The following is a 115,343-nucleotide window of genomic DNA, read 5'->3' as shown; positions in this document are numbered from 1 at the left end:
CAACTCCACCAACCTGTTCAGCGTCTCAAGCGTCCGCTCCTCCACCGTTGCGGCAAGGGCAAGCGCTATCGTCTCCATGGCTACCAATGATGGGGCGTGCAGGGCCACGTGGTCGCTTTTCGCGCGGGGCATGATCAGGCAGGCGTCTGCCTGTTGGCGCAGCACGCTATCACTTTGGCTCAGCACCAGAATCACCGGCATATCGAGCCGTTTGGCCTCTTGAAGGGTGGCCAATGCTTCGCGATGCGGGCGGCCGTGCAGGAGCATAATGAGAGCATGGCCTTTTTCCATCGCTAGCAATTGTTCGGCAAGCGCTATGCCGGTGTTGTTGAGCGCATAGGATGGAAAGCCGGAGCGGGAAAACAGCCTCGCGCCGTAATCCGCAATAATGCCACTGGCACCGATGCCGAACACGCCGATGGCTGTGGCTTTGGCCAGCAATTGGGTGGCCCTTGTCAGGCTGCTGCGGTTTTCGGGCGATGACAGGGCGTTGAGGGCCGCGCGTTGATTGTCGATGACAAAATCAATCGCGGCATCGCTGTTGCCGTTTAGCGCGTCGGTGGTTGCCGCCATTTTCTCAACTGGCGAATCAGTTTGTCCCAGATAGGCTCCCAGCGTGTCTTTCAGATCCACCAAACCGCTAAAGCCCAGCGCTTGAAGGGCGCGAATGACCGTTGCGTCAGATGTGCCGGTGGCAAAGCCAATTTCCAGTGCCGATTTGCTCAAAACCGCGTGGCGGTGGCCATCAATATATTCGGCCACACTCAAAAGACCGGGCGACAGCTGATTGCGGCGTTTGCGCAGCCGCTCACCATAGCGGTCAATGCGTCGCATTTTGCCGGGGCTCTGGGTTTGCTTGGTCATGGTGCCCGATGGTCCTTCGGCTGTGTAGTAGTCAATTTTACACTCAATCTGTGCAGTGAAAAATGCCGCACTGGCGTTTGGTTCCGGGCTTTATACCGGCGCGGAATTGGCTGTTGCTGGCATTTGGCATGTGGGTTCATGGTTTATTTCACCAGTTTAAAGTTGACTACTACATTCATCAATTCGAAAAGCCCAGTCTATTACAGTGGTTTTGCGCATGCGGAGCTGTTCTGTTCGGTTTTTTGTGCTGGGTGATGGATAAGATGATGATGGCGGCGGGACGGATTTCGAAACGGGTGATGGTCACAAGCTTGCTGGCCTCGGTGGCATTGCCGGTTTTTGCGCAAGACAGCACGGCGCTATCTGCCAACACATCCACCGAGCTGCAAACCATAACGGTGGACGGCAAGACGCAAAAAGACACCCGTGGCTATCAGCCGGTTTCCACCAGCACCGCCACCCGCAGCGATACGCCACTTTTGGATATCCCGCAGGCGGTCAATGTTGTCAGCAATCCGGTGTTGACCGATCAGGCCGCGACATCGCTGGACGATGCCCTTGCCAATATCAGCGGTATTACCCAGACCAACACGCTGGGCGGCACGCAAGATGCCATTATCCGCCGTGGTTTTGGCGACAACCGCGATGGCTCGATTTTGATTGACGGTTTGAAAACCACCATTCCGCGGGCGTTTAATGACACGGTGGATCGGGTGGAAGTGCTAAAAGGTCCGGCATCGACGCTCTACGGTATTTTGGACCCCGGCGGTTTGATCAATGTGGTGACCAAAAAGCCGGAGGATCAGTTCTCGGCCACGGTTTATAGCCGCTATTCCAGCTATGGTGCGGGCCGTGATGGGGCCAAGGCAGGTTTGGATGTGACCGGGCCAATTGAAGGCACAGACTTCTCCTACCGCTTCATAGCCGAGGGGCAAAAGGCGGATTACTGGCGCAATTTTGGCCATAGTGACAATTGGATGCTGGCCCCATCGCTGACGTGGAGCGGCGAGGATACCAAGATTACGGTGTCTTACATGCATGAGGATTACAGCCTGCCGTTTGACCGTGGCACGATCTTTGATCTCACCACCGGCAAGCCCGTCGATATCAGCCGCCGCACCCGCTTGGATGAGGCTTATAATATCACCGATGGGCACTCGGATTTGGCCAAGGTCTCCATTGATCACGACTTGAGCGATGATTGGAAACTGTCGCTCAACTACGCCTATAGCCGCAACGAATATTCCGACAATCAGGCCCGTGTGACCGGCTACAATGCCAAAACCGGTGCCGTGACCCGCCGAGCCGATGCCACGCAATATTCCACCATGGAGAACCACGCGCTGCGGGCGGATGTGACCGGCGATGTTGATCTTGGTGGTTTTCAAAACGATCTGCTGTTTGGTGCATCCTATGATGAGAGCGACACGCTGCGCACCGATATGCTGCGCTGCAAGACATCGAGCAATTTCAATATCAACAACCCGGTCTATGGCCGGCTGGCCGCGTGCCATACGGTGTCGGCCTCGGATAGCGACCAGACCGAACAGCTCTCAACCGCATCGATTTACATGCAGGATTCGCTGCATCTGACCGATCAGTGGATTTTGGTGGGCGGGCTGCGGTATCAATATTATGATCTTTATGCGGGCAAGGGTCGCCCGTTCAGCGCCAATACCATGAGCAGTGGCGGCGCTTTCATCCCCAATGGTGGTATTGCTTATAAGCTGTCGCCATCCGTGTCGCTCTATGCCAATGCTGCCAAAACGTTTCGGCCACAATCGTCTGTTGGCAGCTATTATGGCAATCTCGACCCCGAAGAGGGCACATCCTATGAAATCGGCACCAAGCTGGAGCTGATGGATGGTTTAAGCGCGAATATCGCGCTCTACAACAGCCGCAAAAGAAACGTTGCCTATGCCGAGTCAGTGAACGGTGAAAGTGTGGTGAAGGCCGCAGGTTTGGTGCGTTCGCGCGGCATTGAGGTCGATGTTGCCGGGCAATTGACCGAGCACTGGCAGATGATTGCCAGCTACGGCCTGACCGATGCCAAAGTGCTGGAAGACCCCGATTACGCCGGTCAGCAATTGCCAAACGTTGCCAGAAACACCGGCTCTCTGTCGCTGGCCTATGATTTTGGTGAGGTCAATGGCCGTGGCGATACGCTGAAAATGGGCGGCGGTGTGCGCGCCGTTGGCAAACGGGCCGGCATCAACAACAACAGCTATTCTCTGCCGGGCTACGCCGTGTTTGATGCATTTGCCGCCTATACCATGAAATTTGAACGGCCAATGACATTGCAGGTCAATCTGAAAAACCTGTTCGACAAGACCTATTATACCTCCTCGATTGGCTCGACCAATTACGCCAATCAGGTGGGCGAGCCGTTCAATGTATCGGTGACGGCTTCTGTTAAATTCTAGAGTTTGTCAGGGAAAAGTGGAACCCGGTTTTTCTGATCAGACAAACCCAAATAAAAGCCCCGAAAATCCATAGGGTCTATCTGACCCCTGTGGATTTTAGGGGGAGTGTCACACCAGTGTCAGCGAAATGGGAAAGAAGGAGGCTCTTTCCCATGAAGGTTGATTTCCCGCTATGTCCGATCAGATTATCCCATCTCGCCTTGGCCCTGATGCCTCGGATCGCCTTATCACACTTGCCGCCACTGTGGTTGAGGCGGGCGTTCTTGCCCGCGCATCACTCAAGCGTCGCTACTCCAGCCAGATGGTGTCGAAAGCGCCGCGCGACTATCAAACCGAAATTGATGTGGCGGTGGAGCGCCTGATCGTGGAGCGGGTCAAAGCGGCTTTCCCGGATTATTCCATCATTGGCGAAGAGGCGGTGGGCAATCACGAGGCTGGTCCTGACGCACCACGGATCTATATTGACCCGATTGATGGCACCACAAATTATGCCTGGGGCCTGCCGCATTTTGGCATCGTGATTTCGGTGGTCGAGCAGGGCGAGGTCGTCTGCGGTGTGGTCTATGATTGCATGCAGGATGAACTGTTTAGCGCAGAAAAAGGCAAGGGTGCCTGGCTGAATGGCGAGCGGCTGCACTTGTCAGCATTCTCCGATGTGCAAGATGCGCTGATTGGTGCGGGTCTGCCCATTCCCACACAGGTGAAAAGCGTCAGCGAAGAGACCTATCATCAAGCCCTGCGGCGCTTGATGGCCAATACGGCAGGGGTGCGCAGGCTTGGCTCGGCGGCGCTGTCGACCGCTTATGTGGCGTGCGGCCGTCTGGATGGCTTTTTTGAAGATGGCCTGTCCTTGCATGATTACGGCGCATCGATGCTGCTGGTGCGCGAAGCAGGCGGGCTGGTCACCGGCTTTTCAGGCGGGCCAATTGGCGCGTTTGGCGATGTGCTGGCCGCCAATCCCGCCCTGCATGCGTGGCTGGTTGAAGGGTTTCAACCAGCCTGAAAAAGCTTCATTGCAAGGCGATTAATGCTTCCAGCCCGACCGGATCATCGGTGGTGATCTGGTCGCAGCGCAGCTCCAGCAGGCGCTGAACGGCGGGCAGAACCGATTGCGTTGCCGCTTGGATGGTGTAAGCATCGACCCGCTTGCCATGGGCGTGAAACGCACTAACAAGATCAAACCCCATGCTATCGGCTTCCAGAATAAGCCTGTGCTCCAGATAGATCATCTGGGTGTTGTCAATGACGGCGACTGCGTGATCAACAAAACCATTGAAATCACGCGACGCCAGCAACCGCTCAATCGTCCCATCATGGCAAGGGTCGTAACCGACGGGAAGGCCATCAACCGCTTGAGCCAGCATCATCACGGCTTTCGCATCGCCGCCAGAGAGAATCAGATGGTGTGCGACAGATTGCACCGCCTGCTGGAAGGAAGCGATTTCGCGCGAGCCAAGCGTGCTGGCTGGCTCCTTGAGGTCCAGTTGCAACACCGCACCATCACCGCAAGGTTGTGATGCCAGCAAGTGGCCCAGCTCTTCCAGCAGCATTACTTTATGATGGGTTGGCACACCGTGCGCATCGCGCAGGTTCAAGGCTTGCAGCTGGGTTGTGGTGGCCAAAGCCACCGGGCCTTGGCCGGTGGTGGCTTTATCCAGAGTTTCATCATGCAGCACCACGAAGCCGCCATCGGCATGGCACAGGATATCAACCTCAACGCTTGCGCCCAGCGCCATGCCTTGGGCAATCCGCTCTGGTGTGAACGAAATATCGGCAGCCTCGCGGTGGCCCCGATGCCATTTGAGCATGGTGCGAAAGCCATTGCGCTCGATATACAATCCATCAGACATGTTCAGTCTCTTTTATCAACTCATGGGTGTCTGTGGATGTATAGGCAAGATGCTGATTGCGAAAGGCGGCATAGCTACTGACCAGCACCGCAACCCGATCGCCTTTGCGCCAACGGCTGGCAGGTGCCGTCATCGCTTTGATGCGGTGGCCGTCCGCCAGCTGTACATCGACCAGATGGTAGCTGCCAAAATCGGTGAAACGGGTGACCACGGCGCTGGGTTCATTGCGGGTGGCGGTCAGCACCACGTCTTCCGGGCGAATGGCAAGGGTTGCTTCGCCATCATGCAGCGGCATTGGCAGACCCAGATCCGCATGGTGGAAACGGCCATTACGCACCTCGGATTTGATCAGGTTCATGGTGCCAATAAAGCCTGCGACAAATTCGGTTTGCGGCTCGCGATAAATCACATCCGCCGGTGCAATTTGCTCAATGCGGCCGTCGCGCAAAACGGCAATGCGGTCGGCCATCGCCAGAGCTTCATCCTGTCCGTGGGTGACAAACAGGGTGGTGATGCCCAGACGCTGCTGAATATCGCGCACCTCTTCGCGCAGGCGCTCGCGCAAATGCTGATCCAAACTGGCAAAAGGCTCATCCAACAGCAGTATTTTCGGCTCCAGCACCAGAGATCGCGCCAGCGCCACCCGCTGCTGTTGCCCGCCCGAAAGCTGCGATGTCATGCGCGTGCCGTAACCACCAAGGCCCACCAGCTCCAGCGCGCTTTCGACCTTGTCACGGATCTCGGCTTTGGGCAGGCGGCGCAGCTTGAGGCCGAAGGCAATATTGCCAAACACGGTCATATGCGACCACAGCGCGTGGCTTTGAAACATCATGCCGGTGGGGCGGCGCTCTGGCGGCAGGCGGGTGACATCCTCGCCATCAATCAGGATGGCACCGGAGGTTGGGTGTTCAAACCCGCCAATCATGCGCAAGATTGTCGATTTGCCAGAGCCGGACGGGCCAAGCAGACAAATCAGCTCGCCATCCTCGACATGCAGGTTGACGCTATCGACCGCTGTGGTGCTGGCAAAGCTTTTGTGCAAATTTTGAATGGTTAGCTGTGCCATGCGGTCACCTGTGCGTTTAAAATCAAGATTGTCATGCGCCAAATCCTTTGGCAAAAGCATTGCTGCTCATCACACGGCGAGCAAACATCAGTGCGATAAAGGATGGCACCCACAGCATGACCGACAAGACCGCACCATATTGCACCACCAGCTGATTGTTGATGAAGCTGATCATCAGCACGGGCATGGTGCTGATTTGCGGAGCACCGATCAGCCACGCACCTTCCGTCTCATAAAAAGTCGAGACGAAAGTGAGCAGAACGGCTGCGAAAATGGTCGGTGCCGCCTGTGGCAGCGTGATCGACCAAAACACCCGAAGCGGTCCGGCACCAACGTCGCGGGCGGCTTCTTCCATGCGCCGATCCACATTTTGAAAGGCGGCCACCGGAATCCAGATCATCAGCATTAATGTGCCAACCAGCTGAATCAAGGCCACGCCCCAAAAGGTCGAGATCAGGTGCAGTTGCAGGAAAATTCCGGCAATGGTGACCAGCAGGCCAAATTTGGGAAAGGCATGGGAGGCCAGAAACGACAGAAAGAAGATGTTGCGTCCGGGAAAATCCATGCGGGCAAAGGCATAGGCCGCAGGCAGGCAAATCAGAGCCGAGAGCAGCGTGACTGTGGTGGTCAGCCGAAGGCTGAGCATCAGCGCGTTCCAGACATCAGCGCGCGCCAGCGTTTGATGCCAAAAACGCAGGCCAAACTGTTGCGGCAGCACCGATGGATAACGCCAGACCTCGGTAAAGGCCCAGGTGGCCACCACCAGCAGCGGCAGGATGATGACGATGGTCAGCGTCAACGCCAAAATCACGCCGATCCAGTCTAGCTGTCTTGCTTGAGCGCGAAGGAGAGAGAGCGTGTTCATCGGCTCGTTTTCTCCTGATTGCGCGCGATCGAATAGACATAGAACAGGCCAAATACCAGGCAAAAGGCAAAGCAGATCACAGCCTGGGTCTTGGCATTCAGCGGATCGTAGAGATCATTGAAGGTACGTGACATAAATGGCCCCATCATTTCGGGCGAGGCCGGGCCAAGCACGTAGGGCAGGGTAAAGGATGAGAAAATCCCAAGCACCGCAAAGGACGAGGCCACCAAAAGCGAATTGCCCATGCGCGGCAAAATAATATGTACAAACACCCGAAGCGGTCCGGCCCCGACATCGCGGGCGGCTTCAACCGAACTGTTGGAAATGCCGCCAAGACCTGCCGTGAGCATCAAAACCGTCAAGGGCAGATTATCCCACACAAGACCAATCACAGGCCCCCATGGGGTGAGATAAGGTGTCGGCAATTTCGGCAGACCAATGGAATGCAAAAGAATATCAACGGCACCATTGGGGCCGATGGTGCGAATAAGAGCATAGGACAAAATCACCGACGGCACGAACATCGGAAAAATCGCCAGCCCTTGAATATAGCCAGCCAGTGGACTGCGCGAAAAGCGCAAATAGAGCGCAATGGGCAGACCGCAGGCAATCAGCAGCACGGCACAAACGGCTGTGGTCCACAATGTGAGCGTGAGATTGCCAAGGCTGTAGGCGTCAGAGAAGAAAAACCGATAGGATGCGATGCTGAATTTTGAGCTTTCACCGTCCTCAACCCAGATGGTGGTGATGATGGCAGCAAAAATGGGATAGATAATCAACCAACCGACCAGCAGCACCGGAATGGCAACAAGCAGGAGACCATTGAGCCTCCTGCCTGTTGGCATTTTAATATCGCCCGCCGTGGTAAAAGAAGCGGCTGCGGTCATGATCAGCCGCGCGCCAGATTTGGTGCGACGTTGCGATACCAGCCATCGTTGACAGCCGGGCTCCAATCGCCCTGCGGGAAGGTTGGAATGCTTTTGGGCACAACATCGGCATATTTGTCGCGCAGGTCCTTGGGCAGATAGTCCCACGATATGGCTGGGAAGCCGCCAATCTCGGTGATGACGGCTTTTTGCATCTCATCAGTCAGCATGAAGGCCGCGAGCTTCATCGCCGCATCCTTGTTGGTGGCATTGGTGGGGATGACCATACGGTTGAAATCGCCGCACAGGGCCAGATCGGTCAATTGCACAAGGCCCGTGGTGTCTGGCAAAACACCTTCCTTGATGGCCTTCAGGATCTGGTCGGACCAGACCGGCACCATGGTGACAACGCCTTGCGCCAGAAGCTGGATCGACTGGGTGTTGCCAGAGGTATAGGCACCCTTGTCATACAGCGATGGGGCCAGATCCTGTAGCAGTTTCCAGGCTGGTGTCAGGGTCTTTTCGGCATAGGCTGGCGTGAAATTATCAATGGTGAATTTTGCGGGGTCGCGTCCATTGACTTCATGAATGGCGCGGCGCACGAAATTGCCACCGGAGCCACCCTTGTCAGGACGATTATAAATGAACTGGCCAGGGTTTGCCTTGATCCAGGCCGTCAGATCAGCCCAGGTCTTGGGGGCTTTCTTCGGGTCCAGCTTGGTGGAGTCATAGGCCAAAAGAACCTGAGAACCGCGATAGGGCAGGGAGTAATCGCTCTGAAAGGCCATGGCGTTGATGTGATCGTAGAGCGGAATTTTTGCTTGTTTGAAATCCACCCAAAGACCAGCCTTGATGCCGCCAGCTGGCAGCTTGGGGTCAAAGGCTTCAAACAGATCGGCGTGTGGATCAGTTTTGCTGGCAAGAGCGGCCAGGGCGCGCTCGGCAATGGCACGCAGACCCGAATCATCACCGGCATCAATCACCTTGATGCTTTCGCCTGGATGGGCTTTCGCAAAAGCAGGAGCCACGATATTGTTCCAGAAATCAACAATATTGGCATCCGCACCGGTGAAAACGTTGACCGGGCCGCCAGCAGCAAAGCTCAATCTGGTCAGGGCAGGCATGATTGTCAGGGCCGAAGCAGCGGCCAAAAATCCACGTCTCTTCATCACACTCTCCGAAGGAAAACATTTCCGCTGCGGCGAGCGGAAATAATCCCCACGGTATTTAGGGGGATTTCATGACGGTTGGATGATTGCTTGATGACAGTTTTGCATCATCCCCGGTTTCCGGGCGCAGGAAACGGTGGTTTAACCAGCAATCAAAGTTTTGAAGTGAGATGCTGACACATTCAAATTTCGATGTTTGAATGTGTCAGATCAGAAAACCGCATTGCGATTTTCCCTGACAGGTTCTGAAATTTTCATGCCATACTGCATAATTGCTTAAATCGGCATCGATTTAGGGAGAAAATTATGCAGCAGATTTAAAGTGTTACAGCGTCCTTTGTGCGCCATATATGGCGCACAAAGGACGCTGTACTGTGCCCATTGCCAGATCTGGAAAGAATGATGACGCAGACGGTGCCCCCTAACGTCTCAAACGCAAACGACACGCACCTGCGCACACCGCAGCAAAGGCGGCGTGGTGTCTGGCTGTTCCTTGGCATCGTGTTGATGTTGGCGATGGCGATTGGCGCAACGGTGCTGCTGGCCAATGGTGAGCGCAATCTTCGCCTTTTGGCCACCCGTCTTGACATCCGCTGGCCGGTGCTTGCACAGGAACCGCCTCAAAATACCTTGCCGCAGCCTGCCCGCGGCAATCGACTGGAGTCCAAAACGGTTGTTTTTCCGTCGCGTATGTTTTTGGTGCCTGCGCTTCGCGAGATGGCGGTGTTTGTGCGCACCATTCCTTTTTCAGGCGAGACATTGTGCCAAAAGCTCAACGCAGATGGATTAAGCAATAAGGGCTGGGCACAAAATGCCTATAATTCGAAAGTGTTTGATTGCTCTGTTGAGATGGCGATCACGCCCGCTGAGGAAAATGCTGACGCGCCGTCTTTCTTCATGGTCGTCAACGGCGACAAAAGTGGGCAGATCACTCAAATTCGCTGGAAAATCATCGATGTGAAAGACAATCCGAAAGTTTGGGCGATGTACCTGTCATCCATCAGCAGTATCGCTAGGATGAGTCGGTGGAGCGATTTTACGGATGAATTTGAGCGTATGCGGGCTCTTTTGCCCTTTAACGTCAATCACTTTGGCATTGGCTTTAAGCTGTCAAAGGAAATGGAAGGGAACGCGCGCTACAATATTATGCTGATGCCGGAAAATGATGGCGAGTTACAGCAAAATACCCGCGCTATTTTAGACTCGCAGTCTACTTTCCCGTCGCCGCCCTTGCTGAAAGCATTCTGGCCAAGGCAACGGCTCGGGTAAATTCTCTGCTACAGAGTTTGTCAGGGAAAAGTGGAATCCGGTTTTCCCGAAAAGACAAACGAAAACAAAGAATTTTAGGGTCTGTCTGGTCCAATCTGATTCTGACAGACTCTAAATCGGAATCGATTTAAGACATTATGTAGCAGATTAAAAATATGACAGCGCCGTGCGTTGATAAAACGCACGGCGCTGTCATATCGGATCAAGCGACGAAGGTTGGCGCGGGCAGGTTGGGTACAAACCGGGCTTCATTCAGCCGTTGCGCCAGAAAATCTGTGTTTTGATCAGGATCGTCTTGAGGTTCCTGGAAGGATATATGGTTGATTTCCAGACCAGCCTTGTCATGGCTCAGAACAAGCTTGGCATAGATTGTGATGTCGCGAGGTTTGATTTCCAAATCCAGCGACACTTCAGGCAATTCACCCCAATCACATTTATAGTCGCCGCCGGCACCAAAATTAACTGTGCCGGGGTGGAAGTATAGTTCTGCAGCCGATGACACAAGGTCAGAAATATTGCCCAAGTAATCGAACCGTAGAAAAGATATTAAATCCGCCGCATCTAATAAACGCAACTCAGACGCGATTGGACTGAGGAATTCAGCAACTAATTTTTCACGATCTGTGGTATATTTGCATTTTTTCATGTGCTTTAGCTTAATCGCCTCTTTTTCTTAGCTTCGGCAGCGTACATTCTCTGAACGATTTCTGCTACAGCTCTGTAGAATATTGGTGGGATCACACTATCTACTGAGACTTGCGCAAACATGGAGCGGGCAAGCGGTGGGTCCTCAAAAATCGGAATGTCGTTCTCGCGGGCGATTTCGCGAATCTTCAGCGCAATAAGATCCTGGCCTTTTGCGAGCACCATTGGTGCGTCCATTTCCTCTCGCACATAACGCAGCGCCACTGCAAAATGAGTCGGGTTGGTAATCACCATTGTGGCGCGCGGTACACTGGCAATCATGCGTCGGCGCGCCTGATCCCGCTGGGCTGAGCGCTGCCTTGACTTGATCAGCGGATCGCCCTGAGATTGCTTGTGTTCGTCCTTCACTTCCTGCTTTGTCATGCGCAATTTCTGATACCAGTCATAGCGCGTCCAGGCCAAATCCACCGCCGTGAGCAAACCGGTGGCAAACAAAATGATGATCAGCATTTCCTTGATGATCGACGTCAGCTTGACGAAAATCACTTGCGGATCAGAGAACATGGCATCAAGCGTGCCGAAATACTCTTTGCGCAGCGAAACGAACATAATGATCGCCACAATGACAATCTTGAACAGCGATTTTCCAAATTCAATCATGCCGGTGACGGAAAATAGACGGCCAAACCCAGCTGTGATTGAAATGCGCGACGCCTGCGGTGCGATTCGGTTCAAAACAAAGCCAGGCAGATGCTGCGCAAAGGATTGTGCGAGGCCAAAGACCATGAACAAGATGAGCGCCGGGGCAAGCAGGGCCGACATGGACCAGCCAAGATGCACGAAAAGCGAGGTGACATCCGGGCCTGTGCCAATCAGCCATTGATCCGGCTTTTCAAACAGATCGCGCAGCGTGGCGTACATTTTCGACATGCCATCGGGCAGGAAGAAAACGAAATAGACGTAGAAGGCCAGCGTTGTTGCAAAAAATGCGGCTTCTCTGGAAACAGGGATATTGCCCTTTTCCATCGCGTCGCGGATTTTTTTATCCGAGGGGTCTTCTGTTTTACTGTCTTTATCTTCGTCGTCTGCCACGTTTTCATCCCTTGTCTGATCGGTGGTAACAAACCAATCGGTGCCGAAACCGGAAACGCAATCAAGCGATTCGTATGCACTACACCCTGCGTTGTACAGCGCGCTCTACTGCATAATTCCTTAAATCCATTGGGCTTTAAGGGGTAAAATATGCCGTAAAAGACGCTTTGCCTGGACAAAGAAAAAGGCCGCACCAAGCAGCGTAACGCTGTCTGGTGCGGCCTTCAACCATTTCTCCTAAAGAACGATGCGCTCTTTTGGTTTGTTCACAGTCGTTATGCTGCGGCTTCGCCTTCTTTGGCAGCTTCCGTCTCTTTCAGCTGAATCTGGCCAGCATTGGCGAGACGGATCGCTTCCTGGGCCACGGCCCGCCGTGCGATGGCGATTTCTCTTGGATTGGTGCCTGCTGTTCCGGCCTGAAGATCGGATTCGATCATGCGGCGTGAGCGCGGGCTGATCGCACTCAAGACGCATTCGCGGATCTCCATCGGGGCTCCTCTGAGTGCCATTGTCAGAATATCGCCGGAGATGTCGTTGAGAAGCAGAACACGGCTTCTCTGCGGCATGACCAGCAGATCTTCGAACAGGAAGATCTTTGGACGAACCTTGGTTGCCGATTCCTTGCTGATCGATTCGAGCGAATCCAGCAGGGTTTCGACCTGCGGCTTTTCGAGTTCGTTCATCAGTTCGGCCACCTTGGCGGTACCGGTCGAGTTGCGCTCGGCGTCAATTTCGCCAATCAGTTCCACCACCCGGTTTTCAATGATCTGGGCAGCCTGGGCACTGACGTTTTTCAGATTGACCGTACGATTCATAATGTCGGCACGGCGGCTGTCGGGCAGTTTGATCAGCACCTTTGCGCCAAACGACGATGGCAACATGGAGAGAATGTAAGCCACTGTCTGCGGATGTTCGCGCAGCAGGAAATTGGCGATAAACTCAGGGTCGGCATCCTGCAGACGATCCCAGATCGAGGTCTCGAAGGCCTGAAACGCGGTGCGCCGTCCAAGAAGACCATCCACCTCTTCCGGGGTCAGGCCTTCTTCAAGGATTTCCTCAATGGCTTTGGCATTGTCCATCAAACCCGCACCTTCGGTGAACAGGTCCTCGAATTCATTGACAAGTTCTGCCAATTCATCCGGGGGAATGGTGCGCAATGTTTGTGCCGAGTTGATGATTGATTGCAACTCAGCCTGGGTGAAGTATTTCAGCAGTTTTCCGGCCACACCTTTTCCCATGGCCAGCAGCACAGCTGCGGCCTTATCTGTCGGGCTAAGGGGCTTTCCTGCAATAGGGCCGCCAAAATCGTCAAAGTCCATCATGGTCTTTCCTCTCTGACCCAATCATGGGGTCAGGACGTCTTGCTGGTCATCACTTCAATCAGCTTGACACCGAATCGCGTGTCGTCGTTTTCCAGAACTGTAATCTCACCACGGCCTATACGTCGACCATTTACCATGATCTCCACAGGTTCTCCGATCTTTTTATCCAGAGCTATGATGGCTCCTTCTTCAAGATTCATCAAGCCTGAAACGGGCATGCGGCTGGTGCCAAGCACAATCTGGACATCAATTGGAATGTCCATGATCAGGCCGAGATTGGCTTCCAGGGCGCTGCCGGGGGCCTGCGGAGCAGAGCCTGCATCAAAGCCGCCCCCGAAGCTGCTGCTGGCATCGTCGCTGCCAAAATCGCCAGCGCCGAAGTCAGCGCCGCCCAGTGCCGTATCGGTGGCACCACCGCCGAAGTCGCTGTCAAAATCTGACAGGCCCCCGGCTGTATCTGCACCAAAATCGCCGCCAATGTCTGAGCCGAAATCCGAGCCGCCAAAATCAGCCAGCGGATCTTCGCCGCCGCTTTTCAAAACGCCACGCAGATCGTCGATCGCCTGATCAAGATCGGCATCGCCTGCTGGCATCGCCAGCGCATCATCTTCGGTCAAGGGTGTTTTGTTCGTAGCCATGCAATCATTATTCCTGTTGAAACTTGCCTCAACCTGCAGTGTTGTTCACTGCGGGGAAAAATTGTCATTTTATAAGATGACGCAGAATCTCGTTATCCGAGCTGTGGGTGGATTTTATCCGGACGGTGTATTGATCACCCGCCCGCCCAAATTCACAGGCGTAGAGCTCTTTGCCATTGGCGCTGACGTCGACGGTGATATCGCCCTTTTCGAGAAAAGGGATGACATCGCCAACCGCCAGCTTTGAAACCGTATTCAAGGTCAGCGATTCCAGATTAACACGCGCTTCCAGTGTGACGTGGCTCTTGCGCACCTGAAGAGCCAGTTGCTCGGCCCATTCCTTGCGCGCCTTGGAAACCTGGCCCTTTGACTTTGGAGGGGTGACCTGCGTTTTCAGAAGGGCTTTCTGAGGAATGATAAGGCCAAAATCGGAGGTGATTTTGCCGAGCTTGACACTCATGTGGATAAAGGCACCGTATTCGTCAACGTGATCCTTGTCCGGCTTCGGGCGCTTCTCCCAATTGTGGGGGCGCTCGAAAATAGGCTCAAATCCGCCAGCGGCATTGACGCCGGAGCGCAACACATTGGCAAAGCGCTCAAATAGCATCACAGCCAGATCAAGCTCGATGTTCGACAGCGGGCGCTTGATAGGTTCTGCGATAAACTCGGCCTGAGCGCCCAGCAAGGTTTCCATCAAGGTGATGACAAAGCCATTGCCGCACACCATGACGAAATTGGGGGACCAGTTGCGAAGCGCAGTGTCCGCCAGCACATAATTGTCGCCCAGATCTTCAATCAGGTCGCGCATCAAGCCGGTCTTGTGGCCAAGATAACCGACTTCAATGGTCAGATTGGTTTCGCTGTGAAAGACATCCGGCAGAAATTCGCTGTAGAGCGTGCCAAAATCCTGGCACAGCTTTTCAACTGTTGCGCGATCGCCCAACCCGCCGGTAAGCCGGGCAAGCAGCGCTGGATCCAGAGGTTTGACAGGGTGCTGTTTGTTCTCAGTCATGGTCAGGCTGCCTTTTCGCCACCGCCGCCACCGGGGTTCATCATTTCTTGCTCTACGGCGTCAATGGATGGACGCTCATAAGAGGAGATTGTCTTGCGGCCATATTCCAGAGCAACCTGGGGCACAGAGCCATTCATATAGGCCAGCAATGTCTGTTTCACGATGATATAGAGACGGTGTTGTTTGGTACGGACAATTTTGATTTGCGATGTCAAAGGATTGACCACGCAATAGGATAGGAGAATGCCCAACATGGTACCAACCAGAGCGGCACCAATCAACTCGCCCAGCACAGCTGGTGGTTCGTTGATGTAGCTGAGCGCCTTGATAACCCCGAGAACCGCCGCCACAATACCAATGGCCGGAAAGCTGTCGCCCACCGCCGTCAACTGATGGTAGGGCTTCATCTTATCGTGCAGGATGGTGTTAATCTCTTCATCCATCAGCGCTTCGATCTCGTGGCTGCGGGCATTGCCGATGATGATCAGGCGTACATAGTCACAAATGAAGGCTGTCAATTCGGTGTTTTTGAGCAGGTTCGGTGCCGTCTGGAAAATGGATGATTCGGCCGGATTGTCGATATGCGCTTCAATTTCATTGCGCGACTTGGTCCGCAGATCACGCATCAGAGAATAGAGAACACCCAGAACATCAAGATAATTGCGTTCCTTCGGCACTTTATGAGCGAAGGCCTCGGCGATTGCCTTGCCCGAATCTTTCACCACTTTCATGGTGTTGGCCATGATGAAGGTACCGATACCGGCACCACCAATAACCAGCAACTCATAGGGCTGGAACAGTCGCTCGACCGGGCCATGCTCTGCCATGAAGCCGCCGATAATACTGCCGACGATAATAACAAATCCGATAACGATGATCATGTTAGGCCTGTATCCGCACGTTTCTCTATCGTTGTAACCGATAAGGAATGTGCCTTGCGTGAAGCTGATGAATAAGGCTGTGCTGAATTATTGTCGCGCAGACAGTTTCGCGCAAGTAATGGTATGTATTTCTCGCCTCCAAACAACGGTCATCCACGTACCATGATGGAGGCGAGCAACCGTGACGAACCGTAAAACACTTGATGCTTTGGCAAACGGCATGATTCCGTTGACCTGGCACTGTTCGGTGAAGGTCATGCCTGCTGGTCTTGTTGGTCACCCAAGACTTGGAGGTAGCATCTGATGCAATCTGGAATGTATGTTTCGCTGTCAGCACAGCGTGCCCTGGACAAGCGTCTCACAACCATTGCCGATAATATGGCGAACGTGAACACGGTTGGTTTTCGCTCAACGGAAGTCAAGTTTGATGATATTGTCGCGCGCACTGGCAACGAGATGAATGCCAAAGTGTCCTTCGTTTCGCAGGGCAATGATTACCTCAACACCGAAACCGGTGAATTGAAGGAAACGGGCAACACTCTGGATTTCGCAGTCAAAGGCGATGCCTGGATGGCACTGGAAACGCCAGCCGGTCAGGTTTTGACACGCGATGGCCGATTTAATCTGACAACGAACGGCGAGCTTGTCTCCGTGAAAGGCTATCCGGTTCTGGATGTGGGTGGCGGGCGAATCCAGCTCGATCCAAATGGTGGTGAAGCCGGCGTCTCAAAAGACGGCACGATTGTTCAAGACGGAAAGCAGATGGGCAAGATCGGTCTGTTCACGGCAGATATCTCCAGAGGTTATCTACGCTATGACAATAGCGGTGTAAAAACAACGCAACCGCCGCAGCCGGTCGTGGACAATGCCTCGGTTGGTATTTTGCAAGGCTATGTTGAACAGTCAAATGTCAATGGCATCAGCCAGATGACCCAGCTTATCCAGGTCAGCCGCGCGTTCGAGAGCATTTCGAACTCGATGGGTCAGTCCGAAAACAACATGAATGAAGCGCTCAAGACGCTCGGCGGCAGCAAATAATCATGATTGGGTGCCCTTGCGATGAATGCTGAATTTACCCCCCAGATTGCGAAGAATACCAAATTGGCAGCCATGGCGGCTTTGGCAGAGCGTTATGCCAAGGCTGAAAATTCCGTGGCCCATGGGGGGCATGTGCGCACCATCGCAGCCGGGCATTATACGGTTGCGGGCCTGTCGAGGCATTTGCATCTGGGTGATTTTGTTGCTCATCGCAGTGCTTCGGGTATCCATTTAGGTGAAGTTGTGCGGGTCGAGCCGGAGTTGGCCTATGTCTGCCCCATTGAGCCGGGCGAGCCCATTGCCATTGGCGATACCGTTATTCGCAAAGGGGCTTTTCGAATCGCGGCTCAAGACAGCTGGTGCGGCCGCACCATCAATGCCCTGGGTGATCCGATTGATGGCTTGGGGCCTTTGGCTTCAGGCTTGATCCGGCGTTCGATTTCCAACACGGCACCGTCTTCCATGGGGCGTATGCGGGTTGAAACCGGTTTTAGAACGGGTGTGAAGGCCGTCGATATTTTCTCGCCGCTCTGCCTTGGTCAGCGCCTTGGTGTTTTTGCAGGCTCGGGCGTTGGTAAATCCACCTTGCTGTCCATGTTGGCGCGGGCCGATGCCTTTGACAAGGTGGTGATTGCGCTGGTGGGTGAACGTGGCCGCGAAGTGCGCGAGTTTATTGAAGACACGCTCGGTGCCAACATGGCCAAGACGGTTGCTGTTGTGGCAACCAGCGATGAAAGCCCGATGCTGCGCAAAATGGCACCGCTGACCGCCATCACCATCGCAGAACATTTCCGCGATCAGGGTGAAAACGTCCTGTTCATTGCCGACAGTATCACCCGTTTTGCCCATGCCATTCGCGAAGTGGCAACGGCGGCTGGCGAGCCTCCCATTGCCCGTGGCTTTCCGGCATCCGTGTTTACCGAGCTGCCGCGCTTGCTGGAGCGGGCAGGCCCCGGCGAAGAGGGAACAGGCACGATTACGGCGATTATTTCGATTCTGGTGGATGGCGACAATCATAACGATCCGATCGCGGATTCGACGCGCGGCATTCTGGATGGGCACCTTGTGCTCGATCGCAGCCTGGCCGACGAGGGACGCTATCCCCCGATCAACCCCTTGTCGTCGATTTCCCGTCTCGCCCGCAAGGCATGGACGCCCGATCAGGAAAAACTGGTCTCGCGTTTGAAAACACTCATTCACCGTTTTGAAGAAACGCGCGACCTTCGCCTGATCGGTGGTTATCGCGCAGGCAGTGACCCGGATCTGGATATGGCGATCAAACAGGTCCCTGTGCTGTATGAAGTTTTGAAGCAAACCCCGTCCGACATGCCTGTGATGGACGCTTATGCTGACCTTGCCAACGCCTTGAAGGCCGCCAATAGTCCAGGATACCACGATGCAAGATGAGCCTGATCTCAGCGATTCCGACGCCGATGAACCTGTGGCCCCCCCTGCAAAGCCTGCGGGCCGCTCTTCTGTCCTCATTGACAGGTTGCTGGCCACGACCGGTGTTTGCCTCGCATTCGGCTCGGCCATTTTTCCGTGGTATGTCTTTCTCAATCCGGACAAATTCGGCTTTGGAACAGAATCGCTGAACAATGGCCGTGACCTGTCGCTGGTGGAGGCCCGAAATGTTTTCAGCGTTTCGCCGCTGGCTTTGATCTCCAAAGACAAGAAGGAGCAGAAGCTCCCCGACAATCTGGACCAGATCAAAACGGCGACCGTGTCGAACGTCGGGCAGACAGCGAAAGAGGTGATGCCTGCCAAGGTTGAGCAGCCGTTTCCGGGTGCTGATGCATTTCGACTGCTTCATGTTGCCAATGGCCGTGCGCTGATCGAAGATGCCTCCGGCATGTTCATGGTCAAGGTCGGCTCCATCTTGCCCGACAACAGCAAGGTGGCAGTGCTGGAAAAACGCGACGGGCAATGGGTAATTGTGACCAGCGATGGTGCAATCTATAAAAACCAGTAGGGCGATCCTCCTGGCATGAACAACGCCGCAGATATCTGCGGCGTTTTGCATTTTGAGGGGTCGCGCTCAATCTTTTTTAAAAATAAAAATGGCATGATCAATATCGTGATCCATCGGTTTTGACGGATCTTGCGCGCTTCATTTATGCTTTTGATTTTATTGAACTATTTTAGGGTTTTACACCTGTTGTGCGGTCCGGTGAGTTCTTGTTTCAGGCAATTTGCATTCTCATAAAATGGCAGGTTTTTCCGTAAGTCCCACGCAAGATTACCCGCCTATTCTCCAGAGTGTAAATTGGAGAAAAAGCTATGCAACCCATACAACTTTTTGACTTGGCATCACGGCAGGCTGAATGGCTTTCCCTGCGTCAGGAAGTCGTTGCCAGTAACATTGCTAATGCCAATACGCCGAAATTTGCTGCGAAGGACATTACGCCCTTCAAAGCGGTTCTGGATAGTAGCCAACAAATCGGGATGGCTCGCACCAACCCCAATCATTTTGCCTCCAGTGACCTGGGCACCGATCTTAACGTGGACGTGCGCGACGCACCGTTGAACGACGAGATTGGCAAACAGGTGTCGGGTAACTCCGTGTCGCTGTCGGACGAAATGGTCAAGATGGGCGAAATCCAGCGCCAACACCAACTTAACACCAGCCTCGTCAGTAGTTTCAATCGCATGATGCTGATGACTGTAAAGAGGTAAACCATGGATTCTGTGACTGCTACCGATCCGTTGTCGGCCGCCTTGAAAATTGCCGGCGGCGGGCTTGATGTGCAATCGACGCGCCTGCGGATTGTATCGGAAAACATTGCCAACGCTCAAAGCACTGGCGACACCCCCGGCGCAGACCCCTATCGCCGCAAAACCATTACCTTTGGCTCTGAAGTGGATCGCGCCTCCGGTGCAGACATCGTCAAGGTCAAAAAGCTCGGCTTCGACAAGTCGAATTTTACAGAATCCTACGACCCCAGCAATCCGGCTGCGGACCAGAAGGGCTATGTGAAAATGCCCAATGTGAATGTTCTGATCGAAATGGCCGATATGCGCGAAGCCAATCGCTCTTATGAAGCGAACCTGCAATCGGTGCGCCAGACCAGAGATTTGATTTCCTCCACACTTGACCTGTTGAAGAGCTCGCAATGATTGATTCTATTGGAAAAATTAGCGCATTCACCAAGTCGAGCGGCATGGATGGTATCGGTGGTGAAAGCTCAAGCACATCCTCCATCACCGGTGGTATGCCCGCGATGGACCTTCAGGGCGTTACCAAGGCCGATACAACGCCGGGCACTGCCACAGGCGTCAGCTTTGGCGATGTGATTGGCGGAATGATGACGGATGCCGTCAAAAATTTGCGAACAGCTGAAACCAACTCTGTTGGCGGCATGCTGGGCAAGGTCAACACGCGTGAGGTCGTGGATTCCATGATGTCCGCTGAGCGGTCTTTGCAGACAGCCATCACACTGCGCGACAAGATCGTGTCGGCCTATCTCGAAATCACGAAAATGCAGATTTAACCCTCAGGGAACGTAGCACATGAGAGCTCTTGCAATCGCCGCAACAGGCATGAATGCCCAGCAGACCAACCTTGAGGTGATCTCCAACAACATCGCCAACATCAACACAACTGGCTTTAAAAAGTCGCGTGCTGAGTTTTCGGATCTGCTGTACCAAAGCGAAAAGGCCGTTGGTGTTGCAAATCGTGCCAACCAGTCGACCGTGCCAGAAGGCGCAAACATTGGTCTTGGTGTGCAGACAGCAGCGGTGCGCACGCTTGATAAGCAGGGCGAACTGACACAGACGTCAAACGAGCTGGATGTGGCGATTGTTGGTCGCGGATATATCCAGGTGCAAAGCCCGGACGGTAACAATACCCTCTATACGCGCGCCGGCGCATTGAACAAGGATGCCAACGGCAATTTGGTGACGACGGAAGGGTATCGGATTGTTCCAAATATCACCATTCCCACCGACGCCACCGAGGTCAAGATCAGCGAATCGGGCGAAGTTTCGGTTTTGCAGGGCACTTCAGCGACTTACACTTCTCTTGGTCAGCTGCAAATTTCGGCATTTGTCAATCCGGCCGGTTTGAAGGCCATCGGCGACAACCTGTTTCAGGAAACGCCATCATCTGGCAATCCGATCAATGGTGTTCCGGGCGACCCTGGCTACGGCTATCTGAAGCAGGGCTACCTCGAAGCTTCGAACGTTGATTCTGTTGCAGAAATTACCAGCCTGATTTCCGCCCAGCGCGCTTACGAGATGAACTCCAAAGTCATCACCACCGCTGATGAAATGGCTCAGATTGTCAGCAAGAACCTGAAGTAAACATCAAAGGGGCAGACATGATGTTTCGCCGAATAAAGAGAATGTTCAATTTGACAGGGACCGCCCTTGTGGCCGTGGTGATGGCTATCGTCACCACCGTCCCTGTCTTGGCCGCAGATCGCTATGCTGTCGTTCCTACGGACATTATTTATCCCGGCGAAGCGATTGCCGAGGGCAAGCTGCAGCTGGTGAAGGTGACCAACCCCAACCTGGGTGGCGGTTACGCTGAGACCCTGTCCGAAGTGACGGGAATGCTGAGCACCAGAACGCTGTTGCCGGGCAGAACCATCCCGGTGACATCTCTGAAAAAGCCCTATGCGGTAACGCGCGGCTCGAAGCTCCGCCTGGTGGTCAGCATTGGCAATCTGACAATTTCCGCGGGCGGCAGCCCCATGGATGACGCCAATATCGGCGACGTGATTCGCGTTCGCAATCTCGATTCCGGCCAGATCGTGAATGGCACGGTTATGGCCGATGGCACTGTGCAGGTGATGGCAAAATGAGCATCCGGTTTTTACTTTTTACAATTTTGACCGGTATGGTGCTGGCGGCGGCCGGAACTGCTGTGGCTCAGGGCTCGCGGATCAAAGATATTGCGTCCTTGCAGGCCGGCCGAGACAATCAGCTGATCGGCTATGGTCTGGTCGTGGGCTTGCAGGGCACGGGCGACAGTCTGCGCTCTTCGCCGTTTACGGATCAGTCCATGCGCGCCATGCTGCAAAATCTTGGTATCTCGACGCAGGGCGGCCAGTCGGCTGCCAAAAACGTCGCAGCGGTTATGGTGACGGCGACTTTGCCTCCCTTTGCCAGCCCCGGCAGCCGCATTGATGCCACCGTCAGTTCACTGGGAGATGCAACATCGCTGCGCGGCGGCACGCTGGTCATGACGTCTCTTTCAGGGGCCGATGGGCAGATTTATGCTGTTACGCAAGGCTCTGTTGTTGTGTCGGGCTTTACGGCTCAAGGGCAGGCGGCCACCGTAACCGAAGGTGTCACCACCTCTGGCCGCGTACCCAATGGCGCGATTATCGAGCGGGAGCTGCCGTCCAAATTCAAGGATTCGGTCAATCTGGTGCTGCAATTGCGCAACCCCGATTTCTCGACCTCGCTTGGCATGGCGCGGCGCATCAACAATTATGCGGTTGCCACCTACGGCGGCCCCATTGCTGAAGCGCGCGATAGCCAGGAAGTGATGATTCAAAAGCCGAAAGCGGCAGATTTGGCCCAGCTTATGGCAGATATTGAAAATCTGGTGGTTGAAACAGATACGCCTGCAAAGGTGGTGATCAACGAGCGCACCGGCACAATCGTCATTGGCGCAGATGTCCGGGTGTCGAAGGTTGCCGTCTCTTACGGCACGCTGACCGTTCAGGTCAACGAAACGCCTCAGGTTGTGCAGCCCCTGCCATTTTCAAACGGGCAAACCGCTTTGCAGCCGCAGACAGATATTACGGCCCAGCAAAACGGCGGCAAGGTCGCCATTGTCGATGGACCGGATTTGCGCACGCTGGTGGCGGGCCTCAATAATATCGGCGTGAAACCCGATGGCATCATCGCAATCCTGCAGGGCATCAAGTCTGCCGGAGCCCTTCAAGCGGAGCTTGTTCTTCAATGATCTCTTTCCAGACATCGAAACAGGGGCTCGGCGTTGGTGCTGTTGTTTTGGCCTGCGGTTTCTTGGCCCTTTCGGTTTTGCCCGGCAGCGCCCAGAGCGTGATGCCCCCCGCAAATGCGACAATGGACGATATTCAACGGTTTTGCACCAACATTGCCGATCCGGCGCGCGACCAGCGTTATCTTTTGCAAAAGCAGGATCTTGAGAAGCTGCAAATGCAAGTCGATGAACGCATCAAAACCCTTGAGGCGCGCAAGGCCGAATATCAGGACTGGTTGACGCGCCGCGATGAGTTCATGAAGCGTGCCGAAGTCGGCATTATCGACATTTATAAAAACATGAAGCCGGATGCAGCCGCACCCCAGCTGGAAAAGATCAATCCCATGCTGGCCGCAGCCATCGTTATGAAGCTGCCGCCCAAGCAATCGAGTTTGATTTTTTCCGAAATGGCACCCGACAAAGTGGCCGCGATTGCGTCCATTATGGCCAGCGCCGCTGATCCTACGACCTCAAAGGACCCCTCATGATGAAGCGCAGCGCCGTGGTGCTTTTCGCCGCCATTCTTAGCGGATGCGGAAACCAGACCCTTCAGGAAATTGGCAATGCGCCAGCCATGAGCCCCGTTGGAAGTGGTCTGCGCTATACGCAGGCACCGCAAATGTCCAGCTATCCCAAGCAGAGCAAAGCGGTCAGCAGCGGCTATTCCTTATGGAACGACAATCAGGCGGCCTTGTTCAAGGATTCACGCGCGTTGCACGTGGGTGACTTGCTGACGGTCAACATTCAAATCGCCGATCGGGCGAAATTCAAGAATGATACCTCGCGCAGCCGCAAAAACTCGACCTCGTTGAAATTGAAAACGGCGTTGAATATTTTCGGCATCACCGCACCGGCCTCCAGCACGGATTTGAGCACAGACTCCAATTCAAGCTCGGATGGCAAGGGCTCGGTTGATCGTTCGGAAACATTGACCTTGATGGTGGCCGCCGTTGTGACCAGCATTTTGGAAAACGGCAATCTGTTGATCAGTGGCTCGCAGGAAGTGCGGGTCAATCAGGAAATTCGTATTTTGAATGTTGCCGGTATCGTGCGTCCGCAGGACGTGGATTCCAAGAATACGATTTCCTATGAAAAGATCGCCGAAGCCCGTATTTCCTATGGTGGCCGTGGCCGTCTGACCGAGGTTCAGCAGCCACCGGTTGGTCAACAAGTGGTAGATATGTTCTCGCCCTTCTAAGCGGGTATCTTCCAACCCGAATTGGGTGAAGAATGATTGGTAAATCTTCCGGGCGCGGCATTATCACGGCCCTTCCGGCAGAAAATGAAGTCACCGTGAAAAGGCGTTCGCGTGATGCGGCTTGCCGTATGACGTAATCGTGCCCATTGCCGCAAGATCAGAGACAGGAATAATGTGATGGTTGATCCTTTAGCCTTGGAAGGCCCTAAGAAAAAGGCGTCTCCTGTTATACTGATTGCCGCGCTTTTGGGTTTGACAGTGGTTGGAGCCGGTGGTGGCTGGCTGGTGGGCACCATGGTGGCACCGAAGATCAAGACAGCCAACGAAGTCCAGGAAAAGGCGTCTGCAGAGGCAGCCAAGAAAGAGGGCGCAAAAGAAGGTGCGAAAGAAGGCGGCGCAATTCCCACGATTCCGGCGGCGGAAAATGGCATTGTTCAGCTGGATCCCATTACCACCAACCTCGCTTATCCATCGAATAGCTGGGTGAGGATGGAAGTTGCGCTTGTGTTTAACGGTCCGACAGATGTAAAACTTGCGGAAGACATCCAGCAGGACATCATGACCTATATGCGCACCGTTAGCTTGCAACAGATTGAAGGGCCACGCGGCTTCAATTATTTGAAGGATGACTTGCAGGAGCGCGCAGACCTTCGCTCGGAAGGGCGGGTATCGAGGATTATGTTCAGGACCTTTGTCATACAATGATTCGATATCTTCTTCTGATTGCTGCGATGATTGCAGTCCCGGAACTGGCGCAGGCGCAGCAGTTTCCGACAAACCTTTTCGGTGGTCCCGTGGATGGCTCTGCGGCCTCCTGGATCATTCGCACCTTTGGGCTGTTGACGATTTTATCGATCGCGCCCGGTATTTTGATCATGGTGACGAGCTTTCCACGGTTCATCATCGCTTTTTCGATTTTGCGATCCGGCATGGGGCTGTCCAGCACGCCCTCCAACATGATTCTGACCAGCCTTGCGCTCTTCATGACCTTTTACGTCATGTCGCCGACCATGGACCAGTCCTGGCGCGAGGGCGTTAAACCCTTGCTGGACAATCAAATGACGGAAACAGAGGCTGTGCCGAAAATGGCAGAGCCTTTTCGCACGTTTATGATTGCCAACACACGCGACAAGGATCTGCGATTGTTTGTCGATCTTGCCAATGAGCGCAAACAAAACCCTGTGGTGGACGGAAAAGTTGATTATCGGGTGCTGATCCCCGCTTTCATGCTGTCAGAAATCCGGCGAGGGTTCGAAATTGGCTTTCTGATTATTCTGCCGTTTCTGGTGATTGATATGATCGTATCAACCATCACCATGGCGATGGGCATGATGATGTTGCCACCAACCTCGATCTCTCTGCCCTTTAAAATCCTGTTTTTTGTGCTGATCGATGGCTGGAACCTGCTCGTCGGCAGCTTGGTGCGCTCGTTTCACTGACCGATTGTTCACGCAACGAGCGATAGGATGGTGCCGAAAACCGGTTCTCCCTTTTCGGTCCGTCCGAGGCTTTGATTGCGCGCGGTTCCATTTTTATGTTTGGGCAAAGCCGCCTGCCTTGTTTTTGTCTGGCGTTCCGAGATGTCAGACTTTGCTGAGCCGTTTTTTCTTTTCAAATATTTTTAAAGCACAACCCGGTGCCTGCTTTCTGGCCGCTCCGCGGTTGCTTGCGCGATATTGATCAATCGGATCAAAAAACAGTCGAATTTTCAATGTTTTGTAAACCATAAGCAACGGTAGATACCCCTGTTATCGCTTGAACGGGCGGATTATAGGCGTTTAAGAGTTCCTTTACTATTATTATTCAGTTGGTCTTAAACCGCCGCGTGGTTTTGTCATCCTCAGAGGCGAGTTAATGTACACTCAGATTAACTGACATGATGTCGATCGCTTCTGTCGGTATACAAGTCCGGCATGTCCCTCTTTCATATCTCGTAACCTAAGGGACAGATATCATGACAAGTATCATGACAAACAATTCGGCTATCGGCGCACTTTCAACATTGCGCTCCATCAGTGCCAGCATGGAAAAGACGCAGAGCGCGATTTCATCCGGTTATAAGGTTGAAAAGGCTTCTGACAACGCAGCCTACTGGTCGATTGCGACCACCATGCGCTCCGATAACAAAGCTATGTCCGCTGTTCAGGACGCACTCGGCATGGGTGCTGCCAAGACCGACACAGCCTACACAGGCATGAAAGCCGCAATTGATGTCGTTACCACCATCAAGGCCAAGCTGGTTGCTGCTCGCGAACCAGGCGTTGATAAAGACAAGATCAACAAGGAACTGACAGAGCTGAAGAACCAGCTCGGTTCGATCGCCAAGTCTTCTTCGTTCAACGGCGAAAACTGGCTGTATGACAACAGCGACACTGCTGGCTCGACCCAGGAAATGGTTGGCTCGTTCGTGCGCGGCGGCGACGGCAATGTCTCGATCAAGACGATCTCGTTCGATTCATCCAAGTCGATGCTGATCAACGACAAGGCTGCAGCTGGCGGCTTGCTCACAGCTGGTACGACTGCAACATTTGCAAGCGGCACCACCACAACAACCGGCACCTACTACCTGATCAAGTCTACCGCTGGTTCGGGTACTGGTACTGAAGTCACCTTGTCCTCCACGACGACCGATACTGCCATCGACGGCATGGTTGCTTCCGTTGACAAGATGCTGTCGAATATGACGGATGCGGGTGCAACGATTGGTGCAACCAAGAGCCGTATCGATACGCAGGCAAGTTTTGCCAAGAACTTGAGTGACACGATTCAGATTGGCGTGGGCAAGCTCGTTGACGCTGACATGAACGAGGAATCGACCAAGCTGAAGGCTCTTCAAACACAGCAGCAGCTGGGCATTCAGGCTCTCTCGATTGCCAATTCCAGCTCTGAAAGCGTTCTGTCGCTGTTCCGTTAATCGGTTAAGCTTTGGTTGTGAATTAAGATTGTGGCCGGGATTTTTCCCGGCCATTTTTTTTAACTGGATAGCTTCCTCCTGAAATCGGAATTGATTTGCGGAGGAAATTATTCAGCCGATATAAGTTTTACTGCACTGCCCGCGACATGCGGTGGGCAATTCTGTAGTAGGAAAAAATTAACAATAGTGTATTTTCTATTAATTTTTATGTAATTTACCTATATTTTTTGATGTAAATGGAAATTTAACTATCCTGGTGTTTATTAGAGTTATCAGAACGGCAGGTTAACTTATTAATTATTAGTTAATAGCATGAAGCAGCATGCCGTTCACCGGGGGAGCGAGCCCGGAATGTCCCTTCAGTTTTTTTGTCACATCAAGGGGCAAGTCCTATGACAAGTATTATGACGAATAATTCAGCTATTGCTGCATTGTCCACCATGCGTTCTATTGCATCTGACATGGAAAAGACCCAGAGCGCGATCTCTTCGGGTTACAAGGTTGAAAAGGCTTCCGACAACGCAGCCTATTGGTCAATTGCGACCACCATGCGTTCTGACAACAAGGCTCTTGGCGCTGTTCAGGATGCTATTGGTCTCGGCGCTGCCAAGACTGACACAGCTTATACGGGCATGAAGGCCGCGATCGATGTCGTTACCTCCATCAAGGCCAAGCTGGTTGCTGCTCGCGAACCAGGCGTTGATAAAGACAAGATCAACAAGGAATTGACAGAGCTGAAGAACCAGCTCGGCTCGATCTCCAAGTCTGCTTCGTTCAACGGCGAAAACTGGCTGTACGACAACAGCGACACTGCTGGCTCGACCCAGGAAATGGTTGGCTCGTTTGTTCGTGGCGGCGACGGCAATGTTTCGATCAAGACGATCACGTTCGACACATCCAAGTCGATGCTGATCAACGACAAGGCTGCAGCTGGCGGCTTGCTCACCGCTGGTACGACTGCAACATTTGCAAGCGGCACCACCACAACAACCGGCACCTACTACCTGATCAAGTCCACCGCTGGCACAGGTACAGGCACCGAAATCACCTTGTCCTCCACGACAACGGATCTTGCCATCGACGGCATGGTTTCTTCCGTTGACAAGATGCTGTCCAGCATGACGGATGCGGGTGCCACGATTGGTGCGACAACATCGCGTCTGAAGCTTCAGGATAGCTTTATCAAGAACCTGAGCGACACGATTGATACGGGTGTTGGCCGTCTGGTGGATGCTGACATGAACGAAGAATCGACCAAGCTGAAGGCTCTGCAAACACAGCAGCAGCTGGGCATTCAGTCGCTGTCGATTGCCAATTCCAGCTCGGAATCGCTTCTGTCGCTCTTCCGTTAAGAGTAGTATACTTACAATATTTACGCGAAAGGCCGGGCGAAAGTCCGGCCTTTTTTTTGGTTTTTGTTAATTAAAATATTTTGTGTAAAATCATGTACTTAGCATTATTTTGACTGATGTATCGGCCTATCGTTTGCAAGATGTTTTCTGTGTTTAATCTTTATTAACCATAATAGTATTTTCTGACCTCACAAAAGCATTGGGCCGATCAAACAAGAGCGATCACGGCGAGCATGAAGCTGACCAATGTTACCGGTACCGACCCGGTCTGTCCCTTCCAATTTCATGACCTTAAGGGGCAATTCCTATGGCAAGTCTTATGACAAACAATTCCGCAATTGCAGCGCTCTCCACTATGCGCTCGATTGCATCCGATATGGAGATGACGCAGGGTCGGATCTCTTCAGGCTTTAAAGTTGAAAAGGCGTCTGACAACGCAGCCTATTGGTCAATTGCAACCACGATGCGGTCTGACAACAAGGCTCTTGGCGCTGTTCAGGATGCTATTGGTCTCGGCGCTGCCAAGACTGACACAGCTTACACCGGTATGAAATCCGCGATCGACGTTGTCACCGACATCAAGGCCAAGCTGATTGCTGCACGCGAACCAGGCGTTGATAAAGACAAGATCAACAAGGAACTGACAGAGCTGAAGAACCAACTCGGCTCGATCGCCAAGTCTTCTTCGTTCAACGGTGAAAACTGGCTGTACGATAACAGCGACGCTGCTGGCACAACCCAGGAAATGATTGGCTCGTTTGTTCGTGGCGGCGACGGCAATGTTTCGATCAAGACGATCACGTTCGACACATCCAAGTCGATGTTGATCAACGACAAGGCTGCAGCTGGCGGCTTGCTCACATCTGGTACCACTGCAACATTTGCAAGCGGCACCACCACAACAACCGGCACCTACTACCTGATCAAGTCCACCGCTGGCACAGGTACAGGCACCGAAATCACCTTGACCTCCGCAACAACGGATCTTGCCATCGACGGCATGGTTTCTTCGATTGACAAGATGTTGCAAACCATGACGGATGCGGGTGCCACGATCGGTGCGACAACATCGCGTCTGAAGCTTCAGGATAGCTTTATCAAGAACCTGAGCGACACGATTGATACGGGCGTTGGTCGTCTGGTGGATGCTGACATGAACGAGGAATCGACCAAGCTGAAGGCTCTGCAAACACAGCAGCAGCTGGGCATTCAGTCCCTGTCGATTGCCAATTCCAGCTCCGAATCGCTTCTGTCGCTCTTCAAGTAAGCGTTGGCTTCGGCGTAACGCCTTAACCCTCAAACGGGTTTTGATAAAATCGAGTATCACCTGCGCCGCGCACCAGAGATGGTGTGCGGCGCAGGCGTTTTAAGGTCTGGTTATAGGCGCGATGTTCTACAGCGCCGTGCGTCATATATGGCGCACAAAGGCTCAACGTAGCTCTTTATTTTTGTTGCATAATTTTATCTTTAAACCGATTCCGGTTTAAAGAACCATGCAATATGCAGAGAGACATTGAAAATGACTTTTGGTGTTATTGCGGAGCTGCGGCGACCGCATCTTAAATGAAACTTAAGAAAATTAGGTGTGCGTTTATTTTTTGTTAACCATATTCATGTTTTCTGTTGTTACGAAAGCATTGGGCCGATCAAGCAAACAAGATCGCGGCGAGCATGAAGCTGACCAATGTTCCCGGTATCGACCCGGTCTGTCCCTTCCAATTTCATGACCTTAAGGGGCAATTCCTATGGCAAGTCTTATGACAAACAATTCCGCAATCGCCGCGCTCTCCATCATGCGTTCGATTTCTTCCGATATGGAGATGACGCAGAGCCGGATCTCTTCGGGCTATAAAGTTGAAAAGGCTTCCGACAACGCAGCCTATTGGTCAATTGCAACCACGATGCGTTCTGACAACAAGGCTCTTGGCGCGGTTCAGGATGCGATTGGTCTCGGCGCTGCCAAGACTGACACAGCTTACACAGGCATGAAATCCGCGATCGATGTTGTCACCGACATCAAGGCCAAGCTGGTTGCTGCACGCGAACCAGGCGTTGATAAAGACAAGATCAATAAAGAACTGGTTGAACTGAAGAACCAGCTTGCTTCGATTTCCAAGTCTGCTTCCTTCAACGGTGAAAACTGGCTGTATGACAACAGTGCAACCGCTGGCACGACCCAGGAAATGATTGGCTCGTTTGTACGTGCAGCCGACGGCAATGTCTCGATCAAGACGATCACGTTCGATACATCCAAGTCGATGCTGATCAACGACGCAGCTGCAGCTGGTGGCTTGCTCACAGCGGGTACGACTGCAACATTTGCAAGCGGCACCACCACAACAACCGGTACCTACTACCTGATCAAGTCCACCGCTGGTTCGGGTACGGGCACGGAAATCACTTTGACCTCTGCGACAACAGATATTGCGATCGATGGCATGGTCGCGTCGATTGACAAGATATTGCAAAACATGACGGATGCGGGTGCCACGATTGGTGCGACAACATCGCGTCTGAAGCTTCAGGATAGCTTTATCAAGAACCTGAGCGATACGATTGACTCAGGTGTTGGCCGTCTGGTGGATGCCGACATGAACGAGGAATCGACCAAGCTGAAGGCTCTGCAAACACAGCAGCAGCTGGGCATTCAGTCCTTGTCGATTGCCAATTCCAACTCCGAATCGCTTCTGTCGCTCTTCAAATAACAAGACGCCGGCTCGTAAAAAACGACTCTCCTTCTGTTTCAAAAAGCCGTGGCTCTTGCCGCGGCTTTTTTTTGTTTTCCGCATATATGCGCTTGAAAAAATTAGGAGTTTGTTTATACAGATTAAGAAATCACTAACGGCGTTAACCATTTGTTAACTATTTAATGATTAATAATACGTAAATAATGTTGGGTTGGCTCCAAGGGCAAAAATGTGGCCATCGTGCATGATGCAAACCAACGTTGCCGGTAAATTCTAAAGTCCGGTATGTCCCTTAAACGAATTGGGGCAATCTATGACCAGTATCATGACCAACACAGCCGCAATGGCGGCTTTGCAGACTCTCCGTTCTATCGATAGCAACATGCAGACCACACAGGCCAGAATTTCCTCTGGCTATAAAGTGGCAAATGCGTCCGACAATGCCGCCTATTGGTCGATTGCGACGACAATGCGCTCTGACAATAAGGCGCTGGCAACAGTTCAGGACGCTCTGGGGCTTGCAGCCTCAAAGGCAGACACGGCCTACACGGGCCTCGAATCAACTGTAGACGTCATCAGCTCGATCAAGTCCAAGTTGGTTGCAGCACGCGAACCCGGCGTTGATAAAGGCAAGATCAACCAGGAAATTTCCGAGTTGAAGAATCAGTTGCAGTCTATCGCCGAATCGGCGTCGTTCTCCGGTGAGAACTGGCTGTTTAATGCCTCCACAAACGCGGCAGGCACCAAGGAAATGGTGGGTTCCTTCAATCGCGCAAGTGACGGCACGGTATCCGTCACGACATTGAAATACGATACCGCAAACTCGACCCTCATCGACACAAACCAGGCTTCTCGTGGTATTTTGACACGAGATACAGTGGCGACCTTTGCGTCGGGAACAACCACCACAACCGGTACGTATTATCTGTTGAAGGCTGGCTCTGCGACGACCGCAACGGGCACCTTGATTGAAATCTCCAGCACCACAACGAGCGCCAATCTTGATGGTATGATTTCGGCTGTCGACAAGATGCTACAGACCTTGACGGATTCGGCATCGACCCTTGGTGCGATCAACAGCCGTATCAAGCTGCAGGATAGCTTTGTCAAAAATCTGAGCGACACGATTGATAAGGGTGTCGGTCGTCTGGTGGATGCGGATATGAACGAAGAGTCAACCAAGATCAAAGCGCTTCAGACTCAGCAGCAGCTTGGTATCCAGTCCCTTTCCATCGCCAATACAAACGCGGAGACCATTCTTACGCTGTTCAAGTAAAAGGCGAGGACAACCGGCCGGAGTTGAATATTCTTCCTCTACCGTGCCGCCGGTCATCGGCATTTGGTGGAAATGTTGGACCGCGCACTGCCCTTGCGCGGTCCAACGCCTTTTATACATTTCCCTCTTCTGCTGCATAATCTCCGCTTTAAATCGATTGCGGTTTAAAAAGGAAATCAAGCAACAGGCTGACTGGCAGAATACTGGCAGAATAATAGAGATTTTGGGCCACTCGAAAATCCTCGCGCAAGTTTGACCCCCTAACGTCGAGCGAAGCAAATGACGTTTTGTTTGGCTTGTGCGCATCATCGCACGTCTGAGCGCTCGTGCTGATATGCGGGTGAACATTCCCTTGGGGCGTTGTTGGCTGCAAGATCGTGCGTTGCATCATTTCTGAAATCCGAATGGATTTGAGGAATGATGCAGTGGATTTAAAGTTTCACAGCGGCCTTTGTGCGTCATGCAGAGCGCACGGCGTTGTAGGTGAGAGAGCGTTGCAGCGTTTTGGGGTGTCGCAATTGGCACTTTGCGCTGTTGGCAGGAGAAATGACAATGAGTATGCCGCTGGCCCACTATTTGAAGGATTTCTCTTCGCCCAAGCCGAGCATGCTTGTGTCTGACGCTATGGGATTTGATGCAGATCCCTTTGGTCTGGATGACGGGCCAACGCTTGAGCTGCCACAACCCGATCCGGTCGATCTGGAGGCCGAGCGCAAACAGGCGTATTTCGAAGGTTTCAACGCCGCATCAGAGCAGCTTTCTGCGCAACACGCTGAAGAGATTGCCGCGATCGAGGCGAGATACGCCCAACAGCTTCAAGAGAAAGAAGAGGCGCATCAGGCTGCTCTTGCACAGGTGATCGCCGAAGGGCTGGACAAGATAGCAACCTCAATTGCCCAGACCGTTGGCGAGCAAGCGGTGGCGGCTGTTGCGCCCTTTCTGCAGGAATCATTGGTTGAGACGGCCCTGCATGACCTTTCAACACTGTTGAAGGAAGCCATTCTTGAGGGGGAGGCGAGCGTTATCGCGGTGCGCGGCCCTGAAGCGCTGTTCGAGCGGCTTAGAATGCAAATGGACGGCCATGAAGATCTTCTGCGCCATATAGAGGCGAATGATCTGGATTTGGCCGTTGACGTACAAGACACAGCGCTTGTTACACGTATTTCGGCTTGGACGGCGAGCCTGAAGAAAGTTCTGGCATGAGCGACGCGGAAAATCATCACCACGGCAAAAACGAAGTCATCATCATCAAGCGCCATGGCGGCGGTGATCATGATGGTGCGCATGGTGGCGCGTGGAAAATTGCCTACGCCGACTTCATGACGGCGATGATGGCCTTCTTTCTGGTGATGTGGCTGGTCAATGCTTCGAATGAAGCAACGAAAGCGTCTGTGGCGAGCTATTTTAACCCGATCAAGCTTTCCGATGAAAAGCCGTCGCAACAAGGCAAGAAAAAGCCGGTTGATCAAGCTGAAGGTGAAGAGCAAAAGGAACGCTCTAAAATCAAGGCGGATGACGCCGTGGCGGGCAAAGCTGCGGCCACCGGCGAAGACATGACCTCCACATCGGGGGACAAGCCGGTTTATTCCGAAGCAGATCTGTTTGAAAATCCCTATTCGGTTCTGGCTGAAATTGCGCAGGAAGTTGGCCAGCAAGCAAACGTCAGTGCGAAGGGCGAGGGCGGTGCCAGCGATTCCGGCCCATCAACCGGGGCATCGGGTGGTGAGGCTTATCGTGATCCGTTTGATCCGGATTTTTGGAGCCAACAGCGTCAGACCGTTGAGGGCAAGCCAGGAAAGCAAACGCCTTCCGAGGTGACAATGACCCAGGACGCTGCGGATAAAGCGCCGTCGGAGCGGAGTGCCCCAGAGGTTTCTGCGCAAAATGCCAATGACAAGCAGGCGGTGAAGGGCAATGAGCAGCAAGCCGTCCTTGTGACGCCAACACCGCGCCCCGACAACAAAGCCCAGCAAGCCCAGGACGCCCAAGATGCAAAGTCATCTCCGGATAAGGCGACGAAGGCCGAAGAGCAAAAACAGGCCGATGAGCTGAAAGAGCAAATTGTGCAGCAGATGACCGGCGTTGCGGGCAAGCTTGCGGAAGGGCTGATTGTGACGCCTGCCGAAGGCGGGCTGCTGGTGACGTTGAGCGATCAAAATGATGATCAAATGTTCAACATTGGCTCTGCCTTGCCAAGCAAAGAGATGGTGCTGGCGATGGAAAAGATCGGCAAGCTGCTGTCTGAGCGCAAAGGTGCAGTCCTCATTCGGGGCCATACGGACGGTCGCCCCTATAAGGGGGCAGATAACGACAACTGGGGTCTCTCCATGGCACGTGCCCATGCTGCCTATTATATGCTGGTGCGCGGCGGTTTGAATGAGCAGCGTATCACGCAGGTGTCCGGCTTTGCCGACCGGCGTTTGTTGAAGCCGGATGATCCGTATGCGGCAGCCAATCGCCGTATTGAGATCCTTGTGCAAGGGGATCAGAAGTAAGGTGAGGACCTTCAGCCCATTCCGGCTATCGAAGTTGCTCTTGTGCGGCGTTGCCATCGTGCTGAATGTTGTCAGCGCGCAGGCGGCTGACAAAGCGGCCGATGGCGATAATCTGCCACCCTATATTATGGTGCGGTCGTTGCAGTTCGTGCAGGATTCAGTGGTCATGGGTGATCACTCCGCCGCCGACATGCAGCGGTTTGTGCTTGCAAAGATTGATAAGAGGCTACGCTCTGCCGATACTGCCGAGTTCAGAGATCCCCGCAACGTGGATGCAGCGCTGATTTACACCATGAGCGGCGGCAATCCCGCGACCTTGGAATATCTTGTGTCGCGTGATGTGGATGGTCATTTCGACAATCGCGTCTCGGATGTCTTGCGCAAATATCTGAGCGGAAAAGGGGTTCTTGTTGCCAATTCCCTGGCCGAAATGGTTGGGGTTTACAAGAACACCCGCATTGGAGCCTATCTCGCGCTTGTTGCCGGCAATGTGACCCTGGTGAAAGACCCTGCGGGTGCGCTGAAGTTTTATGATCTGGCCCGCCTTTTGATGCCGGGTACCATCGTGGAAGAGGCGGCCTTGCGTCGCTCGTTCTCGCTGGCAATCGAGACCGGCCAAGTCCAGAAAGCGATGCTCTATGCCAATCGTTATGCGCGCCGCTTTCTGCATTCGCCCTATGCCAATCAGTTTGCGGATATGTTGGTGCAATTGATTGTCGACCATTTCAAGCAAATGGAAGAGCAGGATGTGCTGGCAACTTTGGCGACAATGGACCCTTCACGACAGCGCGAAATTTATTTGCGCATTGCGCGGCGCGCGTCAATCAACGGGAACCCGGCGCTTGCGGCGCTGGCTGCCGACCGTGCGCAGGCCTTGGCGGGCCTGCCCGGCGGAACCGATCCGCAGGCGTTGCTTTACGGTGGCTTGGCGCTCATTCCCACCACGGATGTGCGCAGCGCACTCAAGACAATTGAGGGTCTGAAAGAAAGCGAGCTTTCGGAGTCTGACAAGGCACTTCTCGCAGCAGCCCGGAAGGTCGCGGAGGACATTGTGACCTTGCCGACGGCTGCAAATGCTGGGGTGATACCACCTGCTGAAGCCAAGCCGGAGGGGGCTGCGCCGGTTGCCGGAGCAGATGTTCAGCAAGATCCCACAGCGCCTCAGGCTTCTAAGGTGCAGGCGGCGGCGGTGCCAGTGCCCCCGCAAGGTCAGCCACAAGGCCAACCGATTGTGACAGACAGCCCAAAGCCGGACCCCGCCTTTGACGCTTTTTTGAGCAATGGCCGTAGCAAGCTTGATGAAATTGATAATCTATTAAAACGCAGGGGTGGAGAATAATTATGGCCGTTACCGTTTCAGCGCCAAGTGCCGCAAACATTCCATCATCCTACCCCGGTTCTCGCGCGGATCAGTCTCAGCCCCCCAGCGGCGGCTTTCGCTCGGCGCTCGAGGGTACATCCGCAGGACGCGATAAGGGAAAGCCAGCTTCGGATGATAACGGTAAGTCGGTTGATGCCAACCGTCCTCAAGACCGTGCAAAAAACGAGGATGGTACCAATACCGCTTCAAATAAACAGAGTGATGATCGTTCTGCATCAGTGAAGCCCGCGGAGACGAACGCCGAGGCGCAGGCGGGCGGTGTTGCGGGTTCCGGCAAAGATTCCGCGAACACCCTTGCGAAACTGGTCGCAGCCTTGACGAACACTGACAATGCCAGCGTCGCCAATAAGGATGTACCAGATGAGGTTGCAGGCAAGACAGCTGTAAAGCAGAGCGACAAGGCCAAGGATCAAATTTCGGCGCGCGCCGCCGAACAGGTCGCAGAGGCTGTGGTTGGTGGCGCAGACAGTGCAAAGCCTACGATAAAATCGCCTTTGAGCACCAAAGCTGGCGTGACGGATACCGATGACGGTTCCGAAGCTGCGCAGCCACAGAAGGATGGCACTGCTGGCGCACAGGACGTGTTGTCCTTGCTGGTGCAGGCCGCTCCAACACAAGCCGCAGTGTTGCCACAACAGGTCACACCGGCAGCCGACGGACAGACAAAACAAACTGTTGGCGGTAAGCTGAAAGACGCACTTGAGGCGAAAGTGCGCAATGCCGATCTCGGCAAGATTTCGGATGATGCAGCCCAGCCAACAGCTGCCGCAACACCAACGTTGCGCAGCAGTGCTGCGGATGCCTTGCATATGGTGACATCGGCGGGCCAGAATTCCAGTGGCAAAGAGAGTGAAAAATTGGGGGTTGCAGATTCGGCAATTCTTCGGACTTCAGACATCATGCAAACGGTTGAGGTTGTGGATAGCCGACGGATCATTGCGCCGGTGAGCACCAGCAATGGCGCAAATATTGCCGCGACGATGACGGGCGACAGTGAATGGTCGTCCGTCCTGCGCAGCCACGCAGCAAGCGATGTGGACATCCCGGACCGGATGACAACTGATAAGACGCTGAATACATTGACGATCAAAATGACGCCGGAAAGCCTTGGCACGGTAACGGCCAACTTGAAGCTTGTGGATGGCCAACTCACGGTCAGCCTCGTGGTCGAAAACGGAACGGCCTATCGTAAGCTGCACGAGGATCATGGCGATTTGATCAAGTCGCTTAAATCGCAGGGACTGAGTGTTGATCAGATTCAGATCAGTATTGCCAGCCCGGAAAAATCGAGCAGTGATACCACGCAGAACAATAGCCAGAACCAGCCAAACAATCAGAGCTTGGCACAGCAGAACAGCAATGGTCAAAATCACGGTGGCAACCGCCAGCAGACCCAGGCATCATTTGATAACTTTGGGCAACCGTCTGGAGGGATGGCCGATGACGCAACGTCTCCTGGTGCGTCTGGCACAGGCAATGGCGGTTCTGGCTCTGGTCAGCTTTACCTCTAAGGCTGCCTATGCTGCGGCTCCTGCGGGGCTTTGTGAGCGAGAAATCAGTCGTGCAGCCATCAAATATGGTATCCCCGAGGGCATCCTCTATTCTGTGGGATTGACAGAAACGGGTCGCAAGGGGTCGCTCCAGCCCTACGCCCTCAATGTTGAGGGGCTACCACTTTTCCCCGGCTCGTTGAATGAGGCCTTGCGGACCTTTCATCTTGCCAAAGACATGGGTGGAAAACTCATTGATATAGGTTGTATGCAGATCAATTACCTCTATCATCATGAAAATTTTCGCTCAGTGGAAGAGATGTTTGATCCTAAACTTAACGTGGAATACGCCGCCGAGTTTCTCTCAAAACTGCACAAGAGGCACGAAACCTGGACCATGGCTGTGGCGCGATATCATGCCGGGCCGAACAATAATCCGGCTCAAAAGCAGTATGTGTGTCGGGTTATCAGCAATCTGGTTGCCACGGGTTACGGCAACTGGACGGCGAGTGCGCGTCAATTTTGTCAGTGAAAGACGCGCACCTTGACGGACAAATCAGCGCCCAGCGTCATCGAAATGTTGGTGCACTGTCAGCAAACGCAACCAGAAGGCTATTGCCCGTCGAAAAAATGACAAAAATAAAACGCATTTTGGGCCGTGCCAGGCACTGATTTTGGTCGCTGGTCGACCTTCGCTGTTAACCTTTTTAATGTCTAAATTGTGCCGCATTTGGGCACGTGACACAAGATGTGGTGCAAATCACCCCTCAAAGGTTAAGCAACTATTAATAACTATCATTAACTTTCCACAGTTGTCGTTCAGAGCCGCGATTCGTACCCATTGACGTGTAGAAACACCACACTGATTCGGAGGCGGACGAATGATCGTAGTGGTTGATGAGCGCGAGCTCGTTAAAGACGGTTACACGTCATTATTTGGACGTGAAGGCATACCATCAACCGGGTTTGATCCGGTTGAATTTGGCGAATGGGTTGCATCAGCAGCTGATTCAGACATTGCAGCAGTCGAGGCATTCTTGCTTGGTCAAGGAGATCGCACAGGCGATCTTCCTCGTGCCATTCGAGATCGCACGACAGCACCTGTGATTGCAGTCAGCGATCATCCTTCGCTTGAGGCAACGCTTGCGTTGTTCGATAGCGGCGTGGATGACGTTGTGCGCAAGCCAGTGCATCCCAGAGAGATTCTGGCGCGGGCGGCGGCTATTCGGCGCAGGCTCAAGGCTGTTGCCAATTACGCGGAAATCGGCGCAATTCGCGTCTATTCCGATGGGCGCGACCCAGAGATTGATGGTGAGATTTTTGCTTTGCCACGCAGAGAGCGTCGCATTCTTGAATATCTTGTCACCAACCGTGGACGTCGTGTTTCCAAATCGCAGATCTTCAATGCGATTTATGGCATTTTCGACGAAGAAGTTGAAGAAAATGTGGTTGAAAGCCACATCAGCAAGCTGCGTAAAAAACTGCGCAAGAAGCTCGGTTTCGATCCTGTCGATTCCAAGCGCTTCCTTGGCTACTCCATTGATTGGAAATAATATTTTTGGCGGTACGCCGCCAAAAATCTCGGCCTTGCAACCAATTTGTCATAAGCGTTCACTGAAACAGCTTCACGCAAGGCCCATTTCATAATCTTCTCACACGACGATCGAATGGGGACTTGGTATGAGCCTTTCAGGCAGTATGAATTCAGCCGTATCTGGCTTGCAGGCACAGGCCAGCAAACTGAGCACAGTGGGCGACAATGTCGCAAACTCCGATACAACAGGCTACAAGCGGGTCGAAACTGCGTTTTCCAGCTTGGTTGTTGGCTCTACAGGGTCGGGCAGCTACAATTCGGGCGGCGTGCAAACCACGACCACCCAGACAATTTCGCAGCAAGGCTCCTATCTGTCCACCACATCCGCCACTGATCTTTCGATCAAGGGTGACGGATATTTTGTGGTTCAGAACAACCAGGGCGATATTTTCCTGACGCGTGCCGGCGATTTCAAGCAGGACGCCAGGGGTTATCTTGTCAACTCTGCGGGCTATACCCTTTTGGGCTACTCTTATGCCAACGGCGAGCCAGCTTCCGTTATCAACGGTTTTGATGGCCTGCAACCTGTGAAGGTTAATCTGGACAAGGGGCTTGCGACAGCAACCACCTCAGGCACAATTTCGGCGACCCTTAACTCGTCGCAGCCTGTGCACACGGGCACTGCTCCCGCTGCCAACCTTGCGACCTCAACCTATACGGACAAAAGTTCGATGGTTGCGTACGATGCCTTTGGCAACTCGGTGTTGTACGACATTTACTACACGAAGACGGCCAACAATCAGTGGAGCGTCGACGTTTACCGTAATTCTGATGCGACGCCAGGCACGGGCTTCCCTTATAGCACACTTTCTGTCGCTCATCAGGACATCACGTTTGCTGCAACCCAGAAGCTTGATACGACCAGTGCAAAAACTCTGACGCTTTCGGACACGCATATTACACCGACACTGGGAATTACGCTCGATCTGAGCTCGATGACCCAGAGTAATATTTCGTTCAGTTCACAGGGAACGCTGAACGGCAACAAGGCCAGTGCTGGCGGCACCATTAGCATCGACAATAAGGGTAGCATCACCTCGACGAGTTCTGATGGTGTTGTCTCGAGCCTTTACAAGGTCGCCATGGCCACTGTTGCCAGCCCTGACAATCTCAAGTCTGTCAGTGGTACGGCTTATCAGGTCACGGCCGCTGCAGGAACCGTTGTGGTCGGATTTGCCAACACAGGCAGTTTCGGTTCGATCAATTCCAGAACGCTTGAAGCATCCAACGTCGATCTTGCTTCCGAATTGACCAACATGATCCAGTCTCAGCGGAGCTACAGCGCCAATTCCAAGGTGTTCCAAACGGCTGCTGATATGTTGGATACTCTTATCAGTTTGAAGCGTTAATCGTTACAATGTAAAGGCAGTCTCATGACGCTCTCGTCTACTATGAACACGGCAAAAGGAATATTGAGCAACACCAGCACACAGTCGCAGGTGGTGTCCAAGAATATTTCCAATTCCCAAACAGTGGGCTACGTAAAGCGTGATGCTGTCACCGTTGTAAACGCCACTGGCGGATCAACAGTCAACATCATCCGTGCGGAAGATGTTGTTTTACAAAAACAAATGCTGACGGGTCAGTCCGTGGCCGAGGGACAGTCAACCCTCAACAAGGGGCTGGACCAGTTAAAATCCCTGCTTGGTGGCAACAATTATGATTTGGCACCAAGCACCTATATCTCCAAACTCCAGACGGCACTGCAATCTTATGCAGCGCAGCCAAGCGAGACAACGCTTGCCCAGACTGCCGTCAGTGCAGCCCAGGATCTCGCCAATTCGATTACGGCGACATCGCAGGGGATTGCCAAGGTTCGAGTTCAGGCAGACACAGACATCAAGACGGGTGTTGATAATCTGAATGATCTGCTATCGCAGTTCATGACGGTGAACGAAGCCGTTATCAAGGCAAAGGCAGCTGGCGAAGACCCGAATGATGCCCTTGATCGTCGCGACAAGCTAGTTTCGGATATTTCCAAAATTGTTGGCGTGTCAAAGAGCGAACGCGCCAATGGCGACATGGCCCTCTACACCAATGAGGGGACGGTGCTGTTTGATAAACTGCCGCGTGCCGTAACCTTTGATCCGCGTGGATCTTACGGCGCTGGCATTGCGGGCAACTCTGTCTATATCGATGGTGTTCCGTTGAAGGCAGGTGTCGGTGGCAATACATCGGCGCAAGGGTCACTGGCTGCAAACCTGCAAATTCGCGATACGATTGCGCCTCAGTTTGAGCAGCAATTGGATGAGACATCCCGCTCGCTGATTTCCATGTTTTCTGAAAAAGAAAAAGCCACGGGCAATAACCCCTTGCCAGGTCTTTTCACCTGGCAAAACGGAACAACGCCGGCCTCGGGCACGCTTCAGCCGGGCATCTCCGAAACGTTCGCAGTCAATGCTGCCTATGTGAAGGAAAAGGGTGGCGATCCCGTTAAACTGCGTGATGGCGGTGTCAACGGTGGATTGTATAAATGGAATTCTGACAATACCGCCAGTTATTCGACCCTTCTTAACGGTTATGTGGCCGCTTTCGATACAAAGGTCGGTTTTGATGCAACGGTTGGTTTGGAAAATTCTGCTACGGTAGGAGAATATGCCTCGAGTTCGATTGGTTGGCTTGAGGCTTATCGATCAACCGCGGATTCGGCCAATGAGACGAAATCGGCACTGTCGCAAAGGGCCACTGAGGCATACCAGAACAAGACCGGCGTGAACCTCGATGAAGAATTGTCGAAAATGCTGGATATTGAACAATCTTACAAAGCATCGACCAAACTGATCAGTACGGTTGATGAAATGTTGAAATCGCTCCTGGGGATCGCGTAAGTCATGAAGACATCAAGCATATCCAGTCTGACAATTCAAAACGCTATGCGGCTCACGATTGGTGATGCGCAAAAGCAGATGTCCGACGCTCAGAAAGAAGTCACGACGGGTAAATATGCAGATGTCGGCACGGCTTTGGGCGCAACAACATCAAACGCTGTCGATTTAACAAGTGATTCCTTGAGACTGCAGTCGTTGATAAGCACGAATGCAATTGTGAATACGCGGCTTGACGCATCTCAAAGCGCGCTCAATCAGATCGCATCGTCTGCAGAAAAGATTCAGCAAACTCTGGTTGGTCTGGGCAATAGCTACGAGAGCATCACGCTCAGTTCGGCTAAAAAGTCGGTCAATGATGCGCTCGACATGTTTGTTTCTGCGGCAAACACGTCTGTGAATGGCGAGTATCTGTTCTCCGGCGTCAATACTGACGTGAAGCCCATGAGCGACTATAATGCCGTGGATTCGGCCGGAAACCCGTCTGCTGCCAAAACGGCATTTCGAAACGCCTTTTTCGGTGCCTTTGGCATGACCCCGGAAAATCCGGCCGTGAGCACAATCACGCCCACAGCCATGACAAACTTTCTGAACAATACGCTGGAGCCCATGTTTACCGGCACGGACTGGAACACCAACTGGTCCGCAGCATCGAACGATACAATGACAAGCCGCATTAGCAAGACCGAGACCGTACAAAGCTCAACATCTGCCAATTCCAATGGTTTCCGCTATCTCGGTCTGGTGTCTGTGGTCGGCAGTGAGATGTTGGCCGGGAGTTATTCCGCCGAAACGCGCACCGCGATGGTTGCCAAAGCGGTCGAATATTCGGGCAAGGCTGTCTCCGGCGTCAATGAAGATCGCACGAAACTTGGACTGTCTCAGCAGCGCGTTAAAGAAGCGAATACATCGCTAGGCGCGCAGAAAGACATTATCGATACGCAACTTGGCAATCTCACCGGTGTGGATGCCTATGAAGCATCAACGCGTCTCAACAATCTGAAATCATTGATTGAGACGTCGTATACCTTAACGTCAAGACTGCAAAAACTAAGCCTTGTAAACTATCTCTGATGATCAGCGATAGACAGGAGTAAAGGAAACCTAGATGTACCAGTTTTCCTACAATGAGATCATGGAGGACGGCGTTGCTGACGCGAAAGAGCGCGAGCGACAGGTTCTTGAACGATCAATGGAGCTGCTATCCCAAGCGCGTGATGCCGGGCGTTACGGGCGGGAGAGCATTGAGGCCATATACTACACGCGGCGCGTCTGGATCCGCTTTATTGAGGATCTGAAACAGCCCGACAATCAGCTTGGCATGGAATTGCGTGCCAATCTTATCTCAATCGCCCTTTGGATATTGAAGGAATGCGACCGCATCAGACAGCGGGAGTCCGAAAATTACCAAGGCATTATCGATGTGGCAACCATCATTAGGGATGGACTTAAATGAAGAGCACCTTGCGAATCTCGCTGAAATCCGGGGAACGAATCTTTATCAACGGTGCAGTGTTGCGCGTTGACCGCAAGGTTGCCCTTGAGTTTCTGAACGATGTGACGTTCCTTTTGGAAAACCACGTGCTCCAGCCGGAAGACGCCAATACGCCTCTGCGCCAGCTGTACTTCATTGCCCAGATGATTCTGATCAACCCGGAAGGCAAAGAGCAAACGCTCACCATGTTCCGCAAGTCTATCGTGATGTTGCTGGCCTGCTTCCACGACGACGAAGTTCTGGCTGAGCTGAAGCGCATTGATGCCATGGTGGCATCTGGCCGTGCGTTTGATGCTCTGAAGGCGATCCGTGGTCTTTATGTGATCGAAGACCGGATTTTGAACAATCAGGAAATGACGCCTGGAACCATCGAGCAGATTCGTCGGGAAATTGCACCATGGCGGTAGCAAGCACAGACGCCATCAGCAGCGCGACCTCTTCTGCGGCGAGCTTCACCAACCCTTGGGCCAACGCGTCGGCAAACTCCGACGCGGCCAGCGCCACGATGAACTACAATAGCTTCCTGAAGCTCCTGGTTGCGCAAATGCAAAATCAGGATCCGACAAAGCCAATGGACGCAACATCGCAAATTCAACAGCTTGCAACCTTTTCGCAAGTGGAGCAGTCGATCAAAACCAACACCTTGTTGCGCAGCATGCTGCAAGCTGATGCTTTGACCAAGGCTGGCGATATGATTGGCAAGACGGTCACCAGCTCCGACAGCGCGACAACGGGCGTTGTTTCGGATGCGAAGGTGAGCGATGGCGCGATCACGCTGACGACGGCGACAGGCGGTTCTATCGACCTGCAAACGGGCGTGAAAATCTCCAAAGGCTCCTGATCAGGGGCCCTGATGGATGCATTTGCCCTTCGCGGGCTCTCATGCACCGTCAACAAAAAGGCCTGAAGCCAATTTGGGTTCAGGCGCACTGGTGGAGAGGACCGGAAGATGATATCGGTTCTCGAAATCGGTCATAAGAATCGTCGCGTGCTGTGCGCTCGATGATGATCATGACCTTTGCGGGATGATGCCGCTGGAGAGACGTCAATGAATGAAGCTGATGCGCTGGATATTATGCGCACTGCGGTCTGGACAATCTTGATCGCCTCGGGGCCTGCCGTTCTTGCGGCCATGATTGTCGGTATTACAGTCGCGCTTATTCAGGCCTTGACCCAGGTGCAGGAAATGACTCTGACATTTGTGCCAAAAATTCTGGCCATCCTGATCACCATCGGCATTACGGCTCCTTTTGTCGGAGCGCAGATCTCCCTGTTTGCCAATCTGGTCTTTTCACGGGTGCAAACCGGCTTTTGATGTTGGCCGTCTTTTGTCGTGCCCTCTTTTGTCGTGCATGACCATCTTCGCGCAAGCTTTCTTCTATAGCTCTATCCGTAATATGGGCGGATAATGTTGATCCGCCTCCTTCTCATGAAGAGACGGAACAGGATATGGCGCAAGCACCCACGACTGGAATTCCTCTAAAAATACCATCGAATGGCCGTGATATCGGCTTTGCGTTGGGTATTGTTACCATCCTCTGCATTCTCTTTTTGCCGATCCCTCCCTTCTTGATCGACATGGGACTTGCTTTTTCGATTGCATTCTCGGTTCTGATCCTGATGGTATCCTTGTGGATCCAGCGTCCGCTTGATTTCTCGTCCTTCCCAACCATTTTGCTGATTTCAACCATGATCCGCCTGTCGCTCAATATTGCGACAACGCGCGTGATTCTATCGCATGGTCACGAAGGCCACGGGGCGGCGGGCAATGTCATTGCCGGTTTCGCCAGTCTGGTTATGTCCGGCGATTTTGTGATCGGTTTGATTGTTTTTGCCATTCTGGTCACGGTCAACTTCATCGTTATCACCAAGGGTGCCACGCGTATCGCCGAAGTTGGCGCGCGCTTTACCCTTGATGCCATTCCCGGCAAGCAGATGGCCATTGATGCCGATCTGTCGGCGGGCAATATTGATGAAGTCGAGGCACAGCGTCGCCGTAAAGAACTGGAGCAGGAAAGCTCTTTCTTCGGTGCAATGGACGGTGCGTCGAAATTCGTCCGTGGTGATGCGATTGCGGGCTTGCTGGTCACGGCCATCAACATCTTTGGTGGTATCATTATCGGCTATTTCCGCCATGGTATGCCGATTGGCGAAGCCGCAGACGTCTTTGTTCGTCTCTCGGTTGGCGATGGTCTTGTTTCGCAAATTCCAGCTCTGATTGTCTCGCTCGCCGCAGGCTTGCTGGTGACGCGCGGTGGCAATGCGGGCTCTGCCGACGAAGCGGTTATCGACCAGCTCAGCGGCTACCCCCGTGCGTTGACGGTTGCTTCGGGCCTGATGTTTTTGCTGGCCGTTATTCCGGGTCTTCCCTTGTTGCCTTTTGCCACCCTGGGCGGCATCATGGCTTTTGGTAGCTGGTATATTCCGCGTCAGGTGGAAGCCGCCAATCTTGCCAAGCGGCAGATGGAAGAACAAAAGGTTACCCAGATCAAGGAAGCCGATAAGGATTCGGTCAAGAGCGTGCTCAAGACCTCTGAAATCGAACTGGCGCTGGGCAAGCTGGTATCCACCCGTCTGCTGGGGTCACATCAGGAACTGGCGTTTCGCGTCGGCAAGATGCGCAAGAAATTCGCCAGCCAATACGGCTTTGTGGTGCCGGAGATCAAGGTCTCCGACGACATCGGCATTCCCGATAAATCCTATCATATCCGTATTCATGGCACGACGATCGCCTCCAATATCCTGCGCCTTGGCGAAGTGTTGGTGGTGACCGGCAACGGCCGCAAGCCACGCATTCCGGGCGATGAAATCCGCGAACCGGCGTTTGGCATGCCTGCCGTATCGATCATGGAAACCTTCACAGAAGATCTGAAGCGTGAAGGCTTCCATCCGATTGACAATGTATCGGTGGTGCTGACCCATCTCAGCGAAGTCATTCGCAACAATCTGCCGCAGCTTTTGTCCTATAAGGACGTCAAAATCCTGATTGATCGACTTGATCCTGAATATAAGAAACTGGCCGATGAAATCTGCTCATCACATATGTCCTATTCCGGCCTTCAGGCTGTTCTCAAACTGTTGCTGGCAGAGCGCGTTTCTATTCGCAATCTTCACCTGATTTTGGAAGCGGTGGCCGAGCTTGCGCCGCATGTGCGCAAAACCGAGCAGATTGTCGAGCATGTGCGCGTGCGCATGGCGCAGCAGCTTTGCGGTGACTTGACCGACAATGGCGTGTTGCGGGTTCTGCGGCTGGGCAGCAAGTGGGATTTGGTGTTTCACCAGGCGCTCAAGCGTGACAATAAGGGTGAAGTTGTCGAATTTGATATTGACCCGCGCTCGCTGGAGGAGTTTAGCGAACAGGCCAGCAAAGTCATCCGCGAGTTCATGGACCGTGGCCTGCCTTTCGTGCTTGTCACCTCGCCAGAAACACGGTCTTATGTGCGCATGATTATAGAACGGCTTTTCGCAACCTTGCCTGTGCTGTCTCACGTCGAGCTGGCCAAGGGCATCGAAATCAAGATCCTGGGATCCATTTCATGATCACAGACCCACAGGGAACAGTGCTTGCACTGTTCCTGGTCTTTTGTCGCATTGGTTCTTGTTTTATCACGCTGCCGGGATTTTCCTCATCGCGCGTTCCCACGCCGGTGCGCCTTTTAATCGCGGCCGGGGTGTCTATGGCCTGTCTGCCTTTGTTGTGGGATACGGTCTATCCCAAGGTGCAGGGCGGCGGCGTGATCTATATCGCCCTGATTGGCACTGAAGCGCTGATTGGCGCGATGTTTGGGCTAATTGCGCGTTTTTTCTCGCTTGGCCTGCAATTTGCCGGTTCTATTTTGACCATGATGATTGGCTTCAATGGATCTCCTGCACCCGATGTTTTGGAAGATTCGAGCGAAAACCAGATGACCAACATGATCAGCTTTTGCGGGCTGATGATGTTGTTTATCCTGGATTTTCACCACGTTGTTTTCCGCGTGTTGATCGATAGCTACAATGTCATGCCTATGGGTGGGGTGCCCAATACGCAAACAATGCTGATCACGCTCACCGACACCATCTCCAAGACCTATTTTCTGATGCTGCGGCTGACCAGCCCTTTCATTATATATGGTCTGATGTTCAACGTTGGCGTGGGCCTGGTCAACAAACTGGCGGCGCAAATTCCTATCTACTATATTTCGGCACCCTATCTGATCGCTGGCGGTTTGCTGCTGGTCTATTGGTCGATTGGTGCCATGATGCACCAGTTTGCTTTGGCGTTCATGCCCATGATGCTTGGCAATTGATGAGGGTGTGCGATGGGACCGGCCAAAAAATCTCAAAAACTGAAACGTCTGGTGGCCGTGCAACGGCATTTGGAAAAAATTGCCGAGCTTGATTTGGCCGACACCGCGCGCCAGCGTCAGGAGATCTCAGCCGGGCTGAACAGGGTGATTGAAGCGCTTGGATCGATGGACCCGGTTCACCGGCTCTTTGCGCAATCTTATGCCGAACGGTTCTCACGCTTGTCGAGCGATGATCGTCGTATGGCAGACGTGCAGCGCGTGCAGGAAAATGTGGTTTTGCGCCAGCGTACCAAAGCGGAACGGCTGGAGGACAAGATGCTTGAGGCCAGAGACAATGAAGATCGCGAAGCAGAAGACAATACGCTTCAGGACTTAATTGATCTGACGTTCGCTACGCCAGCCTCCAGCAAGGTTCACGAGAGATAGTCATCCCAATGCAGTAACCTATAGCCATTCTGATTCATGATGTGGGATCCGGGGCTGTATGAAAAGCGTCAATCAACCTTGTAGAGGCGGATGGATGCTTACTGCATAATTCCTTAAATCGGAATCGATTTAAGGAGAAAATTATGCAGCAGACTAAAAGTGTTACAGCGTCCTTTGTGCGCCATATATGGCGCACGGCGCTGTAGCGCGTTTTGGCAAAATCTGATTTTCAGGGGACGAATAACGGTGGCAATTTCTCCTTCAAGCGACCTTGTGATGGATGTTGTGCGGGCAGCGGATCCTTCCGCTATGGCCGAGGCGCAGCAAAAGCTTCAAACTGCGAAAGCAAGCCTTCAGGCCTCGCGTCTGAATGAAAAAAATGCTGGCTTTGAGGTGGCGATGAACACCATGAACACTGCCGCCGCAGACGCGGGCCTTGGCAATCGTGCGACCAATGCCATCAAGACCGAAGACATTCCCAAGCCATACCGTCAGTATGAAGGTGTCGTTTTGCAAACCTTTATTTCCAGCATGCTGCCCAAAGACAGCGAGGCTGTGTTTGGCAAGGGCAATGCCGGCGAGATCTGGAAAAGCATGATGGCTGAGCAAATCGGCAACACCATTGCCCAGCGCGGCGGGGTGGGCATTGCAAAGCAGATGTATGCTGAGGAATTGTCAAGAATCCGAAACAAGGGCGCCCAGAACGTGACGACAGATGCCGCCGACAAGCATCTTTCGCAGCTGCGACTGGACGAAATCGAGCGCAAAACGCTTGGTTTTGACAAAGCCAACGAAAATAAGGTCGGTCAGGTGTTTATATCCAACACCGGATCAACAACGGCCTGAGCCTGCAGACCGGCATGACCAGGCGACACTCTGCATAGGTCCCTGCTGAATTCCAAGCCCTTTCAAAGCCATTGAGCATTCTTACAGCTCCTGACATAAAAACATCTTGGCGATGCGTGTTTTGCGGCGCGCCTCTCCCAAGGATTCAAGGATCGAAACTTACATGGAACATGTGTCCAACGATTACCGGATCAAAACAGTTCTCGGACGACTGGAAATGATTGTCGACAACGAGAATGTGCGGATCGGTAAAGATCCGGAATTTGACCTTAAAGTGTCAAATGCCCACAAGAGTCGTTGCCTGTATGAACTGACCATGCTGTTTCGGGATACGGATCCGAAGGAAATTGCAGTCAATTATGTTGAGCAGATGCATGACCTCAAGAAGAAGCTGGCGCTGAATGCCCGCCGTGTCGAGGCCCATCTGCATGCTGTGCGCGCCGTTGCCGATATTTTGCGCAACGCCGTGGAAGAGGCTGATGGCGATGGCACATACAGTCAGGAACAGTTTCTCTTCAGGGAAAATTGATGATCAAGATTGTCCTCGCGGGTGTCTGGGCCTGCATCGCCACACTGGTTGCCGTCTATTTTTCGGTTCAAATGGCCACTGCTCCTGCTCCTGCCGATGACGGGAGCAAAAAGCCGGAACTGGAACTGGTCCGAGGCGAAGCCGTGACGATTCCCGTCTTTGCCGACGGGAGTGTCAAAGGCTATTTTCTGGGTCGTTTTTCATTCATGGTTCAAAAGGAAAAGACGGAAGCCATTAAGCTGCCTTTGCCACCTTTGATGACCGATGAATTGTACAGGCTGTTGGTTGACAGCAAGATCGTGGATCTGACCAAGGCAACCAAGCTGGATGTGGAAGGCTTTCGCAACACCATCAAGGCGGATCTCAACAAGCATTTGGGCGATGGCGTTATTGCCGAGGTGCTGGTTGAGCAGCTGGATTATCTGGGCAAGGAAGAAACGCAGGATGGCGGTGGCAAGCCAAAGCTGAAGCCAGCGGTGAAGATTGTCGAAGGCCAAACCCCTGCTGCTCCAACGGGCGAAAAGACCGGTCATTAAGCTTAGATTGATTTGATAAACGGCGCTGTGAAGCGCCGTTTTCTGCGTGTGAGTGTAATGCTCTGATCAACGTCCCCGGATGATTAAATTTCCCTTAAGCGGGAATGCGCAATTGTAGTGCGCGAGTTAAACCGGGTTTTATCCTTGGATGGTAATCTGAAACCAGTTTCAATCTGGTTCTCCAAGGTATATGAACAGAATTCACCAAAACTCAGTTGCCGTATTGGATGGTGATGAACAGGTTAACACTGCGCGCCTTATTCATCGGGTGCGACGGGACCTGTCCCTCAATCTGCTGCGTCTTGGGCCATCCCCCTCCGATGATGAGTTCAGTCCGATGAATCTGATTGCCGCCGCAGAAAAGCTTGCTCGCAAGAAGAACATGTTTGGCGTGGACGTCTTCGATTTGTCGTGGGCGTCGGCGCTCAGTTTGATGGCGCAATATGCCGCAACGCATGATGCGCATGCCAAGGTGTCGTTTCTCAACGCCAATAACGTCAATATCCTGTTGCAGGATGACGCCTATTTTGAGGTGCTTGCACACCATCTGGTTTTGCCCGATGGTATTGGCATGGATATGGCCGCCAAGCTGTTGGATGGCGACGCTTTTGCCGCCAATCTCAACGGAACCGATTTTATTCCGGCGCTGCTGACCTATATGGAAACCCCACGTCGGATTGGCTTGCTGGGAGCAAAGCCTGGTGTTCTGGCCGGCGCAATCGCCAATTTTCGCAAGCACACGCCCTGGCATCAGTTTATTCCGGTGGCGGATGGTTATTTTGATGCCGATGAATTGCCGGTTATTCTGGAGCGCCTGAAAGAGGCTGATATTGATATCCTGTTGGTTGCGATGGGGACGCCTTTGCAGGAAAAATGGATTGAGGAGCACATCAACCAAAGCCATGCGCGTCTGGTGTTTGGTGTTGGTGCCTTGTTTGATTTTGTATCGGGCACTGTGCCGCGTGCGCCGGTGTGGATGCGCAAGCTGCGGTGCGAGTGGCTTTATCGGCTGGCGCTTGAGCCTACACGCCTTTGGCGGCGCTATATCATCGGTATTCCGGTGTTTCTGTCGCATGTTTTGCGCTTCAAGTGGCGCAAGCCTGCGCGCTGATGCCGCGGTTGGGTGAGAATTTTTGCCGTATTGATGTTTTTTCTTTTGATGGGCCTTGGACGGTGATAGCAACAGCGAACCGATGAGGCTTTCAGCAAGAGGAATGCAGACGTGGCAACGGTGATTGACGGAAAACAGGTGGCGGCTTCGGTCATTGAGGCCATCAAGGCCAGCTCTGATGCTTTCAAAAAAGAGACCGGAGACAAGATTGGTCTTGCGGTGGTGATTGTGGGTGAAGATCCTGCCAGCCACGCTTACGTCACGTCCAAAGGCAAAATGGCCAAGGAATGCGGCTTCAATTCCATTCAGCATACGCTGCCGGAAGACACCACGCAGCAAGACCTGCTGTCGCTGGTGGCCACGCTGAACAATGATGCCAGCATCCATGGCATTCTGGTGCAATTGCCTTTGCCCAAGCATTTTGATTCCGATGCCATTATCCAATCCATCCTGCCGCAAAAAGATGTTGATGGCCTGCACATCGTCAATGCTGGCAAACTGGCAACGGGCGATCTCGAAACCGGACTGATCTCCTGCACCCCTGCGGGCTCGATGCTGCTGGTGCGCCGCATCCATGGCGACGATCTCTCTGGCCTGAATGCGCTGGTGATTGGTCGCTCCAACCTGTTTGGCAAGCCCATGGCCCAGCTGTTGCTGAATGCCAACGCGACCGTGACAATGGCCCATTCCCGCAGTCGGGATTTGCCAGCCCTTGCCCGTCAGGCCGATATTCTGGTGGCCGCCGTTGGCAGGCCTGAGATGGTCAAGGCCGATTGGGTCAAGGACGGTGCCACCGTGATTGATGTTGGCATCAACCGTGTACCGGCTCCCGAAAAGGGCGAGGGCAAGAACAAGCTGGTGGGCGATGTTGCCTTTGCAGAATGCGAGCCCAAGGCAGGGGCGATCACGCCCGTGCCCGGCGGCGTTGGCCCGATGACCATTGCCATGCTGATGGCCAATACCGTGATCACGGCTTATCGATGCGCGGGCAAGGTTGCGCCAAAGTTTTAAGCTATCTTTTGTTTGGGGCAGGGCCGGTGGAGGCCCTGACCACAAGCTCTGCCTGCCAGATTTCCTGAAGCGGCGGGCCGGATGGAGACGTTGCTAAATCGGCAATCAACCGCTCGGCAATGCGGCGGCCCGCATCGCGCAAGGATGAACGGGTGGTGGTCAGCGGCACGCGAAAATGCTCGGGCTTGAGCAAAGGCAGATCATCATCATGGGCGATGACGGAAATATCCTCGCCCACCACTAGGCCTGCATCGTTAATGGCGCGTACCGCCCCCAAGGCCAGCACGGTACTGGCACATAAAATCGCCGTTGGTGCTTGCGGCTGGCGCAACAGATCGGTCATCACCCGATAGCCATGTTCGTCTGTCATCACCGTGTTGCTGGTTGCTGATTTTGGGAGGTGCAAACCAGCCCCTTTAAGCGCGCGCTCAACACCCATCTGACGCCGCACGGCAAAGTCCAGTTCCTGCGGCCCATTGAGCAGGGCGAAGCGTCGATGTCCCAAATTCAGGAGCATTTCTGTCGCGCTTGCAAAGGCTGCTTCATTATCGACATCCAGATAGGGGTAGTCTTCCGTCAGGCCAAGTGAGCGTCCGTGAACAATAAAGGGAACCGAAAGCGATTTTGCCATGGCAATGCGCGGATCGTTCTGCCGGAGGTAGGCGAGATAATAGGCATCGACTGCCCCGCTATGCACAAGGCCGCGTATGGCCTGCTCCTCTTTGGAAGGGTGGGCCGGAATGATGACAAAGTGAAAATCATGGGCCAGACATTCCTGCGCGAGGCCGTTTTGAAACTCGGCAAAGTGAATGTCTGAAAACCTGTCTTCTGAAACCGGCATGACCAGACCCAACGAGCCCGCCTTGCCGGTGGCCAGTCGCAAGGCAGCGCGGCTGGGCCGATAGCCGGTTTCGCTTGCGGCTTTCATCACCCGTTCTCGCGTTTCCGCATTGACCTCTGGATAGCCGTTCAATGCACGGCTGATCGTGGTCTGCGACAAACCGAGCAGCTCCGACAATTGTTTCAGATTCACCTGTGCACTCTCTCCCATGCGCGTCCCAAAGCGCTTTTATAGACTACTATCCCTGTCGGCAGGTGCAACTAAAAAGAACAAATGTCCAAGCTTGAGCTGTTTTGCTCATCGTTCTGGCCTGTGGATCATGATTTTAGCTGATGCAGGAAAAGCGCTTGACTCAATGGCAAACTATGGAAACAATCGGCACCCAAAGCGCTTTGAAGGCTTTTGAATGTGACAGGGTAGGATTGTTGCAGGCTGGGCAGTGAAGTGTAGGATTGGAGCAAGGGAGGCTTTCCATGAAGACCCGTTTATTTTTAGGGGTTGCAGCCGCGTGCCTTTTGGCAGGCAGTGCCGGTGCCGTCGATTTGAAGTTCAAACCCGGCGAAGACAAGAAATTCAACTGGGAGAGCTATGAAGCATTTTCCAAAGCGCATCCCTTGAAAGGTCAGACGCTGACGATTTTCGGCCCATGGCGCGGTGAAGATCAGGCTTTGTTTGAATCGGTTCTGAATTATTTCCGCGAGGCCACCGGGGCCAATGTGAAATATTCATCCTCTGAAAATTACGAGCAGCAGATTGTTATTGATACGCAGGCCGGTAGCCCGCCCAATGTGGCCATCCTGCCGCAGCCTGGCCTGATTGCCGACCTTGCCTCCAAGGGTGCATTGGTGCCACTTGGCGATGATACCAAAAAATGGCTGCTGGACAATTATGCCGCTGGCCAGTCCTGGGTTGATCTCTCCACGTACAAAGGCAAGGATGGCAAAGAGGCCGTCTATGCTTTCCCCTATAAGATCGATGTGAAATCACTGATCTGGTACGTGCCGGAAAACTTTGAGGATGCGGGCTATAAAGTGCCCAAGACCATGGAAGAGTTGAAAGCGCTGACCGAGAAGATTGCTGCCGATGGCGGCGTGCCATGGTGCATCGGTCTGGGCTCTGGCGGTGCCACCGGCTGGCCTGCCACCGACTGGGTTGAGGATATGATGCTGCGGCTCTACCCAGCCTCTGACTATGATAAATGGGTGAAAAACGAGATCAAGTTTGATGATCCAAAGGTGGTGAAAGCCATTGAGGAATATGGCTGGTTCTCGCGCAATCCAAAGTTTGTCGATGGCGGCACGGCAGGCGTTGCCTCGACCGATTTCCGCGATAGCCCCAAGGGCCTGTTTACCTCGCCACCCAAGTGCTACCTGCACCATCAGGCATCCTTCGTGCCATCCTTCTTCCCGGAAGGCACGGTTGTTGGCCGCGATGTCGATTTCTTCCCGACCCCCAATTATGCCAGCAAGCCTGAACTGGGCAATCCGGTCGAAGGCGCTGGAACATTGGTGATGATCACCAAGGAAAATCCGGCCGCAAAGGCATTTCTGGACTTCCTGAAAACCCCGATTGCCCATGAAGTGTGGATGGCACAATCGAGCTTCCTGACACCATTCAAGGGTGCCAATCAGGATGACTATGCCAATGCGCCGATGAAAAAGCAGGGGCAAATCCTGCTCAACGCAACCACCTTCCGCTTCGATGCATCAGACCTGATGCCGGGCAAGATCGGTGCCGGTGCGTTTTGGACCGGCATGGTGGATTATGCCGGTGGCAAGTCTGCTGATGACGTTGCCAAGAGCATTCAAAAAGCCTGGGATGGCCTGAAAAACTAAACCACGGCAAGGAACCGCTGCGGCTGAAATGCAGCGGTTCTCCTTGTTGCACAACGATAACAAACAGGCTGCAAAAGATCGAACGGGGAGGAGAGGGCTGTGGAGCAATTGCTCAGCGCATTGGTGACAATCGTGATCGGCGTCGGGGGCGCGCTGGTCTATTTCTTTGGCTCCAACTTGATCCTCGATCGGATTTTTCCGGCCAATGCACCGGATCTGGCCGTGGCCTCGCGCAATATGCGCATCGCCGGCATGGTGCGGCCCTGGCTTTTTCTGGGGCCAGCGCTGATCTCGCTGAGCGTCTATCTCGTCTATCCGCTGTTTGCCTCGATTATCTATTCCTTCCATGGCCGCGATGGCGTGGAGTTTGTCGGGCTTGATAATTACCGCTGGCTTTTGTCGGATCGCGAATTTCGCGAATCGATCTTCAATAACATTCTTTGGTTGATCGTGGTGCCGACATTTTCCACCCTGTTCGGCTTGATCATTGCAGCCCTGACCGATCGTATCTGGTGGGGCAATATTGCCAAATCGCTGATCTTCATGCCCATGGCGATTTCCTTTGTCGGGGCGTCGGTGATCTGGAAATTCGTCTATGATTATCGCGATGCGGGCACCGCCCAGATTGGCTTGCTCAACGCCATTGTGGTCTATTTCGGTGGCAATCCGCATGTGTGGATTTCCATGCCGTTTTGGAACAATTTTTTCCTGATGGTCATTCTGATCTGGATTCAGACTGGCTTCGCCATGGTGCTTTTGTCAGCAGCCTTGCGCGGTATTTCCGAAGAAACGGTGGAAGCGGCGGTGATTGACGGTGCCAATCCGTGGCAGATTTTCATCAAGATCAAAGTGCCACAGATTTGGGGTACGATTGCCGTGGTGTGGACCACCATTACCATTCTGGTGTTGAAGGTGTTCGACATTGTTTTGGCCATGACCAATGGCCAATGGCAGAGCCAGGTGCTGGCCAATCTGATGTTTGACTGGATGTTCAGGGGCGGTGGTGATTTTGGTCGAGGTGCTGTGATTGCCGTGGTGATCATGCTGATGGTGGTGCCAATCATGGTGTGGAACATCCGCAATGCGCGCCGCGAAATGAAGGGGCACTGAGATGAGAACCAAAGCCCTTTCGCCGCTGAACATTGCCGTTCACCTCTCCGTCCTGCTGTTGGTGATCCTCTGGACCCTGCCAACTCTTGGCATTCTCGTCACGTCGCTGCGCGACAAAAACCAGATCGTTGCCTCTGGCTGGTGGACGGCGCTGTCCAGCTCCAGCCAGAATTCCATGTATCGTGCACCTGGGGCAGACGCTCAAAAGCAAGATGGTAATCTTTTTGTCATTACCGGAAATATTCTTGAAGGCGGCGGTGGCAAGGTTACGGGCTTTGGCACGAGCAGCCTCAAGCCTGAGGAATACAAAGCGGGCGCAACCGCTGATTTGAAGGATGGCGAGAAGCTGACAGTTGAGGAAAATGGCGATTTTCGCCTGACGTCTGAAACAAAGTTTGAAGGCGGTCGCGGCCAGCGGATTTTCTTCACCGCCACCACACCACCAAAATTCACGCTGGATAATTACCGCACGGTTTTATCGGCAGAAGGCATTGGCAGATCGTTTCTCAACTCCCTGACGGTGTCCATTCCGGCGACGATTATTCCCATTCTGGTGGCGGCTTTTGCGGCCTATGCGCTGGCGTGGATGCCTTTTCCGGGACGCTCGCTGCTGCTGGCGGTGATTGTCGGCTTGCTGGTGGTGCCCTTGCAAATGTCGCTGATCCCGCTTCTCAGAATGTACAATGACATCGGGTTATTTTTCGGCGTGCCATCCAAGACTTATCTCGGCATATGGCTGGCGCATATGGGCTTTGGCCTGCCGCTCGCCATCTATCTGCTGCGCAATTACATTGCAGGCCTTCCGCGCGAAATCATGGAATCGGCGCGGGTGGATGGTGCCAGCGATTTCAAGATTTTTATCAAGATCGTTTTGCCGCTGTCCTATCCGGCGCTGGCATCCTTTTCGATCTTCCAGTTTTTGTGGACATGGAACGATTTGCTGGTTGCCATGGTTTTCCTAGGCACCGGCAATGATGAGCTGGTTTTGACCGGCCGCCTTGTCAATCTTTTGGGCTCGCGCGGCGGAAATTGGGAAATTCTCACGGCATCTGCCTTCATCACCATCATCGTGCCGGTTTTGGTGTTTTTTGTCTTGCAACGCTACCTCGTGCGCGGCCTGCTGGCCGGTTCCGTCAAGGGTGGTTGATGTTGATCTTTTGTTTTGTCGCATTTTGGGGTGCAAAGCCACGAAGCGCGTTTGCGCGCAATGCGTCTCTTCTAACAGGATGATTGTTTATGAATGCACATTTCTCCCCGGTTTCTGCCGCTGAAAAAGATTGGTGGCGTGGAGCTGTGATTTATCAGATTTACCCGCGCTCGTTTCAGGATTCGAACGGCGACGGGATTGGCGATCTGAAGGGCATCACGGCGCGTCTGTCGCATGTGGCAACGCTGGGTGCCGATGCCATCTGGATTTCGCCTTTCTTCACATCGCCGATGAAGGATTTCGGCTATGATGTGTCCAATTACACCGATGTCGATCCGATGTTCGGCTCGCTCTATGATTTTGATGCGCTGATTGCCGAGGCCCACCGCCTGGGCATCAAGGTGATGATCGATCTGGTGATTTCTCACACCTCCGATCAGCATCCGTGGTTTATCGAGAGCCGTTCCAGCCGTTTCAACGCCAAATCGGATTGGTATGTCTGGCACGATCCCAAGCCCGATGGCACGCCGCCCACCAACTGGCTGTCGATTTTCGGCGGCTCCGGTTGGCAGTGGGATGCCACACGCATGCAATATTACATGCACAACTTCCTCACCTCGCAGCCGGATTTGAATATGCACAATCCGCAGGTGCAGGATGCCGTGCTGGAGGCTGTGCGCTTCTGGCTCAAGCGGGGTGTTGATGGTTTCCGTCTGGATACCATCAACTTCTATTTCCACGACCGGCTGTTTCGCGAAAACCCGCCGTTGGCACCAGAGCGGCGCAATGCGGCAACGGCACCTGCCGTGAATCCCTATAATTTCCAGGATCACCTCTTTGATAAGAACCAGCCGGAAAACCTCGAGTTTCTCAAGCGTTTCCGGGCCGTGTTGGAAGAGTTTCCAGCCATTGCTGCGGTGGGCGAAGTGGGTGATGGCCAATATGGTCTGGAGATCGTTGGTCAATACACCTCTGGCAATGACAAGATGCAGATGTGCTATGCCTTTGAGTTTCTCGCACCCGATCCTTTAACACCGGCGCTGGTGGCCAATACCCAAAAGGCGTTTCAGCAGGCGGCTCCTGAAGGTTGGGCGTGCTGGGCGTTTTCCAATCATGATGTGGTGCGTCATGTTACCCGCTGGGGCGCTGATGTTACCGATCGGATTGGCTTTGCCAAGCAGATGGCCTCCATTCTTCTCACCCAGCGCGGGTCAGTCTGCATCTATCAAGGGGAAGAGCTGGGCCTGACCGAAGCCGATATTGCCTATGAAGATCTGCAGGATCCTTACGGTATTCAGTTCTGGCCGGAGTTCAAGGGCCGTGATGGATGCCGCACGCCGATGGTGTGGGATTCGCTTGCCCATCACGCTGGCTTTAGCTCTGGTGACAAGCCGTGGCTGCCGATTCCACTGGAGCATACGCTGAACGCGGTTTCCACCCAGGAACACAAGAGTGATAGCGTGTTTGAGCATTATCGCCGCTTCCTGCATTTCAGAAAAGAACTGCCAGCTCTGATCAAGGGTGAGATTGCTTTTGAGACGGTGACGGAAACCGGTCTGGTATACACCCGCTCATTGGATCAACAGACAGTGTTGTGCGCCTTTAATCTCTCCCCCGATGCTGCTGAATTGCCGCTGCCTGCGGCCAACTGGCAGACGTTGGAGGGGCATGGGTTCGCAAGCGAGGTGGTTGATGGCAAAGTCAGCCTGCCGGGCTGGGGTGCCTATTTTGCGATACTGAGCCAAGAATAAACAACAGAAGAAGGGGGAGGATCATGGCAAGTCTGGTTCTGAAAGATATCCGCAAGGCCTATGGCGAGGTCAAGGTGCTGCATGGCATCAACCTTGAGATCACGAAAGGTGAGTTCGTGGTGTTCGTTGGCCCGTCGGGCTGCGGCAAATCCACCTTGCTGAGAATGATTGCAGGCCTGGAAGATATTACCAGCGGCGAGATGATGATTGACGGCCAACTCGTCAATCAGGTGCCGCCGTCCAAGCGCGGCATTGCCATGGTCTTCCAATCCTATGCGCTCTATCCCCATATGAGCGTCTATGACAACATGGCCTTTGGCATGCGGATAGCGGGAGAAAGCAAGACGGAGATTGACAGGCGTGTGCGGTCCGCCGCCAGCATCCTCCAGTTAGAGACCTATCTCGATCGCCTGCCCAAGGCACTTTCTGGCGGCCAGCGCCAGCGCGTGGCCATTGGCCGCGCCATTTGCCGCGACCCAAAGGTGTTTTTGTTCGATGAGCCTTTGTCCAATCTGGATGCGGCACTGCGCGTTGCCACCCGCATTGAAATCGCCAAGCTCAGCGAGCAGATGGCCGATACCACAATGATCTATGTCACGCATGATCAGGTCGAGGCCATGACGCTGGCTGATCGCATTGTGGTGCTATCGGCGGGACGGATTGAACAGGTTGGTGCGCCGCTGGAACTGTACGAGCGGCCGGCCAATCTGTTTGTTGCGCAGTTTATTGGCTCGCCTGCCATGAACATTCTGCCGGTGACCATTTTGGAAGGTGGTGCCAACACACGCATCGCCCTTCGCGACAAATCGATTGTCTCCATTCCCATTGCCACAGACGCCGCAGAAGCGGGTAAGGCGGGCAGCTTTGGTGTACGGCCTGAGGATCTGTTTATCGCCACAGACGGCCCTTCCTTGTTCGAGGGCACGGTATCTCTGGTCGAGGCCTTGGGTGAAGTAACAATGCTCTACGTGGATGGTCCGGTGGAAGGTCAGCCGGTTGTTGTCAAGCTGCCGGGAATTGCGACCATCACCAAAGGCGACAGATTGCGGTTTGCCGCAAAACCCGACAAGCTCCACCTGTTTGATGCCGCTGGCCAAAGTTACAAACGATGAACTGTTGATGTTATTGGAGTTTTAACCAAACAAATAAACAAAACCTCCCCCCGAATAATGGTGGGTTCTGCGCTCATTTTCTGTTAAGCTCACTCTTCTAGCGTAAGGTCATGTTTTTAGACTTGGTTGGGGTGTGTACAATGGCTGTAGTGGGCGGTGGGGCAAACTATCTTCGGCGCGAAGAATCGTTCATGTACGATCGGGAAAACCGGTTCCGCATGGAAGATACGACGAATTCCGGGCGGATCGAATTTACAGAAAAAGGCATGACACATGTGGCGTCGCGCCGATGTGACGTTGTGCGTATTTCACTCAGCGGCGCGGTGATTTCGCTGCTCACCCAGTTCAATCTGCCGCAGCAGTTTTATCTGGATATTCCCGATGCGCGGATTACCAAGGTTGGTAGTCTGTTGATGAAAACCTTCGCAAACAACACCGCCGAGGTTCGGTTTTTGCGGCTTTTGACGCAAAAGGAGCTGGATAGGATTTTCATTTTCAGTACCCATCCAGCCCATAAAGACCGGGTTATGGATGTTCGATCCTGGTAAATATTTCGCGATATAAAATGTGATCGTAAAAGGGTGGCTTTGGCCGCCCTTTTGTTTTTTCAACACAAATCGTCAAAATTCAGCTCGTTTTCACGCCTATCGCTGGCGGCCAAGACAGAATGAACGGGTTTGTAAACACTTTAGTTACCAAGTTTCTTCATCCTTTATCTCAAGTGCATGTATCGCGTTTGCCGCTGAGGCCGACGGTTGTGTGTTCGTATTGAGTAAGGGTGTGGCATGTGAGCCGCCGGTCCTCTGTCGGGCTGTGAGTGTAATGAGTTGCGAGTATGGCGTTGGCGATGGATTTTTTTCCGGGTTCTTATCGTGCCCGGCGTGGCGTTTCCAATATGATCCCCCGGCTCATGTCAGGTGCTGCTCTGGTTGGCGGCGGCTTGGCGGCCAGCCTTTGCGTGGCCATCACATTTGGCGCTCTGCACGGCATTGGTGCGTCGTCGGTTGCCAAGATTGGCAATTATGAACGTGACATGGCGTCGGATTTCCGCGCAAGTCTGATGCTGCCCAAGCCCCCTGCTTTGCCCGAGCATGACCGCCTGGCTCTGCAAAATCGTGTTGTTCCGAAATGGCATGATCAAGCCAGCAAGCGTCAAGATATGGCGCTGACAATGCCACAATCACGGCCACTCGATTCGACGGGTCGCGCCATTTTGGAGCAGGCTTTGGCGGTGTCCATTGCCGAACGGGCTTTGGCTGAGCGCTGGAACAGCGACACCGGAGCGCAGATTGCATTGGCCGCCGCCAAATCTGCAACGCCGGAAATGCCGCCCAAGCAGTTGGCAGACGCGATTTTGAAAAATGCAGCTCCGCTGAAATTGGCTCAGGCGCTGCCTGCGCAATTGCAAACACCAGCCCCGCTGATGACGGCAGAGGTGCCGCGTCCTTCCGTTCAGGTGGCAATGTTGCCAAGCTCCGGTCCGTCACCGATCATGCGCCCGCGCGAAGATCCGTTTGTGAAAGTTCTGGCGGATGAGCGCAGTGTGGCGGGGGATACGCCTGCGACCAAAACCATTCCGCTGAAGCCAGCCCCGGAACGCACGGCACCCAAGACGCTGTTGGCCTATGCCCGCTCGGAAGATACGATGGATGGCGATGATAGCCCATCGATTTTTGGTCGGCGTGCGTCGCTGCCCGGTCGTGGCAGCGGAGTTGCGGTTTATGATATTTCGTCAGCGACTGTGTATATGCCCAATGGTGAAAAGCTGCGCGCCCACTCTGGCCGTGGTGAAAACCGCGACAATCCCCGCTCGGCGCACATCAAAAATCGTGGCGTGACGCCGCCGAATATCTATCGGTTGACCATGCGTGAAAGCCTCTTTCACGGGGTGCAAGCCCTGCGGATGACGCCAGTGGGCGGCAATAACATGTATGGCCGCGACGGATTTTTGACCCACACCTTCATGCTGCGTGTTCGCGGTGATTCCAGTGGTTGTGTGGTGTTTGAACAGTATCCGAAGTTCCTCAGCGCTTACAAGCGCGGCGATATCAAGACATTGATCGTGGTGCCAAGTGTGTCGGAACTGCCAAAATATATGGCCAAGCTATAGGACCAACGAAAGAAGCGGCGGGATGGATCATCCCGCCGCTTCTTTTTTGGCTTTAGAGTTTGTCAGGGAAAAGTGGAATCCGGTTTTCCCGAAAAGACAAACGAAAACAAAGACATTTAGAGCGTGGTAGGTTCAGTTTGAACCAGACAGACTCTATACGAGATGCTGGAACGCCAGAATGGCGCAAGTGACGGTGATAGCGCCGCCAATGCGGGTGGCAATCTGCGAAAATGGCATCAGGCTCATGCGATTTGCAGCGGTGAGAATGGCAATATCGCCGGTTCCGCCCTGGCCGCTGTGACAGCCAACCACCACGGCTACATCGATGGGAAACATTTTGACGAGCCGGGCCGTCACAAAGCCTGTTCCAATCAGCGTCAATACGGTGGCGACCACAGTGACCACGGTTTGGAGCGTAAAGGCGCTGACAAAGGACTGCCATGGCGTGTAGGAAATGCCCATGGCAAACAGCAGGGGCCATGTGACGATGCGCGAGAAGAAGGCATAGACCTCGCGACCACCATCTTCAAGGCTTGGCGAAATCAGTTGCGCCAGCTTTGCCGCAACAATCAAAAACAGCATGGTGATGGGGGCGGGGAAATCAAACAGCCTCTGGGCCAAAACACCCACCAGATAAAAACTGACAATGGTCACGCCAGCCGTTGCGATCATGGCTCGATCAATTGGTTCAGGTGCCGCCGTTTTGCGGTTGATATCCACATTCAGCAACCCTGCCTGCAAGCGACCTTCGCCGGTAAGGGTGGGATAGCGCTTGCCCAGAACATTGAGAAGGCCACAGACGACCACGGCTGTAAAACTGCCCAGCATGACCACCGGGATGATTTGCGCAAAGATCTCGGTTTGCGGCTGCGATAGAACGCCTGAATAGCCCATGGACAGCGGGATTGCGCCTTCGCCTAAGCCTCCTGCCATGATGGGCAGAACGGTGAAAAACAGACTGCGCTGGAAGGTCATGCCCATGGCCATACCGATCAACGTGCCAACCACCATGGCTGTGATAGAGCTGATCGCCAAAGGCACAAAGATTTTCAAAAAGCCGGCAATCAGAACGGTCCGGTCCATGCTCAAAATGCTGCCAACGATAATGGCGGCGATGTAAAGATAGAGAAAGTTCGAGCTTTTGACAAAAACATCAATGGCTTGCGCAACGGGTGGCGGAATGATTCCATAAAACACCATGGCAGAAGGCACCACAAAGCACATGATGGCCGCGCCGCCCATCAACCCCAGCCAGGGCAACCATCGGCCAAGCTGCATGAAAAAGAAGCCGCCAAAGGACAAAATTGCAATCGACATGGTCAGGTCTGACGGCACCTTGCCGGTGAGCGTGAAGGCGACAATCAGCAAAAAAAGCAGAATATAGATTGGCACGGGAATGACGCCAACCTTCATATCCACAATGCGCCACCATTTTTCCCGCCATCCTGTTGCAGAGGCGTCAGGCGTGCTGCTTGGCTGGCCATTGGTGTTGTGATCGCTGTTTGGTAATGAAGACACTCTGAACTCCTGTCTGTCTGCGTCCTTTCGTTCTATAGAACCACCAGAAAAGGTAAATTGAAATTCGTCGTGATCAGAAGCAGATGAAAACTGTTACAGCGTCCTTTGTGCACCAGGCATGACGCACAAAGGACGCTGTAAACACAAACGGCGAGGTCCAAGACCCCGCCGTTTGTGTTCTACAATCTGTCAGGCTTCCCTGATTCGGGCCACCATGATGGTGTCAGGCGGCGCGACGCATGCCGTAACCGCTGGCATCGACCTTGAAGCGAGAAATCAGATTGAGCAGATGGATTGTTTCATCGGCGAGCTTTGATGTGCTGGCAGCGGCCTCTTCAACCATGGCAGCGTTTTGCTGTGTGACCTGATCCATCTGGTTTACGGCTGTGCTGACTTCGCTCAGGCCCGTGGATTGCTCGTTGGCAGCCGTTGCAATGGAGGTGACCTGGGCTGCAATGCCGACCACTTTTTGCTGGATTGACCACAGAGCTTCTCCGGTGCTGGTCACCAGTTTTACCCCGGTTTCCACCTCGTTGGAGGATTTGGTGATCAGCGCCTTGATATCTTTGGCAGCTGTTGCCGAGCGCTGTGCCAATTCCCGTACCTCTTGCGCCACTACGGCAAAGCCCTTGCCAGCCTCGCCCGCACGGGCGGCTTCAACGCCCGCGTTGAGGGCCAGAAGATTGGTCTGGAAGGCGATTTCGTCAATCACATTGATGATCTGGGTGATCTCCTTGGAGGCTTGCTCAATCCGGCTCATGGCAGCGGTGGCATCCTTGACAACATCGGCTGAGTTTTCGGCATATTGGCGCGCCTCGGTGACCATATGGCTGGATTCCTGCGCCCGCTCCGTTGACGTTTTGACGGCCACGGTGATTTCTTCGAGCGCTGATGATGTTTGCTCCAGTGAGGCGGCTTGCGTTTCGGTGCGGCGTGACAGATCATTGGATGCTTGGCGGATTTCATCCGCACCACCATTGATAACGTCTGCCGATTGCCGCACCTGCTGCATCAGGCTGCGCAAGGTGGCCATGGTTTCGTTGACATGGGCTTGCAGCTCGCAGAACACACCTTGGTAGGTTCCGGCCATGCTCTCTGTGAGATCACCCTGTGAAAGAGCCAGGATGACGCGCTTGGTCTCGGATACGCTCTGATCGACAGATGTCACCAATGTGTTGACGTTGCGGGCAAAGGCATCCAGATCAGGATTGTCGTAACGCTTGGTGATCCGTTTGGTGAAGTCACCAGCAACCGCCGCCGACACCACGCCGGCGATATTGGATTGCAGGTCGGCTTTTTCTTCCTGCAACGCGGCTTCCTGCAGAGCCAGATTGCGAATCTTAATCGCATTTTGTTTGAAGACATTCACGGCTTTGGCCATGCTGCCAATTTCATTGTTGAGCGACGTGCCGGGAACCTCGGTGTCGAGCTGGTTTTCCGCGAGCTTTGCCATGGCAGACGTCAGCGTTGCAATGGGGCTGTTAATGCTGCGGGCGATGACCAGTGACAGGACGATGGCGACGATGAGCGCGAGGGCGGCTGCCACTTCCGAAGTGTAGACCGAATTGCTCATGGCTGTTGCAATCTGCGGACCCAGCGCATCTTGCTTGTCCAGATGAGCGCGCTTGAAAGCCTCTGTGTCCAAGCCCATTTGTGGGCCGACAACATTCAAAACGTCATGGATAACCATATTGCGCTTGAGAATGACCGTTTTGACTTTCTCCAGATCCCGAGTGTAATTGTCGAGATCCGTTAATGTCGCTTCCAGTATTCTCTTGTTTTCCGGGGCTTTCAGCGTTGCAGCCAGCTCTTTGCCTTCAGCAAGCGCCCGTTTTGAATCGTTCACACCGGCATCGAAATCTTTAAGATCATTGTTGAGAAGGAATTTTGTGATGGCGAGGCGCATAGAATAGATTGAGGAGGTCAATGTGTTGACCTTCAGGGTCGCATCTGTATCTTTTGCCGCAATCAGCTGGCTGTTCAACTCCGCCAGATTTCCAAGGATATTCGATCCCAAAACAACCAGGCTGTTATTCACCAATTCATCCTGCTCAACCTGAGCCTGAATGACGGTGTCAAATGCATTGCTGTAATTTTTAATTTGGGTGACAAACCCGGCGACGGCAGACTTTTCAGACTCATTCTGCACCAGGCTTGTCAGTGTCTTGCTGATGTCCTCAACGGTCTTCATGCGGGCTTTAAATGCGTCGATGCTCTGGGGCGAGGGCTGCTGTCTGTATTTAAAGAAAGCAAGGCGCGCTTCCAGCATATTGGTTTGAATATGGCCGGCCTCGTTTGAAAGGTCGGCTGCGTGATGATAGTTGGAAAAATCCGTGCCGCTGCTGGTGTTGGAGTAAACAGACGCGCCCGCAATGATCATCAAAATTGCGATGACAACGCCAAAGCCTCCATAAATTTTCTGGGTGAGCGTCATATTGTCGAGCATTTTTCAAAATCCTCTTTCCCGTGCAGGCATGCGCATGCTGCAACTTTCAATTCAATTTGAAAGCAGGGAATACAGAAGGTGTATTTAAAAAACAGTGAATGCAATTTTAGATTTAAATCATTGAATAAATTCTATTATTATTGACGGCTCTCAACAATCTTCACCTTGGATAAATTTGATTTTTGCTAATTTTTGGCACAATAAGTGTCAATCACATGTCATTTTTCAAGAATTTTAAACAGGTTTATTCTTTCAACCGAAGTTGAGAAAAAATTTTATGAATGTGTCGTTTGATCTATTTTGGGCGTCAAGAAAGACAATATTGCCGATCCGTCAGCACTGTGAATTGATACTGTCCCAGGTCTTGAAAGGCTGCACGGCGCTGCGGCTAAAGTACCAAGATGTCAGAGCATGACAGAGACTTCGAAAATCTCAGCCCGTCAGCCAAGAGCATCGTGCCGAAAATCGGAAATTGCACGATGCTCTCGGTTGTTGTTTTCAGACCAAAGCTTTAGAACAAAACGCTGGCACCTTGATCTGCCGGGCCGGCAAGGCGGCGTAATGGTGCGAAAAGCTCGCGCCCCATGCCGAATTCATTGTCCGACAGGTCTATAACAATCGCAGGTCGTGCTGCAAATTCAGATGCATCCATCAGCACTTCAAGTGTTCCCGCCACGGCATCAAGACGGATCATATCGCCATCCTTGATCTTGGCGATTGGCCCGCCGTCTACGGCTTCCGGCGTGACATGGATGGCGGCTGGCACCTTGCCCGATGCACCGGACATGCGGCCATCAGTGATCAGGGCCACCTTGAAGCCACGGTCCTGCAACACGCCGAGCGATGGTGTGAGCTTGTGCAACTCCGGCATGCCATTGGCCTTTGGACCTTGGAAACGCACCACGGCCACAAAATCGCGGTTCAGCTTGCCATCCTTGAAGGCATCCAGCAGCGCCTGCTGGGTGTGGAACACCACAGCAGGGGCCTCAACGATATGGCGCTCCGGCTTGACGGCGGAAATCTTGATCACCGCCTTGCCCATGTTGCCGGTCAGCATTTTCAAGCCGCCATTGGCCTGAAATGGCGCTTCAATCTGCGAGAGCACCTTGGGGTCAGCGCTTTGCTCTGGCGATGGCTGGCGCAGCACGGTGCCATCTTCGTTCAGATGTGGCTCGATGGTGTAGGCGGCAAGGCCCTGACCAAACACCGTGCGCACATCATCGTGCACAAAGCCGGCTTTGAGCAATTGCTTGATCAAAAAGCCCATGCCGCCCGCGGCGTGGAAATGGTTCACGTCGGCAGAGCCATTGGGATAGACGCGCGCCAGCAAAGGCACGATGTCGGAGAGATCGGAAATATCCTGCCATGTCAGCTGGATGCCGCCCGCACGCGCCATGGCAATCAGGTGCATGGTGTGGTTGGTGGAGCCGCCTGTGGCGTGCAGGCCGACAACGCCATTGACGATGGAGCGCTCATCAATCATTTCGCCAGCCGGGGTAAACTCATTGCCAAGGGCTGTGATGGCCAGCGCCCGCTTGGTGGCTTCGCGGGTCAATGCATCGCGCAGCGGCGTGCCGGGATTGACGAAAGACGCGCCGGGCATGTGAAAGCCCATGATTTCCATCAGCATCTGGTTGGAATTGGCAGTGCCGTAGAAGGTGCAGGTGCCGGGACCGTGATAGGATTTGGATTCGGCTTCCAGCAATTCCGCGCGGCCAACCTTGCCTTCGGCATAGAGCTGGCGAATGCGGTTTTTCTCGTCATTGGGCAGGCCTGTGGTCATCGGACCAGCCGGAACGAACACGGATGGCAGATGGCCAAAGGTGAGGGCGGCAATCATCAGGCCGGGCACGATTTTGTCGCAGACGCCGAGAAACACGGCCGCATCAAACATATTGTGCGACAGGCCAATGCCTGCCGCCATGGCAATAATATCGCGCGAAAACAGCGACAATTCCATGCCGGGCTGGCCCTGGGTAACGCCATCGCACATGGCTGGCACACCGCCTGCCACCTGCGCCACGCCGCCAACCTCTGCTGCTGCCTTGCGGATCAGATCGGGGAAATGCTCAAACGGCTGATGGGCTGAGAGCATGTCATTATAGGCGGTGATAATGCCAAGATTGGGGACGGTGTCGCCAGCAAGTGCTGCCTTATCCCCGGGGGAACAGACCGCAAAGCCGTGGGCGAGATTGCCACAGGCCAGCGCACCGCGTTTCACACCCTTGGTGGAGGCGTGGCGAACCCGTTCCAGATAAGGTTCGCGGGTTGGCTTGGAGCGCTCAACAATACGCTTGGTGATAGCCTCAATACGACGGTCGGCACTCATAGGGGTATATCCTTCCTGATGAGAGCATTTCCAGCAAACGTGGGATGCGGTTTTGCGTCCGGAAATGCATAAAAACAAACAGCAACTGCGCGGATGAAGGCTCTTCAGCCACGGTGTGACCCGATTGAGGGTCTTAAAGAGGGGCCGCCCACTCAGGCGGCCATTTGCCCGGCCTATGCCACAAGGGCTGGCACTTTACGGTGCCCAGTAAATCTCGACAGGGGTTTCAGCCCGGCCCAGCACGGCACGGATCGGCATTTCGGCCTCATCATCTCCGCTCAGAGCCTTTTCCAGCACGGATTTTTTCTCAGGCCCTTCGATATGCACGACCAGAAGACCGGCATCGGCGATGCTTGAGAACGACAGGGTCAGCCTTGGCTCGCCTGCGCCCGCCGCTTCCATGGTCATTACCCGTGGCGGCAGCTCAAGGTCCAGAGCGTCCTCGAGATTGTCACCACCCGGAAAGAAGGAGGCCGTATGGCCATCGGCACCCATACCAAGGATCACCACATCCAGCGGCGTTCCCATTTCGGAAACAGCGTCGGTTGCCACAGTGGCCGCCGCTTCAATATCGGCTTCCGGTTGATACAGCGGAATAAACTCCGCTTCGCTTGCCGCATTTTTCAAGAGATGGGTGGCAACCAGCAGGTGGTTGGAGCGCGGATTGTCTGCTGGCACAAATCGCTCGTCCACCAATGTCACCGACACTTTGCTCCAATCCAATGGCTTTTTTGAGAGCGCCTCAAAAAAAGCCTTTGGGGTGGAGCCTCCAGAGACGGCCAGTGTGGCGCTGCCACGGTTTGTGACCGACTCCGACAATGTTGCCGCAACCTTGTCCGCTAACGCTTCCGCCAGCGCCGGTCCATTGTCAAAGCTATGCAATGTATGCGCCATGTGATGTTTCCTCAGTCCAGCTCGTGCCATGTGCGACCATCGCGCTCAATCAGCGCAATGGCCTGACTTGGACCCCAGGTGCCGGATGTGTAGCCCTGTGCCTTCTGACCAATTTCTTCCCAGGCCTTCAGGATCGGATCAACCCAGTTCCATGCGGCTTCCACTTCGTCGCGGCGCATGAACAGCGTCTGGTTGGAGCGGATCACGTCCATCAACAGGCGCTCATAGGCATCAGGATTGCGCACGCCAAAAGATTCGGCAAAGCTCATATCCAGCGATACATGGCGAAGGCGCATACCGCCCGGACCCGGATCTTTAATCATCAGCCATTGCTTCACACCTTCATCGGGCTGCAAGCGGATAACCAGCTGATTGGCCTCGATGCGGCCAGCGGCCTCATCAAAGATCGAATGGGGGATTGGCTTGAATTGAATGACGATTTCCGACATGCGGGCAGCCAAGCGCTTGCCGGTGCGCAGGTAAAACGGCACACCCGCCCAGCGCCAATTGTTGATCTCGGTCTTGATCGCCACAAAGGTTTCGGTATCCGATGCCGCTTCCAGCTCTTCGGTATAGCCCTTGACCGGGCCACCAGCGGACGCGCCAGCCTTATATTGACCGCGCACGGTCATTTTCTCAACATTGGCAGCGGTGATGGGCTTCAATGCGCGCAGAACTTTCAGCTTTTCATCGCGCAGCGCTTCCGAATTCATCGAAGATGGAGGCTCCATGGCCACAAGGCAAAGCAGCTGCAAAATGTGGTTCTGCACCATATCACGCAGCGCACCGGCCTTGTCATAATAGGTCACGCGGCCTTCAAGGCCCACAGATTCGGCAACCGTGATCTGCACGTGGTCAATATGGGCCGAGTTCCACAAAGGCTCATAGAGCGCATTGGCAAAGCGCAGTGCCATCAGGTTCTGTACGGTTTCCTTGCCGAGATAGTGGTCGATACGGAAGATCTGTTCTTCCTTGAAGGCTTTACCAATGGTGTCGTTGAGCACTTCAGCGGAAGCCAGATCACGGCCAATCGGCTTTTCCACCACGATACGGGTGGTTTTGGTGATCAGCTTGTGATCGCGGATCTTGTCGGCAATATCGCCGAAGATGGAGGGCGAAACGGCCAGATAAAAGGCGCGCACAATGTCTTTGCCGCTATCCAGCAGCTTTTTCAAAACATCCCAGCCCTTGTCGGACTTGGCATCCACCGAGACATAGTGCAGGCGTGCGAGAAAGCGCTTGACTTCGCTTTCTTCCAGCTCGTCTTCTTTCAGGAATTCTTTCAAGGCCTTATGGGCAAATTCGCGGTATTCATCATCCGTCATTGGCGAGCGCGAGGCACCGATGATGCGGGTTGGTTCCGTCAATTGCCCGGCAAGCTGGCGATGGTAGAGCGCTGGCAAAAGCTTGCGTTCGGCAAGGTCCCCGGTGCCGCCAAAGACGACATAGTCAAAGGGTTCGACAGGAATAATCTGGCTGCTCATAAGGGCATCTCTCACTCACGATTGTGGCACGACGTTTGGGAACGATGGACGGACTTTATATAATTCAATCGATTTAAAAATACCAGTGGCCCGGACGATAAATCCCGCGCCATGGCATTTTTCAGAAGCGGTCACGCAGCGCATACCAACTGAGTGCCAGCACAAGCAGCGGTGATCGCAGCCATTGCCCGCCTGGAAAACGTGGAATTTTCAGATCCTTGAACAAGTCCAGCTCGCTGCTTTCTCCCAAAACCGATTTGGCAAACAATGTACCGCAATAATTTGACAACATCACGCCATGACCAGAAAAACCTGCAACAGAGATCACCCCGGGCATAACTTCACGCGCATAGGGCTGACGGTTCATGGTGATGCCGACCGAGCCACCCCAGGCATGGGTCATCTCAACGTCGTTCAGGGCCGGATAAAGCTCGGTAATCTGGCGGCGAATATGGCTGGAAATATCGCGGGGGCTATCCGCAGTGTAGGCCTCGCGCCCGCCAAACAGCAGTCGCCCGTCGCGGGTCTTGCGAAAATAGCGCACCACAAAGCGCGAATCCGCCACGGCTTCTGATCCGGGAATAACCTCTGGAAAATCATCCAGCGGCACGGTGGCACCAATGAATGAGCGGATCGGCATAACGTGTGCCGCCGTGATCGGCTCCAGATTGCCAATATAGGCATTGGTGGCAATCAAGACCTTGTTGGCGGTGATCGAGCCGCGTTCCGTGTCAATGATTGTCTTGCCGCCCACTTGTCGAATGCTGACGGCCTTGGTCATTTCAAACAGGGCGGCACCTGCATCCTTGGCAGCTTTGGCCAACCCCACCAGCAGTTTAAGTGGATGGATATGGCCGGTGCCGACATCGCGCGTGCCGCAATAATATCGGCTGGAGCCCAGCCGCTCAGTCGTTTCCGCCCGGTCCATAAATGTCATATGCGGATAGCCAAACCGCTCGGTAAAGATCTCAACGCTTTTGCGCACGTCTTTTTCGGTGCCGCGCTTGTGCTCGACATTCAATTGGCCGGGCATGAACTCCATGTCGATCTGGTGATCTCGGGCAAAATCCAGCACATAGGCCTTGGCATGTTCGGCCATGTCAAACAGCGCCTTGGCGCGCTCAAAGCCGAATTCGGCTTCCATCTCTTCGGGATAAGCGCGCTGACCGGTGCCAAACTGACCGCCATTGCGGCCTGACGCGCCATCGCCAAACCGCCCGCCTTCAATCAGCACCACGCCAACACCGGCCTTGGCCAGCGTGTAGGCTGCCTGCAAGCCGGTGTAGCCGCCGCCAATAATGGCGACGTCAGCCGTTTTTGATCCATCCATCGCCGGGTATTCCGGCCGCTCACCAACGCTTGCCTGATACCAGGACAGGCCGGGCGCAATTGGGCTTTGCCACATAAGGCGCTCCTTTGATGTCACACGTTCAAAAGCAGGAATTCGCGCTCCCAGGGGCTGATCACCTGCATGAAGGTTTCAAACTCGCCGCGCTTGACGCCAGCATAAATGTCGATGAAACCCTGGCTGAAAACGGTGGCAAAATCGGGCTCGGCCTCCATCAAAGCAACGGCTTCCAAAAGCCCGCGTGGCAGCTCAATCGAGCCTTCATTGGCGGAATCATGGGTTGGCTCGGTTGGCTCAATGGCATTGCAAATCCCCAAATACCCGCAGCCCAGCGATGCCGCCAGGGCCAGATAAGGGTTTGCATCCGAACTTGGCAGACGGTTTTCCACCCGGCGCGCTGCCGCATCCGACACCGGCACACGAAACGCCGTGGTGCGGTTATCATAACCCCAGGCATTGTTGACCGGGCAGGCCATGTCGGGGGTCAGGCGACGATAGGAATTGACGTAAGGGGCCATCATCACCAGCGAGCTTGGCACGTATTTTTGCATGCCGCCAATGAAGTGGAAGAACTCTTTTGACGGCGACCCATCCGGGTTGGAAAAGATGTTCCGGCCGGTATTCTTATCCACCACGGATTGGTGAATATGCATGGCCGAGCCGGGCTGACCCTGCATGGGCTTGGCCATGAAGGTGGCGTAAATGCCGTGCTTGAGGGCTGCCTCGCGAATGGTGCGCTTGAACAGAAACACCTGATCGGCAAGCTCGATCGGATCGCCATGGCGCAGGTTGATCTCCAGCTGGGCCGGACCTTCTTCATGGATGAGCGTATCAATCTCCAGCCCTTGGGCAGCGGAGAAGTGATAAATATCGTCAATCAACTCGTCGAATTCATTGATGGCAGCGATGGAATAGCCTTGTCCACCGACAATTGAGCGGCCCGAGCGCCCCTTTGGCGGATGCAGCGGATAATCGGGATCGTCATTGACGGCGACCAGATAAAACTCGATTTCCGGCGCCACCACCGGCTTCCAGCCTTTTTCCTCGTAGAGCGACAACACGTTTTTCAACACATTGCGCGGTGTGTAGCTGACCTTCTCGCCCTCGGTGCCGACGATATCGCAAATCACTTGCGCGGTGGGGTCGGTCTCCCACGGCACCACAGAGAGCGTGGAGAGGTCTGGCACCAGTTTGATGTCGCTATCGCGGGAATCATAGCGGAAATTGCCGGTTTCTTCAGGGTATTCGCCCGAAATCGTGTGGCGATAGAGCGCCGATGGCAGCGCGAGCGATGTGTTGCTGGTGAATTTCGAAGTTGGCATCATCTTGCCGCGCGGCACACCGGCCAGATCGGGCGTGATACACTCAATATCCTCAATGCCACGGCTTTGAAGCCAGACAGCTGCTTCTTTCCAGCTGCTTACACCTCGTGTTGCGCTGATGTCTGGTGGAATGCTTGCTTTTTTGGATGCCGCGCCTTTGGGTCTGAGCATTGTTTTCTTTGCAGGCATATTTCACCGGGTTTTTGTTACAGGTGAGCCTATCATATCGCGCTAAAAGCAATTGGCGAGAGGCAAAGCGCGATTGACAGCGTATTCTATATGGAAAAGAGAGAGGTTTGAGCGGACAGGAGCAGGTTTTGAGCAAAACAGTCGATGTGGTAATTATCGGGGCCGGTGCCGCCGGCATGATGGCGGCAATTCGTGCCGGTCAGCGTGGGCGACGGGTGTTGGTGCTGGATCACGCCAAGGCTCCCGGTGAAAAAATCCGCATCTCCGGCGGCGGACGTTGTAATTTCACCAATATCCATGCAGGGCCGAAAAACTACCTGTCCTCCAATCCGCATTTTGCCAAATCCGCCTTGGCGCGCTTCACCCCGCAGGATTTTCTGGCGATGGTGGAGGCGCACAAGATCGCCTGGCACGAAAAGACCTTGGGCCAGCTATTTTGCGATGATAGCGCCAAAGATATTATTCGCATGCTGCTCGAAGAGATAAGAGCTGCCAACGTCAAACTGCAATTGCAGACCGAGATCGAGGCGGTACACAAAACCGAGGGTGGCTTTGATGTTGTGACCAATCAAGGCACAGTTGCCTGCCAATCGGTGATTATTGCCACCGGCGGCAAATCCATTCCCAAAATGGGTGCCACCGGCTTTGCCTATAAAATTGCCGAGCAATTTGGCTTGTCTCTGATCGAGACCCGGCCCGGACTGGTGCCGCTGACCTTGGAGCCGGGGCTGTTGGGCGAGCTTGCAGCGCTTGCCGGCGTGGCGGTTGATGCCTCGATCAGCCATGGGAAAACGGCGTTTCGCGAGGCTTTGCTGTTTACCCACCGGGGCTTGAGCGGGCCATCCATCTTGCAAATTTCATCGTACTGGCGCGAAGGTGATAGCATTACCCTGTCACTGGAGCCCAACACCGACTTTCTGGACATTCTCAAAGCCGCTAAGCGCGACAATGGCCGTCAGGCGGTGCAGACCGTGCTTTCAGCGCATCTTCCAAAACGCTTGGCACAATATTGTGTCGAGCGGGCAGGGATCACAAAGCCACTGGCCGATCTCTCTGATAAAGCTTTGATAGGTTTGGTGGAATCCGTGCAGAAATGGACTTTGAAACCAGCTGGATCGGAAGGCTATCGCACAGCAGAAGTCACGCTCGGTGGTGTCGATACCAAGGATCTAGATTCCAAAACCATGCAGGCCAAAACCGTTCCCGGCCTTTATTTCATTGGTGAAGCGGTGGATGTTACCGGCTGGTTGGGAGGCTATAATTTTCAATGGGCCTGGGCATCCGGCCACGCGGCAGGCTTGGCGGCATAATTCGGGATTTGTAAACTATATTTCAGCATGGCGACCAATGTTTGCGCTGACCTCACTTTCACCACGATTTCTTTCAACAGTTGTTAATATGACTGGCCCATCGTGATGTCACACAAACGTCTTTTTCGTTTACAGGAAGACTTTTGAGGTTAGGATCGGCCTATGGGATTGATTCCCAACCCAGCTTCTGGGTTAACTTTTGGAAAGTGCTGCCAATGACCAGACAAGTCCGGAAGCCTCGCGCCATTGCTATCGCGAAAGTGCGCGAAGATCAGAACAAGATGATTGTGCGCACCGCAGCCCTCGGGCTTGTGGCGAGCTTTCTTGGCTATGGATTGATGGTCCTTGGCTTTTTGGGCTGAAGCCTTTTTTCCAGACAACCAACTTGCGTAGCCAAGCCAATGCGCGGCGCATTCTTGGAAATGGCGCATTTGCGTAAAATTCATAAAATTCGTCTTCCGTTTGACGAGGCGTGTCGCGCGAGAATGTGCTTTGCGCAGCAAGCAATCCTATAAAATCGATCATGATAACCTCCAGTGTTGAGGTCAGTTTAGTTTTTCATTTTCGATGGATATACGCTTCACATTGCATTATGTTTTTCAATTATGAAAAACATCTCCTGGGATAGCTATCAGCTTTTTATCAAGGTCGCCAATGCTGGCGGCTTGAGTGCGGCTCAAGCGGTAAGCGGTTTAAGCCCCGCGACATTAAGCAGGCGCATGCTGGCGCTGGAACAACAACTGGGCCGCAGCCTGTTTGACCGCAGCCAGACCGGCTATGCGCTAACCCGCGATGGCTACGCTCTTCTTGATCATCTGAAATCATTCGAGTCGGCTGAGAGGGCTGTGGACATCTGGAGCCAGAACACCAGCGCCCCGGCTCTGGTGCGGATAACAGTGGGCACATGGATTGCCTGGTTTATGGCGCAAAATTTTGCACGTATCCAAAAAGAGCAAGATAACGTCCGCATCGAATTGTGCGTGACGGAAGAGCGCGCCGCCCTTGCGCATCGAGAAGCCGATATCGGCATTCGCGCCGTCGAGCCGCAGGAGCTCAACCTGACGAAAACGCTGTTGGGCGAGGTGGCCTATTGCGCTTATTGCCACCGCAATGTCCGCGATTGGCAGCATTTGCCCTGGCTTGCCGTTTTGCCCCATCACGCCATTTCCGCCTATCTGCGCTGGCCCCATGAGCATCATGCAGGCGAGATCACGGTGATGGTCAATCGGCCGCGCTCCTTGATGGATCTTGCAATTGCAGGTGTCGGGCGGGTGGTTCTGCCGTGCTTTGTTGGTGACCCAGATCCGCATTTGCAGCGCGCAGGCGATGAGATTGTTGCATTGCGCCATAGGCAATGGCTGGTCACCCATAATGATGACCGTCACCGAGCAGAAATTCGGCTCCTTTCCAAACGAATAGTGGGTTTGATCAAGGCGCAAGCCGATATTTTTCGGGGGAGAAACGCCTGAATTTCTAAATTCGGGACGTCTGAGCCGATATCCCTCCAAATCTAGGGAAGCTCTTTAGACTTTTTTTAGGTGCTCGTGCGACAAATCGGAGGCGAAATATTGGTTGTATTTTAGTAATATAAAATTTCGCCACAATGGCTGTGGGGTGTCGCTATGTTTTTTGACCGTCTTCTTTCTCGTTGGAACATTCAGACAAAAGTTCTCGTATTCATCGTGCCCTTTGTTTTGAGCATTAGCACCGTTGGGCTTGCAGGGTTTTACGCCTCGCGCCTTTTGCAAAATCAGATGGAAGTGTCCAACAATGTCGTCGAGACATTGGGCGGCTTCAAAAACGTCTATGCGGCCATGACCGAATTTCTCCAGCGCACGACCGCGGAGAATAAAGCGGCACTGGACAGTAAAATCAGCGCCCAGCTTGGCGAGTTGAAAACCACGCGTGCAAATCTTGGCGATGGCGAAGGCCTGACGCAGATCGATGCTGCCATTGCCGGCACCGAAGCCATTGCGAGCCGGGTGGAACAATTGTGGAAGCTCAACCACGATGAGCTGGAGTTGCGCGCAACAATCGAGACGCAGACAGACCAGCTTGCAACACAGAAAAACGATTTGCTGGCCTTTGCCACCAAGCTGCGCGAGTCGCTGGCCGGGGATGAAAGCAAGGCCAAGACCATGCTGTTCCAGTCTGAAGAGTTGATCAAGGGTGCCGACTTCATCTCTGAAGTGGTGGCCAATTTCAATTCTGCAGCAACGCCTGATGCAAAGATGGCTGGCCTCAAGAGCAAGATGAATGAGCTGAAGGCTGTGGGTGCCTATATTGTGGCCGATCTGCCTTATAGCCGCAAAAACATTGGCGATATGCTGACGGAAAACATCAAGCAATTGGCCACGCTGGTGGAGCAGGGCGATGCGTCAGACGCCACCATTGCATCCATCGAGCAAACCATCAACCTGTTGCGGCCGGTGTCGGTTCGCTTGCAAGGGGCCACAATCATCAAGGCGCGCGAAGCTTCCAAGCTGTTCGTATCCTTGAACCAGCCCATCGCTGAAGCAACAGCCCTGCTGAACTCCACGCGTCAGACGGTGGATATTGCCGATGGTGTCGAGCTGAGAAGCTCGCGCTTTCTGGCAGCATCTTCAGGCGAGAACATGCAGAAGCTTCAGGCCGCTCTGGGTGGTTTGGCACGCCGTGCCGATGCCAGTGCAAAAAGCTCAACCGTTCCCGCTGAGCTCAAGGCCAAATTGGCAGCCATCAGCCCATTGACGCAAGCAATGGGTGAGAATGCGAGAAAACTGACCACCATTACCACAAGCCGCATTGAAGCCTTTCAGCTGGCAGCTGCCGATATCAACAAGATCTGGTCGAAGCTGACCGAATTTGGAGCATCTCAGCAGGAGGCTGCCGAGCTTGATCGCCAATCTGCCAACACCTTCTCCATAACCGCCACATTGATCGGTCTTGTTGTTGCGGTGATTGCCGCTTTTGGTCTGATCTCAACCTTCAAGGGGCCTTTGACCCGTATCACCAACGCTATGCGCCAGCTGGCGTCTGGCGATCTCAATGTGGTTGTTGAAGGTGGCAAGCGTCCCGATGAAATTGGCGATATGGCCCGAGCACTGGGCGTGTTCAAAGACAATGCCGCTGCCAAAATTCGCGCCGAAGCCGAGGGCGAGCAGGTTCGCGCTCAAAGCGAGGCAGACCGCGCTCGTAATGATGCCGAAAAGCAGCAGGCAGAGCAGGACGTGCAATTTGCGGTGACGGAGCTGGCGTCGGGTCTTGAGCGTTTGGCCAATGGCGACGTTTCCAACACGCTGGATCGTCCGTTTGCCGGTCAAATGGATCAGTTGCGCTCCGACTTTAACCGCTCGCTAAACCGCCTCAAGGAAACCATCAGCCTCATCCAGGGCAATGTCACCGCCATTCAGGGCAATGTGCAGCAGATGGCGTCGTCAACAGATGACCTGTCTCGCCGCACCGAAACCCAGGCTGCATCGTTGGAAGAAACCGCCGCTGCCGTCAACGAAGTGACATCCAATGTGCGTCAGGCTGCCGAGAAGGCGCGTGAGGTCAATGCCATTGTTGGCGAAACCCGCACCAATGCCGAGAAATCGGCTGTGGTGGTTGGCAATGCCGTTTCGGCCATGGGCCGCATCGAAGATGCTTCGAAAAAGATCGAGCAGATCATCAGCGTGATCGAAGAGATTGCCTTTCAGACCAATCTGCTGGCGCTCAACGCCGGTGTTGAGGCCGCCCGCGCTGGCGAGGCAGGTAAGGGCTTCGCTGTCGTGGCACAGGAAGTGCGCGAACTGGCGCAACGCTCCGGCCGCGCTGCCAAGGACATCAAGACGCTGATCAACACATCGACGGAAGAGGTTAACGCTGGTTCTCGCCTGGTGCAGGAAACCGGGGCCGCCTTGACGGTGATCAGCCAGCAGATCGCCACCATCAGCGCCCATGTGGAAGGCATTGCCAGCGCCAGCCGCGACCAATCGGCAGCACTTGGCGAAGTCAATGGCGCTGTGGGCCAGATGGATAGCCTGACGCAGCAAAATGCTGCCATGGTGGAAGAAACCTCCGCCGCCAGCCGTCAACTGGCCGATGAGGCCGATCAGTTGGTCAGCCTGCTACAACAGTTCCGCATCGACGACGTGCCTCAACAGGTGACACGCCGGGAGTGGGCAGCATAAGCCACTCTACCAACAGCGCTTCAACGCCCTTGTGATCTCTCACAAGGGCGTTTTTTATTGTCATTTCTTATGCGTTTTCGGTGATGAACCGGGCGCGATATTCACTGGGGCTGATGCCGATTTTCCGGCGAAAATGATGGCGCAGCGTGTGGGCGGTGCCAAAGCCGCATGCCTCGGCAATGGTTTCCATATTGGCCTGCTTTTGACAGAGCAGTCGCTTGGCTTCTTCCAGGCGCTCATCAATCAACCAATTGCCCGGCGTCTGCCCCGTGGCGTCTGAAAAGCGGCGCAGAAACGTGCGAAGGCCCATGCGGCATTCATCGGCCATGCGCTCCACGCTCCAGTCAGCGTTAAGGCTGGCACGGATTGTTTCCAGCAACGGCGCAATGGCTGCCCCCTCTCGCAAGGCCACCGGGCGCTCCAGAAACTGCGCTTGACCGCCTGCCCGATGGGCGCCAATCACCAGTCTTCTGGCCACCGAATTGGCAGCATTTGCCCCAAAATCCTGCCGGACAATATCAATCATCAAATCAAGCCCCGCCGCGCTGCCTGCCGAAGTGTAAATGCGGTTGTGAGCACGGTAGAGCGAGGCATCATCAATCTCGATATCGGGATAGGTGTGGCGAAGCTTCTCAGCATAGCGCCAATGGGTGGTGGCAGTGCCGCCCGACAAAAGTCCGGTGGCCGCCAGCACAAAGGCCCCGGAACAGATAGACGCCAGCCGCGCCCCACGCTGATGGGCGGCACGCAGTTTTTGGCACAAGGTTTTTGGCACAGGCGCGTCGGCCCCTTTCCAGCCCGGAACAACGATAATGTCCGCCTGCTCAATCAGCTCTGGGTCGCTATCTGCCATGAACCTTAAGCCGCCATGCGCCCGCATGGGGCCATCATCAACGGCGCAACTGGCAAAGCGATACCAGTTTGGCCCCATCTCTGGCCGCGCCAGCCCGAAAATCTCGGCGGTAATGCCGAATTCAAACGTGCACAGCCCATCATAGAGCAGCGCGACAACAAGGGGGCCAGTTAAGTTTGTCATGATCTGTACGTATATCGACGGAAATGACAATTGCAAGTAAGGCGGGTTTCTTGAGACAAATGCGGTGAAAGGAGATTGCCCCATGACCTCACCTGTAACCGCAATTCCACCCGCCGCCAGCGCCCTTGCGCGCGAGCATTTTGCCACTGAATTTACCTTTGAAACCGATTGCTGGGACGTTCATAGCGCGCTGGAAAAGGGCGCTGATTTTGTACTGCTTGATGTGCGCAGCCCCGCCCTGTTTGCCAAAGGCCATATCCCTGGTGCCATCAACCTGCCGCATGGCAAAATCGTGCGCTCTAAAATGGCGGAATGGCCGGAGGAGACAATTTTTATAACCTATTGCGCCGGACCCCATTGCAACGGTGCCGCCCGCGGTGCGCTCCGCCTTGCCCAGCTGGACCGCCCGGTCAAAATCATGGCAGGCGGCATCACCGGCTGGCTCGATGAAGGGTTTGATCTCGTGACGGTGGATGCGGCCCTGTGATCAGCAACATCAGGCGGGTCGTGCTATTTTAGCGAGAAAATGACGGATGCCGAATATCTTAAATGGATGTTTAATGCTTCCCTCATATGCTTGCGGCAACGTCACCCTACAGGATTCGGCCTATGCTTCGCCTACCTTTTGTCAACTCGATTGCTACGTCGCATTACAATGCTATCTCGCGCTCTCATGCTATTATCTGGTTCAGTCCAGATGGCACCATTCAAGGCGCGAATGATAATTTTTGCAAGGTAATGGGCTATACGTCTCAGGATATTATTGGCAAGCATCACCGGATTTTTATGGAGAAGGCGGTGGTTGACACGCCTGAATATGGCGTGTTTTGGCGTGATCTGGCCGCGGGCAAGGCCAATCGCGGCCAGTTTCGACGCATTACCAAGAGTGGCGATGATGTTTGGATCGAGGCCTCTTACGATCCGATTGTCGAAAACGGCAAGGTCGTAGGCGTTGTCAAAATCGCAGCTGACATCACCACAACCAAGATTGCCTCACTGCATAATGAAAACATCCTGCGTGCTCTGGAGCGGTCTGTCGCTGTGATCGAGTTCGATCCCGAAGGCGTGGCACTCGAGGTCAATTCTGCTTTCTGCAAGACCATGGGCTATGAGCGCGGCGAAATCCTTGGACAAAAACATCGCATGTTCTGTGATCCGGATTATGTTCGATCCGAAGATTATGAAGCCTTCTGGAGACGTCTGCGGGCCGGTGAATTTTTTGCCGATACCTATCGGCGCGTTGGAAAAGGAGGGAAAGAAGTTTGGATTCAGGCCACATACAATCCAGTCTTTTCGTCGCGCGGGGTGGTCTATCGCATTGTGAAATTCGCAACCGATGTGACCGAGCGCATGAAGGCGGTGGGCATGTTGAGCAGCGCCATCGGTCAACTTGCAGATGGTAATCTGACGTCTCAACTGGTTGTCGAGCTTGATCACTCCATGGAGAGCACGCGGAAAGATTTCAACAGCGCCGTTGCCAAGCTGGACCGGGTGGTTGGAGAGATTGCTGGAGCTTCAAAGGAATTTGCGCTGACAGCCCGTGAATTGCTCGATAATTCAGGAGCCATCGCCAAGCGCACAGAACAGCAGGCCGCAGCTCTGGAAGAAACATCCGCAGCGCTGGAGGAGATCACCCAGACGGTCAGCGATGCCAGCCGTCGGGCGTCTGAGGCTGGGGAGCTTGTGCGGCAAACGCGCCAGTCGGCGGAAGAATCCGGGCGGGTTGTGTCTGACGCGGTGGCCGCCATGGGTCAAATCGAAAATTCCTCAACGGAAATTTCCTCGATTATCAGCGTCATCGACGAGATTGCCTTCCAGACCAATCTTCTGGCCCTGAATGCGGGCGTTGAGGCCGCGCGCGCCGGTGAAGCGGGCAAGGGCTTTGCCGTCGTGGCGCAAGAAGTGCGCGAACTTGCCCAGCGATCGGCCAAGGCTGCCAAGGAAATCAAGGATTTGATCACCACGTCGTCAGCGCAGGTCAAGACGGGTGTCGATCTTGTCGGGCGCACCGGCACCGCCCTGAAAGAAATCGTCGGGCGTGTGCAGGAAATTGATAGCAATGTGACAGCCATCGTTGAGGCCAGCCGCGAACAATCAATCGGGATCAAGGAAATCGGTCAGGCCATTACGCAGTTGGACCAAGGCACGCAGCAAAATGCGGCAAGTGTGGAAGAACAAAATGCCGCCAGCCACCAGCTCTCAGACCGCGCGGAAACCCTCGCAACCCTGATCGGCCAATTCCGAACCTCCGGCTCCCACACATCCACCGCCCCAGTCCGCAAACAGTCACAACCAGCCTACAGCACCAAACCCGCAACACCCGCCTCGGCTCCCCGCCAAGTGGTGCCTGCGAAGAAAATGGTGGCCGGTGGCAGTGGCGGCGCAAGCTGGGAGGAGTTTTGATCGATCGTTTGTGGGTTTTGTCCTCTGGAGTGATCTATCGGATCGCTCCAGAGGTGTTGTCGTAACGTCATCTCGTCCTCGCGAAGAAAAGGCTTAAATACTTCGTTTTCCACCTTGCTTTTGTGCATGAGTGAAGCGGATCTACCGGCAAACGCCCGCGTGCAATGTGGCTGCCATCGGTTTTATCAGCAGCTTGGTCTAGTAGGGCAGGCGAAGATGCGGTTTAGTCGGGATGGTTATCTTCTCGATTAGGAATTCGAGTTTTTTAAGAGTCTTTGGGCGCGATAATAACACGGATTTTCAGTTCGCTTGTTGCCAGTTTTTCAAGATCACGCTCAATTCCGTTAGGATTTCCAATATAGCCGCCTGGATCGTAGACGAAGCAAATCAAGCAACCACAATCGGGATGAGATCTATATCGAGCAATATCGACTGCGAGCTCTTTTCCAACGTCTGCAGCCTTAAGAGATGGGCGTGTTTTCTTAACTTCAATTACGATTCTCTCGTCTTTTAATAGGAAATCAAGTCTTGACGCTGCACCAGCGAAACTCGGTGTCCATTCTTCTTGGCGGATGTCAACGAAGTGAATCCGTAGAAGGGCATGCAGTAAGTCCTGGACATCATATTCGTCGGCAACTGTTAGGGTTTCGCGATTGTTATGACGTGCCTGTAGTTGACGGGCGACAGAATGGAATTTCAAGCAAATTTTTTCTACCAAATTCATAACGTCTATTGGTGTGTGAACTTCCTGATCATCTAACCCAAATTGATTGACTTCATCGATGAGAGACAAAAGTAGCGTCTTCGCTCGCCCCATACCTTTTTCGTAGGCGTTCATCTTGTCAGCCGGGGAAGAAGGGAAAAACATTGGAGAAAAGTTAATTCGAGTGAATTCCTCGACATGCCGACTACCATCGCCGAATATTTTTCGAACTACTACCTCCGCATCCCGGTGCCATTTCTGGAAATCTTGGCTGTCGTTTCCGGCTTTTAGCAGAACGGATTGATCATCGTGTTTCTTCTTTAAAAGCTCTATTGCTTGTGTGCGATCCATGATCTTACTTTAGTTAAGAGTAATTAGTACCGTATTTTAGCATCCATCAACTCCAATTGCGAGAAAATCGATAATTACTAAATTGGCATGTGTCGACGATAAAAGAACGACACTTGCATAAATTTGGATGCTCCCAAACGCAAAAATAGCCCGGCCTTCCAGCCGGGCTACCCTCCTAAATCACTCCATCCACCCATCAGGCCGCTTTCGCACCCTCGGCCGCTACACCTTGCGTCACCACAACCGGGATCAACAAATCTCCCCAGTTGCCGTCGCCGCCGTGGTGGCGGGCGGAGCGGACGAGCTCGACGGATACGCCTGCCTCAACGGCTTTCATTACCGAATGGTTCAGCCGGTGCAGGTCGTTGGCCAGCATACGGATCATGGCTTGCTGGTCGGCGCTCATGCTGGTGGCTTGCTCTTCGGCACGTTCTTTTACGCGGGTCTGTGGGGTCATGGTCTTTCTCCTCTTATCTTGGGGGTTCTTGAAGGGTTTCCCCTCCCGTTACCGGGAGGGTCTTGCGGTGATTGCAGCCATCAGGTGCGGCTGAAGGCGGCAGGCGGCGGTGGAACTGAAGATCAGCGCAAGCGCCCAAAACTCATTCAGCAGCAGGGCGGAACTGGTCATGTTCTGTCGACTCCTTCATGGCTGTGGTGGAAGACTTGCCACCCGAGATGGCCATGGAGACGGCATCGAAATAGCCTGTGCCAACCTCACGCTGATGCTTGGTTGCCGTGTAGCCATTGGCTTCTGCGGCAAATTCGGCCTCTTGCAGCTCGGAATAGGCGGCCATCTGCCGGTCTTTGTAGCCACGCGCCAGTTCAAACATGCCGTAGTTGAGCTGGTGAAAGCCCGCCAGCGTGATAAACTGGAATTTATAGCCCATTGCCCCCAGTTCGCGCTGGTATTTGGCAATGGTTGCGTCATCGAGGTTCTTTTTCCAGTTGAACGACGGTGAGCAATTATAGGCCAGCTTCTTGCCCGGATGCACCTTATGCACGGCTTCGGCAAACTTGCGGGCCTGTTGCAAATCGGGCTTGGAGGTTTCCATCCAGATCATGTCGCAATAGGGTGCGTAAGAAATGGCGCGGGCAATGCAAGGCTCAATGCCGTTTTTGACCTGATAAAAGCCTTCCGTGGTGCGGCCTGCATCGTAATCCACAAACGGCTGGTCGCGCTCGTCGATGTCAGATGTCAAAAGCTTGGCGGCTTCAGCATCGGTGCGGGCAATGATCAGCGTTGGCGTGCCCATCACGTCGGCGGCAAGGCGGGCTGCTGTGAGGTTTCGGATATGCGCCGCCGTCGGGATCAGCACCTTGCCGCCCAAATGGCCGCATTTCTTTTCAGACGCCAGCTGATCTTCATAGTGTACGCCCGCAGCACCGGCTTCAATGAAGGATTTCATGATCTCGAAAGCATTCAAGGGGCCGCCAAAGCCTGCTTCGGCATCTGCTACAATCGGTGCAAACCATGTATCAACGGAAAGGCCCTTGCCCTCTTGCGTTTCAATCTGGTCGGCCCGTTGCAGGGTCTTGTTGATGCGCTTGGCCAGCTCCGGTGCGGCGTTGGCGGGGTAGAGGGATTGGTCAGGATACATGGAAGAAGCCGTGTTGGCGTCAGCCGCAACCTGCCAGCCGGAAAGGTAGATGGCCTTGAGGCCAGCGCGTACCATCTGCATGGCCTGATTGCCCGACAAGGCCCCCAGCGCGTTGACAAAACCATCTTCGTTGATCAATTGCCACAGGCGGTTGGCTCCCATTTCGGCCAGGGTATAACGGATTTCCACAGAGCCGCGCAGACGCTTGACATCCTCCGCCGTGTAATTGCGCTCAATGCCATCAAAGCGGCCTTTGGGAGCGGTGGGGATGATGTTGTAAAAATCAGTCATAGTCCTATCCTCCTGGGTGTCGTGGTCTGGCGGCATCGGTGCTTTGTGCTGTGTAATGCCGTTTGCCTCTGTGACTTGTTTTACAATGCGCTGCGGAAAACCGAAAGAAAAATGCGCAATTGCAGACTTTGAAAGAGGTTAGGGTGTCTTGTCTTTCACAAAGGGCTGATGTAAATTTGTAAAAATTGTAAATATCTGGATGTCATCGTTTGAAATGGCATCCTGTCAAATTTTGTGGGGCGTGATGGTTGAGCATAAGATTTTTGCCGGTCCCAAGGTGCGCCGCATCCGCAATGGTCTGGGTGCCACCCAAACGGCCATGGCCGAGGCGCTGGGCATTTCGCCGTCCTACCTTAACCTGATCGAGCGCAATCAGCGTCCGCTCACCGTGCAGCTTTTGTTGAAGTTGGCGTCTGTTTACAAAGTGGATCTGGAAGAGCTGCAAAGCGATGGTGCCGGGGCTGCCCCGCTGCGGGAGGTGTTTTCTGATCCCCTGCTTGCGGGTGAAATTCCCGGTGATCAGGAATTGGTGGAGCTGGCGCAAGCCGCCCCCAATGCGGCAAGCGGCGTGGTAAAACTCTATCGGGCCTATCGTGAGCAAACCAAACGCCTGTCAGAGCTTGCCGAGCTTTTGGCGCGGGAGGGGCATCAAACGGCGCTGGCCGGTGCACGCCTGCCGATGGATGAGGTGCGCGATGTGCTGGAGGCTCAAACCTTTCATTTTCCCGCCATCGAGGCTGCTGCGGAAGGGTTTCATGCAAGCCTGGATGCGGGCGATGACCTGGAAGGAGCCTTGAAGGGCTGGCTGCGCAAGCAGCACGGCATTGTGGTGCGGGCGTTGCCGGTGCATGTCATGCCCAATTTGCGCAGGCGGTATGATCGCCATTCGATGCGCTTATTTTTGTCTGAGCGCCTGTCACCGTTTGATCACCTGCGGGAGGTGGCCATGGAGGTCTGCCTGCTGGCCTTTGCCGATGATATTCGTTTGGAACTTGATGCCCTGCCGCTGACCTCCAGTGAGGCCAAGCGCATCGCCCGGTTTGAGCTGGCCCGCTATGCGGCGCACGCGCTGATGATGCCCTATGGTGTGTTTTTGGCAGCCGCCCAACGGGCGCGCTATGATATTGATGTGCTGCGCTCGCGCTTTCGCGTGTCATTCGAGCAGGCGGCAGCGCGGCTGGTGAGCCTGCAAAGATCTGGCAGCGTCGGTATCAGTTTTTTCATGATGGAGATTGATCACGCGGGCAATATCATTCGAAGGGCTGGCGGGCAGGGTTTTCCCAAGTCCGGCTTTGGTGGGCAATGTCCGCGGCTTAACATTCACGCCACCTTCGCCCAGCCCGGACAAATTCTGGTGGAGCCGGTGGTGATGCCGGATGGGGCGGCTTTTCTAACACTTTCGCGCACGCTGGAGGGGCCACAAGGCGCGTTTCAAGAGCGGTTGCGGCGCACGGCGGTGCTGTTGGGCTGCGATTTGGCCTTGGCAGGTGACATGGTTTATCGGGAAAGCCTGCCGAAATCGGTGGAGATCGGCCCTGCCTGCCGTCTGTGTGAGCGTCAGGGCTGTCTTTCGCGCGCCGAAGCGCCGGTAACGCGCCCATTAGGGCTTGATGAAATGACGGCTGGCCTCAGCGCTTTTGATTTTCAGTAACGGGGTTTTGATTGCGGTTTGCGTCGAACATTTTGGTGAGCAAATAGGCCGCAACACAATGTGATCAAATTTTACGCTTGTCGGCAGCATTTTTCCTTTCTAGAGTTTGTCTTGGAAAAGCGAGATCCGTTTTTCCAAGACAGACAATTGAAAATAAAAGATGCGGGACGCTGTCTGGTGCAATCTGAACCAGAAAGAGTATCGTCTGAAAAAATAACGGGAACGAAATGCCGCGTAGCGGCTCTTAAACAGGAGATCTTATGAAATCCGCCATGATTCGTCTGACTGCCGCCGCCATGACGGCCTTATTCATCGGGTCTGCGGCCAGCGCCGCCGACCGCGAAGTGCATGTCTACAACTGGTCGGATTATATTGATCCGCAGATCCTCACTGATTTCACCAAGGACACCGGCATCAAGGTTGTCTACGACGTATTTGACAGCAATGACCTTTTAGAAACCAAGCTGCTGGCTGGTGGCTCTGGTTATGACGTTGTGGTGCCGACCGGTCCGTTCTTGGCGCGGCAGATCAAGGCCGGGGTCTTTCAGAAGCTGGACAAGTCCAAACTGCCCAACCTGAAAAACATGTGGCCGATGGTCATGGAACGCCTGTCCAAATATGATCCGGGCAACCAATATGCGGTCAATTACATGTGGGGCACCACGGGCATTGGCTACAATGTGAAGAAAATCAAAGAGATTTTCGGCGATGACGTGAAGGTGGACAGTTGGGATTTCATCTTCAAGCCGGAAAATGCCAAGAAGCTGCAAAAATGCGGTCTGAACATTCTCGATGCCTCGGACGAAACCTTTGCCATTGCCCTGAATTATCTGGGCAAGGATCCGGACAGCAAGAAAACCGCAGATCTGGAGGCCGCTGGCAAAGTCTATTCCGCCATTCGCCCTTACGCCAAAACGTTTAATTCTGCCGCCTATATCAATGATCTGGCCAACGGCGATATTTGCGCCACCATTGGCTGGTCTGGCGATATTATCCAGGCCAAGAACCGTGCAGAAGCGGCAAAAAATGGTGTTGAAATCGCCTATGCCTTGCCAAAGCAAGGAACCTACATGTGGTTCGATAACCTTGCGATCCCGGCCGATGCCAAGAATGTCGAAGAGGCCCATGAATTCATCAATTATCTGATGAAGCCAGAGGTCATTGCCAAGGCATCGGATTATGTGTCCTACGCCAACGGCAACCTGGCTTCGCAACCTTTGATCAGCAAAGATGTTTTTGACAACAAGTCAGTTTATCCCGATGAGGCGACGATGAAGAAGCTCTTCACCATCTCGCCCTACGATCCAAAGGCGCAGCGCGTTTTGAACCGGCTCTGGACCCAGATCAAAACCGGTAAATAAGAAAGGTAGCGGGGCACAGAGTTGCCCCGTTTTCAATTGTGCTGACGTGCTGGAAGGGGGGCCGAATGGCCAAGACTTTGGGACCGGTAAAACGAAAATTTTCGCCATGGACGGATGCAGGACAGGTGCCCTTCATTCGCTTTGAGAATGTCACCAAGCGATTTGGTCCGTTTACGGCGGTGGATAATCTCACATTGAATATTTATGAGCGGGAATTTTTCTCGCTGCTCGGCCCATCTGGCTGTGGCAAAACCACATTGATGCGCATGTTGGCCGGGTTTGAAGAACCCACCGAGGGACGCATCCTGTTGCAGGGGCAGGATCTGGCAGGTGTTCCGCCCTATCGGCGTCCCACCAATATGATGTTTCAGTCCTATGCGCTGTTTCCCCATATGTCGGTGGAAAAGAACATTGCCTTCGGGCTGGAGCAGGACAATTTGCCCAAGGGTGAGGTCACTGCGCGGGTTGAAGAAATGCTGAAATTGGTGAAGCTGGATAGTTTTGCCAAACGCAAGCCCAATCAGCTTTCTGGCGGTCAGCGGCAGCGTGTGGCCTTGGCGCGCTCGCTGGCCAAACGCCCGAAAGTGTTGCTTCTGGATGAGCCATTGGGGGCGTTGGACCGCAAATTGCGCGAGGAAACCCAATTTGAACTGATGGATATTCAGACCGAGCTGGGTTTGACGTTTTTGATTGTCACCCATGATCAGGAAGAGGCCATGACCGTCTCTGACCGGATTGCCGTGATGGACAAGGGCGAGATTGTGCAGGTGGCCACGCCCGCTGAAATCTATGAAGCACCCAATAGCCGTTATGTTGCAGATTTCATTGGCGATATTAATATTGTCGAGGGCCGTCTCCAGTGCCGGGGAGAGCAGAGTGCCGTGATCGGCACGGATTTCACCGCTGTGATTGATCAACCCTGCGATCTGGCAGATGGCGCAAGTGTCGCCTTTGCCATTCGGCCAGAGAAGGTGCACATCTCAACCGAGCCACCGGCAGAAACAGTGACCAACGCGGTCTACGGTGAAGTCTGGGATATTGCCTATCTCGGTGATTTCTCGGTGTTTATCATCAAGCGCGAGGATGGCCTTATTTTCCGGGCGGCGCAGGCCAATGTGTCACGTCTGGTCGATCGGCCCATTACGTTTGGGGATATGGTGTGGCTGAGCTGGACCGCTGATGCCGGTCTGTTGTTAACGAGGTGATATGATGGCAGAGCCCGCGACATCACCCAAAACCGGATCTGCGCGCTGGTTGATCGTCATCATTCCCTATCTGTGGATGGTGGTGCTCTTTTTCGCACCCTTCTTTATCATCGTGAAAATATCGCTGTCGGATACGGCCATTGCCATGCCGCCCTACACGCCGGTGTTTGAAGGCTTTTCCAAAATATGGGATTTTTTGTCTCAGCTTGATCTGGAAAACTTCCAGATGCTGGGCGAAGACCCGCTCTATATTGAATCCTATTTGTCGTCCTTGCGCATTGCTGCAATTTCGACAGTGTTGCTGTTGTTGATTGGCTATCCCATGGCGCTGGCCATGGCGCGCGCCCGGCATGATTTGCGCCCGACGTTGTTGATGATGGTGATCCTGCCATTCTGGACCTCGTTTCTCATTCGTGTCTATGCATGGATCGGCATTTTGAAGCCAGAGGGCCTGCTGACCCTGCTGTTGCAAAGCCTGCATATCTATGGGCCGGATCAACAGGTGCATATTTATCAGACCGATACTGCGGTGTTCATTGGTATTGTGTATTCCTATCTGCCATTCATGGTTTTGCCGCTCTATTCGGCCTTGGAAAAAATGGATGGCACTTTGCTGGAGGCCGCCAGCGATCTGGGCTGCCCTCCCTGGAAGGCCTTCTGGCGCATCACCTTTCCACTGTCTCTGCCGGGGGTGTTGGCCGGTTCGATGATCTGCTTCATTCCGATCACCGGCGAATTCGTGATTCCCGATCTGTTGGGCGGTGCCGATACGTTGATGATTGGCAAAACCATGTGGACCGAGTTTTTCGGCAATCGCGATTGGCCTTTGGCGTCGGCGGTGGCGATTGTGCTGCTGGTTTTGCTGGTGGTGCCGATTGCGCTGTTCCAGAACCAACAAAGCAAAGTGTGAGGAGCAAGTCATGAAATCAAGTCGCTTTGATCCTGTTGTCCTCACGCTCGGCTTTGTTTTTCTCTATGTGCCCATCCTCATTCTGGTGATCTACTCGTTCAATGCCTCCAAGCTGGTCACCGTCTGGGGCGGGTTTTCGCTGCAATGGTATCGGTCGATCTGGTCGAATGAGAGCTTGATGGATGCCGCCTGGGTCACGCTCAGGGTTGGCCTTGTGTCGGCAACAGTGGGCACGGTGCTGGGCACAATGGCGGCTTTGGCGCTGGTGCGCTTTGGCCGGTTTCGTGGCCGCATGCTGTTTTCCGGCATGATCTATGCGCCGCTGGTGATGCCGGACGTGATTACCGGTCTGTCGCTGTTGCTGCTGTTTGTGGCGATGGGGGTTGATCGGGGCATTTTCACGGTGATGCTCGCCCATACCAGTTTTACCATGTGTTATGTGGCGATTGTGGTGCAATCCAAATTGGTGACCTTTGATCGCAGTTTGGAAGAGGCAGCCCTTGATCTCGGCTGCCCGCCGGTCAAAACCTTTTTCCGCATTACCTTGCCGTTGATTTTACCGGCCGTGGTGTCCGGCTGGATGCTGGCCTTTACACTGTCTCTGGACGATCTGGTCATTGCCAGCTTTACCACAGGGCCAGGGGCAACCACGCTGCCCATCAAAATCTACTCGCAGGTGCGCCTGGGCGTGACGCCCGAAATCAATGCGGTCTGCACGATTTTGATTTCGATCGTCACTCTTGGCGTGATCGTCGCCTCCATTGGCACCAAGCGACGTGAGTTGCAGCGCCAGCGCGATGAGCATATTGCCGCCGTTGGGCTCTAGAGTTTGTCAGGGAAAAGTGGAACCCGGTTTTCCTGAAAAGACAAACGAAAACAAAGAAGTTTAGATCAGGGTGTCGTCGTCAAACCGGACGGCGGAATCTGGATGGGTGACAGAATCAGATTTGGCCACGAGCCCGCAATGAAAAAGCGAAGTGGCTTTTGCTCTGTGCCAGTGGCTGCACTGGACGACGTGGAGAGAGGCACAATCTCGGTGGAAAGCGCCAGCCCCTTGAAGGCATAGGGAATGACCCCTGTGAAGGATGAGGACAGGCTGGTGCTTTTCAGGCTGCCCTCATTGATATTGATAGCCCCATCGGCAAGGTCAGCTGTTACGCTGAGGCTATCAAAGGACAAATCGCCTTTTCCCGCATCTTCCAGTTTGAAGAAGATACGATTATCAGCCAGTGTTCGGATGCCATCGATATTCACGCCGGTGATGCGGCCCGGGCCTGCTGTCAGCTTCAAAGTGCCGGTAATGTCATTGGGTCGTGTTTGCCAGATAGCGCGTTTGGTTGTGACGGAAACCGTCAACGAGCCGCTGCCAAGCGGCAAGGGGCCGCTCAGACCCAGTTTGTTTTCGAGATCAGAGAGATCGGCATTGGTGATCGAAAGATCGAGATGGGCACCTTTTTCAAATCCGCCATTTCTGCCTTCGAGATGGCCAATCATGGTGCCGCCTGCAAGGGTGCTATCGCCAATATCAAACACCATGGCACCGTCGGTGGCCAAAACACTGGCCCCCATGTCGGTGAGGGTAAATTGCGCAAGGCTGGCGCGCCGGGCCGACAGCGCCAGATCAAACTCCAGCCAGTTCAGCAAGCCACTTTTGCCGCTGACGGCTTTGCTATCGGGTGCGGAAAGCGCAAATGCCGCCAGAAATGTCGGAATATCCATTTGGCCGAAGGCCAGCGTGCCGCTGACTTTGGGCTTACCACTTTTGCCTTGGGTGATATCCACCAGTCCTGTCGCATTGGTATCATTTGCGCTCAAAGACAGCTCTTCCAGCCGCACGCGGTCTGCTTCTGCGGTCACGGTGGCCTTGATCGATGCCGTGTGCAGGGCTTCCATTCCCGGCAGTTCCGCCCCTGTCCACGCCAGAAAGCCCGCCACATCCGACATGGTGATGTCAATCTGGCCGGAGGCAAATCGCGCCGGCATCAGGCTAGTTCGTCCGCTGAAACTGCCTTTGGCGGTGGGAGCCGTGATCGAAAAGCTGGCCTGCCCCACATGCCCACCCATCAGCAACAGCGGCTGAGCCGAGGAAAAGTCCACCTGCGTGGCCATGCCCCCAATCACCATATTGGCCGAGCCCTTGATGGTGGACGACATTTTTGGCCAGGTGACTTGTGAGAAAATCCCCTCGATGACAAATTTTCGACCACTGGCATCGTCGGCAATGTCCAGACGGCCGTTTTCAATCGAGAAAGATCCGATGGTTCCATCAACGTCCGGTGAGAGGCTCTGGCCGCCATTGGCAGTTTCGCTGACATGGGCGATGGCCTTGGCCAGCGGCCCGCCGTTGCTCCAATCTATGCGGCCCTCGCGGTCGCGGTGAAGATGAACGGTTGCACCTGTGAGGGTAAAATCGTCAAACACCGGGTGGCCCATGACGGCATTGAGCAGGCCAAACGTCGCCGAGAGTTGGTCGATTTGCGCGACAACAGAATTTTTGCCCTCTCCAGAATGTGGGCCTGCGCGTGTCAAGGTGAGGTGCGCCAGCGTAATTTTCGGCTGAGGCCAAAATTGCAGCTCGGGTGTTCCGGCAATCTGCACGTCATGGCCGCTCCACCGGCCAACGACTTTTTCAATACTGCCGCGCACTAGGCTGCTGGATACAATATAAGGTGCAGCAACACGCGAGGCGACGAAAACACCAAGCGAAACAACAACCACCACCACCGCAATCCGCAGAAGGCGCGGTCCAAGCGGGCCTTTGAGGCATTTTGATGCTGAGCGCTTTTGTGGTGGTTTCACTGTCACGTGAGGCCTTTCAGATCCTGCTTGCAAAATTCGCTGACCCGCCTCTGTTCAGATATAGCAAAGCAATTTGCCATGCAAATACAACAGACATTGACGGCACCAATAATTTCGCCAGAAATACCCGGCAAAGCTGATCGTCAATTGGAGGAATTTTATGACGCATGCTAAACCGCTTTGGTCCCCCAATGACGCTGCGATTTCTGCCAGCCCAATGACGATTTTTCGCCAGTGGTGCGCTGCCCGCTTTACCGTGGACCTCGCGGATCATGACGCTTTTCACCAATGGTCGATCACCGATCGCGCCTCCTTCTGGTCAGCCGTGTGGGATTATTGTGAGGTCAAGGGCGATAAAGGCCAAACTGCGCTGATCCATCCTGATTCCATGCTGGAAGCCCGTTTCTTTCCCGAGGCAACGCTCAATTTTGCCGAGAACCTGCTGTCAAAACGTGGGTCAGAAGCCGCTTTGATTTTTAGAGGAGAGGATAAGGTCCGCTATTCCTGGAGCTGGGATGAGCTGGCCGCTCACGTGTCGCGCTTGCAGCAGGCCTATCGGGCCATGGGCATTGGCAAAGGCGACCGCATTGCCGCCATGATGCCGAATCTGCCCGAAACCATTGCGTTGATGTTGGCGGCGAGCTCCATTGGAGCCATCTGGTCGTCATGCTCGCCGGATTTTGGTGAGCAGGGTGTTTTTGATCGTTTTGGCCAGATTGAGCCCAAACTGTTTATTGCCTGCGATGGCTATTGGTATAATGGCAAACTTCAGGACGTGACTGAGAAAGTCTGTGCCATTGAGCAAAAGTTGAACGTGCCGGTGTTGGTCGTTCCCTATGCTGGCGATGCCCCAGCCCTGGCCGCCAAGCTGAACAATGGCCAAATACTTGCCGATTTTATTGCACCGTTTAACGCGAAGCCGGTTGCTTATGAGGCGTTGCCGTTTTCGCATCCGCTTTACATTCTGTTTTCGTCCGGCACCACCGGTGTTCCCAAATGCATCGTGCATTCAGCAGGGGGCACGCTGTTGCAGCATTTGAAGGAGCAGCGCTTCCATTGCGGGCTAAAGGCCGGAGAAAAGCTGTTTTATTTCACCACCTGCGGCTGGATGATGTGGAACTGGCTGGTATCGGGACTGGCCTCTGGTACCACGCTTTGCCTGTATGATGGCTCGCCCTTTGCGCCCAATGGCAATGTCTTGTGGGACTATGCGGCAGAGGAGCAGTTTGCCGTGTTTGGCACCTCGGCCAAATATATTGATGCGCTGCGTAAAGATGACATCGAGCCGATGAAAACCCATGACCTGACGGCGCTTCGGGTGGTGACATCCACCGGCTCGCCACTGTCGCCGGAAGGGTTCAATTTCGTCTATGAGGGCATCAAGGCCGATGTGCAGCTGTCGTCCATCTCGGGTGGCACGGATATTGTCTCGTGTTTTGTGCTGGGCAATCCGGTGAAGCCGGTGTGGTCGGGTGAAATCCAGGGGCCGGGTTTGGGCTTGGCCATGGATGTCTGGAATGACGATGGCAAGCCGGTGCGCGGTGAAAAGGGCGAACTGGTTTGCACCAAGGCTTTCCCCTCCATGCCGGTGATGTTTTGGAACGATCCTGACAATGCCAAATACAAAGCCGCCTATTTCGAGCGCTTTGACAATGTCTGGTGCCATGGCGATTTTGCCGAAATAACCGAGCACGGCGGCATCATCATCCATGGGCGCTCCGATGCGACGCTCAATCCTGGTGGCGTGCGCATTGGCACGGCGGAAATTTACAATCAGGTCGAGCAATTGGATGAGGTGGTTGAAGCCATTTGCATTGGTCAGGATTTTGAAGACGACGTGCGTGTCATCCTGTTTGTGCGGCTGAAAGCCGGCGCGGTGCTGGATGAAGCCCTGGAAAAGCGCATCAAAACCAAGATCCGCACCGGGGCTTCTCCACGCCATGTGCCCGCCAAGGTGATCGAAGTAGCCGATATTCCGCGCACCAAATCGGGCAAGATTGTCGAGCTTGCCGTGCGTGAAGTGGTGCATGGCCGCGTGGTGAAAAACAAGGAGGCGCTGGCCAACCCGGAGGCTCTGGCGCTGTTTGCTGGCCTTGAACAGTTGAAAACCTGAGAAGGATGGGGGTGACAAATGTCAAACGAAGGCTTTAAACCTTCTGTTAACGCGCCTTTGTCATCACTGTTGATCTGGATGATCCAGGCAATGACGCGGACTGAAAGGTGGCGTTGTTGTTGGCAGCGTGATCTTGCCCACCACGCAGTGTTTTGCGCCGTTACAGCATTGGTCCGAAAACCGGGACCCGGTTTTCGGAAAAATCCGATGCTTGTGAGGCGCTCAATGTGTGGTTTTTCCAATATTGACAGCGCATTGGCGCGTGTTCGTCACGCGCCGCCCTGTTGATTTGGGTTGAACAGCATCAACTTCAAGAGCAGCTTCGGCTGCTCTTTTTTTATCCTGCCAGAACCCTTGGCGAAGGAAAGGTGATTTCCACCAATGTGCCCTCATTGGGGGTGGAGTGAATGGCAAAGCTGGCGCGGTTGGCGTCGGCCATGGCTTTGGTCAGCGGCAGGCCAAGGCCGGTGCCATCGCCGCGCAAGCGTGCGCCGCCGGGCGATACCTGACGGAACGGCTTCATGGCCTGATCCAGCTCCGAGCGGCTCATGCCAATGCCCGTATCACGCACGCGCAAGGTCACACTGCCGTTTGATTCATAGGCCGTCGACACAATGATCTGCCCGCCGGATGGCGTGAAGCGAATGGCATTGGACAGAATGTTGAGCACAATCTGTTTGATGGAGCGCAGGTCTGCCACCACATTTGGCACCGATTGCGACAGTGCTGTGCGGATAATCACCCGCTGGGCATTGGCCTGCGGCTGCACCAGCGATACGGCTTCCGAGACGGTTTCGTTTAACCCCACCGAGACGAAATCCAGATCCATCTCACCCGCTTCGATCTTGGAAATATCGAGCAGGTCGTTGACGATATCCAGCACATGGCGGCCAGAGCGGCCAATGTCGGAAGAATATTCGGCATAGCGCGAATGGCCAATCGGACCAAACCGCTCATCGGCCATAATATCGGCAAAGCCGATAATCGCATTCAGGGGCGTTCTAATCTCGTGGCTGACGCGGGCCAGAAAATCGCTCTTATGGGCGTTCGCGGTTTCGGCCACGCGCTTGGCATTGCGCAGCTCTTCTTCGGTGCGCTTCCACTGGGTAATGTCGCGAATGACCGCACAAAACCCATTGGAGGAGGAGAGGCGGCCAATGGCCATGAACAGCGGAATAAAGCCGCCCGAGGCTTCGCGCCCAATCACTTCGCGCCCATCATTCAGCACGCTGGCAACGCCGTGGCCGGTCAAGCCGCTGAGATAATCCAGAATGGCGCGCTGGCTCTCATGGGCAAACAGCGTCACAAACGGCTTGCCGCGAATGTCGCCTTCATCATAATTGAAAAGCGCGCTGGCGGCACCATTGACCGAGCGGATTTCACCATCGGCATTGATGGTGACAACGCCATCGGTGGCCGTTTCCAAAATAGAGCGCAGCTCTTCCACTTCCACGCGCAAGCGTGCAGCATCGTTAAGCGACGCATTCAAAGGGGCATCGTCATGGATGACCTCTGCTTGCTCCTCGGCAGGCGCTTCATGACCATGATGTTCGGGCGCATCAGCCTGAGCCACATCCTGTTGAGATCTGGTTATCTGGGATTGCGGCACCAAAGCCAGCAGCAACGCGCTGGCATCTTCCCAGCGGATGGATTGCAAACGGGCCGAAACCGGCAGGTGCTGGCCATCGGCCCGCACAGCAACAAGTGTCCCGGCACCTTCATCTTCAGGCGACATGTCGGAAGGCTGCAACAGTGCATCCAAACCACCGTCAGCATCCAGCGCATCCAGATCGGCATAACCCGTCAGAGCCAGAAACTCAGGATTGGCGTGAATGAGCCGATCACCCCGATGGGCCAAAAGCGCAATCGGCAGCATATCCAGAACCTCTGGCGAGAAGGTCACATCGCGCTTGCTGATGGCGGGGGCGCGAACGGACGTCATCACGTCTGGCATGGTCAACGGTGGCGCAGGGGGCACGTCCACGGTTTCAGCTTTTTGTGGCTCAGCGCTTTTCTCAAACGACTCATCGATGGCTGGTTTATCGGCGACAGGTGTCACGGGTGTGTTGTTGTTATGCGCTTCAAGCTGGACGCTGTCTTCACCATCTTCAATGCGATACTGCGACGGCTTTTCCACGTTGGCTGGTTTGATACCAAGCGCATCCAGTTTACGCGCAATTTCGCGAAAAGCAGCTTGTTCACCCGCCGACAGGCCATCCCTATTGCCAGGGCGGCGTGCGCTGAGCGGAATGATCTTATCAGAGAGGGGGGCGGCTGGAGCTGACGGCTCGGACGGCAAAACGTCTTCCGTCATCTCTGCGCTTGCCGCATTCGGCTCGGCTTCCTCGCTCTCTGCCTTCACCTCTTCGGCAATTTCGCCTGCGGCTTCTTCCGCATCTTCAACATCATCCACCGACACAACATCATCGGGTATACTCTCGTCGTCTACTGACACCGCGTCCGTTGTTTCAATCTGGGGCGGGCTGCTGTGCATAAATGTCAGGCCGACCTTATCAAGGTCTTCCATGGCATCGGCCAGGCGCACAACGCCAAAGCCGCGAAAACCATCAAAATCACGGTTGCGGGTGTAAGTCGGCAGGGCTGCCAGATCCACCGGCACTTTCAAGCTGGTGCCTTCAATCGGCCAATAGATTGTCTTGCCAGACCAGGTATCACGCTTTGTCAGCAGGGCGGTGATGTGGCCGTCTGGATCGAGATTGAACAGGGCAGCGAGATCAGAAAATGTCTGGCCTTCTATATCAGCGGCACGCGGCCCAACGGCGGAGGCAAACTCGGGCGAGATATCGCTAAAGCGCCCAAGCGCATCAATCTTCCACACAAAGCGAACCGCCCGTGCCGTTGGCTGAAAGGCAAATGAGCCGGTCTCTTCAGCACTCTCATGCTCCAACGCGGCCTCTGTTGATGTCTGCACAGTCGTTTCAGCCGCTACCGCCTGTTGCGCGCCGTTATCATCTGACACCGGCTCTTCAGCCATGTCAGCATGGATATCGTGTGGGACAATGGTCTCAAGCGTCTCGGAAAGCTTTTCTGGTTCCAACGTCTCACCATCCTGAAGAGCTTCAGGAGCGGTGATCTCAAGCGCAGCTTCTGGCGCTTGTGCTTCCATGGGGGTGACGTGATCTGCGGAAATATCCTCTGGCCCCACCTCCAGATCCGCAATATCACCAAGCGCTGTCACCACATCTGCAAATGCAGTTTCTGACGTTGGCCGCTCGGATGTCTCCTCAATCAATAGGTCCGGTGATGTCTCTGAAACCAACACCTCCGCTGAAACCGGCGGCTCAACGATGGCTTCCTCAACAGCAACGTCGTCGGCCACAGGCTTTTCCGCCACAACAGGCTCGGCCTGTGGTTCGGCAGCAAACCCCTCGGACACATCCAGCGCGCCAAGCAGCGTTTCCACAGCAAAGAGCAGATAGATTGCGGGCGCATCGGCAATTTTGCCAATAGCGGCGGGCAGATAGCCGCGTGCCGTGGGGATAGGTCTTTTCACCAAGCCAGCCGGATGGCTCCCCGCCATCTGCACAATGGTATCTGCTGTGCGCGGCGTGATGCCGAGGCGATCAAAATTGCGCGAGCTGCGAATCACATGACCACCACCGTCCAGCAGCGCCATATGGGTGTCAGGATCATCAAAACCGCGCAACATGGCATCGGCTTTGGCCGCTTCATCGGCATGGGCAACGGGAATGGAAAACAGCGTGACCGGCTCGCCTTCGCGAATTTCCAACCGCTCCAGATGCGCTTCCATCGGCACAAGGCGAAAGCCGGAACCGGCGCGCACCACCAGCTTGCGTTTTTCGCCATTGGCTTTCAATTGCCGGGTCATGGAGGCGATCTGGCGGAAGGTGACGTCCTGCTTTGGTGGGCCATCTTCCAGCAAATCATAAATCGAGGCTGTGCCAAAGAAAGCAGCGCCTGCGCCATTGGCCCAAAGCACCCGCTCCAGATCGTGTGAAAACAGCGCCAGCGCTTCACCCCGCGCAAAACGATCACGCACAGCATTGTGCACGGCGATATCAATGAACGGGTATTGAATGGCGGGCATGATCAACCTGTCGAGCGTTTAAGGCAGATCTGAAGGCTTCCAAAACCAAGCACTCAGATCAGCCTTAACATTTCACATTTGCTGCATAATTTTTCCTTAATCCTTTTGGGACCAATCAAACCATACAGTGCCACAGATGCGGCAAATTAACAGATTTTTAATAAACATGCACCTTGATTTGGTCCAGTGTGTGGCGTTTTAATCGCGAAATAGGGTTAATGAAAAATTCGTTATTGTGCATCGCAGCAATATATTGCAATGCACAAAAGATGATGTTATATGATGCCTATCAAAAAAAGCAGGGCCGCGAAGATAGGCCCCTCTCAAGGAGTATATATCATGGCTAGCAACAAGACCTCCGACGTTTTCTCAATGCCTTCTTTCGATCCTGCAAAGGTCACAGACAGCTTCCGCGAATTTGCGGAAAAGGGCGCTGCCCAGTCCAAGGAAGCCTATGCAAAGATGAAGACGGCTGCTGAAGACGCATCCAAGACCGTTGAAGCCACGCTTCAAAACGCCCAGAGCGGCAGCATGGAACTTGGCTTGAAGGCCATTGACGCGCTGCGCACCAATGCTGAACTGTCGTTGACCCACATGGAATCGCTGATGGGCGTCAAGTCCGTTGCCGAACTGGTTGAACTGCAGACCGCTTTCTTCCGCAAGCAGGCCGAAGTCACTGTCGAGCAGGCCAAGTCCATGCAGGAAACCGCCAAAAAGGTTGCTGAAACCGTGGCAAAGCCCGGCAAGGAGGCCGCCGAAAAGGTTATGTCCGGCTTCAAGCCTGTCTGATCATTGATCAGTCACAATTTCCGCAAGGAAATCGAAAGGGGTCGGCTTCGCTGACCCTTTTTTGTTTGCTGGCTCTTTTTTTTGTTTGCTGGCTCCTTTTTGTTTATAAATGAAAAAAACGCTTGAAACTTTTCGCAGAGCCCCGTATGTGACCCCTCAACAGCGTTTGAAGCGCTTGTGCGGTTGTAGCTCAGTTGGTTAGAGCGCAGGTTTGTGGCACCTGAGGTCGGAGGTTCGAGACCCCCCAACCGTACCATTCTTCCACATAGTTTTTCATTTAAAGTCTGAGCCGTTAATTGCTTTCACTATGCCATAGAGTATGGCGTATAGCCATTTCCAATGACTTTCTGGCTTTTCCTCCCTGTAAACTAAAAGCACTCAAATGTTCTCGGTGGGGCTCCAACCGCTTATTGTCGAAATTCCCTTCGTCCTCTATTTTTGCCCTCGTAAGGATCTTGAACAGAGAGTCTAATTTTTCGCGGACATCGCTATTCACAAATATTCCTTGCTTGTAAATTTCGTCGCGAAAATCACCCAAGGCGGCGTTCACTGACTGACGTCGATGCGGATACATAAACTCAAACAGAAGGTTATTTCTGTCGGTGCTATTTTTTAATTTTTCCTTTTGGCTCGCAGCAAGAGGGAATTGCTCTAACTCTTTTGCAAGCTCTTCCTCTGTCATGCCTTCCAGATCGAATCTGTGCATGTGGTTGGGCGGCAAGAAGTCGAAAACTGCTGAGTAGGCATTTACCGCTTTCTCCCATAGGCCCGGAAGAATCTCAAACTCCCACGCGTACAGTTTTATCTGTCGGTCAAGCGCGGCATTCATCCTCATTCGGACTTGCTCAAGCGCCTCGTCATGTTTTGCTTGGCTTTTTTGCAAGGCGGCAGAAAATTTATGCTCTATCCATGACTTTCCGAGCCATTTGAAGGCGATATACACAGTCACGATGCTAGTTCCCAATGGAGCAATAAACTGCTTCAGCGAGTCCATACCGAGAAAGGAGAGAAATTCTTGCAAAATACTGTTTAGCACTGTTTTGCCTCGATAGAGAAATCGAAAAAATCATACTCCTTTTGTTGGCAGATTTGCAGAAACTTTCGAAGTATCGATGTAAAACTACATCTGCCCCGTCACCAGATAATACACCCCCGCCAGTACAATCATCCCGCCCAGTGCGCGCACCACCAGGCCGTTGTAGAGCCTGCCCAGGCCATAGCCGATGGCGATGCCGAGGATGTGGATCATGCCGGTGGCGACCACGAAGCCGACGGTGTAGGCGGCGGGGTCGGTGGCGTTGGGGGCCATTTTGCCGTGCGGGTAGCCGTGGAACAGGGCAAACAGGGCGATGATGGTCAGGGATGCATATTCCGGGGCTTTCCAGCGGGCAGCAATGGCACCGCCGAGCGCAATCAAAGACAGCGAAATGCCGCCGGAAATCACGGCATCTGGAATATTGAATAACATGCCGATAACGCCGCCCACGCACATGATCAGCGGGAAGGTGGCGGGCAGGGTCCAGACCGAGCGGCCGCCCATTTGCGCGCCCCACAGGCCAACCGCCAGCATGGCCAGAAAATGATCAGCCCCCAGAAGCGGATGTTCAAAGCCGCTGCCAAAGCCGCCCATGGGGCCGCCCAGAATATGGGCTGAGGCCGGGGTGGCAAAGCTGGCCGCGATGAGGCTCATAGTAATCATCTGGCGAAGGCTGGTTGCGGTTTTCTTTGGATGGGGATGTGTCATCATGGCATTGCCCTTGCCGTTTATGGAAAATAAAGGCCTATAATCATTCGCAAATGGGTATAGTTTATGGTTGTCGCCCTGACAACGACCGGCATTTTCTGAAGGCCATGCTTTTTTAATCAGAAGAGCCTGCCAACACAATTCGGTCGCAAAATCAGTTTGCAAAGGGTGGCAAACAGCAGTGTCTTTTGGAGGCCAGAAAATGCAGGATCAAAACAGGTCGCGAGCGGTCATGGTGGGACGCCTTTTGGCGTTGGCGGGCGTTGTTGCCTTCATGCCCGGCATTGCGCAGGCGCATATCATTCAAGGTGGGTCTGGCGGTTTTCTGCAAGGGTTTGAGCATCCGCTCTCGGGTGCCGATCACCTGTTGGCGATGTTTTCTGTCGGCCTTTGGGGTGCGCAAATGGGCGGGCGCAATGTTTGGACCCTGCCGATTACCTTTCCATTGATCATGGTGCTGGGCGGCATTCTCGGCATTGCCGGTGTGCCATTGCCAGCGATTGAGACGGGTATTGCCCTGTCCATCGTGGTGCTGGGCGCGGCTATTGCCTTTGTGTGGCGGCCACCGGAATGGCTGGCGCTGACCGTGATTGGTCTTTTTGCCATTTGCCACGGCTATGCCCATGGCGCTGAATTGCCTGAGGCGGCTGACCCGGCCGATTTCGCCATTGGTTTTGTGTTGGCAACAGGCTTGATCCATCTGGCAGGCATTGGTATGGGCTTGGGCGTGCAGCGCGCGCTGGGCAATCGGATGGTGCGGATTCCCGGTGGCATGATTGCCATCGGTGGTCTTTACTTCCTCGTGACTTGATGGCGCATAACCTGATGGCAAAGCGGGCAACCCTCGAGCAAAGATCCAGACGCCTGACGCTGATTGTCGTTGGGGTTTTGGTGTTTGCCGGTGTTGTGGCCATTGCCACCTCTGCCTTGATGACATGGGCAGTGCAGGGCACGCTGGCGCATTGGTTGTTGCTGACAACCTTCACTGCAGAGCGATTGTTGCCACTGGTGGGAGCGGGCCTGTTGCTGGGGCAAATGCCGCTGTGGCGCTGGCCTGTGGCGGCGGCCCTTCTGGTGGCAGGAATTGCCACCGGCCTGCCTTGGCATGATGAATTGATGCAGGTGTTGGCACCCTTGCCGGGCGCGCCGACCCATTTCTTTCTGGTGGGGCCGCTGGCGTGTTTGCTGGCGGGTCTGTTGTTGGTTTTGCCGCCGTCATTGCGGTTTTGGCCAAGCCTGTTGGTCATGCCTGTGCTGGGGGCGGCGCTGGCGCTGGCGGTGGATTTTTCCGACCCCACCTTTCACGATCGCACCTATCTGCCTTGGGCCTTGGTCACCACTGTGTGGGTGTTGCTGACTGCTGGGCTGGTGGCAGGGATTTTCACCGCATCCTGGACCATGATTGCCTCAAGAGTGTTTGGCAGCTGGTTGCTCGCCATTGGTGCGCTCTATGGCGGAGCCTATATGGCGTCAAAACAGACCGAGCTGGTGCCGCCGCCCTTTGTGGCACCACCCGTGATCAGCGGCAGTTTCCCCGGTTTTGATCCGATCTTGAAATCCTTTGAGCGCTGGGGACCACGGCGACGTACATTGCAAGACGGGAGGGAGGGATGAGCCGATCAACGCAGATGTATAGCCGTTGCGCCGCCCTTATGATGCTGACGGTCATGGGCGTCTCTCCCGCCTTTGCCCATCCCGATATTGCCATCACGCTTCGGGTGTTGTTTGACATGCGGCGTGGTGTGCTGACAGGCTTGGGCGAAAGCTGGACGTTTGATGCTGCCTACAGCCGCACCTTGCTGGACCAATATGACCGCGATCAGGATGGGGCATTGAATGTCACTGAAACCGAGGCCTTGCGTGAAAAGCTGGTCGCGGACCTTCGCCGCAAACGCTTTTTTACCAATCTCACCATGGGCGGCAAGCCCGCAGCGGGACTTGAGCCGGTTGGATTTTCAGCCGAAAGCCACAAGGGTGTGGTGACGGTGACATTTGCCTTCAATGTGGCAGCACCCATTGATCTGCGCGGCCAGCGGCTGGATGTGGCGGTGAGAGATAAGGATTATACCGCAGCCTTCAAACTGGCAGACAATGCTGGCCTGCAAATTCGCGGTGATTTCGACAAGAAATGCCACGCCACTGTCGCACCCGACCCACAAGGTGCCTATTTTGCCAAGCTGGTGGTGCCCGATGAAATCACCTTGACCTGCGAGCCTTGATTATTCAGCCAGAACCGTTGTTGCAAATGTCGGATTGGCAGTCAACGTATTGCTGACGGTGCAAATCTCATGCTCTGCTTTATGGGCAATGGCGTGGCGCGTTTCATCGTCAATGTCACCTGCAATGGTGAGGACGATGTCAAAGCGCTCGACGCGCGAAAGGCCTTCCTTGGCCTTCTCCCCGCTCACAGCTGCGGTGATAGTGGTGATCTTGTCCATCACGCCCAGCTCGCTTGCCACGAGGCGTGCGCTGATGGTGAGGCAGCCTGCAAGCGAGGCATAGAGCAGGTCCAGCGGGTTAAACCCCGCTTGCGATGGGCCAGTGACAATATTGAGTTCGCCGCCGGTGGCGGAGGTGATGTGCGGAAAGCCGGTGCGGCCAATCACGGCGCTGGCTCCCATCGGGCGGGTTTTCATTTTCATCTCAGCCATGATGCATGTTCCTGTTATAAAAAGATGCTGCGGTTTTCATTCACTTGTTCGCTCAAATAATCCACCACGGTGCGAATGCGGGCCAGATCACGCAGGCTCTCGTGATAGGTGGTCCAATAGGCACGGCGCAGGGTAATCTCTGGCAGAATGCGGATCAAATCGTGATGCTGGCGGGCAATGTAGCTGTGCAGAATCCCAATACCGGCACCCGCCAAAACCGCTTCGGTCTGGCCAATAGCCGAGGAAATCTCAAAACTTGCGCTCCAGTTGCGCATGATCTCGCCGGTAAAATTCAGCGATTGCGTGAAAATCAAATCTTCCACATAGCCAATGCGCCGATGGGTTTTCAGCGCATCCACGGTGTCTGGCAGACCATGGCGCTCGACATAGGTTTTTGAGGCATAGAGCGCCAAGGTGTAATCGGTGAGGTGGGCAGACACCAGCCGGCCCTGATCGGGCCGCTCAAGTGTTACGGCAATATCGGCTTCGCGCTGCGACAGCGAGAAGGAGCGCGGCACCGGCACCAGCTGAATTTTCAGCTCCGGGTGTCGCTCAATCAGCCCGCCAAGATGGGAGGCCAGAAAAAACACCCCGAATCCATCGGGTGCGCCAATGCGCACGGTGCCTGCCACCTTGGCATCGGTGCGGCCAAGGCGGGCCTGCACCTCCAGCATTTCGGTTTCCATCCGCTCAGCCGAGGTCAGAAAGGTCTCGCCTTCAGCGGTCAGTTCACAGCCATTGGTGCGACGTACGAACAGGCGGGTCTTCAGCGCATCTTCCAACGCGGTCAAGCGGCGTGACAGTGTGGCATGGTTCAGCCCCAGCCGCTTGGAAGCGGCAAGAATCTGCCCTGTGCGGGCAATGGCCAGAAATATGCGAACGTCATCCCAGTTCATGGTAATATCCATTTTTGCACAACGGATGCGTAAACCATCGCGTTGCGTTGTGCAAATTAAAGCGCGATAGTGTGCCCAGCAAAAACACTCAGGAGGATCACCCATGTATCAGATCGGGCATTTTATCGGCGGCAAGGCCGTGGCTGGCACTTCAGGCCGCAAGCAGCCGATTTTCAACCCAGCCACCGGCGAAGTGCAGGGCGAAGTGGCGCTGGCCAGCGAAGCCGAGCTGAATGCTGCCGTTGAAAACGCCAAAGCCGCCCAGCCAAAATGGGCGGCTACCAACCCGCAGCGCCGCGCCCGCGTGTTCATGAAGTTCGTTCAGCTGTTGAACGACAATATGGATGAGCTGGCTGAAATGCTGTCGCGCGAGCATGGCAAGACCATTGAAGACGCCAAGGGCGATATTGTGCGCGGCCTCGAAGTCTGCGAATTCGTCATCGGCATTCCGCATCTCTCCAAGAGCGAATTTACTGAGGGTGCCGGCCCGAATATTGATATGTATTCCATCCGTCAGGCTGTGGGCGTTGGCGCTGGCATTACCCCGTTCAACTTCCCGGCCATGATTCCCATGTGGATGTTTGCGCCTGCGATTGCCTGCGGCAATGCTTTCATTCTCAAGCCATCCGAGCGCGATCCATCTGTGCCAATGCGCCTTGCCGAATTGATGATTGAAGCCGGTCTGCCTGCTGGCATTCTCAACGTCGTCAATGGCGATAAGGCTGCCGTTGATGGTCTTTTGACCCATCCTGATGTTGGTGCCATTTCCTTCGTTGGTTCTACGCCTATCGCGCGTTACGTCTATGGCACAGCGGCATCAAACGGCAAGCGCGCCCAGTGCTTTGGTGGTGCCAAGAACCACATGATCATCATGCCCGATGCCGATCTTGATCAGGCCGCAAACGCGCTGATGGGTGCAGGCTATGGCTCGGCTGGCGAGCGCTGCATGGCCATTTCGGTCGCGGTGCCGGTGGGTGAAGAAACGGCAAATCGTCTGATTGCCAAGCTGACGCCCATGGTGGAAGCCCTGCGTATTGGCCCTTACACCGATGACAAGGCCGATCTGGGGCCTGTGATCACCAAGGAAGCACGCGAGCGTATTCTCGGCCTGATTGACAGCGGTGTTGAAGCCGGTGCCAAGCTGGTGGTCGATGGTCGCGATTTCAAACTTCAGGGCTATGAAAACGGCAATTTCGTCGGTGGCTGCCTGTTTGATAACGTCACCCCCGACATGGATATCTACAAGACCGAAATTTTTGGGCCTGTTCTCTCCGTTGTGCGCGCCAAGAATTACGAAGAAGCCCTCGATCTGCCGATGAAGCATGAATACGGCAATGGCGTTGCCATCTATACCCGTGATGGTGATGCTGCCCGTGATTTTGCCTCGCGCATCAACATCGGCATGGTCGGCATCAATGTGCCGATTCCGGTGCCGCTGGCTTACCACTCCTTTGGCGGCTGGAAGGCATCGTCTTTCGGCGATCTCAATCAGCACGGCACAGATTCCATCAAGTTCTGGACCCGCACCAAGACGGTGACGTCGCGTTGGCCCTCAGGCATCAAGGACGGTGCCGAATTTGTTATGCCAACGATGAAGTGATGCCCTCACGCATTGTTAGCTTGCGCGTCCTCGCGGCACTTCGTTTGCTGCGGGTGCGCGGGCAGGCATCAAGGACGGTGCCGAGTTTGTCATGCCAACCATGAAGTGATCGTTTGACGTGATTGTCAAAAAAGGCGGGCCAGAAATGGTCCGCCTTTTCTTATTTTCACGATCTTGCAATTATGGAGTGTGAAATCCATACTTTTCCGATCAACTTTTGTTGCGCGATGCCGAGATTGCCGCAAAACAAGGCGATCGTGTTGCGAAAAACTTAATTTTGGAATTGTTCAAAACTACAAATGCCATTATATAAGGCCTGAGCAGACACCTTGAGGAGTTCCGCATGCGCTTGACCAAGCAGACAAATTACGCAGTACGGATGCTGATGTATTGCGCTGCCAACAAGGATCACTTGAGCCGTATTCCTGAAATTGCCAAGGCGTATGGGGTGTCTGAACTGTTTTTGTTCAAGATTTTGCAGCCTTTGACCAAGGCCGGCCTGATTGAAACCGTGCGTGGCCGCAACGGCGGTGTGCGTCTGGGTCGCGCGCCGGAAACCATCAGCCTGTTTGATGTGGTCAAGGTGACAGAAGACAGCTTTGCCATGGCCGAATGCTTTGAAGACGATGGCGATGTGGATTGTCCGTTGATTGACAGCTGCGGTCTGAACTCGGCGTTGCGCAAGGCACTCAACGCGTTTTTTGCGGTGCTGGCTGAATATTCCATTGATGATCTGGTCAAGGCGCGCCCACAAATCAACTTCCTGCTGGGCATGGAAGATATTCCGCGGATTGCATCGGCTCCAGCGGCTTAAACAAGAGAGTTTTCAAGATGTGAGCGCCCCGACAATTGTCCGGGCGCTTTTTTGTATCATCATCAGGCCGGATCAATGGCACATGTGTGGTCTTGCACATCTTCACCACCGTGAAGGGGGGCGGCTTCATCCGTCAGAACGATAAAGCCGGGGCCGCTGGTGAAATTGGCACCCACCACCACCAGATTTTGTTTGGCCATGTCGGTTGCGGGGTCTTTCAGCGTTTTGGCCAGTTCCAGAAACGGATTGTAGCTGCCCAGCGTTTCACCTTCGACTTTTTCGGCCTTGAAATGGTGACCGGCAATCTCAACCGGCAAAGGCTGCCAAGTGGTGCCAAGCTGATCGGCCACTTTCAAAAGGGCCTTATGGCTCTCAACGCTCAGGCAATCAATGTGAATATGCAGCTGGTTTTGCGAACGGGCATTTTGCGCATTCACCGCAAGGCTGACCTCATCGCGTGGCAGCGGATGTGGCAGCTTCGCATCCACTTCGGTCTGTTCTTTCCACGCATCATTGAAGAAATTCGGTGTGTTTGGGTCCAGCAGGGCCGGGCTTTCAATGCCGGTGATCTTGTCGGTCGGGATGAGCAAATGTTGCGCAACACCGCGCAGGTCTTTCAAAAGCGCGTAATGCTCCGCTGTATTCACCACCGTGCAGGGCTTCGTCGCCACCACGCATTTGTTGTGCACGATGTTCCATAAAGCATCCGAATCGGCATGGGCTACCGTGCTTGCGGCAAGCATGGCGACAACGCCGATGGCAAATTTTGATGCAGCGTGAAGGGTCATTCGAACCTCTGAAAATGCGTTGTTCGTCTGGGGATCGTAATCACCCTTTCACGCTGTTCGAATGACACTTGCTGCGTTTCCCATCACAATCGTGCGAGCGGCCTCACAGTTTGAACCGCTCTGGCCGGAAAGCTGAGATATCCATAAACGGCTTTTCGCCGGTCATGGCCTCGGCCAGCAAACGGCCGGTCACGGGGCCAAGGGTAAGACCATGGTGGGCATGGCCAAAGGCAAACCACAGGCCTTTGTGGCGCGGCGCTTCGCCAATCACCGGCATCATGTCGGGCGTGCAGGGGCGGGCACCCATCCACGGCTCGCTGTCCAATCGCTCGGCGAGCGGAAAGATGCTGCGGGCCACTTTTTCGGCGCGCTCCAGCTGAACCGGCGTTTTGGGCGAATCGCGCAGGCCAAATTCTGCGCCCGTGGTCAGGCGAATCCCTTGCGTCATCGGGGCGAGGAAATAGCCACGCTCCTTATCCATGGTCCAATTGTTCAGCACCGCATTGCCCTGCGGCTTATAGTGCATGTGATAGCCGCGCTTGACGCCGAGCAAAAAGCGATAGCCCAGCATGTAGGTGATCTCATCCGACCACGGCCCAAGCGCCACCACAACACTTGCACCATCCATCAAACCGTCATCGGTTTTGACCTGCCAGGCCTTGCCCACCTGTTTCAGGCTCTTGGCGTCGCCATGAACAAAACGTCCGCCGAGGCTTTCAAAATAGGCAAGATAGGCTTTGGTGAGCGCCAGCGGGTCCAAAACCGACCACGGATCAGACCATTGCAACCCGCCCGAAAACGCCCCTTGCAGATGGGGTTCGGCCTTCGCCATGTCGGCGGCGCTCAATGTCTGATAGCTGATGCCATAGTCGCGCGCCAGGCGATCCGCTTCCGCAAATTCCTTGTCGCGGACCGCATCGGTGCGAAACACTTCCAGCCAGCCGCGTTTGGCAATCAGGCTTTGAGCACCTGCGGCCTCAATCAAAGTGTTGTGTTCGGTGATCGAATTTTCAATCAGCGGCGCATAGGCGCGGGCAATCACCGCATGGCGGCTTGCGTTGGAGTGCCACCAATAGGATGACAGAAACGGCAGCAGCTTGGGCAGGGCCGCCAGATGATAATGCGCATCGATGCGATTGTTGAGACCATAGCGCAGGAGCAGGCCCAAATCCTGCGGAAAGCCATAGGGCACCACGCCTTCGCGCTGAATAAGCCCGGCATTGCCATAGGATGTCTCTTCGCCCGCACCGCGCCGATCCACCAGCACCACAGATTTGCCGCGACGGGCAAGGTGAACAGCCGTGGAGACGCCGATAATACCGGCACCAAGAACAATTGCATCGACAGACATGATAAAACCCGTGACATGAAACGCTGAGGTTACCATGCAAAAGGCTGGGGTGCGGTGCAATGGGAAAGTGTCGCCTGGGCGAAATTACTGCATAATTCCTTACATCGGAATCGCTTTAAGGCGAAAATTATGCAGCAGATATAGAGTGTTACTTTGAGCCTTTGTGCGCCATATAATGGCGAACGGCGCTGTAACGACTTAAAATCAGCGGTACCAAAAGAGACTGCGACGATCAAAGTTATTTAGAAGGTATTTGTTTAGCATCAAATCGATTTCCCTGAAAATCCATGGAAAATTCGCTTGCTGCGGAAAGGCCATTAACAGGATGCTGGGATTTAACCCCTATATTTTAAGGGGTGTTCCCAGGGCATCGGTCAAAAAGTCGAAACCGGCTTTCAGATAAATCCGATGCTTGTCTTTGCATTTCCCCCGCTTGGAGTCTCTTTCAGTGCCGTATTCTGCCTTTTGTCTTTTCAAGTTTTTCGCACGGTTTCGTTTGTCCACCGAGGGAAATTTTGCAATTTCAACGGCTGTCCTGTTGCCGCTTGTTTTGATTACCGCAGGAGGTGCGGTTGATGTGGCAGGGGCTTTTCTGCAAAAGACGGATTTACAGGAAAGACTGGATGCAGGCGTGCTGGCTGCGGCCCAAATCCGGGATCCGTCACAACAGCGCACAACCGTTCTCAGCTTTATAGCTGCCGCAACCAAGACCTCATTAACGCCTGCAACCAATGGTTCTCAATCCATTGAGGGACAGGATACAGCATTTCAGCTCACGCTTGATGTTGGCTCCGATGGGACACTCAATGCCGGTTTGTCGACAAAATATCCAACGAATTTTCTGCCCATTGCCGGTATTAATGTGCTGCCCATAACCCTAAACGCGAGTGCGCTGTCCAAGCCTTCGCAAAACGGCTGCATCTATGTTCTTGGCAATGAAAGCCAGGCGGTTCTTATCAATTCCGGAGCCAACCTAGTTGCCAAAAACTGCACCATGTATGTGGCCTCCACAGCCAATCCAGCCTTTATCATGAACAGTGGGGCGACGATTGATACGGCAAAATTCTGCGTGAAGGGAACGAATTACATTCGCAATGGCGGAACACTGGCCAATCTCAAAACCGACTGTGCTGTATCGCCAGATCCGTATCCATCCTTGCCGGAACCCACTTTGCCAAACAATTGCACCACAAGTGGAACGCAGGACGGCAGTACCCAATCCATCAAACCTGGAATGCATTGTGAAACAACCTTCAATGGCAGCCCGACGATTACATTTCAGCCGGGATTGCACATCATTCGCGGCAGAATGATCATCAACAGCAATTCAACCGTGATTGCAAATAACGTGACGTTTTATTTCCCGGACGTCAACAGCGAGATCCGCATGAATGGCGGTATCAAAATGACCGCAAGCGCTCCCACCTCCGGCCCTTACAGCGGATTGTTGATGTTTGAAAAAACCAGCGATGCCGGCAACAATGCAAACAAGCAGCAATATGTTTTCAATGGTTCCAATGGCGAAACGCTTCAAGGCATTATCCATCTGCCCAATCGCAATGTGACCTACAATTCCACCACAAATGTGAGCAGCAAAATCACGCTGGTCGTGAATACGATGATCATGAATTCGTCGAAGTGGCAGGTTGAGCCCTATGATGGCGTAGGCGGCGGAAGCAACGGCCAAGTGCGTCTTGTGCGATGATTGTTCACATCATTCCTTCAACCAAAAGCGATTGAAGGAATTATGCAGCAAATTAAAAGTGTTATCGCGCTCTGTGTGCGCCCATTTGAGAGCAGCTTGATGGCAAGGTTGTTGATGGGTTGCAACATGTCAGTGATGGCGATTATCAGGCGCGGTAGAGCATCGCGTCTCGATGCGAGTTGCGATCAAGTGATGGATTTTAGACTAAACAGGCGTCAATTCTGCTAGACTTGAAAGTCAAAGTAGCACAGCATGAAAAGGACAACGCGAACCGTATTGCTGCGGTTATTGGACCGGGTGCTGGCGCAAAAGGCGTGGGCAGCATGACGAAGGAGACGAATGTGCATCAGGATCTGCCGCAGGAACTGTCCCTCGGGCGGTTTTTTGGTTTGGCGGATGCGCCGTGTCTGCACACGCGGCCTGTGCGGGATGCTTTGTTTGGTGTCACCTATCTTGATTGCCGCGTTGAGGCACACAGCCCGCGCGTCGTCACGCTTCCAAAACAGGATTGCTTTTTCCTGATGCTCTATCTGGAGGATACGCGCCATTGCGATCTGATGGACGATGGTTGCGAGCATCCGCTGCGGACCTATCGCAAGGGCTCTATGTGTCTGGTGGATCTGGCGGAAGGTGCGTCCATTCGGTTGTATGAGACGCTGCAATCTTTGGCCTTTATCATTCCGCGTGCTCTTTTGGCCGAAGTCTCGGAGTTTTCGAGCGCGCCAGCGGCACGAAGCCTGCGATGCTTACGCGGAACGCCGGATGATGTGGTGTTCAGTTTGGGTAAGGTGCTTTTGCCGCTGCTTGATCAACAGCAGTTTGCGCCGTCGCCGGTGCTTGGACATGTGGCAGTGGCCATTTGTGCTCATCTTTTGCACCGGCACGGCGATATAAAAGACCCGCAAGAATCGGGTTTTTCTGAGTTTCAGGAGAAAAAGACCACAGATTTGTGGATCAAGGATTTTGACAACAATACTGAACTCGACGCAATGACGCATGCAGCGGGCCTGCCGATTGCCCATTTTTCCAAGGCGTTTCAATTGGCTAAGGGGCAAACCCTTCAGGCCTGGCTGATCCTTTATCGCGTCGCTCTGGCAAAGCGTTATCTGGCAGAGCATGAGCACAGCTTTCACGAGATCGCCTCTTTGTCGGGTTTTCGCGATCCGGCTCATTTTTTTGATGATTTCACAACCGTCACAGGTTTGTCGCCTGAGGTTTGGCGTAAACGCTGGTTGAATTGATGGGGTATCGAGAACGACGGAAAAGAGTGAAGTCTGCGATTGGCGCGCCGCACTTTATCGTTTTCGCGCATGGTCGCTACCGCTTCGATGATCTGGATTGAACACGACATGCATCAGGGAGTTGAGTAACCGTTATGAACATCAGCGTGGCAACCGACGCGATTTCATCCACATGTGAGAGCCAGCAGAGTGCTGGCGAGACAGGCATCGCGGGCGGGATCGTTCAGGATGGCATCGTGATAAGCCGGGTGCGATCCGACCTTAATGAGGCTGGACATGTCCGAATCATGCCGCGGGTGGATGCCTTTGATGTCAGCATTGAGATGCAGGCCCTTGCGAAAGTGAAGCGTTGGCGTCGCGGAACACTTGTGTCCTGCGGCGCGCAAGCCAAGGCATCCATGGTCATTGCTGATCTCACCAATGGCTGGCAGGTTCAGCATTTTTCTGCGTTTGACACCGTTCATTTTCACATTCCCTTTGATCGGCTGAGCAATTTTGCTCAAGACGCGGGGCACCCGTTGTTGACGGCGCTCTCCTGTGATCAGGTTCAGATCGACCCCGTCATGTTTGGCCTGGCGCAGGCGCTTCTGCCATCGCTGGACGATCCAACTGCGGCCAATTTGCTGTTTATCGAGCGCATAAACCTCGCGGTTCTTGCGCATTTGAGCCAGACCTATGGCGGCGTCTATTTTCCCACCGAGAAAAAAGGCACCCTGGCACCGTGGCAAGAGCGGCGGGTGAAGGAGTTTTTGGAGGCGAATTTCAGCCAACCCATCGCTATTGCAGATCTTGCTGATATATGCGAACTTTCACGCAGTTACTTTATCAAGGCCTTCAAGGAAAGTTTTGGCGAAACACCCTATCGATGGCTGTCAAAATACCGGGTTTCGCGCGCAAGAAGCATGTTGCTGAGTGATTATTCGATCGCGGAAATCGCGATCGCCTGCGGCTTTGCCGATCAAAGTCATATGACGCGGATTTTCACGGAGTTTATGGGGTTGGCACCGGGGCAATATCGCCGTCACAACCGATCCGATCTCAATGATTGAAGACCCGTGCATTCGGAACACAAGATTTTTTTGCAAGACGCCCGACTTTTCCGCAAGAACCATTGATCGCCTTTCGGTATGAGTGCCATAACTATTTAGATTTTATACATAATTTAGCCATTGACGTGATCAGGCTTGCAAGAATTATGTCTCCGGAGCTGGGATGATGGATCAGATTTTGCTAAAAAAAACGACGTTGCCGCGTGATAACCTTGGCTGTTCACGCGATAAGCTCAGTGTCGATCAGTCCATTTCCAATGGACGGATGAATTTTTACCGTAAAGGTGCATTGAGCGCGCCAAAAGAGCAGGTGGTGACGCCTGCCAACAGCCGGGGCTATTTGCTGGGCGTATCTGCCGCCAACGGGCATCGGCGGCGCATTTTTCACGAGCATCATTCGACTTTGCATGATTTTGAGGCGAATTCTGTTTACCTTCGCAGTTTCACGCAGGATTATCGCGCTGATCTGCGTGGATCATTTGATTTTATGTTGCTCGAAGTGAGTGAAGCAGCCTTGGCGATGATGGCAGATGAGGCCGATATCAAAGGGGCTGTTGCGCTGGAATGCGTGCAGCAACGTCCTGATCCGGTGCTTGGCGGCTTGCTGGCGGCGCTGTTTTCTTCCGTGGATGGTGAGATCAACAAGAGCGCGCTTTTTGTCGATCAGCTTTCGGTGGCCATCATTATTCATCTGGCACAACATTACGGCAATCAACCCGCGCAATCCTCAAGCAGTCGGCGCATGCTTTCGACAAGGCTTCAGGCGGAACTTCAGGCGCAGGTGCGCAGCAATCTTGATGGTCAGCTTTCGATCGAAGAGATGGCGCGAACCTGCAATCTCTCCACGCGGGCATTTCTACAGGCCTTTCGCGACACAACCGGAACCACTCCCCATCAATGGTTGACACAGGAGC

General features: G+C 54.0%; 104 protein-coding genes and 1 tRNA gene (2 of these 105 running past the window's edge). 72 read left to right on the top strand and 33 right to left on the bottom strand.

All coding sequences use genetic code 11. The annotated features are described in order from the left end of the window. Positions 1–864, bottom strand: the 5' portion of a protein-coding gene (locus tag BJF95_RS07885) for a MurR/RpiR family transcriptional regulator (protein ID WP_075638848.1). It extends 30 nt beyond the left edge of the window; 864 of the gene's 894 nt are visible here — the first part of the coding sequence; its start codon is at positions 862–864; its stop codon lies off the left edge, out of view. Between the two features lie 263 nt (positions 865–1,127). Here BJF95_RS07885 and BJF95_RS07880 point away from each other — a divergent pair, with 263 nt between their 5' ends. Continuing rightward, positions 1,128–3,287, top strand: coding sequence for a TonB-dependent siderophore receptor (locus tag BJF95_RS07880; RefSeq protein WP_139317441.1), 2,160 nt, complete (start codon positions 1,128–1,130; stop codon positions 3,285–3,287). Positions 3,288–3,459: 172 nt separating this feature from the next. Next, a complete protein-coding gene (locus BJF95_RS07875; protein ID WP_075638847.1) occupies positions 3,460–4,290 on the top strand; it encodes an inositol monophosphatase family protein in 831 nt (276 codons plus the stop codon). Between the two features lie 7 nt (positions 4,291–4,297). On the opposite strand, the gene BJF95_RS07870 is transcribed toward BJF95_RS07875, so the two are convergent. From BJF95_RS07870 to BJF95_RS07850, 5 genes are read right to left on the bottom strand one after another with little or no spacing between them, the layout of a single operon-like run. After that, a complete protein-coding gene (locus BJF95_RS07870; protein WP_083638736.1) occupies positions 4,298–5,137 on the bottom strand; it encodes a glycerophosphodiester phosphodiesterase in 840 nt (279 codons plus the stop codon). Further along, positions 5,130–6,203, bottom strand: coding sequence for an ABC transporter ATP-binding protein (locus BJF95_RS07865; RefSeq protein ID WP_075638945.1), 1,074 nt, complete (start codon positions 6,201–6,203; stop codon positions 5,130–5,132). The genes BJF95_RS07870 and BJF95_RS07865 overlap by 8 nt, the downstream gene beginning before the upstream one ends. 31 nt (positions 6,204–6,234) lie before the next feature. Further along, on the bottom strand, positions 6,235–7,068 hold the full coding sequence (locus tag BJF95_RS07860) for an ABC transporter permease (protein ID WP_075638845.1): 834 nt from the start codon (positions 7,066–7,068) through the stop codon (positions 6,235–6,237). Then, entirely contained in the window at positions 7,065–7,913 is an 849-nt protein-coding gene (locus tag BJF95_RS07855) for an ABC transporter permease (RefSeq protein WP_075638944.1), read from the bottom strand. The genes BJF95_RS07860 and BJF95_RS07855 overlap by 4 nt, the downstream gene beginning before the upstream one ends. Before the next feature lie 44 nt (positions 7,914–7,957). Beyond that, a complete protein-coding gene (locus BJF95_RS07850; protein WP_425348683.1) occupies positions 7,958–9,058 on the bottom strand; it encodes an extracellular solute-binding protein in 1,101 nt (366 codons plus the stop codon). Between the two features lie 447 nt (positions 9,059–9,505). On the opposite strand from BJF95_RS07850, the gene BJF95_RS07845 reads away from it, so the two are divergent. Beyond that, a complete protein-coding gene (locus BJF95_RS07845) occupies positions 9,506–10,372 on the top strand; it encodes a DUF6030 family protein (protein WP_075638843.1) in 867 nt (288 codons plus the stop codon). Between the two features lie 202 nt (positions 10,373–10,574). Here BJF95_RS07845 and BJF95_RS07840 read toward each other — a convergent pair whose 3' ends face one another. The 6 genes from BJF95_RS07840 to motA form a co-directional block, all read right to left on the bottom strand. Continuing rightward, a complete protein-coding gene (locus BJF95_RS07840; protein ID WP_075638842.1) occupies positions 10,575–11,018 on the bottom strand; it encodes a hypothetical protein in 444 nt (147 codons plus the stop codon). A 5-nt stretch (positions 11,019–11,023) separates the two neighbouring features. Next, positions 11,024–12,109: a flagellar biosynthesis protein FlhB gene (flhB, locus tag BJF95_RS07835; protein WP_075638841.1), complete on the bottom strand. Its 1,086-nt coding sequence runs from the start codon at positions 12,107–12,109 to the stop codon at positions 11,024–11,026. Positions 12,110–12,384: 275 nt separating this feature from the next. After that, positions 12,385–13,431 carry a flagellar motor switch protein FliG gene (gene fliG, locus BJF95_RS07830; protein WP_075638840.1) on the bottom strand — a complete coding sequence of 349 codons (1,047 nt, stop codon included), beginning with the start codon at positions 13,429–13,431 and terminating at the stop codon, positions 12,385–12,387. Positions 13,432–13,460: 29 nt separating this feature from the next. Beyond that, complete coding sequence (fliN, locus tag BJF95_RS07825; protein ID WP_075638839.1) at positions 13,461–14,069, bottom strand: flagellar motor switch protein FliN; 609 nt, start codon at positions 14,067–14,069, stop codon at positions 13,461–13,463. A gap of 64 nt (positions 14,070–14,133) precedes the next feature. Beyond that, entirely contained in the window at positions 14,134–15,087 is a 954-nt protein-coding gene (locus tag BJF95_RS07820) for a FliM/FliN family flagellar motor switch protein (RefSeq protein WP_075638838.1), read from the bottom strand. Beyond that, entirely contained in the window at positions 15,084–15,962 is an 879-nt protein-coding gene (gene motA, locus BJF95_RS07815; protein ID WP_075638837.1) for a flagellar motor stator protein MotA, read from the bottom strand. Before motA ends, BJF95_RS07820 begins: the two co-directional genes overlap by 4 nt. Positions 15,963–16,265: 303 nt before the next feature. Between motA and flgF the strand changes: the two genes are divergently transcribed. The 39 genes from flgF to folD all read left to right on the top strand — a co-directional run bounded on the left by flgF (position 16,266) and on the right by folD (position 52,411). Beyond that, the gene (gene flgF / locus BJF95_RS07810; RefSeq protein ID WP_075638836.1) at positions 16,266–17,000 is read left to right on the top strand and encodes a flagellar basal-body rod protein FlgF; all 735 of its coding nucleotides are present in this window, start codon (positions 16,266–16,268) and stop codon (positions 16,998–17,000) included. A 21-nt stretch (positions 17,001–17,021) separates the two neighbouring features. Beyond that, positions 17,022–18,407, top strand: coding sequence for a flagellar protein export ATPase FliI (fliI, locus tag BJF95_RS07805; protein ID WP_075638835.1), 1,386 nt, complete (start codon positions 17,022–17,024; stop codon positions 18,405–18,407). After that, a complete protein-coding gene (locus BJF95_RS07800; RefSeq protein ID WP_075638834.1) occupies positions 18,397–18,972 on the top strand; it encodes a flagellar protein in 576 nt (191 codons plus the stop codon). Before fliI ends, BJF95_RS07800 begins: the two co-directional genes overlap by 11 nt. 308 nt (positions 18,973–19,280) lie before the next feature. Further along, a complete protein-coding gene (flgB, locus tag BJF95_RS07795; RefSeq protein ID WP_075638833.1) occupies positions 19,281–19,676 on the top strand; it encodes a flagellar basal body rod protein FlgB in 396 nt (131 codons plus the stop codon). Positions 19,677–19,679: 3 nt separating this feature from the next. Next, positions 19,680–20,117 carry a flagellar basal body rod protein FlgC gene (flgC, locus tag BJF95_RS07790; protein ID WP_075638832.1) on the top strand — a complete coding sequence of 146 codons (438 nt, stop codon included), beginning with the start codon at positions 19,680–19,682 and terminating at the stop codon, positions 20,115–20,117. Beyond that, the gene (gene fliE / locus BJF95_RS07785; RefSeq protein ID WP_075638831.1) at positions 20,114–20,491 is read left to right on the top strand and encodes a flagellar hook-basal body complex protein FliE; all 378 of its coding nucleotides are present in this window, start codon (positions 20,114–20,116) and stop codon (positions 20,489–20,491) included. Before flgC ends, fliE begins: the two co-directional genes overlap by 4 nt. Before the next feature lie 19 nt (positions 20,492–20,510). Beyond that, complete coding sequence (gene flgG, locus BJF95_RS07780; protein WP_075638830.1) at positions 20,511–21,302, top strand: flagellar basal-body rod protein FlgG; 792 nt, start codon at positions 20,511–20,513, stop codon at positions 21,300–21,302. A gap of 17 nt (positions 21,303–21,319) precedes the next feature. Next, positions 21,320–21,805, top strand: coding sequence for a flagellar basal body P-ring formation chaperone FlgA (gene flgA, locus BJF95_RS07775; RefSeq protein ID WP_075638829.1), 486 nt, complete (start codon positions 21,320–21,322; stop codon positions 21,803–21,805). Then, complete coding sequence (locus tag BJF95_RS07770) at positions 21,802–22,917, top strand: flagellar basal body P-ring protein FlgI (protein ID WP_075638828.1); 1,116 nt, start codon at positions 21,802–21,804, stop codon at positions 22,915–22,917. The genes flgA and BJF95_RS07770 overlap by 4 nt, the downstream gene beginning before the upstream one ends. Beyond that, positions 22,914–23,444, top strand: a complete 531-nt coding sequence (locus BJF95_RS07765; RefSeq protein WP_075638827.1) for a MotE family protein — start codon at positions 22,914–22,916, stop codon at positions 23,442–23,444. Before BJF95_RS07770 ends, BJF95_RS07765 begins: the two co-directional genes overlap by 4 nt. Next, positions 23,441–24,154 (top strand): flagellar basal body L-ring protein FlgH, encoded by a 714-nt coding sequence (gene flgH, locus BJF95_RS07760; RefSeq protein ID WP_075638826.1) that lies wholly within the window; start codon positions 23,441–23,443, stop codon positions 24,152–24,154. Before BJF95_RS07765 ends, flgH begins: the two co-directional genes overlap by 4 nt. 177 nt (positions 24,155–24,331) lie before the next feature. Then, positions 24,332–24,859: a flagellar basal body-associated FliL family protein gene (locus BJF95_RS07755; RefSeq protein ID WP_075638825.1), complete on the top strand. Its 528-nt coding sequence runs from the start codon at positions 24,332–24,334 to the stop codon at positions 24,857–24,859. After that, positions 24,856–25,593 (top strand): flagellar type III secretion system pore protein FliP, encoded by a 738-nt coding sequence (gene fliP / locus BJF95_RS07750; RefSeq protein ID WP_075638824.1) that lies wholly within the window; start codon positions 24,856–24,858, stop codon positions 25,591–25,593. Before BJF95_RS07755 ends, fliP begins: the two co-directional genes overlap by 4 nt. Before the next feature lie 515 nt (positions 25,594–26,108). Further along, positions 26,109–27,068 carry a flagellin N-terminal helical domain-containing protein gene (locus BJF95_RS07745; RefSeq protein WP_075638823.1) on the top strand — a complete coding sequence of 320 codons (960 nt, stop codon included), beginning with the start codon at positions 26,109–26,111 and terminating at the stop codon, positions 27,066–27,068. Between the two features lie 392 nt (positions 27,069–27,460). Continuing rightward, positions 27,461–28,420, top strand: coding sequence for a flagellin N-terminal helical domain-containing protein (locus BJF95_RS07740; protein WP_075638822.1), 960 nt, complete (start codon positions 27,461–27,463; stop codon positions 28,418–28,420). A 307-nt stretch (positions 28,421–28,727) separates the two neighbouring features. Continuing rightward, a complete protein-coding gene (locus BJF95_RS07735) occupies positions 28,728–29,687 on the top strand; it encodes a flagellin N-terminal helical domain-containing protein (protein ID WP_075638821.1) in 960 nt (319 codons plus the stop codon). A 478-nt stretch (positions 29,688–30,165) separates the two neighbouring features. After that, complete coding sequence (locus BJF95_RS07730) at positions 30,166–31,125, top strand: flagellin N-terminal helical domain-containing protein (protein WP_075638820.1); 960 nt, start codon at positions 30,166–30,168, stop codon at positions 31,123–31,125. A gap of 295 nt (positions 31,126–31,420) precedes the next feature. Continuing rightward, positions 31,421–32,383: a flagellin N-terminal helical domain-containing protein gene (locus tag BJF95_RS07725; protein ID WP_075638819.1), complete on the top strand. Its 963-nt coding sequence runs from the start codon at positions 31,421–31,423 to the stop codon at positions 32,381–32,383. 552 nt (positions 32,384–32,935) lie between these two features. Further along, a complete protein-coding gene (locus BJF95_RS07715; protein WP_075638817.1) occupies positions 32,936–33,586 on the top strand; it encodes a hypothetical protein in 651 nt (216 codons plus the stop codon). Next, complete coding sequence (locus BJF95_RS07710; RefSeq protein ID WP_075638816.1) at positions 33,583–34,878, top strand: MotB family protein; 1,296 nt, start codon at positions 33,583–33,585, stop codon at positions 34,876–34,878. Before BJF95_RS07715 ends, BJF95_RS07710 begins: the two co-directional genes overlap by 4 nt. Before the next feature lies 1 nt (position 34,879). Continuing rightward, positions 34,880–36,217: a chemotaxis protein MotC gene (motC, locus tag BJF95_RS07705; protein WP_075638815.1), complete on the top strand. Its 1,338-nt coding sequence runs from the start codon at positions 34,880–34,882 to the stop codon at positions 36,215–36,217. A gap of 2 nt (positions 36,218–36,219) precedes the next feature. Further along, positions 36,220–37,770: a flagellar hook-length control protein FliK gene (gene fliK / locus BJF95_RS07700; protein WP_075638814.1), complete on the top strand. Its 1,551-nt coding sequence runs from the start codon at positions 36,220–36,222 to the stop codon at positions 37,768–37,770. Beyond that, complete coding sequence (locus BJF95_RS07695) at positions 37,736–38,281, top strand: transglycosylase SLT domain-containing protein (protein ID WP_075638813.1); 546 nt, start codon at positions 37,736–37,738, stop codon at positions 38,279–38,281. The genes fliK and BJF95_RS07695 overlap by 35 nt, the downstream gene beginning before the upstream one ends. Before the next feature lie 349 nt (positions 38,282–38,630). After that, complete coding sequence (gene rem / locus BJF95_RS07690) at positions 38,631–39,302, top strand: transcriptional activator Rem (protein ID WP_075638812.1); 672 nt, start codon at positions 38,631–38,633, stop codon at positions 39,300–39,302. A 127-nt stretch (positions 39,303–39,429) separates the two neighbouring features. Beyond that, a complete protein-coding gene (locus BJF95_RS07685; protein WP_075638811.1) occupies positions 39,430–40,692 on the top strand; it encodes a flagellar hook protein FlgE in 1,263 nt (420 codons plus the stop codon). 24 nt (positions 40,693–40,716) lie between these two features. Continuing rightward, on the top strand, positions 40,717–42,171 hold the full coding sequence (gene flgK / locus BJF95_RS07680; RefSeq protein WP_075638810.1) for a flagellar hook-associated protein FlgK: 1,455 nt from the start codon (positions 40,717–40,719) through the stop codon (positions 42,169–42,171). A gap of 3 nt (positions 42,172–42,174) precedes the next feature. Next, a complete protein-coding gene (locus tag BJF95_RS07675; RefSeq protein WP_075638809.1) occupies positions 42,175–43,242 on the top strand; it encodes a flagellar hook-associated family protein in 1,068 nt (355 codons plus the stop codon). A gap of 34 nt (positions 43,243–43,276) precedes the next feature. Next, positions 43,277–43,624 (top strand): flagellar biosynthesis regulator FlaF, encoded by a 348-nt coding sequence (flaF, locus tag BJF95_RS07670; RefSeq protein WP_075638808.1) that lies wholly within the window; start codon positions 43,277–43,279, stop codon positions 43,622–43,624. After that, on the top strand, positions 43,621–44,070 hold the full coding sequence (gene flbT / locus BJF95_RS07665) for a flagellar biosynthesis repressor FlbT (RefSeq protein ID WP_075638807.1): 450 nt from the start codon (positions 43,621–43,623) through the stop codon (positions 44,068–44,070). The genes flaF and flbT overlap by 4 nt, the downstream gene beginning before the upstream one ends. Beyond that, complete coding sequence (gene flgD / locus BJF95_RS07660) at positions 44,061–44,504, top strand: flagellar hook assembly protein FlgD (protein ID WP_075638806.1); 444 nt, start codon at positions 44,061–44,063, stop codon at positions 44,502–44,504. The genes flbT and flgD overlap by 10 nt, the downstream gene beginning before the upstream one ends. Before the next feature lie 207 nt (positions 44,505–44,711). Beyond that, positions 44,712–44,978 (top strand): flagellar biosynthesis protein FliQ, encoded by a 267-nt coding sequence (gene fliQ / locus BJF95_RS07655; RefSeq protein WP_075638805.1) that lies wholly within the window; start codon positions 44,712–44,714, stop codon positions 44,976–44,978. Between the two features lie 134 nt (positions 44,979–45,112). Next, positions 45,113–47,203: a flagellar biosynthesis protein FlhA gene (gene flhA, locus BJF95_RS07650; protein WP_075638804.1), complete on the top strand. Its 2,091-nt coding sequence runs from the start codon at positions 45,113–45,115 to the stop codon at positions 47,201–47,203. Beyond that, complete coding sequence (locus BJF95_RS07645) at positions 47,200–47,952, top strand: flagellar biosynthetic protein FliR (RefSeq protein ID WP_075638803.1); 753 nt, start codon at positions 47,200–47,202, stop codon at positions 47,950–47,952. The genes flhA and BJF95_RS07645 overlap by 4 nt, the downstream gene beginning before the upstream one ends. A gap of 12 nt (positions 47,953–47,964) precedes the next feature. Further along, a complete protein-coding gene (locus BJF95_RS07640) occupies positions 47,965–48,378 on the top strand; it encodes a hypothetical protein (protein WP_075638802.1) in 414 nt (137 codons plus the stop codon). A 246-nt stretch (positions 48,379–48,624) separates the two neighbouring features. After that, positions 48,625–49,224: a rod-binding protein gene (locus tag BJF95_RS07635; RefSeq protein WP_075638801.1), complete on the top strand. Its 600-nt coding sequence runs from the start codon at positions 48,625–48,627 to the stop codon at positions 49,222–49,224. Between the two features lie 163 nt (positions 49,225–49,387). Beyond that, positions 49,388–49,753 (top strand): hypothetical protein, encoded by a 366-nt coding sequence (locus BJF95_RS07630; RefSeq protein WP_075638943.1) that lies wholly within the window; start codon positions 49,388–49,390, stop codon positions 49,751–49,753. Then, positions 49,753–50,289: a hypothetical protein gene (locus BJF95_RS07625; protein WP_075638800.1), complete on the top strand. Its 537-nt coding sequence runs from the start codon at positions 49,753–49,755 to the stop codon at positions 50,287–50,289. Before BJF95_RS07630 ends, BJF95_RS07625 begins: the two co-directional genes overlap by 1 nt. Before the next feature lie 337 nt (positions 50,290–50,626). Further along, positions 50,627–51,400, top strand: a complete 774-nt coding sequence (locus BJF95_RS07620) for a WecB/TagA/CpsF family glycosyltransferase (protein WP_075638942.1) — start codon at positions 50,627–50,629, stop codon at positions 51,398–51,400. A 111-nt stretch (positions 51,401–51,511) separates the two neighbouring features. Further along, positions 51,512–52,411 carry a bifunctional methylenetetrahydrofolate dehydrogenase/methenyltetrahydrofolate cyclohydrolase FolD gene (folD, locus tag BJF95_RS07615; protein WP_075638799.1) on the top strand — a complete coding sequence of 300 codons (900 nt, stop codon included), beginning with the start codon at positions 51,512–51,514 and terminating at the stop codon, positions 52,409–52,411. A gap of 1 nt (position 52,412) precedes the next feature. On the opposite strand, the gene BJF95_RS07610 is transcribed toward folD, so the two are convergent. Then, entirely contained in the window at positions 52,413–53,444 is a 1,032-nt protein-coding gene (locus tag BJF95_RS07610) for a LacI family DNA-binding transcriptional regulator (RefSeq protein ID WP_075638798.1), read from the bottom strand. Positions 53,445–53,725: 281 nt separating this feature from the next. Here BJF95_RS07610 and BJF95_RS07605 point away from each other — a divergent pair, with 281 nt between their 5' ends. From BJF95_RS07605 to BJF95_RS07575, 7 genes are all read left to right on the top strand, one after another. Then, the gene (locus BJF95_RS07605; protein WP_075638797.1) at positions 53,726–55,087 is read left to right on the top strand and encodes an ABC transporter substrate-binding protein; all 1,362 of its coding nucleotides are present in this window, start codon (positions 53,726–53,728) and stop codon (positions 55,085–55,087) included. A 99-nt stretch (positions 55,088–55,186) separates the two neighbouring features. Then, positions 55,187–56,197 carry a carbohydrate ABC transporter permease gene (locus BJF95_RS07600; RefSeq protein WP_075638796.1) on the top strand — a complete coding sequence of 337 codons (1,011 nt, stop codon included), beginning with the start codon at positions 55,187–55,189 and terminating at the stop codon, positions 56,195–56,197. 1 nt (position 56,198) lies between these two features. Then, positions 56,199–57,344: a carbohydrate ABC transporter permease gene (locus tag BJF95_RS07595; protein WP_075638795.1), complete on the top strand. Its 1,146-nt coding sequence runs from the start codon at positions 56,199–56,201 to the stop codon at positions 57,342–57,344. 89 nt (positions 57,345–57,433) lie between these two features. After that, on the top strand, positions 57,434–59,095 hold the full coding sequence (bglA, locus tag BJF95_RS07590) for a beta-galactosidase BglA (RefSeq protein WP_075638794.1): 1,662 nt from the start codon (positions 57,434–57,436) through the stop codon (positions 59,093–59,095). A 23-nt stretch (positions 59,096–59,118) separates the two neighbouring features. Next, positions 59,119–60,207: an ABC transporter ATP-binding protein gene (locus BJF95_RS07585; protein WP_075638793.1), complete on the top strand. Its 1,089-nt coding sequence runs from the start codon at positions 59,119–59,121 to the stop codon at positions 60,205–60,207. Between the two features lie 191 nt (positions 60,208–60,398). Continuing rightward, positions 60,399–60,755, top strand: coding sequence for a hypothetical protein (locus BJF95_RS07580; RefSeq protein ID WP_075638792.1), 357 nt, complete (start codon positions 60,399–60,401; stop codon positions 60,753–60,755). 299 nt (positions 60,756–61,054) lie between these two features. After that, positions 61,055–62,317: a DUF2778 domain-containing protein gene (locus BJF95_RS07575; protein WP_175577221.1), complete on the top strand. Its 1,263-nt coding sequence runs from the start codon at positions 61,055–61,057 to the stop codon at positions 62,315–62,317. Between the two features lie 153 nt (positions 62,318–62,470). Here BJF95_RS07575 and BJF95_RS07570 read toward each other — a convergent pair whose 3' ends face one another. From BJF95_RS07570 to BJF95_RS07540, 7 genes are all read right to left on the bottom strand, one after another. Continuing rightward, complete coding sequence (locus tag BJF95_RS07570) at positions 62,471–63,835, bottom strand: 2-hydroxycarboxylate transporter family protein (RefSeq protein WP_075638790.1); 1,365 nt, start codon at positions 63,833–63,835, stop codon at positions 62,471–62,473. A gap of 223 nt (positions 63,836–64,058) precedes the next feature. Continuing rightward, the gene (locus BJF95_RS07565) at positions 64,059–66,281 is read right to left on the bottom strand and encodes a methyl-accepting chemotaxis protein (RefSeq protein WP_075638789.1); all 2,223 of its coding nucleotides are present in this window, start codon (positions 66,279–66,281) and stop codon (positions 64,059–64,061) included. A 511-nt stretch (positions 66,282–66,792) separates the two neighbouring features. Beyond that, positions 66,793–68,610, bottom strand: a complete 1,818-nt coding sequence (gene edd / locus BJF95_RS07560) for a phosphogluconate dehydratase (protein ID WP_075638788.1) — start codon at positions 68,608–68,610, stop codon at positions 66,793–66,795. Between the two features lie 195 nt (positions 68,611–68,805). Continuing rightward, the gene (gene pgl / locus BJF95_RS07555; protein ID WP_075638787.1) at positions 68,806–69,504 is read right to left on the bottom strand and encodes a 6-phosphogluconolactonase; all 699 of its coding nucleotides are present in this window, start codon (positions 69,502–69,504) and stop codon (positions 68,806–68,808) included. Between the two features lie 11 nt (positions 69,505–69,515). Next, positions 69,516–70,988 (bottom strand): glucose-6-phosphate dehydrogenase, encoded by a 1,473-nt coding sequence (zwf, locus tag BJF95_RS07550; RefSeq protein ID WP_075638786.1) that lies wholly within the window; start codon positions 70,986–70,988, stop codon positions 69,516–69,518. A gap of 121 nt (positions 70,989–71,109) precedes the next feature. Next, complete coding sequence (locus tag BJF95_RS07545) at positions 71,110–72,393, bottom strand: NAD(P)/FAD-dependent oxidoreductase (RefSeq protein ID WP_175577220.1); 1,284 nt, start codon at positions 72,391–72,393, stop codon at positions 71,110–71,112. A gap of 17 nt (positions 72,394–72,410) precedes the next feature. Then, on the bottom strand, positions 72,411–73,829 hold the full coding sequence (locus BJF95_RS07540; RefSeq protein ID WP_425348680.1) for a glutamine synthetase family protein: 1,419 nt from the start codon (positions 73,827–73,829) through the stop codon (positions 72,411–72,413). A 194-nt stretch (positions 73,830–74,023) separates the two neighbouring features. On the opposite strand from BJF95_RS07540, the gene BJF95_RS07535 reads away from it, so the two are divergent. The 4 genes from BJF95_RS07535 (at position 74,024) to BJF95_RS07525 (ending at position 79,311) form a co-directional block, all read left to right on the top strand. Further along, positions 74,024–75,157, top strand: coding sequence for a BaiN/RdsA family NAD(P)/FAD-dependent oxidoreductase (locus BJF95_RS07535; RefSeq protein ID WP_425348682.1), 1,134 nt, complete (start codon positions 74,024–74,026; stop codon positions 75,155–75,157). 215 nt (positions 75,158–75,372) lie between these two features. Then, positions 75,373–75,519 carry a hypothetical protein gene (locus BJF95_RS24025; protein ID WP_175577219.1) on the top strand — a complete coding sequence of 49 codons (147 nt, stop codon included), beginning with the start codon at positions 75,373–75,375 and terminating at the stop codon, positions 75,517–75,519. 243 nt (positions 75,520–75,762) lie between these two features. Beyond that, on the top strand, positions 75,763–76,626 hold the full coding sequence (locus tag BJF95_RS07530; RefSeq protein WP_075638783.1) for a LysR family transcriptional regulator: 864 nt from the start codon (positions 75,763–75,765) through the stop codon (positions 76,624–76,626). A gap of 225 nt (positions 76,627–76,851) precedes the next feature. Then, the gene (locus BJF95_RS07525; protein WP_175577218.1) at positions 76,852–79,311 is read left to right on the top strand and encodes a methyl-accepting chemotaxis protein; all 2,460 of its coding nucleotides are present in this window, start codon (positions 76,852–76,854) and stop codon (positions 79,309–79,311) included. A gap of 67 nt (positions 79,312–79,378) precedes the next feature. Here BJF95_RS07525 and ftrA read toward each other — a convergent pair whose 3' ends face one another. Continuing rightward, complete coding sequence (ftrA, locus tag BJF95_RS07520) at positions 79,379–80,347, bottom strand: transcriptional regulator FtrA (RefSeq protein ID WP_075638781.1); 969 nt, start codon at positions 80,345–80,347, stop codon at positions 79,379–79,381. Positions 80,348–80,429: 82 nt separating this feature from the next. Between ftrA and BJF95_RS07515 the strand changes: the two genes are divergently transcribed. Both BJF95_RS07515 and BJF95_RS07510 read left to right on the top strand, forming a co-directional pair. Beyond that, entirely contained in the window at positions 80,430–80,834 is a 405-nt protein-coding gene (locus tag BJF95_RS07515) for a rhodanese-like domain-containing protein (protein WP_075638780.1), read from the top strand. A 122-nt stretch (positions 80,835–80,956) separates the two neighbouring features. After that, entirely contained in the window at positions 80,957–82,750 is a 1,794-nt protein-coding gene (locus BJF95_RS07510; protein ID WP_075638779.1) for a methyl-accepting chemotaxis protein, read from the top strand. 265 nt (positions 82,751–83,015) lie between these two features. Here BJF95_RS07510 and BJF95_RS24020 read toward each other — a convergent pair whose 3' ends face one another. The 4 genes from BJF95_RS24020 to aceA form a co-directional block, all read right to left on the bottom strand. Then, positions 83,016–83,804 carry a PD-(D/E)XK nuclease domain-containing protein gene (locus tag BJF95_RS24020; protein WP_175577217.1) on the bottom strand — a complete coding sequence of 263 codons (789 nt, stop codon included), beginning with the start codon at positions 83,802–83,804 and terminating at the stop codon, positions 83,016–83,018. Between the two features lie 196 nt (positions 83,805–84,000). Next, positions 84,001–84,261, bottom strand: a complete 261-nt coding sequence (locus BJF95_RS07500) for an SMc00767 family acetate metabolism repressor (RefSeq protein ID WP_075638778.1) — start codon at positions 84,259–84,261, stop codon at positions 84,001–84,003. 48 nt (positions 84,262–84,309) lie between these two features. Then, positions 84,310–84,432 (bottom strand): hypothetical protein, encoded by a 123-nt coding sequence (locus tag BJF95_RS24565; protein WP_280950435.1) that lies wholly within the window; start codon positions 84,430–84,432, stop codon positions 84,310–84,312. After that, positions 84,404–85,693 carry an isocitrate lyase gene (gene aceA, locus BJF95_RS07495; RefSeq protein ID WP_075638777.1) on the bottom strand — a complete coding sequence of 430 codons (1,290 nt, stop codon included), beginning with the start codon at positions 85,691–85,693 and terminating at the stop codon, positions 84,404–84,406. The genes BJF95_RS24565 and aceA overlap by 29 nt, the downstream gene beginning before the upstream one ends. Before the next feature lie 244 nt (positions 85,694–85,937). Here aceA and BJF95_RS07490 point away from each other — a divergent pair, with 244 nt between their 5' ends. The 5 genes from BJF95_RS07490 (at position 85,938) to BJF95_RS07470 (ending at position 91,646) form a co-directional block, all read left to right on the top strand. Further along, positions 85,938–87,344 carry a helix-turn-helix domain-containing protein gene (locus BJF95_RS07490; protein WP_075638939.1) on the top strand — a complete coding sequence of 469 codons (1,407 nt, stop codon included), beginning with the start codon at positions 85,938–85,940 and terminating at the stop codon, positions 87,342–87,344. Positions 87,345–87,604: 260 nt separating this feature from the next. Further along, complete coding sequence (locus tag BJF95_RS07485; RefSeq protein ID WP_075638776.1) at positions 87,605–88,705, top strand: polyamine ABC transporter substrate-binding protein; 1,101 nt, start codon at positions 87,605–87,607, stop codon at positions 88,703–88,705. A gap of 65 nt (positions 88,706–88,770) precedes the next feature. Further along, the gene (locus tag BJF95_RS07480) at positions 88,771–89,910 is read left to right on the top strand and encodes an ABC transporter ATP-binding protein (protein WP_075638775.1); all 1,140 of its coding nucleotides are present in this window, start codon (positions 88,771–88,773) and stop codon (positions 89,908–89,910) included. 4 nt (positions 89,911–89,914) lie between these two features. Next, positions 89,915–90,820, top strand: a complete 906-nt coding sequence (locus BJF95_RS07475; protein WP_075638938.1) for an ABC transporter permease subunit — start codon at positions 89,915–89,917, stop codon at positions 90,818–90,820. 10 nt (positions 90,821–90,830) lie between these two features. Further along, positions 90,831–91,646, top strand: coding sequence for an ABC transporter permease (locus BJF95_RS07470; RefSeq protein WP_075638774.1), 816 nt, complete (start codon positions 90,831–90,833; stop codon positions 91,644–91,646). Between the two features lie 65 nt (positions 91,647–91,711). On the opposite strand, the gene BJF95_RS07465 is transcribed toward BJF95_RS07470, so the two are convergent. Then, positions 91,712–93,625 carry an AsmA family protein gene (locus BJF95_RS07465; RefSeq protein WP_139317430.1) on the bottom strand — a complete coding sequence of 638 codons (1,914 nt, stop codon included), beginning with the start codon at positions 93,623–93,625 and terminating at the stop codon, positions 91,712–91,714. Between the two features lie 154 nt (positions 93,626–93,779). Between BJF95_RS07465 and BJF95_RS07460 the strand changes: the two genes are divergently transcribed. After that, a complete protein-coding gene (locus BJF95_RS07460) occupies positions 93,780–95,732 on the top strand; it encodes an acetoacetate--CoA ligase (protein WP_075638772.1) in 1,953 nt (650 codons plus the stop codon). A 337-nt stretch (positions 95,733–96,069) separates the two neighbouring features. On the opposite strand, the gene BJF95_RS07455 is transcribed toward BJF95_RS07460, so the two are convergent. Further along, the gene (locus BJF95_RS07455; protein ID WP_075638771.1) at positions 96,070–99,801 is read right to left on the bottom strand and encodes a PAS domain-containing sensor histidine kinase; all 3,732 of its coding nucleotides are present in this window, start codon (positions 99,799–99,801) and stop codon (positions 96,070–96,072) included. Between the two features lie 339 nt (positions 99,802–100,140). Between BJF95_RS07455 and BJF95_RS07450 the strand changes: the two genes are divergently transcribed. Continuing rightward, positions 100,141–100,590 (top strand): phasin, encoded by a 450-nt coding sequence (locus BJF95_RS07450; protein ID WP_075638770.1) that lies wholly within the window; start codon positions 100,141–100,143, stop codon positions 100,588–100,590. Positions 100,591–100,769: 179 nt separating this feature from the next. Further along, positions 100,770–100,846: transfer RNA gene (locus BJF95_RS07445), tRNA-His, on the top strand. 36 nt (positions 100,847–100,882) lie between these two features. Here BJF95_RS07445 and BJF95_RS07440 read toward each other — a convergent pair. Both BJF95_RS07440 and BJF95_RS07435 read right to left on the bottom strand, forming a co-directional pair. After that, complete coding sequence (locus BJF95_RS07440) at positions 100,883–101,626, bottom strand: hypothetical protein (protein ID WP_075638769.1); 744 nt, start codon at positions 101,624–101,626, stop codon at positions 100,883–100,885. Positions 101,627–101,710: 84 nt separating this feature from the next. After that, entirely contained in the window at positions 101,711–102,337 is a 627-nt protein-coding gene (locus tag BJF95_RS07435; RefSeq protein WP_083638732.1) for a HupE/UreJ family protein, read from the bottom strand. 199 nt (positions 102,338–102,536) lie between these two features. On the opposite strand from BJF95_RS07435, the gene BJF95_RS07430 reads away from it, so the two are divergent. The 3 genes from BJF95_RS07430 to BJF95_RS07420 are packed head-to-tail and all read left to right on the top strand — an operon-like array spanning position 102,537 to position 104,553. Beyond that, entirely contained in the window at positions 102,537–103,145 is a 609-nt protein-coding gene (locus BJF95_RS07430; protein ID WP_083638731.1) for a HupE/UreJ family protein, read from the top strand. Next, positions 103,145–103,948 (top strand): hypothetical protein, encoded by an 804-nt coding sequence (locus BJF95_RS07425; RefSeq protein ID WP_075638767.1) that lies wholly within the window; start codon positions 103,145–103,147, stop codon positions 103,946–103,948. Before BJF95_RS07430 ends, BJF95_RS07425 begins: the two co-directional genes overlap by 1 nt. After that, the gene (locus BJF95_RS07420; RefSeq protein WP_083638730.1) at positions 103,945–104,553 is read left to right on the top strand and encodes a DUF1007 family protein; all 609 of its coding nucleotides are present in this window, start codon (positions 103,945–103,947) and stop codon (positions 104,551–104,553) included. The genes BJF95_RS07425 and BJF95_RS07420 overlap by 4 nt, the downstream gene beginning before the upstream one ends. On the opposite strand, the gene BJF95_RS07415 is transcribed toward BJF95_RS07420, so the two are convergent. Both BJF95_RS07415 and BJF95_RS07410 read right to left on the bottom strand, forming a co-directional pair. Then, the gene (locus BJF95_RS07415; RefSeq protein WP_075638765.1) at positions 104,554–104,985 is read right to left on the bottom strand and encodes an OsmC family protein; all 432 of its coding nucleotides are present in this window, start codon (positions 104,983–104,985) and stop codon (positions 104,554–104,556) included. Positions 104,986–104,999: 14 nt separating this feature from the next. Further along, positions 105,000–105,881: a LysR family transcriptional regulator gene (locus BJF95_RS07410; protein ID WP_075638936.1), complete on the bottom strand. Its 882-nt coding sequence runs from the start codon at positions 105,879–105,881 to the stop codon at positions 105,000–105,002. A 103-nt stretch (positions 105,882–105,984) separates the two neighbouring features. On the opposite strand from BJF95_RS07410, the gene BJF95_RS07405 reads away from it, so the two are divergent. Next, on the top strand, positions 105,985–107,481 hold the full coding sequence (locus BJF95_RS07405) for a CoA-acylating methylmalonate-semialdehyde dehydrogenase (RefSeq protein WP_075638764.1): 1,497 nt from the start codon (positions 105,985–105,987) through the stop codon (positions 107,479–107,481). A 343-nt stretch (positions 107,482–107,824) separates the two neighbouring features. Next, positions 107,825–108,295, top strand: a complete 471-nt coding sequence (gene rirA / locus BJF95_RS07400; RefSeq protein ID WP_075638763.1) for an iron-responsive transcriptional regulator RirA — start codon at positions 107,825–107,827, stop codon at positions 108,293–108,295. Positions 108,296–108,357: 62 nt separating this feature from the next. On the opposite strand, the gene BJF95_RS07395 is transcribed toward rirA, so the two are convergent. Beyond that, positions 108,358–109,083: a CDP-diacylglycerol diphosphatase gene (locus BJF95_RS07395; protein ID WP_075638762.1), complete on the bottom strand. Its 726-nt coding sequence runs from the start codon at positions 109,081–109,083 to the stop codon at positions 108,358–108,360. A gap of 103 nt (positions 109,084–109,186) precedes the next feature. Then, on the bottom strand, positions 109,187–110,434 hold the full coding sequence (locus tag BJF95_RS07390) for an NAD(P)/FAD-dependent oxidoreductase (RefSeq protein WP_075638935.1): 1,248 nt from the start codon (positions 110,432–110,434) through the stop codon (positions 109,187–109,189). A 448-nt stretch (positions 110,435–110,882) separates the two neighbouring features. Here BJF95_RS07390 and BJF95_RS07385 point away from each other — a divergent pair, with 448 nt between their 5' ends. The 4 genes from BJF95_RS07385 to BJF95_RS07365 form a co-directional block, all read left to right on the top strand. Further along, positions 110,883–112,139, top strand: a complete 1,257-nt coding sequence (locus BJF95_RS07385) for a TadE/TadG family type IV pilus assembly protein (RefSeq protein ID WP_075638934.1) — start codon at positions 110,883–110,885, stop codon at positions 112,137–112,139. 323 nt (positions 112,140–112,462) lie between these two features. Continuing rightward, a complete protein-coding gene (locus BJF95_RS07375; protein WP_075638933.1) occupies positions 112,463–113,380 on the top strand; it encodes an AraC family transcriptional regulator in 918 nt (305 codons plus the stop codon). A gap of 134 nt (positions 113,381–113,514) precedes the next feature. After that, positions 113,515–114,429, top strand: coding sequence for a helix-turn-helix domain-containing protein (locus BJF95_RS07370; protein WP_083638729.1), 915 nt, complete (start codon positions 113,515–113,517; stop codon positions 114,427–114,429). Between the two features lie 163 nt (positions 114,430–114,592). After that, positions 114,593–115,343 carry the 5' portion of an AraC family transcriptional regulator gene (locus BJF95_RS07365; RefSeq protein ID WP_245297259.1) on the top strand. It continues 158 nt past the right edge of the window, so only the first 751 of its 909 coding nucleotides appear in the window; the start codon lies at positions 114,593–114,595; its stop codon lies off the right edge, out of view.

Origin of the sequence: Rhizobium oryziradicis (assembly GCF_001939045.1) — a bacterium.
GTDB classification, from domain to species: domain Bacteria; phylum Pseudomonadota; class Alphaproteobacteria; order Rhizobiales; family Rhizobiaceae; genus Allorhizobium; species Allorhizobium oryziradicis.
This window is presented reverse-complemented; position numbering and strand designations above follow the sequence as displayed.

Excerpts from the sequence above, each read along its gene's own strand:
- fliI (WP_075638835.1), top strand. The coding sequence starts at position 17,022 with ATGAATGCTGAATTTACCCCCCAGATTGCGAAGAATACCAAATTGGCA.
- BJF95_RS07415 (WP_075638765.1), bottom strand. The coding sequence starts at position 104,985 with ATGGCTGAGATGAAAATGAAAACCCGCCCGATGGGAGCCAGCGCCGTG.
- BJF95_RS07580 (WP_075638792.1), top strand. The coding sequence starts at position 60,399 with ATGTACGATCGGGAAAACCGGTTCCGCATGGAAGATACGACGAATTCC.
- fliG (WP_075638840.1), bottom strand. The coding sequence starts at position 13,431 with ATGATGGACTTTGACGATTTTGGCGGCCCTATTGCAGGAAAGCCCCTT.
- fliQ (WP_075638805.1), top strand. The coding sequence starts at position 44,712 with ATGAATGAAGCTGATGCGCTGGATATTATGCGCACTGCGGTCTGGACA.
- BJF95_RS07860 (WP_075638845.1), bottom strand. The coding sequence starts at position 7,068 with ATGAACACGCTCTCTCTCCTTCGCGCTCAAGCAAGACAGCTAGACTGG.
- edd (WP_075638788.1), bottom strand. The coding sequence starts at position 68,610 with ATGAGTGCCGACCGTCGTATTGAGGCTATCACCAAGCGTATTGTTGAG.
- BJF95_RS07840 (WP_075638842.1), bottom strand. The coding sequence starts at position 11,018 with ATGAAAAAATGCAAATATACCACAGATCGTGAAAAATTAGTTGCTGAA.
- BJF95_RS07480 (WP_075638775.1), top strand. The coding sequence starts at position 88,771 with ATGGCCAAGACTTTGGGACCGGTAAAACGAAAATTTTCGCCATGGACG.
- BJF95_RS07695 (WP_075638813.1), top strand. The coding sequence starts at position 37,736 with ATGGCGGTTCTGGCTCTGGTCAGCTTTACCTCTAAGGCTGCCTATGCT.
- BJF95_RS07390 (WP_075638935.1), bottom strand. The coding sequence starts at position 110,434 with ATGTCTGTCGATGCAATTGTTCTTGGTGCCGGTATTATCGGCGTCTCC.
- fliN (WP_075638839.1), bottom strand. The coding sequence starts at position 14,069 with ATGGCTACGAACAAAACACCCTTGACCGAAGATGATGCGCTGGCGATG.
- BJF95_RS07410 (WP_075638936.1), bottom strand. The coding sequence starts at position 105,881 with ATGAACTGGGATGACGTTCGCATATTTCTGGCCATTGCCCGCACAGGG.
- BJF95_RS07455 (WP_075638771.1), bottom strand. The coding sequence starts at position 99,801 with ATGCCCGCCATTCAATACCCGTTCATTGATATCGCCGTGCACAATGCT.
- flgC (WP_075638832.1), top strand. The coding sequence starts at position 19,680 with ATGGATTCTGTGACTGCTACCGATCCGTTGTCGGCCGCCTTGAAAATT.
- BJF95_RS07490 (WP_075638939.1), top strand. The coding sequence starts at position 85,938 with ATGGTTGAGCATAAGATTTTTGCCGGTCCCAAGGTGCGCCGCATCCGC.
- flgH (WP_075638826.1), top strand. The coding sequence starts at position 23,441 with ATGATGAAGCGCAGCGCCGTGGTGCTTTTCGCCGCCATTCTTAGCGGA.
- BJF95_RS07870 (WP_083638736.1), bottom strand. The coding sequence starts at position 5,137 with ATGTCTGATGGATTGTATATCGAGCGCAATGGCTTTCGCACCATGCTC.
- BJF95_RS07675 (WP_075638809.1), top strand. The coding sequence starts at position 42,175 with ATGAAGACATCAAGCATATCCAGTCTGACAATTCAAAACGCTATGCGG.
- BJF95_RS07765 (WP_075638827.1), top strand. The coding sequence starts at position 22,914 with ATGATCTCTTTCCAGACATCGAAACAGGGGCTCGGCGTTGGTGCTGTT.
- BJF95_RS07540 (WP_425348680.1), bottom strand. The coding sequence starts at position 73,829 with ATGCTCAGACCCAAAGGCGCGGCATCCAAAAAAGCAAGCATTCCACCA.
- BJF95_RS07585 (WP_075638793.1), top strand. The coding sequence starts at position 59,119 with ATGGCAAGTCTGGTTCTGAAAGATATCCGCAAGGCCTATGGCGAGGTC.
- BJF95_RS07640 (WP_075638802.1), top strand. The coding sequence starts at position 47,965 with ATGGGACCGGCCAAAAAATCTCAAAAACTGAAACGTCTGGTGGCCGTG.
- BJF95_RS07375 (WP_075638933.1), top strand. The coding sequence starts at position 112,463 with ATGACGAAGGAGACGAATGTGCATCAGGATCTGCCGCAGGAACTGTCC.
- BJF95_RS07530 (WP_075638783.1), top strand. The coding sequence starts at position 75,763 with ATGAAAAACATCTCCTGGGATAGCTATCAGCTTTTTATCAAGGTCGCC.
- BJF95_RS07395 (WP_075638762.1), bottom strand. The coding sequence starts at position 109,083 with ATGACCCTTCACGCTGCATCAAAATTTGCCATCGGCGTTGTCGCCATG.
- BJF95_RS07865 (WP_075638945.1), bottom strand. The coding sequence starts at position 6,203 with ATGGCACAGCTAACCATTCAAAATTTGCACAAAAGCTTTGCCAGCACC.
- BJF95_RS07630 (WP_075638943.1), top strand. The coding sequence starts at position 49,388 with ATGGAACATGTGTCCAACGATTACCGGATCAAAACAGTTCTCGGACGA.
- BJF95_RS07745 (WP_075638823.1), top strand. The coding sequence starts at position 26,109 with ATGACAAGTATCATGACAAACAATTCGGCTATCGGCGCACTTTCAACA.
- rirA (WP_075638763.1), top strand. The coding sequence starts at position 107,825 with ATGCGCTTGACCAAGCAGACAAATTACGCAGTACGGATGCTGATGTAT.
- rem (WP_075638812.1), top strand. The coding sequence starts at position 38,631 with ATGATCGTAGTGGTTGATGAGCGCGAGCTCGTTAAAGACGGTTACACG.
- BJF95_RS07850 (WP_425348683.1), bottom strand. The coding sequence starts at position 9,058 with ATGCCTGCCCTGACCAGATTGAGCTTTGCTGCTGGCGGCCCGGTCAAC.
- BJF95_RS07770 (WP_075638828.1), top strand. The coding sequence starts at position 21,802 with ATGAGCATCCGGTTTTTACTTTTTACAATTTTGACCGGTATGGTGCTG.
- BJF95_RS07450 (WP_075638770.1), top strand. The coding sequence starts at position 100,141 with ATGGCTAGCAACAAGACCTCCGACGTTTTCTCAATGCCTTCTTTCGAT.
- BJF95_RS07605 (WP_075638797.1), top strand. The coding sequence starts at position 53,726 with ATGAAGACCCGTTTATTTTTAGGGGTTGCAGCCGCGTGCCTTTTGGCA.
- flbT (WP_075638807.1), top strand. The coding sequence starts at position 43,621 with ATGAAGAGCACCTTGCGAATCTCGCTGAAATCCGGGGAACGAATCTTT.
- BJF95_RS07715 (WP_075638817.1), top strand. The coding sequence starts at position 32,936 with ATGAGTATGCCGCTGGCCCACTATTTGAAGGATTTCTCTTCGCCCAAG.
- BJF95_RS07800 (WP_075638834.1), top strand. The coding sequence starts at position 18,397 with ATGCAAGATGAGCCTGATCTCAGCGATTCCGACGCCGATGAACCTGTG.
- BJF95_RS07880 (WP_139317441.1), top strand. The coding sequence starts at position 1,128 with ATGATGATGGCGGCGGGACGGATTTCGAAACGGGTGATGGTCACAAGC.
- fliP (WP_075638824.1), top strand. The coding sequence starts at position 24,856 with ATGATTCGATATCTTCTTCTGATTGCTGCGATGATTGCAGTCCCGGAA.
- flaF (WP_075638808.1), top strand. The coding sequence starts at position 43,277 with ATGTACCAGTTTTCCTACAATGAGATCATGGAGGACGGCGTTGCTGAC.
- fliK (WP_075638814.1), top strand. The coding sequence starts at position 36,220 with ATGGCCGTTACCGTTTCAGCGCCAAGTGCCGCAAACATTCCATCATCC.
- BJF95_RS07430 (WP_083638731.1), top strand. The coding sequence starts at position 102,537 with ATGCAGGATCAAAACAGGTCGCGAGCGGTCATGGTGGGACGCCTTTTG.
- BJF95_RS07405 (WP_075638764.1), top strand. The coding sequence starts at position 105,985 with ATGTATCAGATCGGGCATTTTATCGGCGGCAAGGCCGTGGCTGGCACT.
- BJF95_RS07485 (WP_075638776.1), top strand. The coding sequence starts at position 87,605 with ATGAAATCCGCCATGATTCGTCTGACTGCCGCCGCCATGACGGCCTTA.
- BJF95_RS07545 (WP_175577220.1), bottom strand. The coding sequence starts at position 72,393 with ATGTGGCAAAGCCCAATTGCGCCCGGCCTGTCCTGGTATCAGGCAAGC.
- BJF95_RS07565 (WP_075638789.1), bottom strand. The coding sequence starts at position 66,281 with ATGCTCGACAATATGACGCTCACCCAGAAAATTTATGGAGGCTTTGGC.
- BJF95_RS07425 (WP_075638767.1), top strand. The coding sequence starts at position 103,145 with ATGGCGCATAACCTGATGGCAAAGCGGGCAACCCTCGAGCAAAGATCC.
- BJF95_RS07620 (WP_075638942.1), top strand. The coding sequence starts at position 50,627 with ATGAATCTGATTGCCGCCGCAGAAAAGCTTGCTCGCAAGAAGAACATG.
- bglA (WP_075638794.1), top strand. The coding sequence starts at position 57,434 with ATGAATGCACATTTCTCCCCGGTTTCTGCCGCTGAAAAAGATTGGTGG.
- zwf (WP_075638786.1), bottom strand. The coding sequence starts at position 70,988 with ATGAGCAGCCAGATTATTCCTGTCGAACCCTTTGACTATGTCGTCTTT.
- BJF95_RS07435 (WP_083638732.1), bottom strand. The coding sequence starts at position 102,337 with ATGATGACACATCCCCATCCAAAGAAAACCGCAACCAGCCTTCGCCAG.
- BJF95_RS24025 (WP_175577219.1), top strand. The coding sequence starts at position 75,373 with ATGACCAGACAAGTCCGGAAGCCTCGCGCCATTGCTATCGCGAAAGTG.
- BJF95_RS07535 (WP_425348682.1), top strand. The coding sequence starts at position 74,024 with ATGATGGCGGCAATTCGTGCCGGTCAGCGTGGGCGACGGGTGTTGGTG.
- BJF95_RS07725 (WP_075638819.1), top strand. The coding sequence starts at position 31,421 with ATGACCAGTATCATGACCAACACAGCCGCAATGGCGGCTTTGCAGACT.
- BJF95_RS07510 (WP_075638779.1), top strand. The coding sequence starts at position 80,957 with ATGCTTCGCCTACCTTTTGTCAACTCGATTGCTACGTCGCATTACAAT.
- BJF95_RS07755 (WP_075638825.1), top strand. The coding sequence starts at position 24,332 with ATGGTTGATCCTTTAGCCTTGGAAGGCCCTAAGAAAAAGGCGTCTCCT.
- BJF95_RS07595 (WP_075638795.1), top strand. The coding sequence starts at position 56,199 with ATGAGAACCAAAGCCCTTTCGCCGCTGAACATTGCCGTTCACCTCTCC.
- BJF95_RS07515 (WP_075638780.1), top strand. The coding sequence starts at position 80,430 with ATGACCTCACCTGTAACCGCAATTCCACCCGCCGCCAGCGCCCTTGCG.
- BJF95_RS07685 (WP_075638811.1), top strand. The coding sequence starts at position 39,430 with ATGAGCCTTTCAGGCAGTATGAATTCAGCCGTATCTGGCTTGCAGGCA.
- BJF95_RS07370 (WP_083638729.1), top strand. The coding sequence starts at position 113,515 with ATGAACATCAGCGTGGCAACCGACGCGATTTCATCCACATGTGAGAGC.
- BJF95_RS07730 (WP_075638820.1), top strand. The coding sequence starts at position 30,166 with ATGGCAAGTCTTATGACAAACAATTCCGCAATCGCCGCGCTCTCCATC.
- BJF95_RS07710 (WP_075638816.1), top strand. The coding sequence starts at position 33,583 with ATGAGCGACGCGGAAAATCATCACCACGGCAAAAACGAAGTCATCATC.
- BJF95_RS07855 (WP_075638944.1), bottom strand. The coding sequence starts at position 7,913 with ATGCCAACAGGCAGGAGGCTCAATGGTCTCCTGCTTGTTGCCATTCCG.
- flgD (WP_075638806.1), top strand. The coding sequence starts at position 44,061 with ATGGCGGTAGCAAGCACAGACGCCATCAGCAGCGCGACCTCTTCTGCG.
- ftrA (WP_075638781.1), bottom strand. The coding sequence starts at position 80,347 with ATGACAAACTTAACTGGCCCCCTTGTTGTCGCGCTGCTCTATGATGGG.
- BJF95_RS07470 (WP_075638774.1), top strand. The coding sequence starts at position 90,831 with ATGAAATCAAGTCGCTTTGATCCTGTTGTCCTCACGCTCGGCTTTGTT.
- BJF95_RS24565 (WP_280950435.1), bottom strand. The coding sequence starts at position 84,432 with ATGACCAGTTCCGCCCTGCTGCTGAATGAGTTTTGGGCGCTTGCGCTG.
- pgl (WP_075638787.1), bottom strand. The coding sequence starts at position 69,504 with ATGGCGCATACATTGCATAGCTTTGACAATGGACCGGCGCTGGCGGAA.
- BJF95_RS24020 (WP_175577217.1), bottom strand. The coding sequence starts at position 83,804 with ATGGATCGCACACAAGCAATAGAGCTTTTAAAGAAGAAACACGATGAT.
- BJF95_RS07420 (WP_083638730.1), top strand. The coding sequence starts at position 103,945 with ATGAGCCGATCAACGCAGATGTATAGCCGTTGCGCCGCCCTTATGATG.
- BJF95_RS07735 (WP_075638821.1), top strand. The coding sequence starts at position 28,728 with ATGGCAAGTCTTATGACAAACAATTCCGCAATTGCAGCGCTCTCCACT.
- BJF95_RS07500 (WP_075638778.1), bottom strand. The coding sequence starts at position 84,261 with ATGACCCCACAGACCCGCGTAAAAGAACGTGCCGAAGAGCAAGCCACC.
- flgF (WP_075638836.1), top strand. The coding sequence starts at position 16,266 with ATGCAATCTGGAATGTATGTTTCGCTGTCAGCACAGCGTGCCCTGGAC.
- motA (WP_075638837.1), bottom strand. The coding sequence starts at position 15,962 with ATGATCATCGTTATCGGATTTGTTATTATCGTCGGCAGTATTATCGGC.
- BJF95_RS07575 (WP_175577221.1), top strand. The coding sequence starts at position 61,055 with ATGGATTTTTTTCCGGGTTCTTATCGTGCCCGGCGTGGCGTTTCCAAT.
- BJF95_RS07475 (WP_075638938.1), top strand. The coding sequence starts at position 89,915 with ATGGCAGAGCCCGCGACATCACCCAAAACCGGATCTGCGCGCTGGTTG.
- fliE (WP_075638831.1), top strand. The coding sequence starts at position 20,114 with ATGATTGATTCTATTGGAAAAATTAGCGCATTCACCAAGTCGAGCGGC.
- flgA (WP_075638829.1), top strand. The coding sequence starts at position 21,320 with ATGATGTTTCGCCGAATAAAGAGAATGTTCAATTTGACAGGGACCGCC.
- BJF95_RS07645 (WP_075638803.1), top strand. The coding sequence starts at position 47,200 with ATGATCACAGACCCACAGGGAACAGTGCTTGCACTGTTCCTGGTCTTT.
- BJF95_RS07460 (WP_075638772.1), top strand. The coding sequence starts at position 93,780 with ATGACGCATGCTAAACCGCTTTGGTCCCCCAATGACGCTGCGATTTCT.
- aceA (WP_075638777.1), bottom strand. The coding sequence starts at position 85,693 with ATGACTGATTTTTACAACATCATCCCCACCGCTCCCAAAGGCCGCTTT.
- flgG (WP_075638830.1), top strand. The coding sequence starts at position 20,511 with ATGAGAGCTCTTGCAATCGCCGCAACAGGCATGAATGCCCAGCAGACC.
- BJF95_RS07625 (WP_075638800.1), top strand. The coding sequence starts at position 49,753 with ATGATCAAGATTGTCCTCGCGGGTGTCTGGGCCTGCATCGCCACACTG.
- flgB (WP_075638833.1), top strand. The coding sequence starts at position 19,281 with ATGCAACCCATACAACTTTTTGACTTGGCATCACGGCAGGCTGAATGG.
- flgK (WP_075638810.1), top strand. The coding sequence starts at position 40,717 with ATGACGCTCTCGTCTACTATGAACACGGCAAAAGGAATATTGAGCAAC.
- flhA (WP_075638804.1), top strand. The coding sequence starts at position 45,113 with ATGGCGCAAGCACCCACGACTGGAATTCCTCTAAAAATACCATCGAAT.
- BJF95_RS07740 (WP_075638822.1), top strand. The coding sequence starts at position 27,461 with ATGACAAGTATTATGACGAATAATTCAGCTATTGCTGCATTGTCCACC.
- BJF95_RS07875 (WP_075638847.1), top strand. The coding sequence starts at position 3,460 with ATGTCCGATCAGATTATCCCATCTCGCCTTGGCCCTGATGCCTCGGAT.
- BJF95_RS07845 (WP_075638843.1), top strand. The coding sequence starts at position 9,506 with ATGACGCAGACGGTGCCCCCTAACGTCTCAAACGCAAACGACACGCAC.